The following is a 111,319-nucleotide window of genomic DNA, read 5'->3' as shown; positions in this document are numbered from 1 at the left end:
GGAAACCCCTGAAAACGAAGACGAAGTGCCGCCAACCCGGATGGAGTATGACGGCCCGCAGGTCAGCATCACCGATGAGATGAAGACCTCCTTCATAGAATACGCCATGTCGGTGATCATTTCACGCGCGATCCCGGACCTGCGCGACGGGCTGAAACCGGTCCACCGCCGCATCCTCTATGCGATGCACGAGACCGGCAACACCCACGACAAATCCTACAAGAAATCCGCCCGTCCGGTGGGCGACGTGATGGGCAAGTATCACCCCCACGGCGACAGCGCGATCTATGACGCGCTGGTGCGCATGGCGCAGGATTTCTCGATGTCGCTGCCCCTGCTCGACGGTCAGGGCAATTTCGGCTCGATGGACGGCGATAACCCCGCCGCCATGCGCTACACCGAGGTGCGGATGGACAAGCCGGCCGCCGCACTTCTGGCCGATATCGAAAAAGACACGGTCGACTTCCAGGACAATTACGACGGCAAGGACCGCGAGCCGACCGTCCTGCCTGCGCGCTTCCCCAACATGCTGGTCAACGGCGCGGGCGGCATTGCCGTCGGCATGGCCACGAACATCCCGCCCCACAATCTGGGCGAGGTTATCGACGCCACGCTGGCGCTCATCGAAGAGCCCGACCTCGACGAGCATCAGCTTATGGAATACGTCCCCGCCCCCGATTTCCCGACCGGCGGGATCATCCTGGGCCGCTCCGGCGCGCGCAAAGCCTATACCGAAGGGCGCGGCTCGGTCATCGTACGCTCGAAAACTCATGTGGAGGAGATCCGCAAGGATCGTTGGGCCATCGTCATCGACGAAATCCCCTATCAGGTGAACAAATCCACGATGATCGAAAAGATCGCCGAGGCCGCACGCGAGAAGCGGATCGAGGGCATCAGCCACGTGCAGGACGAAAGCGACCGCGTCGGCGTGCGCGTCGTGGTCGAACTGAAGCGCGACGTGACCGCAGAGGTGGTGCTGAACCAGCTCTTCCGCTTCACACCGATGCAGACGTCCTTTGCCTGCAACATGCTGGCGCTGAACGGCGGCAAGCCCGAACAGCTGACGCTGCGCACCTTCCTGACGAACTTCATATCGTTCCGCGAAGATGTCGTCGCCCGGCGCACCGCGTTCGAGCTGCGCAAGGCGCGCGAGCGCAGCCACGTCTTGTGCGGTCTGGCCGTGGCCGTCACCAATATCGACGAGGTGGTCGCCACGATCCGCACCTCCGCCGACGCTGCCGAAGCGCGCCACCGCCTGATGACGCGCGCCTGGCCCGCCGAGGACATCGTCGACTACATCAAGCTGATCGACGACCCGACCCATACCGCCAACGAGGACGGCACCTACAACCTGTCGGAAACGCAGGCCCGCGCGATCCTGGACTTGCGCCTGCAGCGTCTGACCCAGATCGGCGTCAAGGAAGTGACCGACGAGCTGGAAGAGCTCGCGGCCAAGATCACCGAATACCTCGCCATCCTGCGCTCGCGCGAACGCATCATGGAGATCATCTCGAACGAGCTGAAAGACGTGCGCGAGCAGTTCGCTGTGCCCCGCCGATCCGAGATTGTCGATTGGTCCGGCGATATGGAGGACGAGGACCTCATCGAGAAAGAGGACATGGTCGTTACCGTGACCTCCGGCGGCTACATCAAGCGCACCGCGCTCGCCGATTTCCGCGCCCAGAAGCGCGGTGGCAAGGGCGTGTCGGGCATGCAGACCAAGGAAGAGGATGTCGTCACGCAGCTCTTCGTGGCCAACACGCACACGCAGCTTTTGTTCTTCACGACCGACGGGATGGTCTACAAGCTCAAGACTTGGCGGCTTCCACAGGGCGGTCGCACGTCCAAAGGCAAAGCGATCATCAACATCCTGCCGATCCCGCAGGGCGTGTCCATCGCGGCGATCATGCCGGTGGATCGCGATGAAAAAGACTGGGGCGATCTGCAGATCGTCTTCGCCACATCCGCTGGAACTGTGCGCCGTAACCGCCTGTCAGACTTCACAAATGTCATGCGCAACGGCAAGATCGCGATGAAGTTCGACGAAGAGCATGCCGATGTGAAACTGATCAACGCACGCATCTGTTCGGAAGACGACGACGTGATGCTGGTGACCAACTCCGGCCGCGCGATCCGCTTCCCGACGACCGATGTGCGGGTGTTCAACTCCCGCGCCTCGCTCGGCGTGCGCGGCATCAAGCTCAACGGCGACGACAAAGTGGTGTCCATGTCGGTCATTCGCCACTTCGAGGCTGACCCGGCAGAGCGTTCCGCGTATCTGAAAATGCGCCGCGCTGTCATGGGCTTGGCGGACGATGTTGAAGTGGATGAGGACGAGGTCGCACCCGGCGATATCACCACCGAACGCTATGCCGAGATGTCCGCCGCCGAGGACCTGATCCTGACCATTACCAAGGGCGGCGCGGGCAAGCTCAGCTCGTCGCACGACTACCCCGTCCGCGGGCGTGGTGGCATGGGCGTGACCGCGATGGACAAGGCCATGCGCGGTGGCGAGATCGTAGCCTCCTTCCCCGTTGAGATGAGCGACCAGATCATGCTCGCCACCTCCAAGGGCCAGTCGATCCGCTGTCCCGTCGACGGTATCTCCTTCCGCTCACGCTCGGCCGGTGGCGTGAAGGTGTTCGACACCGGCAAAGGCGAAGAAGTGGTCTCGGTCGCGTGGATCGCGGATCAGGGCGAAGACGACGAGGCGGAGACGGACGCACCGGACGCTTAACGAAATTTTTGCACTTGTGTGGCTAGGGTGCCGCCCAAAGGCAACCTGTGAGCGAATCCCATGACCCGTTACGTGATTTCCGGCCCACCGGTGATCCTGGACAACCTGTTGCTTGCGCATATGAAGGTGCTGCTGGAGCTTTGCCCAAATCTTTGCCTGGTCCTCGACGAGCATATCAATGACGGACGGATGCGCGGGCCGTTTATCCAGCTGAACCTGCGACGTCCGTCCAATCCTGCATTGATTTCCAGCCGAATTGGCCGACTGACCTACAGCGCATACGCACCGCGCGGCGTCACGGATCCGGCCGGATGGATTGGGAACTCCGCAACCGTGCGGCAATCCGTGTCCAATAGTTTTGCGGAGAAGACATTCTGCGGCCCGCCGACTTTGATGGTGGGAAGCATGCCGTTCAAGATCACGGCGATGAAAACGATGGGCCTCGCGGCGATCCTGCCCGATATTACCGGCACGCTTGATCGTGATCTGGTGCGGCTCGACGCGCTGTCTGAAGGGATCTCCGCGCCGATCTGGCTGAGTTACAAGGCAGATGCGCTGGAGCGGCCCGAGACAGAGCACGTTCTCGACTGGATCAAATCCTGTGTCCTCGAGGCGAACTGGCTGAATGTGCCCACCGCGTGCCCCCACTTTGAAACAGCCCTTTCCGGCTCTCGCGCGGTGCGCTACATGGCGGGGCATGACGAACAATACCCCCACCCTTAATATCATCGGCGGCGGCATGGCCGGCTCCGAGGCCGCATGGCAGGCCGCCCAAATGGGCGTCAACGTGGTCATCCACGAGATGCGCCCCAAGGTCGAAACCTTCGCCCACCGCACCGGCGATCTGGCTGAAATGGTCTGCTCCAACTCCTTCCGCTCTGACGACAGCGAACAGAACGCGGTCGGACTGCTGCATTGGGAAATGCGCGCGGCGGGCGGCATCATCATGGAAATGGCCGACAAACATGCCCTGCCCGCGGGCGGCGCGCTTGCTGTCGATCGCGACCCTTTCGCGCAATCCGTCACCGCGAAGCTGAAATCCCATCCGAATATCTCGGTCTCATATGAGCCGGTCGAGACGCTGCCCACCGATGGCACCTGGATCATCGCGACCGGGCCGCTGACCTCGCCCGGGCTGGCAAAGGCCATCGCGGCTGAGACGGGGCAAGACGCCCTGGCCTTCTTCGACGCCATCGCGCCGATCATCTATTTCGACACGATCAACATGGAAAAGGCCTGGTTCCAGTCCCGCTACGACAAGGGCGAGACCGAGGAGGAGCGCACAGCCTACCTCAACTGCCCGATGGACAAACCGACCTACGAGGCCTTCATCGACGCGCTGCTCGCCGCCGAGAAGACCGAGTTCAAACCGGGCGAGACGGCCGGATATTTCGATGGCTGCCTGCCCATCGAGGTGATGGCCGAACGGGGCCGCGAGACTCTGCGCTTCGGCCCGATGAAGCCCGTGGGCCTGACCAATCCGCACCAGCCCGACATCAAGGCGCACGCCATCGTGCAGCTGCGCCGGGACAACGCGCTTGGCACGCTGTTCAACATCGTGGGCTTCCAGACCAAGATGAAATACGGCGCGCAAAAGCAGGTTCTGCGCATGATCCCCGGGCTGGAAGAGGCACAATTCGCACGGCTCGGCGGCATCCACCGCAACACGTTCATTAATTCGCCGACCCTGCTGGATGCACAGATTCGCCTGAAGTCGCAGCCGCATCTGCGCTTCGCAGGCCAGATCACCGGGGTCGAGGGATATGTGGAAAGCGCCGCGATGGGCCTACTGGCAGGGCGGTTCGCCGCCGCCGAACTGCTTGGCCAGTCCATTCAGCCGCCGCCGCCCGAGACCGCGATGGGCGCGCTCGTCACCCACATCACGGGTGGTGCCGATGCGAAAACGTTCCAGCCGATGAACGTCAATTTCGGCTTGTTCCCCCCCGTCGATGCCAAGGGCGGCCGCCGCAATCGCGCGACCCGTTACAAGCTCTACACCGACCGCGCCAAACAGGCCTGGTCGCAATGGCTTGATCATGCGAGACTGGACGCGGCCTGAGGTTTTTGCCACGCTGGCGGCATGGTAAAAAAATTTCTCGATCAGGTCTACGAGACCGAAGGCGATGCCGCGACCCGCGCGCTCTATGACGAATGGTCGGCCAGCTATGACGACGAGGTGACCGAGCACGGCTACCGCACGCCGCGCCGTTTGGCCGTCGCCATGGCCAAAGTCGCTGCCGACACGAGCGCGCCCGTGCTCGACTACGGATGTGGCACGGGTCTGTCGGGCGCCGCACTCTATGGCGCTGGCTTCACCACGATCGATGGCGCAGACCCCTCGCCCGGCATGCTGGCCGAGGCGAAGGCGCGCAAATTCTACCGCGATTTGATCCCGCTCGACCTGACCCGGCCTCTGCCTTTCGCGCCCGATGCCTATTCTGCGATTGCGGCGGTCGGGGTCATCAGCACGGGCGCGGGCCCGGCCTCGCTGATGGACACCTTGATCGCGCTGGTTCCTACGGGTGGGATCTTGGGGTTTTCGCTGAATGATCATGCGCTCGAGGATGCAGAATACACCGACGGCGTGCAGCGGTTGAAAGACTACGGCCATATCGCCCGGGTGGAAGAGTACGGCGATCATCTGCCCGGCCTGAACTTGAACTCCATGATCTACGTGTTTGAAAAAGCGTGACCTTTCGAACTCGGTTCGCGCCGTCGCCGACGGGCCCACTGCATCTCGGGCACGCCTATTCCGCATTGCTTGCGCACGATATGGCACTGAAGGCAGGCGGCAGCTTTGTACTACGGATTGAGGATATCGACCAAAGTCGCGCGCGCCCGGAATGGGAGGCGCAGATCTTCGATGACCTCGCGTGGCTTGGCCTGTCATGGGCGGAACCGGTCATGCGCCAGTCGGATCGCGCGCCGGTCTACCGCAAAGCGCTGGACACGCTGTGGCAACGCGGCCTGCTCTATCCATGCCTGTGCAATCGGCGCGATATCATGGAGGCGGCGAGCGCACCGCAAGAAGGCGTGACGCCACCGATGGGCCCGGATGGCATCATCTACCCCGGCACCTGTCGCGGGCGAGATCGCAGTGGACCGTTGCCGGACGGCGCTGCACTTCGGCTTGATATGGCGCGTGCGGCGCGAGGTATCGACGCGGTTTTTACGGAAACCGGCACAAACGCCCGAACTGTTCGTGTCGATGCAGAGACGTTGATCTCTCAGGTCGGCGATGTTGTGCTTGCCCGTCGCGACATGGGGACCTCTTACCATTTGTCCGTGGTTCTGGACGACGCCGCACAGGACATCACCCACGTGGTGCGCGGCGAAGATCTGTTCGAAGCGACCCAAATTCACGTCGTGCTGCAGCGGCTGCTCGGTCTTCCCACGCCCATCTACCACCATCACCCCCTCATTCGGGACGAAGCCGGAAAGCGTCTGGCCAAGCGCGACGACGCCCGCGCTATCGCAACGTACCGCGCCGCCGGGGACAGCCCTGCGGATATCCGGGCAAGGGTTGGTCTTTAGGCTGCGCGTGTTATGCCTCGGGCGACATCAGCTCGACCTCTTCGCCGGAACTCACAGAGGTATAGAAACAGACCCGTCGGTTGGTGTGGCAGGCTGAGCCGGTTTGTCGCACGATAGCCAGCAGGCAGTCGCGGTCGCAATCGACGCGCAGGTCGACAAGCTCTTGCGTGTGGCCACTGGTCTCGCCCTTCACCCAAAATGATTTTCGCGATCTCGACCAATAGGTTACGCGGCGTGTTTCAAGTGTTTTTGCGACGGCCTGCGCGTTCATCCACGCAAGCATCAGCACCTCTCCCGACCCGTGATCCTGGGCAATCACAGGCACGAGCCCCTGCTCATTATAGCTCAAAGTTGCGGGATCGAAGGTGGTCATGGGATTTCCCGTTTTGCAAACCGCGCGGCAAAGCTTATCTTGAGCGTTATCCACGGTTTGCCCGGTGATGGGAAGCCGCAATGAAGTTGTCATGCGAGAGAGAGACGCGCGATGTCCGAGAACACCGATCTGATCAAGCTCTACTCCGGGCAGATTCTGGAACTGGCCGCGGATATTCCGCATACAGAACGGCTTGACGCGCCGCAGGCGACCGCGAAGCGCCGCTCGCCGCTATGCGGATCGACCGTGACGGTTGATCTCGATATGGAAGATGGGCGCATCACCGGATTCGGTCAGGATGTAAAAGCCTGCGCGCTTGGCCAAGCGGCAGCGTCGGTCGTAGGACGGGCCATCATTGGGCGTACGTTGCCCGAGGTGGAAGCGGCCCAAAGCCAGCTCAAGGCGATGCTGAAATCCGATGGCCCCGCCCCGGATGCCCCGTTTGATGGGTTGAAAGTGCTGCTGCCGGCGAAGGATTATCGCAATCGCCACGCCTCGATCCTGCTGTCGCTTGATGCGACACTTGAGGCGATGCAACAGGTCGAAGCCACCCAAACCGCATAAAAAAACCGCCGCGCCCGGGCGGGACGCGGCGGCCAGTCAGCATGTCTTGTCAGGGCAGACGCGCGTGCCGGGAAGAGGCAGTCGGCAGTGGCTGGGGACCAATGCGCATCTCTTGATCGGGAAACGGGATAGGTCCGGATCAAGCCTTTTGGGAATAAGACAGCAGGCAGTTAACTCTTTGAAAAGTCTAGAACAGCGACGGCATGTAGAGCGCGACGGTCATCATGACCCCGATCGCGGCGATCCCGGCGGCATCTTGGGCCAGCGCCTTGGGGGACCGGGACAGAATGGTGCGAAGATCGTTGATCATGGTGAAAGCTCCCTCAAGCGTCGATTGTTTTGTTGCACCTTTGTTCTCATTTCTATCTGAGGTTGTAAAGAACTTTTTAAGAACATTTGAGAACAAATGCAGACTTTTGACCCTAACCCACTGAAATCAAACGTATCGCCTTGTCTTCTTCCATCAGCCACAAAAGAACGCGCGCCGCCTGCCCGCGCGGGGAGGTCAGCCCGGGATCATCATGCATCAGCTTGCGCGCATCGCTTTGCGCGACCGCCATCAGGCTGGTCTGACGCTCCAGATCCGCGATCCGAAAGCGCGGCAGTCCGCTTTGCGCCGTTCCGATCACATCCCCCGCGCCGCGCATTTCAAGATCAACCTCGGAGATGCGGAAGCCGTCCTCGGTCTCGCGCATGATCGCCAGGCGGCGCTTCGCGGTCTCCGACAGCGGGTCCTGAAACAGCAAAAGGCAGGTTGACGCGCCCTCGCCCCGCCCGACCCGTCCGCGCAACTGGTGCAGCTGCGCCAGCCCGAAGCCTTCCGCCCGCTCAATCACCATGATCGTCGCGTTGGGCACGTTGACCCCCACCTCAATCACGGTCGTCGCCACCAACACACAGGTCTCGCCCGCGACGAATTTCGCCATCGCCGCGTCTTTTTCGGCGGGCGGCATCTGGCCATGGACCAGCCCGACGACCCCTTCGCCAAGTGCCGCGCGCAGGTGTTTGAACCGCGCCTCGGCAGCAATCTTGTCGGAAACCTCGCTTTCCTCGACCAGCGGGCAGACCCAATAGGCTTGCCGCCCCTCCGCGATCGCTCCTTTCAGCTTGCCAACGACCTCGTCGAGCCGCGCGGTCGAGACCGTCGCCGTTGTGATCGGTTTTCGCCCGGGCGGCTTCTCGTCCAGCACCGAGATATCCATGTCGCCATATTGCGCCAGTGACAGCGAGCGCGGGATCGGCGTCGCCGTCATGACCAGCATGTCCACCGCGCGGCCCTTTGATCCCAATTCGGACCGCTGATTAACCCCGAACCGGTGCTGTTCGTCCACCACCGCTATGCGAAGGTCTTGATAGTCCACATCTTTTTGGAAGACCGCATGGGTGCCGACAAGGATGTCGATCTTTCCCGACGCTAGCGCTTGCAGCTTGCGCGCGCGGTCCGCCCCCTTGTCGCGTCCGGTCAGAATCTCCAGCACGACGCCCGCATCTTCCGCCAGTGGCACCAAGCTTTCGTGGTGCTGGCGGGCGAGGATCTCCGTCGGAGCCATCATCACGCCCTGCCCACCCGCCTCGATCGCGATGAGCAACGCCATGAAGGCCACCAACGTCTTTCCCGCGCCGACATCGCCTTGCAGCAGCCGGTTCATCTTCACCGGCGCGGCCATGTCACCCGCAATCTCGGCAATCGCGCGGGTCTGTGCGCCGGTCGGGCTGTAGGGCAATGCGCCGAGTACCTTGTCCTGCAGGTCGCCGGTGCCCATTGTGACCACGCCGGGCTTCGCGCGCATGGTCGAGCGCGCCAGTGACAAGGTCAATTGGTGTGCGAACATCTCATCATACGCCAGACGCTCGCGCGCGGGATGGGTCGCCGCGATATCGCCAAGCCGTTCCGGCCTGTGGGCCGCAGCGACCGCGTCGGCCCAGTCCGGCCAATTCGCCTTGGCCTTTTGCGAGGGATCGATCCATTCATCCAGCTTTGGCGCACGCTGCAATGCCGATTGCGCCGCCTTGAAGATCACGCGCTGCGTCACGCCTTGGGTCAGAGGATAAATCGGCTCGAACGCAGGAATTTTTGCGGCCTCCGCCACGGGCACCATGTGGTCCGGATGCACCATCTGCGCCATGCCGTCGAACATCTCAACCTTGCCGGACACGATCCGGCGCTGCCCCGTAGGCAATTGTTTTTGCAGGTAATCCCCGCGCGCGTGGAAGAATACGAGGCGAAATTCCAGCTCCGCATCTCGAACATGGACATGGTAGGGGCGCCCCTTCTGGCGGGGTGGGACATGCATACCGATCTCGACCTCAACGGTCACGACGTCGGGCAATACAACATCCCGGACGGAGGCCTTCAGGGCGCGATCCACCCCCGATTGGGGCAGCGTGAACAACAGATCGCGCGGCTTCTCGACCCCCATATGGGCGAAATTCGCCGCCATCTTCGGCCCGACCCCGTCGAGCTCGGTCAGCTCAGAGAAGAGCGGGAAGAGGATTTCCGGGCGTCCAGACACGGGCGCTCACGCGTCGCCGATGAGCGTCAGCCAGGCGTCTTCGTCGATCACCTCGACCCCGAGATCGGCGGCCTTTGTGGCCTTCGATCCTGCGCCCGGGCCCGCCACCAGCAGCGACGTCTTGGACGAAACGCTGCCCGACACTTTTGCGCCAAGCGCCTCGGCGCGCGCCTTCGCCTCGGCTCGCGTCATCTTTTCCAGCGTGCCCGTGAAGACGACCGTTTTTCCCGCGACGGGCGAGCCGCTGTCGTTAGGCTGGGCGACATCTTCGATCTCCAACTGTTCGACGAGCCGGGAAATAGACGCAAATTCAGCCTCTTGCGCGAAGGCTTGCGTGACCGAGGCGGCCATGACCTCGCCCACGCCGTCGATCGACAAAAGTGACTCCCACGCCTCGCCCTCTTGCGGGGCGGCGTCCCGCATCGCGGTCTCGAACGCGGTCCAGGAGCCGTAGTGGCGCGCCAGAAGATTTGACGCGCTTTCGCCCACGTGGCGAATGCCTAGCGCGAAAATCACCCGGTTGAGCGGAATCCGGCGCCGCGCATCAATCGCGTCGAACAGGTTCCCGGCGGAGGTTTCGCCCCAGCCGTCGCGGTTCTTCAGCTTCGACAGGTTGGCCGCGTCGAGAGCCCGCAGGGTAAAAATATCGGCGGGTTCGCGGATTTTGAGATGGTCGTCATTGTAGAAGGCTTCGACCTGCTTGGCCCCGAGCCCATCAATGTCAAACGCGCCACGGCTGACGAAATGCTTCAGCTTTTCGACGGCTTGCGCCGGGCAAATCAACCCGCCGGTGCAGCGCCTGACCGCATCGCCCTCTTCGCGCACCGCGTCAGAGCCGCATTCCGGACAGGTGTGTGGGAACACGAAGGGCTCGGCGTCAGCCGGGCGTTGGGAAAGATCGACGTCGGCCACTTTCGGGATCACGTCGCCCGCGCGGTAGACCTGCACCAGATCGCCCGCACGGATGTCCTTGCCGTCGCGGATCACCTCGCCCTTGCTGTCGCGCCCGGCGATGTAGTCCTCATTGTGCAGCGTGGCGTTGGAGACGACGACGCCGCCCACGGTCACCGGGGTCAGCCGCGCCACGGGCGAAAGTGCACCCGTTCTGCCGACCTGAATCTCGATCGCTTCGAGCCGGGTCCAGGCCAGCTCTGCTGCGAATTTATGGGCGATCGCCCATCGCGGCGTGGTCGAGCGGAAGCCCAACCTGCGCTGCAAGCCCAGATCGTTTACCTTGTAGACGACCCCATCGATGTCATACCCCAGCTCCGCCCGCTGCGCCTCGATGTCCTTGTAATGCGCGATCAGGGCCTCCGGGCCATCGCAGAGCTTGGTCAAAGGATTGGTCTGAAATCCGAGCTCCGCCAGCCGTTCGATCGCGCCCATCTGCGTCTCCGACAATGGCGCGGAGAGCGCGCCCCACGCATAGGCAAAGAAATCAAGCGGACGGGCGCGGGTAATCTCGGCGTTCAACTGGCGCAGGGATCCGGCGGCGGCATTGCGCGGATTGGCGAACGTCTTGCCACCGCTTTCGTCCTGCGCGGCATTCAAAGCCGCGAAATCCTCGTGGCTCATATAGACCTCGCCGCGCACCTCCAGCACATCCGGCGCGCCGGACAGCTCGGTCGGGATCGTGTCGACCATACGCGCATTTGCGGTGACGTTTTCGCCCACGGCGCCGTCCCCCCGCGTCGCCGCGTAGACAAGTTTTCCGGCCTCATAGCGCAAGGACAGCGACAGACCATCGATCTTGGGTTCGGCCGTGTAGAACAATTGCTCATCTGGCTGAAGGCCCAGGAATTTTCGCACACTGGCGTCGAAATCGGTGACGTCCTCTTCGTCGAACGCGTTGCCCAGAGACAGCATTCGCACTTCGTGGGTGATTTTCGAAAACCCTTCGGCCAGCGGGCCGCCGACTTTCTCGGTCGGGCTGTCATCGCGTTTGAGGTCGGGGAAACGTGCTTCGATCTCTGCATTGCGACGCTTCAGGGCATCATATTCCGCGTCGCTCAGCTCTGGCGCGTCTTCGGTGTGGTAGTCGGCATTGGCCTGCAGCAGGATCTGTGCCAATCGCGCAAGCTCGGCCTTTGCGTCGGCCTCGCTCAACTGCGCCACCGGGGTAAGGTCGGCTCGGCTGTTTTGGTCCATGGCGCGCGCGCTTCCTCTCAGATCACGCCCTAGATATGGCGCGAAGAGCGGGGGCCGTCCAGTGTCGGCCCGCGCGCCAGAGGATTACGCGCTGGCGGCGATGCGTTTGGGACCGGAGTCCTCGCCCACCTGCGGATCGCGCAGCACATAGCCGCGGCCCCAGACGGTTTCGATATGGTTCTCGCCCCCGGTCGCCGTCGCAAGCTTCTTGCGGAGTTTGCAGATGAACACGTCGATGATCTTGAGCTCGGGCTCGTCCATCCCGCCATAGAGATGGTTGAGAAACATCTCTTTCGTCAGCGTCGTGCCCTTGCGCAGGCTCAAAAGCTCCAGCATCTGGTATTCCTTGCCGGTTAGATGCACCGGCACCCCGTCCACATCGACCGTCTTCGCATCAAGATTGACGCAGATCGAGCCGGTCCGAATGACCGATTGCGAATGCCCTTTGGAGCGTCGAATGATCGCGTGAATTCGTGCGACCAGCTCTTCGCGGTGGAAAGGTTTGGTCAAATAGTCATCCGCGCCGAAGCCAAAGCCTTTTAGTTTGTTTTCGGTGTCGTCCGCGCCGGACAGAATGAGAATCGGTGTCTCGATGCGCGATTGCCGCAACTGGCGCAGCACTTCGTGCCCCGTCATGTCTGGCAGGTTCAGATCAAGAAGGATCAGATCATAGTCATAAAGTTTAGCAAGATCAATGCCTTCCTCCCCCAAATCCGTGGAATACACGTTGAGATTGGCGTGGGTCAGCATCATCGAGATGGACTTCGCGGTGGTCGGATCGTCTTCGACGAGTAGCACTCGCATAATGTAGTCTCCGGTATACTTCCCCTCATTACGTTAACACTAAATCGCAAAAGGTTAATTCGAAGTTACCGTAAGTTAATCATACGGGGGTCATGCGTCATTTTGTCGGTAAGCCTGCAAGGACGTGGCCCGAAGCGCCTTCACACCATGGTCCGCGACGGCGTTGCGCCAGGACGCAAGCTCTTCCTCCGACAGGTCATACATCGCACAGGCCTCTTCCGGCGTGACCAGCTGCGCATCGACCGCGCGCACGACCATCGCCTTACGGCTCGCAACCCAGCGGCGGGTGGCGGGGTCCGGCAAATCGGCCCGGCTTATCGTTTTGCCGTCGGGCAAGGTGACCATCCGCGGCCCGGTTTCCTTTTTGAGGTACATACTTAAATTCCCGAATACGTCTCTTGTGCCCTCCTCCTTAGTGTCGATGCCTTAAGGGACCGTGAAGCCCGGCCTTGTTCATCTGTCGCTTTTTCCTATATTCCGCCGGATACCCCACGGAGACGAAGAAAATGCCTTTGGACTGGACCCCGGGACGCGTGAATTCGCTGGGCTTTGCGAAAGCCCCGGCCGAAACGCGCGTGGTCGTCGCCATGTCGGGCGGCGTGGACAGCTCGGTCGTGGCCGCGCAGCTGGCCGAGGAAGGCTATGATGTCGTGGGCGTCACCTTGCAGCTTTATGATCACGGCGCGGCGCTGGCCAAGAAGGGCGCGTGCTGCGCGGGGCGCGACATCCACGATGCCCGCCGCGTGGCAGAGGAAATGGGCTTTCCGCATTACGTGCTCGACTACGAGAACGTCTTCAAGGATGCGGTCATTGACGAATTCGCCGACAGCTATCTGGCCGGTGCCACGCCCGTCCCCTGCATCCGCTGCAATGAGCGGGTGAAATTCAAGGACCTGCTGGAGACCGCGAAGGATCTCGACGCCGATTGCATGGCGACTGGCCACTATATCCAACGCAAAGACGGCCCCCACGGGCCGGAGCTGCACTCGGCCGCCGATGCGAACCGCGACCAAAGCTACTTCCTGTTCTCGACCACGCCAGAGCAGCTGTCTTACCTGCGGTTTCCGCTGGGCCATCTGGCCTCCAAGGCGGAGACGCGGGCGCTGGCCGCAAAATACGGGCTGAGTGTGGCCGACAAGCCCGACAGCCAGGATATCTGCTTCGTGCCCAACGGCGACTATGCGTCCGTGATCGAGAAACTGCGCCCAGGCGCGGGCGAGCCCGGTGATATCGTCGATATGGATGGCAAGATTCTCGCTCAACATAAGGGCGTGCTGCATTACACGATCGGGCAGCGGCGCGGTCTTGGCATTGGTGGCCTCGCGACGCCGCTTTACGTGGTGAAGCTGGATGTGGACGCGAAACAGGTGATCGTCGGCCCGAAAGAGGCGCTGGCGACCCGCAAGATCCCCGTGCGCGAGATCAATTGGCTGGGCGACGCACCGTTCGACAGCCAGGACGAATGGCATGTCGGCGTCAAGGTGCGCTCCACCCGTCCGCCCGCGCCCGCGATCATCCGCCCGATCTCCGCGACCGAGGCGGAGGTCGAGCTGCTGACACCGGAGGAAGGCGTCTCGCCCGGACAAGCCTGCGTGTTCTACGACGAGGGCTCAAGCCGCATCTTCGGCGGTGGCTGGATCTGGCGCGGCTATTGACCGATCTGCCCGCCGATATCGACGCCAAGGTCCGTGCCAGTTTCGCGCAGCAGTCGATGATGGCGTCGCTTGGGGCCGAGATCGTGACGCTCGAGCCGGGGCGGGTCGCCCTATCCGCGCCTGTGCAGGATGGCTTTAAACAGCAACAGGGCTTTGCCCATGCGGGCGTGACCTTTGCGCTTGGCGACAGTGCGGCGGGCTACGCCGCGCTAAGCGTTATGCCGCTGGAGGTCGAGGTCATGACGGCGGAGATCAAGATCAACCTGCTCGCCCCCGCCACCGGGCGGTTGATCGCGGAGGGCCGCGTGCTGAAGGCCGGTCGCCGCCTCGTCGTCGTCGCGGCCGATGTGTTCGCGGAACTCGACGGCACCCGCACCCATATCGCGGCACTGCAAGGCACGATGGTGCCGGTGAACCTTTAGCCCACCATGACCTTGGGAAGCCGCACATCCACGGGTTTCGCCAGAACCTGATCCTCGACGCATTCGATCCGGTGGCCGCCGCGCAGCACGCGGAACTCGGCCCCTGCCTGGCTCAGGATGCGCCGCTCCGGCGGTAACATCTTGTCGGTCTGGCCAAGATTGCGCGCGCGCAGGCAATGAAGCGTCTGAGTCATCACGCCCACATGGGGGAAGCGGTGCCCCAGCCCATCGGCATTGATCAGCATCGGGTTATATCGGCTCGAAGGCCGCGCCACGAGCGACAGCGCAAACGGCATGTCGGGCGAGGTCACGGGCTCCAGCCCGACGAAGGCCTTGCCGCGCATCCCCAGGCGCAATCCGCGCCGGAAGCTCATGAAGGTGCCCTTGGCCGCTTTCGCGCCGCCGTCGCACGGCAACTTCGCCCAACTCTCGATCCCGTGCTCGCGCAGGCGGCGCACGAAGTTGCGCCCGAAGCCTTCGCCCTCACAGATCTGGGTCTGGATCACGGGCTCGTCGCCGCGGCCCAGCCCCTGCATCTGGCGGCGAAAAACGCGGCCCGGGATCATCGGCCGGGCGAAGATCGCCTCGCTGCGCCCGGGCAGGTAATGGTTAAGCAGCCAGTCAAGATGCTCGCGCCCCTCTTGCGGCATGCGCGCGCTGCACAGGAGTGTCAGGCGGAACTGCGGGTCGCTCTGGTCGCGCAGCGACGGCAGGGTGATCCGCTCCAGCAGGTCGAACTGCCGCAGGATTTCATCGTCATTCAAGGTTTTGGGGGATTTTTTGCGTTTGCTCAAAAGCCCGTCCGGCTTGCCACAATACGCAAATTTCATCTGGAAAAAGACATCCATACGCAACTACCTCAACACTGCACTCAAGGGATCGGGTGCATCATTGGCAGCCCGAATTATTCATTATTGAGACCAGACTGCCCGCGGCCTGTGGATAAATCAACCGGGCTTACCTAGGGGCAAGAAGGGGCTGTTACCCAGATGCACCATGCAGGTCTTGGGCCCGCGCCTCGAAGGCGCGCACGACGCGTTGCATCGCCTCGTTGAAGAACAGCCCGGCGGCGCCTTGCAGGATGCGGTTACGGAATTCGAAGTCGACCTCGAACTCCACCTCGCAGCCGTCGTCAAGATCGCGGAACTGCCATGTGCTGTTGAGGAACTTGAAAGGTCCGTCGAGATATTCGGTGTCGATCTGCATCGTCTCGGACCAGAGCGTGACGCGGCTGCCGAACTTTTCGCGGAAGACCTTGAAGCTGATCACGAGGTCCGCCAGCATGATCTCCTTATCACCTTCCGGCGTGACCGAGCGCACGCGCGCCGCCGCACACCAGGGCAGGAATTCGGGGTAGCGCCCGACATCCGCGACAAGGTCATACATCTGTTGCGCCGTGTAGGGCAGCTTGCGTTTTTCGCGGTGGCTTGGCATAGGCGGTTTGGTTGCTCGACAGTTGCGGGGGTTTCCCGCACCGCGCGCCAAAAGACAAGGGGATAACATGTCTCATCCGCCTTACGTGATCGACGAGATGATCTCGGCCAAGTCCATCGCCGCCCGGATCGAGGCGCTGGCCCGCGAAATCCACGACCAGTTCCACGACACCGACAAGCTGATTATCGTGGGGCTTCTACGCGGCTCTTTCGTCTTCATCGCCGATCTGGTGCGCGAGCTGGATCTGCCCGTCGAGGTCGATTTCCTGGAGGCGTCCAGCTACGGCGACGGCATGGAAAGCTCCCGCGAGGTGCGCATCCTGAAGGATTTGCGCGGCGAGATCGGCGGGCGCGATGTTCTGGTGGTGGAAGATATCGTCGACACCGGCTTCACCCTGTCCCATGTCCTGCACTTGCTGGAAAGCCGGGCGCCCGCGCGGATCGAAACGGTCGCCCTGCTCGACAAGCCCACGCGGCGCGAGGTCGACATCAAGGCCACCTGGACCGGCTTCGAGATCCCCGACGAGTTCGTCGTGGGCTACGGGATCGATTACGGCCAGCGCAACCGCAACCTGCCCTATATCGGCAAGGTCCGCTTCACGTGAACCCCCGCTGGCTCATCCGAGCCGCGTTGTGGGTGCGCCGCCCACCTTCGCCCGCGCGGGTGAAACTGGTGGTGGGGTTGATCGTGGTGGTGATCACCGTCGGCCTGATCGAGCATTACATCGGCTGGCCCTCCTGGGCGCAGCTCGACCGCCTGCCGCGCCCCCCGAAGTTCTGACAGGGACCGCGTCTCGGCCACCGCTTGCTATGGCCCGCCGGTCAGCAGCGCGTGCTGCTCCTTCAGCTTCGCCACCAGCAGGCGGGAGACATCGGCGATCCGGGGAACATCCTGCAGGTCCACATGGCTCGCGACCCAGATCGGCACGGAAAACTGCGGCGCGATCCCGGCGCATTCGCGCAAGCGCCCGTCGCCCACCGCCAGCATGCGCGGCATGAAGGCTTGGCCCGCGCCCGACGCCACCATTTCGCGCAGCGTCAGAAAGCTGTCGGCAGAGCCGCTGATCTGGCTGTCCGGCACATTTGCCTCCATCCAGCGCGCGGCTGCGGTGCGGCTCAGCGGGCCGGACATCCCCAGCCATGTCTCGCCGCCCGCATCCGCGCACTGACGGGCGCGGTACACGCCGAAGACGAACGCGCCAGCTTTTTCGCCAATCAGGTGGTCCGGCAGCTCGGCCGCGGGCCTGACGGTGATCTCGGCGTCAAGGCGGGTCATGTCCAGATGTGCGTTGGTCGAGATCAGCTCGATCGCAAGCTCGCGCGCCTCACTGCGCATCTCGGTGATGACGCGCGGCAAGACCAGATGGCACAGGGTGTCGGTCGAGGTGATGCGCACCTTGCCGCTAAGCGGCGCCTTGCCCCCTTCGATGATCCGCTCGACCGAGCGCACGGCCAGCTCGACCTCGCGGATCGCTTCGATCAGCGGTTCGTTCTCTTTCGGCAGGCTGTAGCCTTGAGGTGTGCGCTCAAAGACGGAAATCCCCATCCGGTCCTCGAACAATGACACCCGGCGCAGCACGGTGGCGTGGTTCACCTGAAGGTGTCGCCCGGCCCGCGAGACAGAGCCGCTTTCCGCGACGGCCAGAAGGTACTTGAGATCGTCCCAGCTTGACCTGTGCATTTTTTAACGGACCCTCTCAGAAATTACAGACTAGCTTTACATTTCATAACAGGTAGCCTTTCCCTGACGGCAACTCTTTTTTGGAGGATTTCCCATCATGCTCACACGAATTCTGACGACGGCACTTCTTGGTGCGGGTCTTCTCGCCAGCTCGGCCCTGGCGGGTGGCCACGAAAACACCCCGCCGGAGATCAAGGCGCGCAACGGATTGATGGCCAATTATTCGTATAATCTCAGCATCTTGGGCGCGATGGCCAAGGGCGAGACGGAATACAACGCCGAAGTTGCAGCCATCGCCGCCGCCAATCTGGCCGCCGTCACTGGCACCGATCAGTCGCTGCTGTGGACCGCAGGCACGGATAATGCCGCGATGCAGGGCAAGACGCGCGCCACGCCAAAGATCTGGGAAGACAGCGCCGGGTTCCAGAAAGCCAGCGCTGACATGGCCGCCGCGGCCAAGGCGATGGCGGATGTCGCGGGCACCGACCTTGCCTCTCTGCAAGGCGCAATGGGCGCGGTCGGCGGCGCATGCGGCACCTGCCACAAGGCCTATCGGGGTCCGAAGCCAGAATAGCGCGCATGTGGAAGCGGGGTCTTCTGGCGCTTTGCGTCGCGGGCGCAGGGATCGGGTGGTGGCTGACAGCCCCTGCCCCTTTGCCGCACGCGACCGAGACCGCGCTAATGACGGCCCCGCAGGATCTGGCATTGGGCGCGCAGGTGTTCTGGGCGTCCGGCTGCGCCTCATGCCACATCCCTGAGGGGGCCGAGGAAACGGACGCGCCCCTATTGGCCGGCGGTCAGGCGTTCGCGTCGGAGTTCGGCACCTTTTACGCGCCCAACGTCTCACCAGGGCCAGAGGGCATCGGCGGCTGGACCCTGCTGGAGTTCGCCAACGCGGTGCAGGCGGGCGTCTCGCCAGCGGGCGCGCATTACTACCCGGCCTTTCCCTACACCGCCTACGCACAAGCAACGTCCGAGGACATCGCGGCGCTCTACGCCTTCATCATGAACCTGCCCGAGGCGTCGCCCCCCTCCAGGCCCCATGACGTCGGCTTCCCGTTCAACATCCGCCGTACCCTTGGCGGCTGGAAGCTTCTGTTCGGCGCGCCAACGGGACCGGAGATGCCGCCCGAGGTCGCCCGCGGCGAATACCTGTCCGAAGCGCTCGCCCATTGCGCCGAGTGCCACACGCCGAGGAATGCTTTAGGGGGATTGGACAAGTCGCGATGGATGGCGGGCGCGCCCAACCCGTCGGGCAAGGGCCGCATCCCAAACATCACGCCAGCGGTGCTGGATTGGTCGGAGGCTGATTTGCAGGCCTACCTGACCACCGGATTGACGCCGGATTATGATAGCGCGGGCGGCCACATGGCATCTGTCGTCACCAATCTGGCCCGATTGCCGGAAAGCGACGTGGCCGCGATTGTCAGCTATATCAAGGCGTTGCCGCCCATAGCTGATCCCAGCTAGGCGAGGCCCAGTTTCTTCTCACGCGCGGCCTTCAGCCGGGCGAAGTCGTCGCCCGCGTGGTAGCTCGACCGGGTCAGCGGCGTAGCGGACACCATCAGGAAACCCTTGCCATACGCCGCCTTTTCGTAAGACGCGAACTCGTCGGGCGTCACGAACCGATCAACCGCGTGGTGCTTCGGGGTGGGTTGCAGATACTGCCCGATCGTCAGGAAATCGATATCGGCGGCGCGCATGTCTTCCATCACCTGGATCACTGATTGCCGGTCCTCGCCGAGCCCCACCATAATGCCCGACTTGGTAAACATGGTCGGGTCGAGCTCTTTCACCCGTTGCAGCAGCCGCAGCGAGTGGAAATAGCGCGCACCCGGGCGCACCTCCGGGTAGAGCCCGGGAACAGTCTCGAGGTTATGGTTGAACACGTCCGGTTTCGCTTCAACAACGACTTCCAACACGCTGGGATCACAGCGAATAAAGTCCGGCGTCAGGATCTCGATTGTCGTGTCCGGGGATTGGCGTCGGATCGCGCGGATCGTCTGGGCGAAATGCTCCGCCCCGCCATCCTCGATGTCGTCGCGGTCCACAGAGGTGATCACCACGTGGTTCAGCCCCAGTTTCTTGACCGCATCAGCGACGCGCCCCGGCTCGAATACATCCAAAGCCTCGGGCGGCTTGCCGGTGGCGATGTTGCAGAAGGTGCAGGCGCGCGTGCAGACCTCGCCCATGATCATCATGGTCGCGTGGCCCTGATTCCAGCATTCGCCCACATTGGGGCAGCCCGCCTCCTCGCACACGGTCGTCAGCTTGTGCTCGCGCATGATGTCGCGCGTGTCCTGATAGCCTTGGCCCACAGGCGCTTTCACCCGAATCCAGTCCGGCTTTTTCGGCTGGGCATTGTCCGGGCGACGCGCCTTTTCGGGGTGGCGTTGCGCGGGAATTTTCAGATCGCGAGTGGCCATCGGGTACGGCTCCTTCGGTGTGGTCCCTGCTATATAGGGTCCAGATCGTTTAAAGTTAAACGATCTGTTGTCGCAGGGGCAACCGATGGTGCCGCATGGCCGCTATCTCACCCGATCATAGCGCTGACATGGCCGGTTTTTTCGACGTAGTGGCGCCGCAGGCGCTGAAGCGCGATACGCAGCACCACCTTGCCGGAGCGGGCCGACCAGCCCATGCGCTTCTCCGCCGTCTCGAGCCCCTCGAGAAAGCAGCAGCACCGCATGATGATGTCGCCCAGACCCGGACCCAGATCGTCAACCGCCGCAAAAATCCGCTCGCGGGCGGCGCGAGGCGCGTCGCCAAGCCCTTCTTCATCGATCAAGGCCGCGCGCTCTTGGGCGGCCAGCGCCCCGTCCCAGGTCTGCGCGATGCGCGGCCCCATCTGCGCCAGTTCGAAATCCTCGCGCAGCCGCTCGCCGGCATGGACCAGATCGGGGTCAAGAAACGGCTTGCCGTCCTGGCCGCGTTTGCGCGCCAGCATGGCCAGCGGGCTTTCTGCCATGTTTGGCTTCAGGGGCAGCACCGCGCCATCGTCGATGATCGCCTCACTGTCAGCCCAGTCGGGCCGCCCAAAGGCGCAAGAGCCGTCATGCTCGCCGCGGCTGCGGCGTTTGCGCGCCATCTCCTCGGACAGGTATTGCTTCAGCGCGGCGCGGCCCGTGCTGGTGATCTCATAGCTCGCCACCCGTCCGGTGCGCGTGCATTTGATCCAGTCTTTCAAGGCAAAGGCCTGCGCCACGTCGCGCGACACGACGGCGGTGCGGGTCGGGGGGCCGTCGCGCAAGGAGCGCAGCACAACGGCGTTGTCCATCTCGGAGGCCAGGGCGAGGATCGCGCCGGTTTCGCACAAGCGGCGCAGCACGCGGCGCGCCTCGCGGGCAAGCGCCTGCTCGTCACCCAAAATGGTTGGGCCGCCGGCCGTCGGTGAGGCTTTGGAATAGGTTTCTGAATGGTTACGGCTCTGCGCGGTCATGGGGGCGGATCCTTTTGTGTCGAATGTCTCGGGGCGGGAAATGAACTGGTGACTAAGGTGCTCCAGGGCTTCATCCACAAGCGGGTCGTCGCGACGGCTCTCGAAACGGCGGACCTGGCGCAGCACGGTTGAGGCATGAACGCCCTCCTCGCGCGCCAAGTCTCTGAAAGAGCGGCCTTTCTCGGTGTGGATCAGGTAGCGACGCACCGCTTGGGGAACCCAGTCGGGCATGGCCATCTGGCCGGTTGGAACAGGAGCAGCATGCATGAAAGCGGGCCCTCGATATTGCGGGTCATGAGGCTGAAAAATGCCTCGGCTCGTGGCACAACTTGAGGTTGTATTGCTTACGAGATGGTTAACGGCGGGCCGGTTTCTGCGAATTTGTTTCCAAAACGTAAACAATATTTTCGGGAGCGCGCGCACCGCACACGCCCCCCGCAACGGGGCGAAAACCCTGCCTATGTTAGCCCCGAAACATATCCCTGGAGCTTTGCTAAATGTCTGATCTCGCCACCGCCCTGAGCAACCTGAATCGTCCGCGCCTTCTGGTGCGCGCTGCCCGCCATGGCGTCTCGGAGTACAAGCGCGACCGCGATCTGCGGCGAATCTCCGGCCATAACAGCTCTGCCAGCCCGCGCCGGATCGTCTCGCATCTGCTGGCACAGGAAGAAGCCATCGAGCGCACGCGGGTGGCCCGCGACGGCACCTACAGCCCGAACAAGCATATCGAAGTGCTGGTGGCCCTGATGGCCGAAAGCCGCAATCTGCCCGCACCAAGCGCGGCACCGGCCCGCACACCCCGGCGCACCAGCTCTGACACCGGATGGCGTCCCACCACCGTCTAGGCGCGACCGCGATCAGATGAATGCGTCGGGCATGCTCTCTTTCTTCTGGCGCACATAGGCCCGCAGGGCCTCGTCGATGGCGGGGTCCAGCATCGGCTGCTGGTAGTCCGCCAGCATCTTCTCCACCCGCGCACTGGCCAACGCCACCGTGTCGCGTTCGCCCTCATCGGCCCAGGTCTCGAACGGCTTGTAGTCAAACAGGTCCGAGCGCCAGAACGCATCCTTGAAGTTGGCCTGCGTGTGCGCACAGCCCAGGTAGTGCCCGCCGGGCCCGACCTCTTCGATGGCATCCATCGCCTGCGCGTTCGCATCGACCGATACGCCGCGGGCAAAATGATGCAGCGTGCCCAGCTGATCGGCATCCATCACGAATTTCTCGAAGGACGCCACAAGGCCGCCCTCCAGCCAGCCGCAGCCATGCAGCATGAAGTTCACACCCGACAGCAGCCCCATGTTCAGCGAGTTCGCCGTCTCATAGGCCGCCTGCGCGTCGGGCAGTTTCGATCCGCAGAACGACCCCGCCGACCGATAAGGCAGCCCCAACCTACGGGCCAGCTGTCCGGCTCCGTATGTGATGTGCGACGCCTCCGGCGTGCCGAAGGTCGGCGCACCCGAGTTCATGTCGATCGAGGTCACGAACGCCCCGAAGATCACCGGTGCGCCCGGCTTGACCAACTGGCTATAGGCCACGCCGGCCAGCACTTCCGCCAGCACCTGTGTCAGCGTCCCCGCGACCGAGACCGGCGCCATCGCGCCGCCCACGATGAAGGGCGAAATGATGCAGGCCTGATTGGCGCGGGCGTAGACCTCCAGCGCGCCCATCATGATCGAATCGAAGGTCATGGGCGAGTTGATGTTGATCAGCGAGGTCATCGCCGTGCGCCCGTCGAGCCCGCCGAACAGGATCTCGGCCATCTCCACCGAATCCTGCGCGCGTACCGGCTCCGTCACCGATCCCATGAAAGGTTTGTCCGACAGCGACATGTGGGCATATAGCATATCCAGATGGCGCTTGTTGACCGGCACATCTGTCGGCTCGCACACGGTGCCGCCCGAATGGTGCAGCCACTTGGACATGTAGCCCAGCTTCACGAACTTGTTGAAATCCTCCATCGTCGCGTAGCGCCGCCCGCCCTGGGCGTCGCGCACAAAAGGCGGGCCGTAAACAGGCGCAATGACCAGGGACTTGCCGCCAATCTCGACCGAGCGTTCCGGGTTGCGCGCGTGCTGCGTGATTGTCGACGGTGCGGTCGAGGCCAACTGCCGCGCAAGGCCGCGCGGGATGCGTACCCGCTCGCCATCAATCTCCGCCCCCGCGGCCCGCCACAGCTCAAGCGCGTCGGGATTGTCGACGAAATTCACCCCGATCTCGGCCAGCACCGTCTCGGCATTGGCCTCGATGATCTCAAGCGCCTCCTCGGTCAGCACTTCGAAATTCGGGATGTTGCGCTCGATATATTTTGCGGTCTCGACGCTGACGGCCGTGCGCTCTGCGCGCCGGGCGGCGCCCCCTCCGCCGCGGCTGCGACGACGTGGTGCGGTGGCGGTGTCGGACATGGGCTCGCTCCCCTTGCAAATCTGCGTTGCCTGCGGTGATACCGCCCCCCTTGCCCGGCCCGCCCGACAAATCCGCCCCTTGGCGCGAAAAAGCGACACATCGGACGGATTGTTGCAGCTCACCTTCGCGAAGTTCATGGTGATGTGGGCTTGCCAGCGCCGCGCCCGCCCCATAATCAGCGACCATGACAGAGATATCCCACGAGAAGCTGCTGATTATCGACTTCGGCAGCCAGGTGACCCAGCTGATCGCACGCCGTTTGCGCGAGCTGAGCGTCTATTGCGAAATCCACCCGTATCAGAACGTGACTGACGCGTTCCTTCAGGACTTCGCGCCGAAAGCGGTGATCTTTTCGGGCGGCCCTGCGAGCGTGGTCCACGACGATTCCCCTCGCCCCCCGGCCTCCGTGTTCGAGATGGGCGTCCCGATCCTGGGCATCTGCTACGGCCAGCAGGTGATGATGCAAATGCTCGGCGGCCTCGTCGAGGGCGGCAAGATTTCGGGCGGTGGCGGCACCGCCGAGTTTGGCCGCGCGTTCGTCTCGCCCTCTGAGCCGCTTGAGCTGCTCGACGGCTGGTTCCTGACCGACCGCGAGCAGGTCTGGATGTCACATGGCGATCACGTCTCCAAGCTCGCGCCCGGCTTCAAGGTCTACGGCACGTCGCCCAATGCGCCCTACGCCATCACTGCCGACACCAAGCGCAATTTCTACGCCGTGCAGTTCCACCCGGAGGTGCACCACACCCCCAACGGCGCCAAGCTCTACGAGAACTTCGTGCGCATGGCGGGGTTCACTGGCGACTGGACCATGGGCGCCTATCGCGAGCAAGCGATCGAGGCGATCCGCGCGCAGGTCGGCGACAAGCAGGTGATCTGCGGTCTGTCCGGCGGCGTCGACAGCTCAGTCGCCGCCGTGCTAATCCACGAGGCCATCGGCGACCAGCTGACCTGCGTCTTCGTGGACCATGGTTTGCTGCGCAAGGGGGAGGCCGACGAGGTCGTCACCATGTTCCGCGACCACTACAACATGAAGCTTATCCACGCCGACGAGCAGGACCTGTTCCTGGGCGAGCTGGAAGGGCAATCCGACCCCGAGACCAAGCGCAAGATCATCGGCAAGCTGTTCATCGACGTCTTCCAGAAATACGCCAATGAGATCGAAGGCGCCGAATTTCTGGCGCAAGGCACACTCTACCCGGACGTGATCGAAAGCGTCAGCTTCTCCGGCGGGCCATCGGTCACGATCAAATCCCACCACAATGTGGGCGGCCTGCCCGAAAAGATGGGCCTGAAACTGGTCGAGCCCCTGCGGGAGCTGTTCAAGGACGAGGTCCGCGCCTTGGGGGCCGAGCTGGGTCTGCCGCCGTCCTTCATCGGCCGCCATCCCTTCCCCGGACCGGGTCTTGCGATCCGCTGCCCCGGCGAGATCACGCGGGCGAAGCTCGACATCCTGCGCGAGGCCGACGCGGTCTATATCGACCAGATCCGCAAACACGGGCTCTACGACGACATCTGGCAGGCTTTCGTGGCGATCCTGCCCGTGCGCACTGTCGGCGTCATGGGCGACGGGCGCACCTATGACTATGCCTGTGCTTTGCGTGCCGTGACCTCGGTCGATGGCATGACCGCGGATTATTACCCGTTCAGCCACGAGTTCCTCGGCGAAACCGCCACCCGGATCATCAACGAGGTGCCGGGCATCAACCGGGTGACCTACGACATCACATCGAAGCCTCCGGGTACGATTGAGTGGGAGTGATTACAAAAGGTTGCGCGGTAAAGCTAATCCTCGCGCAACGCCTCGATCAACAGCTCCGAGCCGAACTCGCCCACCGCACAGGCGCTCAAATCGCCTTTCTGTCCGACCAAGAACCACTCCGCCCGTGCCTCTAGCCCAATCGACACTTTCGGCCCAATCGACAACGGGTTCCGCCCCCAATGGCCGTCGGTCATGGGCTCTTCGTCGTAAAGGGCCCGTAGATCCGTCTCCGGCAGGCCGGACTCGTGGAACAAGAACCCGGCGATGCATTCCACCTGACGTGTCACCCAGCCGCGCAGCTTGTCCTCTTCGTCGCGCCGCTGCGTGATCTCACGCAACGCCACATCCGCCACGCCATGGCGCACTTGCACCGCATGGCCCAGCACATGGGCCATTTCATAGGCCTCACGGGGCTCCAAGGCGCTACCGGCCCGCACATAGAGGGAATTGTCGCTGGTACAGTACGCCACGCGTGGGTTCACGCTGTCATCCGCGCCGCAGACCTCAGTGATCCGAGCTACAGGGGCCACTTTTGGCATATCGGGAAACAGCCGGTCGGCTGTCTCATAAACCACAAGCTGGGGCACGTTGTTCTTCTTCAACTCATCTGCAGTCGCCGCGCCCCCCCAAAGGCAGGCGCATCCCAGCCAAGCCGCAAACCGCGCCATGTTGCTCTTTCCTGTTTTCATACCACCAGCATAATCCGCTTGACCCCACCCTGCCCAGAGGCTCTGTCGAGGCCCATGGACCAGCCCGCCTCCAACCTGCCCAAAGCCGCCCTGTGGATGCTGGGCGCAATCGCGTCCTTCTCGCTGATGGCCGTGGCGGGCCGCAAGGTGGGCGCCGAGCTCGACACGTTCGAGCTGATGACCTACCGCTCGTTTATCTCCATCGCTTTGGTCCTTGGAATCGGCGGGATGGCCGGCACATTGGGCCAAATCTCGACCCGCAACTTCAAGCTGCATATTGCCCGGAACGTCTCGCATTTCGCGGGCCAAAACCTGTGGTTTGCGGCCATCACGATGATCCCCCTGGCGCAGGTCATTGCGCTGGAATTCACCTCGCCCATCTGGGTCGCGATCCTCGCGCCGTTCTTTCTGTCTGAAAGGCTCACGCGGCTGAGGCTCTTCGTCGCCGTGCTGGGCTTTATCGGCATCTTGATCGTGGCGCGGCCCGACTTCGCCAATCTCGAGCTCGGCGCGATTTTCGCCGCGGGCTCGGCCATTGGCTTCGCGGGCTCGGCGATCTTTACCAAGATCCTGACGCGGCACCATTCGATCACCTGCATCCTGTTCTGGCTGGCGGTCATGCAGGCCGTCTTCGGGCTGGTCTGTGCGGGCTATGATGGCGACATCGCGTGGCCGTCAACGGCGCTGATCCCTTGGGTGATCATCGTCTCCTGCACCGGGCTTGCCGCGCATTTCTGCCTGACATCGGCCCTGACAGAGGCCCCTGCGGTCACGGTCATGCCGCTCGACTTCGCGCGCTTGCCGGTCGTGGCGCTGCTTGGGATGCTGATTTTCGGCGAGGCTCTGGACCCGTTCGTCTTCATCGGGGCCGCGATCATTTTCGGCGCGAATTACCTCAATATCGCCGCCGAGGCCCGCAGAAGCCGCGCCCTTACCTAAGGGCATCTGTGCGCTTTTCGTCACGCCTTAGGTGTGACGTAGGGTTTTCAAGGGGCAAAACGGCTCTGACGCAGGGTCACAAATTGACGCAGGCGGAAAGCCGGACCTAATCTCGCCGCAACTTCACACCAATGTGTTTCGGGGAGGAAACCATGAAACGATTTGCAGGCGCAGCCGCCGCTTTGGCCGCTTCCACATCACTCGCCACCGCAGGCGGCCTTGACCGGTCCGGCCAAAGTGTTCTGGCGATCTTTGACGATCCCAACACCTACTCTTTCTCGTTGGGCTACGTGCAGCCGTCCGTGACCGGCTCCGACAGCAACGGCAACGTGGGAAGCTACGACGCGGGTAATTCCTACACGCAGCTCGGCCTGTCCTACACAAATGACATCAACGATCGCCTGTCCTACACGGTGATCTACGACCAGCCCTTTGGCGCCGACATCTTCTACAACGGCGATCCCGCCGCATCGAACCTCGCTGGCACCCGCGCGGACCTGACCTCGGACGCGATCAGCATTCTTGGCAAGTTCCAGATGAACGAGCGCTTCAGCGTCTTTGGTGGCCTGCGCGTGCAGCGTGCCGGTGGTCGTGTGTCCTTGAACGGTCAGGCCTATGGTAACGCCCTTGCAACCGCGGGCGTCGCTGCCGGAGCGGGTACGACCGCACAAATCCTTGGTGGCGCGCTTCAGGGCGACCCGAACGCAATTGCCGCTCTGCCGCCGGGCGTGGCGGGCCTCCTCCCGACCCTCGGCGCACAGGTGCAAGGTGCCTCTGCCGGTTTCACTGCAAACGGCGGCTATGATGTGCGCCTGTCCGAGGAGTGGGGCGTTGGCCTGACCGCCGGTGTCGCCTACGAGATCCCCGACATCGCGCTGCGCGCCGTGCTGACCTACCACTCGGAAATCACGCACGACGCCAATTCGACCGAGACATTGGCAATCGGCGCAGCCGCGGCAGCAGGCGCGATCGCTGGAACGACCACCTTCTCGTCGCCGCAATCCGTGAACCTCGAATTCCAGACCGGCATCGCCAAGGACACGCTGCTGTTGGCCTCCATGCGCTGGACCGACTGGGACGATTTTGACGTGATCCCGCCCACCCTCGGCCAGGACCTTGCCAATATCGACGACAGCTACCGCTGGAATATCGGGGTGGCCCGCCGCTTCAACGAAAACCTCGTGGGCTCCATCTCGGTGACCTATGAGAAGGACAACGGCTCCGCCACCGTCTCGCCCTTGGGCCCCAATGACGGCCAGATCGGTCTGACCGTGGGCGGCCGCTACCAGAAGGACAACCTGACGGTCACCGGCGGCATCAACTACACCAAGCTCGGCGATGCCTTCGCTGGCGTGGCTTCGCAGCCCGTCGCGCTCTTCGAAGGCAACAGCGCCGTCGGCGTTGGCTTCAAGGTGAACTACAAGTTCTAAGCATCTGAAAATGCTTGAAAGGCTCTGCCCTCACCGGCGGGGCCTTTTTCTTTGCGCAAGGATCGGGCTTTCGCAACTTTGCGAATCTGCCATAGCTGCCATCCATGACCGCGACGCTGCAGAAATCCATGTCCACCCGCGCCTGGGCCGAGCTGGCGCTTTTGTCGCTCATCTGGGGCGGCTCGTTCCTGTCGATCCGGCTGGCGCTGGACGAGGTGCCCTTCGTCACCTCCGTCGCGCATCGGGTGTTCTGGGCCATGGTAGTGCTGTGGCTCTACATCCTCGTCCGCCGCCTGCCCGTGCCGCGCGCGCCGCGGGTCTGGGGTGCGTTTCTGGCCATGGGCATGCTCAACAACGTCATCCCCTTCTCGTTGATGGCGTGGGGCCAGCTGCATATCGAGACCGGGCTGACCTCAATCCTGAATGCCTCCACGGCCATTTTCGGCGTCATCGTCGCCGCGCTGGTCTTCGCGGATGAGCGGCTGACCCCCACCCGCGCGGTTGGTGTGGCCTTGGGATTTTTCGGGGTGGCAACCGCCATCGGGCTGGAAAACCTCGCGCAGTTCGACATCCGCTCCACCGCGCAGCTGGCGGTGCTTGCGGGCACGCTGTCCTACGCGCTTGCGGGGTCTTGGGCGCGCATGACGCTGGGTGGGCTGTCCCCGCAGGTGGCTGCCGCTGGGATGCTGACCGGCTCGACCCTGATCATGGTGCCCGCGGCGCTGCTGATCGACGGGGTGCCATCGACCGATCTCAGCCTGACCGCCACCTCCGCCATTGCCTACTACGCGATCATCGCCACCGCGGGCGCCTACCTGCTCTATTACCGCATCCTTGCCATGGCGGGGTCGGGCAATCTGATGATCTGCACCCTGCTCATCGCGCCTGTGGCAATCATTCTGGGCGCGCTGGTGCTGGGCGAACAGCTCGCCCCGCGCGCCTACGCGGGCTTCGCGCTTCTGGCGCTTGGCCTGCTGGTGCTCGATGGCCGCGTCATGCGCTTTTTGCGCGCCGCCCCCTAGCCTCCTCCGTCCGCCCCGGCTACCAAGCCAAGAAGGCAAGGAGACGGCACGATGATCTACAAATCTGGCCAGGACTGGCTACAGGCAGAGCGCAAGCGGGTGCTGTTCTTCGGCATGTCCGGGCTTGGCAAGACCCATGTCTCCAATATGCTGCGCGCGTCGGGCGAATGGTTCCACTACTCAGCCGACTACCGCATCGGCACGCGCTACATGGGCGAGTACATCACCGACAATTTCAAGCGCCGCGCGATGCAGGACCCGTTTCTGGCGGAGCTGCTGCGCAGCGACTCGATATATATCGCCTCGAACCTGACCTTCGATGACCTGTCGCCGCTCTCGACTTATCTCGGCAAGCCCGGAAACCCTGAGCACGGCGGCCTCAGCTTTGCCGAGTACCAGAAGCGTCAGGCCCAGCATCACCGCGCCGAGGTCGCAGCACTTTACGACACCGCCCATTTCATCGAGCGGGCCGAGGATCTTTATGGCTACACCAATTTCGTCTGCGACAGCGGCGGCTCCACCTGCGAGGTGGTCGACCCGTTCGACAAGGGTGACAAGCTGCTGAATGCGCTGGCGAAAAACCACCTGATGGTCTGGATCGAAGGCTCCAAGGATCACGAGGCAGAGCTGGTGCGCCGCTTCCAGCGCGCGCCCAAGCCGATGTGCTACCGCCCCGCCTTCCTGCAAGAGCTGTGGGACGAATACCTTGCCCAGCACAATTGCACCGAGGCCGAGGTGGAGCCCAACGACTTCATGACCTTCACCTATGCCCGCGCCATATCGCAGCGCGAGCCGCGCTACCGCGCCATGGCCGACAATTTCGGTATTAAGGTCTCGCATACCGATCTGGGGCGGGTCACTTCACCCGAAGGTCTCGACCAGTTGATCGCCGCCACCCTTGGCAGCGCGGGCTAAGCCGCCTATCTGGTAAGGCTCGCCAAAGGACGACGTCGACATGCCGATCAAACTGCCCTCCTCCTCGCTGCCCGCCTATGACGTGCTGTCGCGCGAGGGCGTAAGCGTGATGTCAGAGCGGCAGGCCGCGCGCCAGGACATCCGTCCCCTGCGCATCGGGCTGTTGAACCTGATGCCCAAGAAGATCCAGACCGAGAACCAGTTTGCCCGGCTGATCGGGGCCACGCCTCTGCAGATCGAGCTGTCGTTGATCCGCATGTCCGAACACCAGACCAAGACCACCGCGGCAGAGCACATGGCCGAATTCTATCGCCCGTTCCAGGAGGTGAAGGGCGAAAAGTTCGACGGGCTGATCATCACCGGCGCCCCGATCGAACATCTGGAGTTCACCGATGTGACCTATTGGGACGAGCTGGTCGAGGTCATGAACTGGACCCAGACCAATGTGCATTCGACCTTTGGCGTCTGTTGGGGCGGCATGGCGATGATTAACCACTTCCACGGGGTCCAGAAGCATCTTCTGGACCACAAGCTGTTCGGGTGCTTCCGCCACACCAACCTCGCCCCCGCCTCGCCCTATCTGCGCGGCTTCTCCGACGAGTTCGTCATCCCGGTCTCGCGCTGGACAGAGATGAAACAGGCAGAGATCGACGCCGCGGACGGGCTGACCACGCTTCTGGGTAGTGAAAAGGCGGGGCCCTGCCTGGTCGAGGATCGCGCCCACCGCGCGCTCTACATCTTCAACCATTTCGAGTATGACAGCGGCACGCTGAAGGAAGAATATGACCGCGATATCGCGGCCGGAACGCCCATCAACGTGCCCGACAATTACTACCCGGATGACGATCCCAGCAGGCCGCCCATGAACCGCTGGCGCAGCCACGCGCATCTGCTTTATGGCAATTGGATCAATGAGATATACCAGACAACTCATTTCGATATGGAGCTGATCGGTGCTTAAATTCGGCCTTCTCGCAGCCCTCGTGGCGATCCTTGCGGGCTGCGGCGTGGTGCTGAAGAGCAGCATCGACCAACGCCGCGCCAACGCGTTGCGCGACACGCCCCCCACCGGCGAAATGCTCACCATCAACGGGGCCAAGGTTCACGTCCATGTCGAAGGCACCGGCCCCGATGTGATCCTGATCCACGGCGCGGGCGGCAATTGGCGCGAATGGACCTATTCGCTGATCCCGAAGCTCAAGGGCGAGTTCCGCTTCTTTGCGGTGGATCGCCCCGGCCACGGCTATTCCTCGCGCATCCCGACCCGCGCAAACGAGTTCGAGACCATCGACGAGCAATCCGCCCTGATCGCCGCCGCTGTTAACCAGCTTGGCGCTAAAGATCCGATCGTTCTGGGCCAAAGCTATGGCGGCGCGGTGGCGCTGTCCTACGCGCTCAATCACGACGCGAAGGCGGCTGTGATCGTGGCAGGCGTCTCGAACCCGTGGCCCGGCGATATCGACGCGTTCTACTACCGTATGTCGGGCTGGCTGGGCCGCAACATCCTGGCCCCGCTTGCCGCCACCTTTGCGACCGAGGAGCGCGGGCAGGACACGGTCGAAAACATCTTCGCGCCCGATCCGGTGCCGCCGGGGTATCTGGATCATATGGGCCTTGATCTGGCCGTGCGCCCGATCCAGCTCGTCACCAATGCGGGCATGGTGAAGACCCTGCGCCCGCAGATCGTCGCGCAGTCAGAGCGCTACAAAGACCTCGAAATCCCGGTCGAGATCGTGCATGGCACCGCCGACACAACGGTGCCCTTCGATGTGCATGCCGAGCCGCTTCACGAGGAGCTGCCGAACTCCCGACTGATCCCGCTTGAAGGCATCGGCCACATGCCCCAGCACGCCGCCGAGGCACAGGTCATCGACGCCCTCCGGTCGGCGGCAAAACGCGCTGGCCTGCGCTAGGCTTCCGCGCCATACTCGCCGGACCAACGGACAAGAGGCCACCTATGACCCTGCCCTTCGACGGCGCCATCTCCAAGTTTTTCAACGAGGATATTCCCGAGAACGTGCAAAACGCGATCCGGAACGCGGGCAAGAACGACATTCTTGCCGCGACCTACCCGTACGAGCGGCGGATGAAGCGCGCCGCGTATGATGAGACGATGGAGCGCCTGCAAGTCGAGCTGGTCAAGCTGCAGGCCTGGGTTCATTCCGAGGGCAAGCGCGTCGCCATCGTTTTCGAGGGGCGCGATGCCGCGGGCAAGGGCGGCACGATCAAGCGCTTCCGCGAGAACCTGAACCCGCGCATCTGCAAGACCGTGGCGCTGTCCAAGCCCACCGAGGAAGAGCGCGGGCAGTGGTATTTCCAACGCTATATCAAGGAATTGCCGACCGAGGGTCAGATCACTCTGTTCGATCGCAGCTGGTACAATCGCGGCGTGGTGGAGCATGTGTTCGGCTTTTGCTCGGTCAAGGAACGCGAGCTGTTCTTCAAGCAGGTCACCGATTTCGAGCGGATGCTGGTCGAAGATGACGTGATCCTGATCAAGCTCTGGCTCAATGTCGGCCGGGCCGAGCAGTTGCGCCGGATGCTCCAGCGCGAGGGTGACAAGCTCAAGCAGTGGAAACTGTCGGGCATCGACGTCAAGGGCCTGCACAAGTGGGACGCCTACACCCAGGCCATCGCAGAGACGTTCGAGAAATCCGACCACAAGGACGCGCGCTGGACCGTCATCCGCTCCGACGACAAGCGCCGCGCCCGGATTGCGGCGCTCAAGCGCGTGCTCAACACGATCCAATACAAGACCAAGAACGACCGCGTGGCCGACCGACCCGACGCCCAGATCTGCGGCGGCGTCGACAAGTGGTCCGTCAGTGACTGAGGCCCCCTAGATGCCCAAGCGCGGCTATCATCACGGCAATCTCAAACAGGCGCTGGTCGAGGCGACACTGCAGCTGATCGAACAGAAGGGCCCCTCGGGCTTTACCGTGGCCGAAGCCGCCAAGCTGGCGGGGGTCACCCCCGCCGCCGTCTACCGCCATTTCGACGGGCGCGAGACGCTGATCGCGGAATGCGCCCTGCAGGGCCACCGCATCTTCGGCGACCTGATGGAGCACGCCTATGGCGACGGCAAACCCACCGCGCTCAAGGCGTTCGAGGCCACGGGCCGCGCCTATCTCGCCTTCGCGCGCAAGTTTCCCGGCCATTATGTGGCGATGTTCGAGAGCGGCGTGAACCTGCAATCCAGCGCCGAGCTGGCGCTGGCCTCCGAGCGGTCGCGCGGCGTGCTGGAACGCGCCGCCGCCAAGCTGTCAGAGAATATCCCCGCCGACAAACGTCCGCCCGCGGCGATGTTCTCCAGCCATATCTGGGCCATGTCCCACGGCGTGGTCGAGCTCTTCGCCCGCGGCACACCCGGGGCCAAGGCCCCCTTCCCGCCCGAGGACCTGCTGGAAACCGGCATTGGCATCTATCTGCGCGGCCTCGGCCTGATCCCGCCCGATACGTGAGCCTGCTTGCACGATACATCGCGGGCGAGCACGACGCCGTCTGGGAGGCGCTCGAAAGCGCGCCAGATGCGGCCGACGCCGAGGCGGTCATGCGCGAGACCTTCGCCCGGGTCGCGCGCAACACCGATACCGTCATCACCCGCCTGCGCGACACCGGCTACCGGTTCGAATGCGAGGCGGGACGATACTCCGATGCCGTGCCGCCCCATCGCCAGATCTCCGTCCATCTGGGCCGGATTGAGGAGACGCTCGAAGACCGGTTCGGCGACCTGCCCGCCTTTGCTGGCCGCTCCGATTTCCTGCCGCGCGCGCTTGATCTCTTCGCGCGGGTCGTGGGCATCATCGACCTGCGTCAGCGCCACCCGGGCAAGCCGCCCCAGGCCGGGATCACGGCGCGCACCCCGGTCCAGAGAGCTTTGGAGAACGCGCTGTCGGGTCTCGGCGGCACGGACGCGCGCCGCCGCGTGGTCGAGACAGAGGACCGCCGCCCGCATCTGTCCGACGACCCGGTGATCGCGCGGCTTGGCGACTGGAACCCCTTGGTGATCAACCTCGAATACCTCAGCGATATCGGGGCGGAGATGGAGGCCGAACTGGTCCCGCACCCCATGGGCGGGCTCGGCCTGATGGCCGAAATCGCACCAAGCTTCGAGCACAAGGCCAACGTCTCAGGCACCACCGGCGCGCATCTGTTCCTGCCCAGCCAGCGGGTCAGCCCGATGATCTTCGAGCACGGGCCGCCCGCCAGCTTCATCGACTATCTGCGCACGGCCTTCGCCCATGGCGGGTTCCTTGGCGTGCCCGCCCCGGTGCGCCCGTCGCACGCCGAACTCACTCAGATCGCGCCGCAGGTCTTGCTGCCAGATCATCCGGTTTTTGTCAGTCTGGCGAAGGACTTGGAGCCGTTCTGATCCATGTTAGGGCCGCCGCTCACGATAAAATCTCGCATCGATTAAGATAAATTTATAACCCATTCGGCTATTTCCGCCTCCAACAGCCCCGAGGACCGTCGCGGGTGCTGCGGTTTTTACCAGTTGGAGCAGTCAATGGTCACCGTCTTTATCCTTGTCGCGATTCTCAGTACCGCCGCCACGGCCTTCGTCGATATCGAAGAGCTCGCCGCCCGCGCCGCCGAGGAGCCCGAAGAGGCCGAGGGCGAAGAGATCATCCGTGGCAGCAGTGGCCCCGATATCCTGTCGGGAACCGACGAGGATGACGTCATCGTCGCGGGCTCCGGCGACGACACGGTCCGCGCCGGGGCCGGCGACGACGCAATCTACGGCGGTGCGGGCGACGACACCTTGAATGGCGAGGATGGCAACGACGTACTGATCGCAGGCCCCGGTGAGGATCAGATGACCGGTGGTGAGGGGGCCGATCTCTTCGTGATCGACCTCGCCAACCCCGGCAACGAGATCACCGATTACGAGGACGGCGACCAGATTATCGTCCATAGCCCTGACCCCGTCGACACCAGCACCGTCAGCTTCGCGGCGCAGGACGATGGCAGCCTGGACATCCTGATCGATGGCGAGCAGCACAGCTCCGTATCCGGCGCGGGGGTTGGGGACGCGCAATCGCTGCCCCTGCTCTTTCGCAATCTCAACGACACCGGCGACGATCCGGAAGCAATTCTCGCCGGGCTCGATCAAACCCTGACCGCCCGCGAAGGCACCGACGGAAACGACATGCTCAATGGCACCGACGCGCCCGATACCATCATGTTGAAGGACGGAGATGACACCAGCTTTTCCGGCGCGGGCGATGATGTGGTGGACGGCGGCGCGGGGGATGACTGGATCGATGGCGGCGACGGCGCGGATGTCCTGATCGGCGCGGCAGGCGATGACACGCTCAACTCCGGCGCGGGTCGCGGGGACCTCTTGCAGGGCGGCGCGGGCGCGGACACGCTCATTGCCGATGCGGGCGCGCGCGATGCAGAGCTTGAAGGCGGGGCTGGTGTGGATTTGTTCGTGGTCTCCAGCGCGGCCAATGACGTGACGATTTCCGACTACGAACCGGGCGAGCTGATCCATATCCGACTGGCCCCGGACGAGGCGCCAGAGGACACCCGGATCGAGCTGCGCGCCGATGGTCTGCCCGGCACACCGGCGGGGCAAATCCTGGTCACCGGCCCCGATGGCGACAGCTTCACCATCAAGCTGCGCGGCCCCGGCGCGGCCAATATCACGCTCGATGAGATCATCGTGCTGCAAAGCGCAATTGGCTCGACGGACACCGCTGCGACCTAAGGCACTGCTTTAAGACGAAAAAGGCCGCCCCGAAGGAGCGGCCTGTTCCGAAACCTGTGTCTCGCAGCTTAACGCTTGGAGAACTGGAAGCTCTTGCGGGCTTTCGCCTTGCCGTATTTCTTCCGCTCGACCACGCGGCTGTCGCGGGTCAGGAAGCCTGCCGCCTTCAGCGCGCCGCGCAGGGACGGATCATAAAGCTGCAGCGCCTTCGAGATGCCGTGCTTGACCGCACCGGCCTGACCGCTGAGGCCACCGCCCTTGACGGTTGCCATCACGTCGAACTGGTCCTCGGTGCCCGACACGGTGAAGGGCTGGCGCAGGATCATCTGCAGCACAGGGCGCGCGAAATACGCGTTTTGCTCTTTGCCGTTGACGGTGACCTTGCCGGAGCCCGGCTTGATCCAGACGCGGGCGACCGCATCCTTGCGCTTGCCGGTGGCGTAGGACCGGCCCAGCTCGTCACGGACGGGCTCGCGGTTGATCGCATCTGCCACGGCCTCTGCCGGGGTGGCGACGCCTTCGGCGATGGTGTTCAGCTCATCGAGGGATTGGATTTCGTCAGCCATCTTATGCGCTCCGGGTGTTTTTCTTGTTCATGGCTTTGACGTCCAGAACTTCGGGGGATTGGGCCTCGTGCGGGTGCTCGGCCGAGGCGTAGACGCGCAGGTTGGTCATCTGCTGGCGCGACAGCGGGCCGCCGGGCAGCATGCGCTTAACGGCCTGCATGACGACGCGCTCGGGATGCGCGCCTTCCAGGATTTCGGCGTTGGTGCGGGACTTGATGCCGCCCGGGTGGCCGGTGTGCCAGTAGTTCGGCTTCTCGCGCTTGTTGCCGGTCAGCTGGATCTTGTCGGCGTTGACGATGATGACATTGTCGCCCATGTCCATATGCGGGGTGAAGGAGGGCTTATGCTTGCCACGCAGGCGCATCGCCACGATCGAGGCAAGACGGCCCAGAACCACGCCTTCGGCGTCGATCAGGATCCATTTCTTCTCGATATCGCCAGGGGTAGCGGTAAAGGTTTTCATGTGGTGTCCTCAAGAATTGCGGCCACGGGGCGCGTGCGCCCCTTGGGATGGCGTGGTTCTAAAGGTTTTGCACGTACAGTCAACGGCAGTTTGGCTGATTTTATCAAGCGAAAACAGCGCTTTACAAATAAGGTATTTATATACCCCACCTCACATGCCAGAAACCAGACCCGGACACCCACCGTTCGCAGGCGTAACACATCCTTAACGCCAAAAGGATACACCCTGCCCCGTTCGAACCTTCGGGCCTAACACCCCCGTCGTACCCATATGTGGCACTTGGCCAGCGATGCTTTGCTCTGACGGCGGGCGTATCTGGCTCCCAAGGGTCACCGGTGATCTTCAGCGGAGGTGAGGGATTAAAACCCCCTCGCCCAAGGCACATGCCCACATGCTCTGGCGGGCCCGCCTCTTCAAATCACAGCACCGAGATATCCGCGCAGCTCCCCGCCTCAGGCGGTCCGGGGCCGCTCGCTTTGCCCCGGCGGGATCGAATAGGTCAGCGACGCGCGGGCCACGGGCCTGTCCGGCTCGGCCTCCGCAAACAGCCGCCCCTCGCACACGGCCAAGGCGCGGCCCAGCTTCAACAGCTCCATCCGGCACAACAGCCGCCCCGGCGCGGGCTTGCGCATGAAGTCGATCGCGCAATTCGTGGTCACCGCCAAGGCCACTGGCCCCAGAACGGACAAGATGCAGAAATAGGCGCAGACATCAGCCAGCGCGAACATTGACGGGCCGGACACGGTGCCCCCCGGGCGCAGATGCTTGTCGGAGGCGGTGAGCGCCATGGTCACAAAGGGCGGTGCGATCTCGACGAAGTCGAAATCGTCGGCCACCTGGGTGAAGTCGCGCCGCAGGAAGTCGCGCAGCGCCGCTTCGTCCATCTTCACTTCCATGCCGCGCTCCCTGCCGCTACCGTGGCGTCAGGGGATCAGAAGCGAACGGAGCTGGCAAGATGAGCGATTTGGTACTGCGCAAGGACGTTGCGTCAACAGCCCACCTGACGCTGAACAACCCGGCCAAGCTGAACGCCCTGTCGGATGCGATGATCGCGGCACTGCACGCCCGGCTCGAGGAGATTGCCGAGGACGAGAGTATCCGCGTCGTGATCCTGTCGGGCAGCGGCAAGGCATTCTGCGCGGGCCACGACCTGCGCGAAATGCAGGCCGCCCGCCAGTCCGAGGATGGCGGCCAGGCCGCCTGGCTCGACCTGTTCGCGCGCTGCTCCGCCATGATGGCCCGCATCCAGTCCCTGCCCCAGCCGGTCATCGCCCAAGCCCATGGCATCGCCACCGCCGCGGGCTGCCAGCTCGTCGCCACCTGCGATCTGGCCGTGGCCCATATCGACACGAAATTCGGGGTGAACGGCGTCAATATCGGGCTCTTTTGCTCCACCCCCATGGTCGCGCTCAGCCGCAACATCCCGGCCAAGCAGGCGTTCGAGATGCTCACCACCGGCGAGTTCATACCAGCCTCCAAGGCCGTCGAGCTCGGCCTGATCAATCGCACCGCCGACGATCCCGCGGCGGAGGCCGCGGCACTGGCCCAACAGATCGCAAGCAAGCTGGGCGCCGCGGTCAAAATCGGCAAACGGGCGTTTTACGAACAGCTCGAGATGACAACTGAGGACGCATACACCTACACCGGCCAGGTGATGGCCACCAACATGGCCCGCGACGACACGGATGAAGGCATCACGGCGTTCCTGGAAAAACGCCCGCCCAACTGGGACTAGGCCGCCCACGCGCCTACTTCAGCGCCCACGCCCCACCGGGGTAAAACGCGTGATACGCGAAGGCGAACATCACGTCATGGACAAGATCGCGCCCTTGCCCGTCTTGCACCCGCACCGCACCAACACTGCGCCCGCGCGCGATCTGGCGGCTATCAAGCGCCGAGGCCTGCTCCCCCGCCCAGCTCAGCACCACCCCATGCTCGGCGATCTTCTTCTCCCGCCGCAGCCGCTCCATCGGCCAGGCCCGCGCGCCCACCCGGATCACCCGTGCCATCGGGTCGATCCCATGGGGCGGCGGCGTGCCGTCATACAGAAACGGCCGCGCGGCGCTGTCATAGCGCACATAGGGGTTGGAGCCGTAGGGAAATCCCGGGCGCGGCGCGTTCAACACTAACCCGTCGGGGTTGCGCGTCTTGAACGCCTCCCAACTCTCCATCCAGCTTGGAAGGGTCTTCAAGCTACGGCCCGCATAGGCCCCGACGATCCCCTCGCCCACCGCCTGCTGCCACCAGCTCTCCGTCTGGCGGTCATACATCACCATGTCCGAATGGCGCAGATTGCCGGAGACTCCGAAGCTCAGAACCCGCCCGCCGACCCGGCGGTCGAACACGACCCCAGAGTTGCACAGCGGACAGAAGGTCACCGCCACCGGCACCCCGCCGATCACATCATTGACGATCTCATGGACCATGAAATAGCGGATCGGGTAGGCCCGCGGCGTCTGGCCTGCCAGCTCAACGGTCAACACAGGCTCGCGCGCGCCAAGGCGGTTTTCAGTCCCAACCCGCACAAAGGTGGGATCATCAACCGCCGGGATGCCGTCCTTGCCCGGCCCGCCAGAGCGGATCTCGGACAGATCCACAGTCGTTTTCGAGAAATCCGTCTTGGGCCAGCCGGACTTCAGAAACGGGTTCTCGGCCAAGGCCACATCCGCCAAGCCAAGCCAGATCGCGATCACACATAGAAAACGGGCCATGCTGTCCTCCCCTGACACCAGGGGCAGCATGACCCGCAATCCGTCTCGGAACCACCCCGCCTCACGGCGAGGTGAAAGCGCGTTAGTCTGTCACCCGCACCGCCTGCATCTGGTCCGGCGTGCCAAGCACAGAGCCGTTCGGTCCCGCGCCGCGCTTGATCGCGTCGACGATCTCCATGCCCTCGGTCACGCGACCCACGACGGTGTATTGCCCATTCAGGAACGCGCCCTCGTCAAACATGATGAAGAATTGCGAATTGGCAGAATTGGGGCTCTGGCTGCGCGCCATGCCCACGACCCCGCGGTCATAGTTCAGGTCAGAGAACTCCGCCGGCAGGTCCGGCAGGTCCGACCCGCCGCGCCCCGCTCCGGACAGATCACCGCCCGCCTTGCCGAACTGCACGTCGCCGGTCTGGGCCATGAAGCCGTCGATCACGCGGTGAAACACCACCCCGTCATAGGCGCCCTGCTCGGCGAGGGTCGTGATCCGTTCCACATGCTGCGGGGCCACCTCTTCCAGCAGATCGACCTTGATGGTGCCATTGGCCTCGCCTGCGATATCGATCTCCAGGCCCGCCGCAAAGGCGGGGGTGCCCAGCAGCAGGACCGCGATGAGTGAGATCTTATTCACCGCCATCACCCTCGGCCTCCGGCGTCGCATCTGCTTCCGGCTCATCCGCCGCAGGTGCAGCGCCATTCGCATCTGCCGCCACCTTGACCGAGATCATGCGGTCCGGGTTCATCGGCGGCTCGCCACGGGCGATGGCATCCACGTGCTCCATGCCGTCGATGACGCGGCCATAGACGGTGTATTGCCCGTTCAGGAAGTCATTGTCCTTGAAGTTGATGAAGAACTGCGAATTGGCCGAGTTCGGGTTGGCCGAGCGCGCGGCCCCCAGCGTGCCACGCCCGTGCGGCAGCTTCGAGAACTCCGCCGGCAGGTCCGGCATGTCAGAGCCGCCAGTACCCGCAAGGCGGATGTTGAAATCCTTCTCCATATTGCCATTGGCCACATCACCGGTCTGGGCCATGAATCCGTCGATCACCCGGTGGAAGGCCACATTGTCATAGGCCCCTGCCCGCGCCAGTTCTTTCATGCGCGCAGTATGTTGCGGCGCCACATCGGCCAGCAGCTCGATGGTGACGGTGCCGTCTTTCAGTTCCATCAGGATCGTATTCTCGGGGTCTTTGATGTCGGCCATGGGGCCCTCCTCGCATTTGCTTTGGCGCACAACCTAGACACTGCCCCGGCGGTGTAAACCCCAAGACCTCTGGCGCCCGTCTCCCATTTCTTTGTTCGAAAAATACGGCGGGGGGTTTGGGGGGCTGGCCCCCCAACCGGTCGGCTTGGCGCAAGCCAAGGCGAAATCACTTCCTCAAGCGCTCCACCAGCGCATCGCGCACGGCGGGGGTCACAAAGCCCGACACATCGCCGCCGAGCCGTGCGATCTCCTTGACCAGTTTCGACGCGATCGCCTGGTGCTCGGCCTCGGCCATCAGGAACACAGTTTCGATACTGTCATCCATCGCGCGGTTCATGCCGACCATCTGGTACTCATACTCGAAATCCGCCACCGCCCGCAGGCCGCGCACGATCAGCGACGCGCCCACATCGCGGGCGCAGTGGATCAGCAGGTTCTCGAACGGGTGCGCCACGATCTCGCAGCCGGTCTGCTCGGCCAGGGCGGCACATTCCGCCTCGATCATCGCCACGCGCTCTTCTAGCGAGAAGAGCGGCCCCTTGTCGCGGTTGATCGCCACCCCGATCACCAGCCGGTCCACCAGAGAGCAGGCCCGGCGGATGATATCCGCATGGCCCAGCGTGATCGGGTCAAAGGTGCCGGGGTATAATCCAACGCGCATCAGGCAGGCCCTCGTGGTCAAAGCCCCGCCACGCAACAATATTGCGCGCAGGATTGCAAGCAGGTTGCTTGATCAGACGTCGGCGAAAAGTGCGGAGACCTCTCCGGCCGTCATGTCATGGGTCTTCTGGGCGAACCCGAAACCGCTCGGGTTCTGGTCGATGAACAGCTGCTCATGCAGCTCCAGCGCGCCAGCACAAATGCGATCAACACCCTGATGCGGAACTACATGCACGATCCATGACGCGTCACGGGGGGCTCAATGCCCCATGATCATGCCTTCAAGGGCGTCTTTCTCCATCGCAAGCTCGCTGAGGCGCGCTTTCACGACATCGCCCAGCGTGATCAATCCCACCATCTGGTCGCCCTCGACCACAGGCATGTGGCGGAACCTGCCCTGGGTCATGCGGCCTAGCACGTCATCGGCGCGGTCGGTCGTCACGCAGGTCACGAGGTTAGAGGTCATCATGCTCTCGACGCTCTCGCTCAGACAGCCCGCGCCGCGCTTTCCGATCTCGCGCACGATGTCGCGCTCCGACAGGATGCCAAGGGCGAGTTTGCCGTCCGAGGACACCACGACCGAGCCGATCTTGCGCGCCGATAAAAGCTGGGCGGCCTCGGACACAGTCGCGCCCGGCGCAATCGTCACCACGCCGTCATCGGCTTTCAGCTTCAAAATCTGGCTCACTAGCATCGCAAATTCCTCCCGGGTCCAATGGATAACGGAAGTGTGAGCGCTGCGTGCCCCTCACGTCAAGTGCCGCGCGCCCTACCGGGCCTCAAGCCGCGCAACTTCGCTGGGCACCCGCGCCACCAGCTCCGCCGCGAACCGGCCCAGCCGCGGGATGTTGCGGTCATCCGCGTGGCGCACCAGGTAGAAGCTGCGCTTGAGCGAGAACTGGTCCGGCAGCACCCGCTCCAGCTCAGGCGCGAAAGGCCGCGCGAAGTCGTGACCGATGACCAGCCCGGCCCCGCTGCGCGCCCAGTTGATCTGCACCGAGACCGAGTTTGAGGCCAGCGCCGCCCGCGGCCCGCCGATCTCGGACACGTAGTCGAGCTCGGCATCGAAAATCAGGTCGGGGATGTAGCCGATCACCGGATGATCCTTCACCTGATCCAGCGCCGTGATCGGATGCGCGCGCAGATACTCCCGGCTCGCCATCAGATGCAGGTGATACTCCGTCAGATGCTGGCTCGTCAGTCGGCCGGTCGAGGGCGGCGAGACCGTAATCGCCATATCCGCCTCGCGCTTGGACAGGTTGAACACCCGAGGCAGCGCCACGATCTGCACTTCCAGCCCCGGGTTCTCCGCACAGATGGCCGAACACACCTGCGGCAGCAGATAATTCGCGCAGCCATCAGGCGCGCCAATGCGGATTTGCCCGGTCAGCCCCTCCTGCGTGCCGCTCGCGTCATCACGCGCGCCGCGGATCGCGGTCTCGACCTCCACCGCGCGGCTCATCAATCGCTCGCCCGCACTCGTCAGCGCGTAGCCTTGTGGCGATTTGACGAACAGCACCGCCCCAAGCGCGTCCTCCAGCCGCGAGACGCGGCGGCCCAGCGTCGCCGGGTCCAGCCGCAACGCCCGTGCTCCGCCCGACAGGCTCTCCGCCCGGGCCACGGCCAGAAACACCCGCATGTCGTCCCATTTCAGCTCGGCCACGGCACACCCCATGCATTTTTGCAAAATGATTTTGGCAAACTGCCGCTTTTACCCTCAGAAATGCAAGACTACACTGGCGCCAAATCCAAGGGAGGATTCCATGACCGAGCTGACCCACTACATCAACGGTGCCCATGTCAAAGGCACGTCCGGCCGCTTTGCCGATGTCTTCAATCCCGCTACGGGCGAAGTGCAGGCGAAGGTCCCGCTGGCCTCCGCCGATGAGCTGGCCCAGGCCGTCGAGGTCGCCGCCAGGGCCCAGCCCGCCTGGGCCGCGGTGAACCCGCAGCGCCGCGCGCGGGTGATGATGAAATTCGTGGATCTGCTCAACCGCGACATGGACAAGCTGGCCGAGGCGCTGTCGCGCGAGCATGGCAAGACCCTGCCCGACGCGGCGGGTGACGTGCAGCGCGGGCTCGAAGTGGTCGAATACTGCATCGGCGCGCCGCAGATGCTGAAGGGCGACTACACCGATAGCGCAGGCCCCGGCATCGACATGTATTCCATGAAGCAGGCGCTCGGCGTCACCGCCGGCATCACGCCCTTCAACTTCCCCGCCATGATCCCGATGTGGATGTTCGCCCCCGCCATCGTCTGCGGCAACGCGTTCATCCTGAAGCCGTCCGAGCGCGACCCGTCCGTGCCGCTGATGCTGGCAGAGTTGATGGAGGAAGCGGGCCTGCCCAAGGGCATCCTGCAGGTCGTCAATGGCGACAAGGAAGCGGTCGATGCGATCCTGGAGCATGAGGTGATCCAATCCGTGGGCTTCGTCGGCTCGACGCCCATCGCGGAATACATCTACTCAAAGGGCTGCGCCCACGGGAAGCGCGTGCAGTGCTTCGGCGGCGCGAAGAACCACATGATCATCATGCCCGACGCCGATATGGATCAGGCCGCAGACGCGCTGGTGGGCGCGGGCTACGGTGCTGCGGGCGAGCGCTGCATGGCGATCTCGGTCGCGGTGCCCGTGGGTGACGAGACCGCGGATCGTTTGATCGAAAAGCTGGTGCCCCGCGTCGAGGCGCTGAAAGTCGGCCCCTACACCTCTGGCAATGATGTGGATTATGGCCCCGTCGTGACCGCCGCCGCCAAGGCCAATATCGAACGGCTGGTGCAAACGGGCATCGATCAGGGCGCCAAGCTCGTCGTCGATGGCCGCGACTTCAGCCTGCAAGGCTACGAAGACGGCTTCTTCGTCGGCGCGCATCTCTTCGACAATGTCACCACCGATATGGACATTTACAAGCACGAGATCTTCGGCCCGGTCCTGTCCACCGTGCGCGCGCAAAACTACGAGGAAGCGCTTGGCATGGCGATGGATCATGAGTACGGCAACGGCACTGCGATCTTCACCCGCGACGGCGACACCGCCCGCGACTTCGCCAACCGGATCAACATCGGCATGGTTGGCATCAACGTGCCCATCCCGGTGCCGCTGGCCTACCACACGTTCGGCGGCTGGAAGAAGTCGATGTTTGGCGACCTGAACCAGCACGGACCCGACGCGTTCAAGTTCTACACGCGCACCAAGACGGTCACCTCGCGCTGGCCGTCAGGCATCAAGGAAGGCGGCGAATTCTCCATCCCCGTGATGGAGTAACGCCCCCGATCCAACCTGACGCCCCGTCCTGCGCGTGGCGTCAGGTTCGCCACATCATGGTGCACAACGAAAAAGCGCGGCCCCCGTGGGACCGCGCTTTTGTAATTCAGGTGGAAACGGTGTTTTTACGCAGAACGCCCCAATTTCCGGCGCGCAACGAGGGCTGCGAGGCCCGTCAGCAGCAAAACACCCCCCGCAGGCAGCGGTACGGGCTCCGGCTCGTTGTCGTCGGGCTCGGCCACATTCACCACCAGCTTCTTCACTTTGAAGGCCGAATGGTTCTCGGATGCGCCGATGGCGAAGAGCGAAGATGTCTCGGTATCGAGGTGCACCCAAGTGGCAACTTCGTTCGAGCCTTCGTACAGGAGTTGACCGTTATCGCCCACGAACAGATCGAATACATCGTTGGAGCCGTAGCTGCCGAAGCGGATCGAAGCGATCGACACATCAGAGCCGTTGAAGTCGAATTTCAGAGCCTCGTTCCAGTGCCCGTCAACCCGGTGATCATCGCCCCAATAGCTATAAATATAAAGCCCATAGCTGTTTTGACGGGTGACTTTCAAAGACGTCCAGGCGTTCAGCTCGTCGCCTTCGTTCTGCGGCGTGACATAGCCATGGGCCGACACGTCAAGATCAAGGCCGTCCTTCTCAAAGGACAACTTCGAGGCGCGCTGGAAGTACCCGGAGTTCTCCGAAGCACTCGCGAAATCGAAGGTAACGGTCGTGGCCTGTGCCGCCAGCGTAGCACCTACTGAAAGGGCTGCGGTCACGAGGGCGCCTGCAAAGAAGTTCATCGGATACTCACTACGTTAATTTTCCGTTCATCTTTGATACCAGAACCCAGCACCGACGCACAAGCCGTGCAGAGGCGGACCCGACGTCAACTTCGCGGGGAATTTTGCGACGAATGCATCCCTTGGCAGCTTGCCCGCCCTCTCGATCGGTGGTTATTTGCACCGGCGTTCAATTCCTGCCCGCACGCCCAGCCCCGAGGATCACATGGACTTCGCCCTCTCAGAAGAACAAACCGCCATCTTCGACATGGCCAAAGCCTTCGGCGACGAGCACATCGCGCCCTTTGCCTTGCAGTGGGAAAAGGACGAACACATCCCCAAGGCGCTTTGGCCCAAACTGGCGGAGCTGGGTTTCGGCGGGCTCTACGTCTCGGAAGACAGCGGCGGCTCGGGGTTGTCACGGCTCGACGCGACGCTGGTGTTCGAGGCCCTGTCGCATGCCTGCCCCTCGGTCGCGGCGTTCCTTTCGATCCACAACATGTGCGCGGCGATGATCGACAAGAACGGCTCCGACGCGCTCAGGGACAAGTTCCTCGACCGCGCGCTCACGATGGAGACGTTCTTCTCCTACTGCCTGACGGAGCCCGGATCCGGCTCCGACGCCGCAGCGCTCAAGACCCGCGCGGAGCGGACCAACGAGGGCTACACGCTCACCGGCACCAAGGCCTTCATCTCCGGCGGCGGCTATTCGGACGCCTATATCGTCATGTCGCGCACCGGCGAGGACGGGCCCAAGGGCATCTCTGCCGTCATCGTCGAGGACGGTGCGGACGGGCTGTCTTTCGGTGGTCTCGAGGACAAGATGGGCTGGCGCGCCCAGCCCACGCGGCAGGTGCAGCTCGACGGCTGCAAGATCCCGTCCGAAAACCTGCTCGGCGATGAGGGGCGCGGCTTCACCTATGCGATGCAGGGCCTTGACGGCGGGCGGCTCAACATCGCGGCCTGCTCGCTGGGGGCTGCGCAATCCGCGCTCGACAAGACGCTGGCCTATATGGCCGAGCGCCACGCCTTCGGCAAACCGATCAACCAGTTCCAGGCGCTGCAATTCCGCCTTGCCGATATGGAGATCGAGCTGCAAGCCGCCCGCACCTTCCTGCGCCAGGCCGCGTGGAAGCTCGACACCGGCGCGCCGGATGCCGCCCGCCACTGCGCCATGGCCAAGAAATTCGTCACCGAGGCCGGATCGAAGGTCGTTGACGACTGCCTGCAACTCCATGGCGGCTACGGCTACCTCGCCGATTACGGGATCGAGAAGCTCGCCCGTGACCTGCGCGTGCATCAGATCCTCGAAGGCACCAACGAGATCATGCGCATGATCACCGCCCGCGGCATGATCGCCGCATGAGCGACATCTCGATCCGCATCGAAGGCTGCGCCGGGCGCATCACGCTGCAGCGCCCCGATGCGCTGAACGCGCTGACCTATGACATGGTGCTTGCGATCGAGGCGGCGTTGGATGATTGGCGCGGCGCCGATATCGACCTCGTTCTGCTCGACGCCGAAGGCGACCGCGCCTTCTGCTCCGGCGGCGACATCGCGGATATGTACAAGAGCGGGCAAGAGGGCGATCTGGACTATGGCCGAAGGTTCTGGCGCGACGAGTATCGGCTGAACGCCAAGATCTTCGAGTATCCCAAGCCGGTGGTCAGTTTCCTGCAGGGCTTCACCATGGGGGGCGGCGTCGGCGTCGGCTGCCACGGCACCCACCGCATCGTCGGCGACAGCTCCCAGATCGCGATGCCCGAATGCGGCATCGGGCTGGTACCCGATGTGGGCGGCTCGCTGATGCTGGCGCTGGCTCCCGGGCGCTTGGGCGAATATCTCGGCACCACCGCCACCCGCATGGGCCCTGCGGATGCGATCTACGCGGGCTTTGCCGATGCCTATCTGCCGGAGGCCGAGTGGGGCGCGCTCAAGGCGCAGCTCGTGCAGACCGGCGAGATCCCCGACCTGACCGCGATCCCGCCCGAAGGCACGCTGCAGGCCCTACGCCCGCAGATCGACTACCATTTCAGCGGCGAGACCCTCGCCGACATCCTGCGCTCTCTGGCCTCCGAGCAGACCGAGTTCACCGCCCACGCGCTCAAGGCGATCGGCCGCAACGCGCCGCTCGCCATGGCCTGCAGTGTCGAGATCACCCACCGGCTGCGCGGCGCCCGTTCGATCCGGCAGGCGCTCGATCAGGAATTCCGCTATACCTATCGCGCCGTGGCCCAGGGCGACTTCATCGAGGGCATCCGCGCCGCGATCATCGACCGCGACCGCCAGCCCAAATGGGCGCATGAGGGTCCGGACAAGGTCAAGGATATCGAGGTGGCGCAAATGCTGCTGCCGCTCGGATCCGAGGCGCTCAACTGGGAGGATATGCCATGAAAATCGGCTTCATTGGACTTGGAAACATGGGCGCGCCGATGGCCGCGAACCTCGCGCAAGCGGGACACGAGGTGGTGGGCTTTGACACGGTCGCAGCGCCGCAGGGCCTCACCATGGCAGGCTCCGCCGCCAAGGCCGCAACAGGCGCGGATGTCGTCATCACCATGTTGCCCAACGGCACGATCCTGCGGGCCGTGGCCGACGAGATCATCCCGGCGATGGCGCAGGGCGCGACCTTGCTCGATTGCTCCACGGTTGATGTCGACAGCGCCCGCGCGGTGGCCGACAAGGCGCAGGCCGCTGGCCTCCACGCGGTTGACGCACCCGTCTCGGGCGGCATCGGCGGGGCGTCGGCCGGGACGCTGACCTTCATGGCCGGCGGCTCCGACGAAGCATTCACCACCGTCAAACCGCTCTTCGACATCATGGGCCAGAAGGCCGTGCATTGCGGCCCGTCCGGCAATGGGCAAGCGGCCAAGATCTGCAACAACATGATCCTCGGCGTCACCATGATCGGCACCTGCGAGGCGTTCGCGCTGGCCGACAAGCTCGGCCTCGACCGCCAGAAGATGTTTGACGTGGTCTCGACCTCCTCGGGCTATTCCTGGACGATGAACGCCTATTGCCCGGCCCCGGGCGTGGGCCCCGAAAGCCCCGCCGACAATGACTACAAGCCCGGCTTCGCGGCGGATCTGATGCTGAAAGACCTGCGCCTGAGCCAGCAGGCGGCGGAGGCAAGCGATGCCGACACCCCCATGGGCGCGCGCGCGACCGAGCTTTACGCAGAGTTCGTCGAACACGAGGACGGGGCCGGACGCGACTTCTCCGCCATGCTGCCCCGCTTCGTGTCGCGCAGGCGTAGCTAGTCTCCATGTGGTCGGAAATACTCTGGTGGGAGGCCCGTGCGGCGGGAGGTGAAACCTCCCAAGAGCACAAACAGTTCGCGCGCGCGTCAGCGCACATTTGGATCCGGTCTGGGGAAAAGTGGCGCGGTTGACGGGGCTCGAACCCGCGACCCCCGGCGTGACAGGCCGGTACTCTAACCAACTGAGCTACAACCGCGCATCGCGCCTGGAAGTGTCGAAAGTGCAGCGGTGGCGCGGTTGACGGGGCTCGAACCCGCGACCCCCGGCGTGACAGGCCGGTACTCTAACCAACTGAGCTACAACCGCCCGCTGCACGTCTGATCTCTCAGGCGTGGGAGGGTATTATGGCCCCGTCCCGGCCCCGTCAAGCGACGATGCGAGGGTTCGTGCGAATTTTCCGCACGCGCCGTGCTGCCTCAGGCCGCGACACCGGCAAGATGCTGCGCCAGGTGTTCCAGGCGGCTGGAGATCAGCATCAATTCGGTGACCGGCTGCCCCAACTCGGAGCGCGCCAGAAGATAGGCGCTGACCTCGACGATGCGCGACGCCTGCTCGACCAGTTCGGCGGTGGCCTCGGGCTGGAGGCCCGCATCGCTGAGGCTGTAGACGTCGTCCACATGGCTCTTGATATCCGCCGCCAGAGCCTTGATTTTCAACGTTTCCACCGTGACACTCCCCTGCACATGAACTCTGCGGGCTAAATGGGCCACCAAAACGTCCCTGTCTGTCCCGCAGATGTGGGACGTGACGTAACGTCAGACCGGAAATCTATTTTTCGTGGGCCGGGTTGCGCGACAGCGAAATCAGCCCGGCCCCGATGGCCTTGATCGCGGCGGTCGTGCGGTCATCGACATCGAGCTTCACGAATATCCGCTTCATCAGCGTATCGACCGTGCTGCGCGACACTCCGAGGGCCGCCGCGACCTCCCCATTGGATCGCCCGATGGCCACCAGTTCCAGCACCTGCGCCTCGCGCGGGCTGAGCTGCCCGCCTTCGATCGCGCGCGGCACCAGGCTGCAGTAGCGCAGATGCGCCGCTTGCAGTCCCACCTGGATCGCCCGAATTTCCGACTGCTCCATCTCCCGGCGCGGGCCACCGAAGCCCAACCCGAAATAGCCGTTGCGCAAGAGCGGCCCGAAAACCTGCATCGCAATCCCGTCGCCAAGGCCCGCCGCCAGCAGTTCGTCGAGATAGGCCGAGTTATGCGCGGTCAGGGTCATCCGCTCGCCGACATCGCTCCAGAAAAACGGCTCGGTAGACATCACCGCCGCTATGGGGATCGGGTCCACCATGGACAGCGCGTCGTCGATGTAATGGCACACCCATTCGCGTGGAAAACCATCGGTCTGGATCGCCGTCTCGCGGCTCGCCCCGTCCTCGGCCATGTCGAAATGATGATAGCTCACCAGTTTGAACCCGGCGTCATGGGCAAAATCAAGGATCAGGGTCCAGAGAGCATCGGCCGTCTCAATCCCGGCCAATCGGGTCAAAAAGTCTTCAAGCGTCACGCGGGAGCACCTCTCGTCGCGACTTAAATTTGTGCGCAGGATACCGCACCTGCGGCGAAAGCTCAAACGCTCGTTCAGCGACGTCATCATCGTGTACGACAAAAGAGGAGATGGTGGGTCGTGAGAGGCTCGAACTCCCGACATCTTCGGTGTAAACGAAGCGCTCTACCAACTGAGCTAACGACCCGTCCGGGCGCCTAGATAGCGGAGGTCGGTCTGTGCGCGCAAGCCCTATTCGAGCCGGATTTGGTGCCCGCGCACCATGTGGAACACAACCCCCTGCCCGCCCGGCAATTCCCCCAGACTGCGCGGCGGAAGTCCCATATAGAGCGCGCGCAGCATGCGGCTGGTCACCCCATGGGTGATCATCAGATGCGGACCCTCAAGCGCGTCAAGCAGAGCTGCGCAGCGCGCGGCCAGCCCTTCGAACCCTTCGCCGCCCGGCGCGCTATCATACTTCGCAAGCGCCCCATCCGGGGTAAATTCGGTGATCCGGCTGGGGGTCAACTTGGCGCGGATTTGCCCGGCCCAGTCTCCGACGTCGATCTCACGCAGGCGCGCATCGGTGCTCAAGCGCGCCAGAGCCGCCTCCGGCAACACGATCTGCGCCGTGGCCCGGGTGCGCCCCAACGGGCTGCTCATCAGCGTGAAAGCCCCCAGGTCAAAGCCGGATAGGATTTCACCCTGCCTGCGCGCCTGCGCTCGTCCGCGCGCGGTCAAGGGGCTGTCCAGATGGCCCTGCATCCGGCCCTCGAGATTCCATTCGGTCTCGCCATGGCGCAGGATCAGAAGCTCTGGATAGGTCATTGCCGCCCCCGTGAGACGAGAAGCGCGCCCTCAGCGGAAACCGCGGGGCGCGCCTGAAACTGGTGGGTGATAAGAGATTTGAACTCCTGACATCTTCGATGTGAACGAAGCGCTCTACCACTGAGCTAATCACCCGTGCGGGGGATTTAGCGTTACTCGGCGGCCTCTGCAAGAGGGTCTTTTGGCGCCGCCCCGCCCGGCTCTTTCAGCTTGGCGCGCAGCACAACGAGCTTGCCATTGGGCGTCTCCTTGCTGCGGGCGATCTTGATCTTGCCCAAGGGCGGAAGGTTCATGTCGCGCCCTTCGCGCAGCGCCCCGGCGATCACCCCCATCGTCGCTTCCAGCGCGCGGCGGGCGTCGCCCTTTTTCATGCCGCTCTGGGCCACCATGCGTTCGACCAGCTCTTTCTTGGTCAGCGGGTCCATCCCCGGCACGTCCGGCGCCGTCGCAGGTGCTTTCGTCGCGACAACCTTCGCCTTCGGCGCGGTCTTGGCCGCTGCGGTCGGCGTCTTGCTTGCGGCCAGCGTCTTGGAGCGCTTCGTTTTGGTCTTGGTGGTCGGTTTGGTGGCCATTGGTCCCTGTCCCATAAGGTCGTTTTGTCGGAGCCTACCTGCTCGCTTGCGCTGCTACCACAAGATTGTTTCCAAAAAGGAAATAGTGTGGAATTACGCCAACAGGCGGGAATAGAGCAGCAATCCGAACTGATCCAACATGCGGGTGGTTTGAGGCCATGTCGCGGCCCAGCCCAGCCCGTCAAGCCCGCAGCCCTTCTTCAGCGCCGCAGTATCGCGCCGCCCATCGATCCCCGCCAGGATCGCGGCAGAGGCTTTCGGCAGTTGGACCTCATGCTTCACCCCGTTCAGCGTCACCGGCACGGCCCCGCCCGCCGCCACGCGCTTGGCGAGCGCTGGCCCCGCGACCCCGCGCAGATGCGGCACCGCCTCGTTGGTCGCGCCGGGTGTCGGAGGCTCCGACCCGGCGGCGTAGACCACATGCGTCTTGATCGTCCCGTCGAGCTTTTCGGCCAGCGCCATCGCCTCGATCCCGGTCAGATCACCGCGCTCGGAAAACCGTTCCAGATCATAAAGATAGGGCTGCGGCACGCCCACGATCTGCAACCCCGCCTGCCCCAGTGTCTGAGCCAGCTCGTCAATGCGGTACGGGCGGTCCTGGGAATGCAGCAGCAGGTCGTAGAAGCCCGCGTCGCTTTGTTTGTGGTCCACCAGATGCGGGTTGCGTTTGAACGGGTGGCCGTCGGGCAATTTATCAAACATCACCTTGGCCGCATCCAGCTGCGCCTTGGGCGACAGCCCGGCGGTCAGCGCGCCGAATGCCTGTTGCAGCGGGTAGACCCCGGCGCGGCCGTAGGGCGCGTAGACCATCAGGCCCAGCCCGCCGCCGGGCGCAAGCGCGGATGCCAATGCGTCAAACCCCGTCTGCGGCTCGGGCAGGTGATGCAGCACGCCACAGCAATCAATGTAGTCGAAGGGACCATAGTGGCCCGCATCCAGCAGGCTGCCGGTGACGAAGGTGATATTCTTCAGCCCCCGCACCCGCGCCCGCGCCTCGGCGATCTCACGCGAGGCTTCCGACAGGTCGATATAGGTGATTTCATAGTCTTTCCGGGCACTTGTCAGCACTTGTGCAAGTTGAATAAGCGCATCACCCGTGCCGCCGCCCGCCACCAGAATGCGGGTCCCCTTGGACCAGTCCCGCAGGCCGCCGAACAGGTGGTGATCCAGCTCCAACGGGTGGGAGGGCGAGCCGGTGATCAGGCGCTTCTTCTCATCCGCCGGGTCGCGTTCGGGATAGGGGAACGCCTCGTACTGGGCTTTGACGTCCGACATCTCAGAACCCCTCGTGGATGATGGGATGCGCGGCAAGGCTGTCCGCCTGCGCCGGTGTCAGATCGGCCTCGCGCACCAGATAGGTGTGGATCGAGAACATCGCCGCCCCGGTCGTGGGCAGGCGCACCATGCACTGTCGCTCCGACCGGATAAAGCCGCGATGGCCTGCCGCGCGCTTAATGTCAGAGCCGCGCTGCGGGTGATGCAGATCGGGATCGGCATAGACCAGCGCATTCATCCGCATCAGCGGCTGCTCGGGGCGCAGGACGGTAAACATTCGCTCGACCGAGCGCGCGATGGCGGCGTCATATTCCGGCACCGGGTCGTGGATCGCGGTGAGCGGCTTGCCGAACTTCTCCGCCAGCGACCACGAGGCCGGGAAGCACAAAAGCGCCGCCGTCAGGATGTGGCGATCGCCCTGCTTTTGCAGGATCACGAAATCTTCCTGGAACAGCCGCGAGAGCGTCTCCAGCGGCGCGTCCCGGTCAATCGGCGCATCCGCAATGCCCTCGGGCGCGTGGGCCAACGCCAGCTCCAACAGCTCCTGCGCGGCAGGCAAGGCGTCCGCGCGCATCTGCAGCACCGTCTCGCGCCGGTCCCGCAAAAGCTGCGCCTTGTAGGCCAGCTGCGCCCCGTAGGCGTCATCCACCTGCAGCCAGTCGGCATAGGCCAGCGGCACCACCCCCGGCAGGCGGCGGGTGCGCTCTTCCATCCAGGGCGCTTGCGGCAGCGCGGATTGCAAAATCGGCTCCATGCCCCCCTTTAAGCACCCAAAATCGACATGTTCCATGCCGTTTTCGCGCGGGCGCGCGGCCCCTTCCCCGGCGCAGGCTGGCATCAGGGAAGGGAGGCCCGCCATGAACACACATTACCGCGACACGCGAAAGATCGACCCCAGCAAGGGCGCGGCGCTGCCCGATGGTAGCCCGAACGACAAGGACCGGGTGGAGATCGGCCCGACCCTGCTGGCCTTCCGCGAATGGGAAGAGGCGGGCTTCGCCCTGCCCGATCTCGACGCGATGCGGGAGTTTCGCTGGAAGCGCCTGACCCAGCATATCGTCGACCGCGATCTGGGCGGGCTGCTGATGTTCGACCCTCTCAACATCCGCTACGCCACCGACAGCACGAACATGCAGCTATGGAACACCCACAACCCGTTCCGGGCCGTGCTGCTGTGCGCCGATGGCTACATGGTGATCTGGGATTACAAAAACGCGCCGTTCCTGTCGGAATTCAACCCGCTGGTGCGCGAGCGCCGCTCGGGGGCGTCGATGTTCTACTTCTCGACCGGCGACAAAACCGACGCGGCGGCCGATAGCTTCACAGCGCAGGTGGAAGAGCTGATGCGCGCCCATGCGGGCGACAACAAACGCCTCGCCGTGGACAAGATCATGGTCGCGGGCCTGCGCGCGCTGGAAGCCCGCGGCTTCGAGGTACACGAGGGCGAGGAAGTGACCGAGATGTCCCGCTCCATCAAAGGCCCCGACGAGATCCTCGCCATGCGGCTCGCCTGCCATTCCTGCGAGGCGGCGATGTATGTGATGGAAGACTTCGCCCGCACCGAGATCCCCAAGGGCGGCGTCAGCGAAGATGACGTCTGGGCGGTGCTCCATGCCGAGAATATCAAGCGTGGCGGCGAGTGGATCGAGACGCGGCTGCTGGCTTCTGGCCCGCGCACGAACCCGTGGTTTCAGGAATGCGGCCCGCGGGAGTGCCAGGACAACGAAATCCTGGCCTTTGACACCGATCTGATCGGCCCCTACGGCATCTGTTGCGACATCTCGCGGACCTGGTGGATTGGCGACGACGCCCCGCGCCCCGACATGATCGAGGCGATGAAGCATTCGGTCGAGCATATCGAGACCAACAAGCAGATGCTGCGCCCCGGCATCAGCATCGACGAGCTGGTCGCGGGCACCCATGTGCTGCATGACAAGTACCAACAGCAGAAATACAGCTGCCTGATGCATGGTGTCGGCCTGTGCGATGAGTGGCCGCTGGTGGCCTACCCCGACAAGCATGTCAAAGGTGCGTGGGACCATGTGCTGCAGCCCGGCATGACGCTGTGTGTCGAGGCGCTGGTGGGCGAAGTCGGCGGCGACTTCTCGATCAAGCTGGAGGATCAGGTGCTGATCACCGAGGACGGCTACGAGGACCTGACGTTTTATCCGATGGACCCGCGGCTGATGGGCATAAGCTGACACGGAACACGGAAGCGTGTGCCGTCTGTCGCCCAGGGCGAAATATTCCGACACGTTTGCTCACCATCCCGTGACATCGCCGCCGCCAAGCTTGCGTTGACGCCGGCGCATGCCCATCCCTGTACAGACCACCGCAGCCGTAGGAGCCCCAAAATGGGCATGGAACGCATCACATTCGAAGGCCATTCCGGCGCCGCCCTGGCGGCTCGGCTCGACATGCCCGAAGGCCCGCATCTGGCCACCGCGCTGTTTGCGCATTGCTTCACCTGCTCCAAGGACATCCCCGCCGCCAAGCGCATCTCGCAGCGGCTCGCAGGCATGGGCATCGCGGTGCTGCGCTTTGATTTCACCGGGCTTGGCCATTCCGAAGGCGAGTTCGAGAACACGACCTTCAGCTCGAACGTACAGGACCTGCTGCTCGCGTCCGAGCATCTGGCGAGCATCGGCAAGGCCCCGACCCTGCTGATCGGGCATTCGCTGGGCGGGGCCGCGATCCTGAAGGCCGCGCCGCAGATCGAAAGCGCCAAGGCCGTCGTGACCATCGGCGCGCCGTTCGATCCCGGCCATGTGACGCATAATTTCAACGATGCGCTCGACGAGATTTCCGCCAAGGGCGTCGGCGAGGTTAATCTGGGCGGACGCCCGGTGCGCATTGGCCGCGATTTCGTCGAAAATGTCGCGGCGGAGAACCTCGCCGACAGCATCAAGGGCATGAAAAAATCGCTCCTCGTGCTCCACGCGCCTTTGGACAAGACCGTGGGTGTCGAGAACGCCACGCAGATCTTCATGCACGCCAAACATCCCAAAAGCTTCGTGACGCTGTGCGACGCGGACCATCTGATCACCCGCCCGCAGGACGCGGAATATGCCGCCGAGGTGATTAGCGCCTGGGCTTCCAAATATCTCGACCTGCGCCCGCCCGCACCGCCGATCGGTGCGCCGGAGGGCGTGGTTCGCGTGACCGAGGCTGATCCCGATGGCTTCCTGCAAGACGTGCAAGCGGGTCCCCATCACCATGTGCAGGCCGACGAGCCGCTGGCCTATGGCGGCACCAACAAGGGTATGTCGCCCTACGGGCTGCTGGCCTCGGGCCTTGGCGCGTGTACCTCGATGACAATCCGCATGTATGCGCGGCGCAAGAAGTGGCCCCTGTCCGGCGTGCGCGTCGACGTGACCCATAACGCGGTGCATGCGCAGGACACAGACGGTCTCTCGCGGATCGATCACTTCAGCCGCAAGATCCACCTCGAAGGGGATCTTGACCCCGCGCAGCGCGCGCGGCTGATGGAGATTGCCGACCGCTGCCCGGTGCACAAGACGCTGGAGACCGGGGCGCGGATCGAAACCGAGCTGGTCGAGGACTGAGCGAAAGCCCGCCACCTCCAACCTGCTCTGGCTATCGTGCTGCGCCGCGCTTGTGTATTCTGGTCGCCCAAGCCAATGGAGGCCCATATGCGCGCGATCCTCATCTCCGCAATCACCCTGACCCTTGCCGCAAGCCCGGCCTTGGCCAAGGACAAGCCCTTCAAGAAGAACAAGCTGCGTGGCGCACAGGCTCAATCCCACTGCCCACCGGGGCTCGCGAAGAAAAGCCCGGCCTGCGTGCCGCCCGGGCTGGCCAAAAAGCAAGGGCTCCAGCGCGGCGACCGCTACACCGGTGACGGGCGCATTTTGCGCGATTACGGGCGATTTGGCCTGCCCCGGCTCGACCCCGGTCAAAGCTACTACCGGCTTGGCGACACGATCATCGCCGTCGATGATGACACACGGCGCGTGCTGGATGTGATTGCGGTGCTGAGCCGGGTGAGCAACTAGGGAACCGGGGCGCGGCCGGGCGCGTTTTTGCCCCAATGCTTATCTGATCCGGAGACATGCCCGATGCCCCTGCCCCGCCTTTTGACCCTGGCCGCCCTTGTGCTTGCGCCGCAGCTTGCGACCGCGCAATCCACCCTGACCGACACCCCGCGGCTTGATGCGGTGGAGTGCGACGGGACCGATACCCAGACCTATCAAAGCTGCCTGTCCGCGACCTTGGCCGAGCAACTGGCGCCAAGCGAGACGACCGGGACCGATTTGCTGACTGTCGGCGAGACGCTGGTGCAGCGCCTACCGCCCATCGCCTCGCCGGATCAGTTCGGGCTTGAGCCCGCCCCCGCCGGTGAGCGCTACGTGCGCGCGGGCAATGATGCCGTCCGCATCGACACCGAGACGCGCCTGATTACCAAGGTCATTTACGACGCGCTCTGACCTCGCAGCGTCGCAATTTCTTATGAAGAAATTGCGCACAAATCCTCTGGGAGGATTTGGACCAGACTTTCCCTGAAAGTCTGGCGCCGTTCAAAGGCTACTCCGCCGCGATCTTTTTTTTCGCGCCAAGCATCGGCTTGAGATACATCCCCGTGTGCGAGCCTTCGACCTCTGCCACCTTCTCGGGTGTGCCGGTCGCTACCACCGTGCCGCCGCCATCGCCGCCCTCCGGACCGATATCGATGATCCAGTCCGCAGTCTTCACCACGTCGAGATTGTGCTCGATCACGATCACAGAGTTGCCTTGTTCCACCAGCTCATGCAGCACTTCCAACAGCTTGCGAACGTCCTCGAAATGCAGACCCGTTGTCGGCTCATCGAGGATATAGAGCGTGCGGCCCGTGGAGCGCTTCGCGAGTTCCTTGCTGAGCTTCACCCGCTGCGCCTCGCCACCAGACAGGGTCGTCGCCTGCTGGCCCACCTTGATGTATCCCAGACCCACGCGCATCAGCGCGTCCATCTTCTCGCGGATCGACGGCACCGCCTTGAAGAACTCCTGCGCGTCCTCGACGGTCATATCCAGCACGTCGGCGATGCTCTTGCCTTTGAACTTCACCTCCAGTGTCTCGCGATTGTAGCGCGCGCCCTTGCAGGTCTCGCATTCCACGTAGACATCCGGCAGGAAGTGCATCTCGATCTTGATCACGCCGTCGCCTTGGCACGCCTCACAGCGCCCACCCTTGACGTTGAAGCTGAACCGGCCGGGCTTGTAGCCGCGGGTTTTGGCCTCGGGCAGCCCGGCGAACCAATCGCGGATGGGCGTGAAGGCGCCGGTATAGGTCGCCGGGTTCGAGCGCGGTGTTCGCCCGATCGGGCGCTGGTCGATGTCGATCACCTTGTCGAGATGCTCCAGGCCTTTGATGGTCTCACAGGGCGCGGGCGTCTGCCGCGCGCCGTTCAGCGTCATGGAAGCAGTCTTGAACAACGTCTCGATGGTCAGTGTGGACTTGCCCCCGCCGGACACGCCGGTCACGCAGACAAACTTGCCCAGCGGGAAATCGACGGTGACGTTTTGCAGGTTGTTGCCGCTCGCCTTGACCACGGTCAGTTTCTTCTTGTTGCCCTTGCGGCGCTTCTCGCCAATCGGGATCTCGCGCACGCCGGTCAGGTAGTCGCCGGTGATTGAGCCGCTGGCGGCGACCTCCGCCGGGGTCCCGTGGGCCACAACCTCGCCGCCATGCACACCTGCCCCCGGGCCAATATCGAAGACATAATCCGCCTCGCGGATCGCCTCTTCGTCATGCTCCACCACGATCACCGTGTTGCCTTGGTCGCGCAGATTTTTCAGCGTCGTCAGCAGCCGGTCATTGTCGCGTTGGTGCAGGCCAATCGACGGCTCGTCGAGCACATAAAGCACCCCGGTCAGGCCAGAGCCGATCTGCGAGGCCAACCGGATGCGCTGGCTCTCGCCGCCTGACAGCGTGCCTGCGTTGCGCGACAGGGTCAGGTATTCGAGGCCCACATTGTTCAGGAACCCCAGCCGCTCGCGGATTTCCTTTAGAATCGCGCGGGCGATCTCGTTCTTCTGCTTGCTCAGCGCTGCGGGCACGCTTTCGCACCAGTCAAACGCCTCGCGGATCGACATCTCGACCACCTGGCCCACATGCAGTCCGGCGATCTTCACGGCCAGCGCTTCGGGGCGCAGGCGGTAGCCGTCGCAGACATGGCATTTGCGGTTATTCTGGTAGCGCTCGAACTCTTCGCGAATCCAACTCGAATCCGTTTCGCGGTAGCGGCGCTCCATGTTGGGGATCACGCCCTCGAAGCTGCGGGTCACCTGATAGACGCGCCCGCCTTCGTCGTAGCGGAACGGGATTTCCTCGTCGCCCGAGCCATACAGGAAGACCTGCTTCACATGGGCGTCAAGGTCCTTCCAAGGTGTGTTCTTGTTGAACTCGTAATGCTTGGCAATGGCCTCGATCGTTTGCAGAAAGTAGGGCGACTTGCCCTTGCGCCACGGCGCCAGCGCCCCGTCGTAGAGCTTGAGCGTCTGGTCCGGCACCACGAGGCGTTCGTCGAAGAACAGCTCGACCCCAAGCCCGTCGCACTCCGGGCAGGCCCCGAACGGCGCGTTGAAGGAAAACAGCCGTGGCTCGATCTCTGAGATGGTGAAGCCAGAGACGGGGCAGGCAAATTTCTCGGAAAACGTGATGCGCTCGGGCTCCGCGTCCTTCGGTGCGGTCTCGAGGATCGCGATGCCGTCGGCCAGATCAAGTGCAGTGCGCAAGCTGTCGGCCAGCCGCGTCTCCAGCCCCTCGCGCACGACGATGCGGTCCACCACCACGTCAATGTCGTGGCGGAACTTCTTGTCGAGCGTCGGCGGGCTTTCCAGCTCGTAGAACTCGCCGTCGACCTTGACGCGCTGGAAGCCTTGCTTCGCGAGCTCCATGAATTCCTTGCGGTACTCGCCCTTACGGTCGCGGATGATCGGGGCCAGCAGGTAGCCGCGGGTGCCCTCCTCCATCGCCATGATCCGGTCGACCATGTCTTGGACCTGCTGCGCCTCGATGGGCTTGCCGGTGGCGGGGGAATAGGGCGTGCCGACACGCGCGAACAGCAGGCGCATGTAGTCGTAAATCTCGGTCACGGTGCCGACGGTGGAGCGCGGGTTTTTCGAGGTCGTCTTCTGCTCGATGGAAATCGCCGGGCTCAGCCCCGCGATATGATCCACATCGGGCTTTTCCATCATGTCGAGGAACTGGCGCGCATAGGCCGACAGGCTTTCGACATAGCGGCGCTGCCCCTCGGCGTAGATCGTATCGAACGCCAGCGAGGACTTGCCGGAGCCCGACAGCCCGGTGATCACCACCAGCTGGTCGCGGGGGATATCCACGTCGATGCCTTTGAGGTTGTGCTCGCGCGCGCCACGCACTTCGATGTTCTTCAGCTCGGCCATGATCATCCCCACAAATGGTTGCGCCAGAGATAAGCCCGCGCCCGGGACATTCCACCCTCCTAACGGAACATTAATAGAACATCCACAGGTTTATTTGATCCGTAGGCGCAGAGTCTGCGTTGCAGCGATGCCGATGGCGCAAAAGACGGCAATCAGCGCGCACACCGCGCCCAGTCCTGCGCCGTCAAAGACCAGCACGAAGATCGGCGTGCCCAGCGTCGTGCCGACATTGCCCAGCTGCGCGATACCCCCCGTGGCCCGCGCACGGTCGGTGATGCTTTCGTTGAAATACGGGATCGCCCCGAAGCTGCCCGCGGGGATCAGCGCCATGACGCTGAACAGCACAAACAGCGGCCAGAGTTGCGCGCTGAAGACCCAGACGAGGCCACTCGCCGCGATAGTCAGCGCGAAGCCGATGGTCACCAGCCGCGATGGCGTCATGCGCTTGGCGATGATGCCCCCCGCTATCGTGCCCGCGATCGAGATCAGCGGCAGCGCCGTGATCACCCAAACAGGCAGCCCGAGCGCCAGCGGCAACACCGCCAGCAGCGCAATATAGAGCATCGTGTACCACACGAACCCCGCCCCCGGGATCAGCAGCTTCGGGGTGGAATAGATGATGCGGTGTTCTTCGAGATACGACACCGGCCGGGGCTCGACTTGCAGCCCCTTGGGCAAAAGCGGCAGCAGGATCACCGCCATCACAGCCATGCCGACCCCGTGGGCGATGAAAACCGCGGGCAAGCCGCCCAGCGGCAACAGGAAGGGCAAGGCGGCGGCGATGATCGCCATGGCGATGCCGAAGAAGGCCGCCCAGATGCCCATGGTCACTGGCCTGTCCGCCTCGGACGAGACGGACGCGATCAATGTCGGGGCCGCGACCACGATGGCCAGATGCGAGACCCCTTCGAGCACGCGCAGTCCCGCGAAAACCCAGATGCCCGGCAGGCTCGCCTGCACCAGCGACAGTGCCGCCCCCGCCAGCAAGGCGCCGATCAGCGCCCGGGTCACACCCACGCGCGCGACCACCGATCCCGCGACGGCCCCGAGAGCAATCCCCACCATGCCGACGATGGAGATCAGCACCGGCACAAAGGCGCCACCTTCCGCATAGACCTGCTGCAACACAGGCAATGTCAGGGTCAGCTTGCCGAATTGCGCAGCCGAAAACAGCCCCGCCACCAGCAGGGCCATCACCAGGGTCCAGTTCGTGCGGGCGGGCGTGTCCATGGCGCACTCCTGCGCCTCTGGCGCGGGGGCGTCAACCGCCGCCGCGCGCAAATTGCACGCGGGTAAAAAAATGGCGCGCAAGGTCTCCCTCACGCGCCAAATCAAAAATCGCGCGCCGCGCGCACAGCGCGGCTCAATGTGGTAACAGCCGCCTAGAAGTGGATGGCCCGGTCATAGGCGTCGAGCACGCTTTCATGCATCATTTCCGACAGGGTCGGATGCGGGAAGACCGTGTTCATCAGGTCTTCCTCGGTGGTCTCCAGCGTGCGGCCCACGACGTAGCCCTGGATCATTTCGGTCACTTCCGCGCCGACCATATGAGCGCCCAGCAGCTCGCCGGTTTTCTCGTCGAAGATGGTCTTCACCATGCCTTCCGGCTCGCCCAGGGCGATGGCCTTGCCGTTGCCGATGAAAGGGAAGCGTCCGACCTTGATCTTGTAGCCCGCCTCTTTCGCCTTCTCCTCGGTGAACCCGACGGAGGCCACCTGCGGGTGGCAATAGGTGCAGCCTGCGATGCTTTCAGGGCGCACCGGGTGCACGTTGTTCTTGCCTACGATCAGCTCGGCCACCATGACGCCTTCATGGGACGCCTTGTGCGCCAGCCACGGCGCACCCGCGATGTCGCCAATGGCGTAAAGCCCCTCGACCCCGGTGCGGCAATACTCGTCCACAACGACATGAGTGCGGTCGATCTTCACGCCCTGCTCTTCAAGGCCCAGGTTCTCGACATTGCCGACGATCCCCACGGCGGAGATCACGGTGTCGAACTCGACCTTCTCGACCTTGCCGCCCGCCTCAATATGCGCGGTGACCTTGCCTTTGCCCCGGTCGAGCTGCTTGACCATGGTCTTCTCCATGATCTTCATGCCCTGCTTCTCGAAGCTCTTCTTGGCGAAGGCGGATATTTCGGCGTCTTCGACCGGCAGGATGCGGTCCATCACTTCAACCACGGTCGTGTCACAGCCCAGGGTATTGTAGAAGCTGGCGAACTCGATCCCGATCGCGCCGGAGCCGATCACCAGCAGCTTCTTGGGCATACGCTTGGGCGTAAGCGCGTGCTTGTAGGTCCAGACCAGATCGCCGTCGGCCTCCAGCCCCGGCAACTCGCGCGCGCGCGCACCGGTGGCCAGCACGATGTTCTTCGAGGTCAGCTCTTCGGTGTCCTTGTCGGTCTTGACCGACACCTTGCCTTTGCCGGTGAGCGTCGCTTCGCCCATCACCGTGGTGATCTTGTTCTTTTTCATCAGGTGACCGATGCCGCCGGACAGCTGACCCGCGACCGCACGCGAGCGCTTCACCACCGCGTCCAGATCGTAGTCGATGCCGGTGGCCTTCAGGCCGAAATCCTTGGCGCGGTGCATCAGGTGGAACACCTCGGAGGAGCGCAGCATCGCCTTGGTCGGGATGCAGCCCCAGTTGAGGCAGATGCCCCCCATATGTTCGCGCTCCACGATCGCCACGCTCAGGCCCAGCTGCGCGCCGCGGATGGCGGCCACGTAGCCGCCGGGGCCTGCGCCGATGACGATCATATCGAAGGATTTTGCGGCCATGTGGTCTCTCCCGGGAAGGTCAGAAAATTAGTTTAAAGCTAAACTACTTTGTCGGTTGACGCTGCGCAACGCGCTATTCTGCCACCCCCGTATGCGCGGGCTGCATGACTGGGGGAACGCGCGTCGACGCGCGTTTCTGATGCGCCTTCAAAGGCGCATGGCACGGGATTTGGAAATCCCGTGGCCCAAGGCCCATCGATGGGCCTTGCTCACATCAGGAGCCGCGCTTCTCCAGCATCTCGAGCGTTCTGGCCAGCAAAATGCCCACCCGGTTCGTCCCCTTGCGCGACAGGTGAATGCCGTCGATGGCGAAATGCGAGCGGTTCTTCGGGTTGATCGCAGATTTTATCCGCACCATCTCGATGCCCCGCTCGGCGCGGGCGAGCTTCAGCTGGCGCTGCACCATCTCGCGCAGCGGCGCGGCGCAACGCGAGAACAGGTTGCGGCGTGCGTTGCCCTCGTAATAGGCCACCATCATCACCCGCGGCCCGTCGGCGCGGATCTTGCGCACCAGGTCCGGCACAATGCCACGCTGGCCATCCCGCGAGATCAGCCGGTCCAGCACCGCGTCGCATTTGCGGCAGCCGCATTTGGTCAGCAAATCATTCGCGCCTCCATTGACCAGCACCCAATTCCAGTCGCCCGCCTCGTACTGCGCGGGGATAACGCTGCGCGGGTTGGTCCCGGCGCCGGACAGGTAAAACTTCGCGCCAGAAGCCGCGCGGTTGTCCACCGCGCGCTCCGTCTCGCGCGCCAGCACGTCCGGGATGGAGGCGTTGAAGATCTTTTGCCACTCCAGCATGCTGTCGCCGATGACAAGAATATCCTGCTTGGCCTGCGCGCTCGCAGACATGCCCAGAAGGGCCAGGGACAGCAGCAGCCCCCGCATCAAATTATTCATCGTGGCCTACTCGGCAGCTTGGATCGATTTCACAGTGGCCCCATAGCCACCTTGTTCCATGAACTCGGTCTCGGGTTTCGTCGTACGCCGTTCTAGCGCCGCGTTGCGGAAGGGGAAACGCCCGAATTTGCGGATCACTTCCCGGTGGGCCTTGGCGTGGAGCAGATTGCTCTCGCTCTCGGGCATGCGGGTCAGGAACAGCCGCACGCAGCGGTCCTGATCGGTCGTGCTCTCGGAATGCATCAGCGGCATGTAGAAGAACTGCCGCGCGGGCGGGTCGATCGTCATGTCCCAATCCTTGCCGATGGCGCATTTGGCCACCGCCAAAGCCAGCTTGTCCGAGGCAAAGGCTTTTGGCGTGTCACGGAACATGTTGCGCGGGAATTGGTCGGTCAGGATCAGGTAGGCCAGCACGCCCGACGGATAGGTCATCCAGAGCGACAGGCTGCCCTCCATCGCGCGGTGCCAGAGCGGCTCGAACAAGTCGCGGATCTCGGCATCGAGCGCCTCACCGCCCTGATACCACCCCTCTGGCCCCTGCTCATCGAGCCAATAGGCCAGGACCTCCTCAGGCGTTGACATGGTTCCTACTCCCCAGTCCAAACACAACACGCGCCCCCGCAGTCTTAATAAAGTGTTACAACCGCGCGGCGGCTTCGCAAGGCTTTTCGGGGAAAGTGGTTACTTTGTCCCGCCATCTGTGTCCTCTTCGGCCGCCTCGGCCATTTCTTCGGCGGTTTCCACGTAATATTCCTGCGCGGCCTCGACCATGACCGCGGTCGATCCCATGCCAACCGGGGCGTAGGACACGGCGTCGTAATCCTCCTCGTCGCTGTAGGCCGATGGGCGCTGCGTCATGCGGTAGGCCGCGTAGAGCGTCGTCGCCGCCATGGTCGCGAGGATGATCAGCCAGAACCCCTTGGGACCAATCGTGGTCATCAGCCAACCGGTAATGATCGGGCCGCCGATCGCACCCAGCCCGTTGATGAACAACAACCCGCCGGAGGCCCCGGCCATGTCCTCGGGCTCGAGGTAGTCGTTGGTGTAGGCGATCAGCAGCGCATAGAGCGGGTTCGTCATCCCCCCGATCACGAAGGCGCAGGCAAGAAGCACGGTGAAGTTGCTGTCAAACAGGAACGCCACCAGCGCCGCCCCCGCCGCCAGCGCAGAGACGACCAGGATCAACATCCGACGGTCCACCCGGTCCGAGATCCAGCCGATGGGATATTGCAGCACCAGCGCGCCGATGAAGATCGACGACACGAAGATCGAGATCTGCGCGACGCTCAACCCCGCCTCGGAGCCGTAGACCGCCGACATGCCGAACTGCGCCGAGAAGACCGAGCCCAGAAGCAACATGCCCACAACCGCCAGCGGGGAGACCTTGAACAGCGCCCGGAAACTCATCTGACGCGTGGCCCCGAACGACGGGGTGGGCGAGACGGACAGCAGGATCGGCGCAAAGGCGATGGACACCAGCACGGACGGGATGACGAACAGGATGTAGCCCGCCGGATCCGCCACGTTCAACAGGCCCTGCGCCGCCACAATGCCCGCCATCTGCACGATCATGTAAAGCGACAGCGCCTGCCCCCGCGTCTCGTTGCTGGCGGAATTGTTCAGCCAGCTTTCCGCGGTCACGTAGACGCCCGAGATCGCGAAGCCGAAGATCACCCGCAACACCATCCACGCCCAGGGGTCGGCAATCGCCGGATAGAGGATCAGCACTGCCGAGATCACTGACCCAAGCGCGGCGAAGACTCGCACATGGCCCACGCGCTGGATGAAGGTCGGCGCCAGACGCGAGCCGCCGAGAAAGCCAATGAAATAGGCGGACGTGATCAGCGACAGCTCGAAGGTCGAAAACCCCTCGATCCCGCCGCGCACACCCATGAGCGAGCCCTGCAGGCCGTTGCCCACCATCAAAAGCAGCATGCCCAAAAGCAGCGCCCAAGCGGATTTGAAAACCTCGATCATCCTGCGCTCCTTCGCGACTCGCTCGCCGTTTGCCCGTCGCTACAAGCCCGAGGCCAGATCGACCCGCCCGTGCGCGACACCATCGCGTCGTTTCTGACAAGCCCCGCTGTCGAAGTTGGCCTCATGCTCTCTTCTAAGGGGACGTGGCAAGAATATTTTTTGGCGGCCCTTGTAGGACCCTGCGGCATCCCCAATTACCAGGCATCCGGGCGCGAGGCTCCGTCCGGCGGCTGCGAAGCGCGATGACGCGCCCAGAGCGCTTTCCTCTCTTGGAGATGACTAATGCGTATTGTTTTTGCCGCGGCCCTGGCCGCTTCGGCCGCCCTGCCTGCCTTTGCCGACGAGACCGAAGGTCACGTGTTGGCATATGACCGCAAGGCGGGGATCATCGTCCTGACCGACAAGACCGTCTGGGAAGTGCCCGGCGAGATCAGCCTTCCCGCCGATCTGGGCCGGGGCGACCGCGTGTTGTTCGAGTATGAGACTGCGGGCGAAGACGGCCTGACCGCGCTCGACGCGATCACCCGTCTTGCCGTGGCCCTGCCCGACGGCACGGATGGCGGCAGCTAAGCCACTGACAGCGCTATGGAATGAGACGCGCGTCCGGTTCCGGGCGCGCGTTTGGGGCGGCTATCGCGCGTCGTTTGGCAGCAACAACGAGCTGTCCCCGTAGGAAAAGAAGCGGTACGCCTGCGCAACCGCGTGGTCGTAGATTTCGCGGATGCGATCCTGCCCCATCAAGGCGGAGACCAGCATCATCAGCGTCGACTTCGGCAGGTGGAAATTGGTCATCAGTCCATCGGCCACCTGAAACTCGAAACCGGGATAGATGAAAATATCCGTCTCGCCCTGCCACGGCGCGATTTGGCCCGGTCCCGTCGCGGCGCTCTCGATCAGGCGCAGGGCGGTGGTGCCCACCGGGATGACCCGGCCGCCCGCGTCTTTCGTGGCATTGATCTGAGCCGCCGCCGCGGCGCTCACATGGCCCCATTCCGCGTGCATCTTGTGGGTGGTCACGTCTTCGACCTTGACCGGCAGGAAGGTCCCGGCCCCCACATGGAGCGTGACATGAGCGAATTGCACGCCCTTCGCCGCCAGCGCCTCCAGCAGGGGCGCGTCGAAATGCAGCGAGGCCGTCGGGGCCGCCACCGCACCGGTCTCGCGCGCCCAGACCGTCTGGTAGTCGGTCTTGTCCCGCGCATCCGCCGCGCGTTTGGCGGCAATGTAGGGCGGCAGTGGCATCTGGCCCGCGATCTCCAAAGCTGCATCAAAATCAGCGCCTTGCAGGTTGAAGCTCAGCTCCGCCTGCCCGTCTTCGCGGCCAAGGACTGTCGCGTCCAGCCCCACAGCAAAGGTGATCCGCTCGCCGTCGCGCACCTTGCGCAAGGGCTTGATCAGCGCGCGCCAATCGCCCGAGGGCGTGGGCGAGAGCAGCGTCACTTCCATTTTCGAGACATTGCCGTCGCGCTCCCGGTGGCCAAACAGCCGCGCGGGGATCACCTTGGTGTCGTTCAGCACAAGCAGATCGCCCCGGCGCAGATAATCCGGCAGATCGGTAACCACCCGATCCTCGATCGCCTCAGGTCCCGCCACCAACAGCCGTGCGGAGGAGCGCGGCACCGCGGGGCGCGTGGCGATCAACTGCTCGGGCAGCGCGAAGTCGAACTCATCCAGCTTCATCGCGCTTAATTCTGCAGCTTGGGCGGCGGCTGGCGGAAGATCTCGCGGAAGATGCCCGGCGTCAGCACCGACAGCGGGTTCACCCCGACCTGCGGCGCGTCCGCCGAGCCGCGCAGTGTGTAGTTGAAGCCGAACAGGCCCTCGCCCTTGCGCGGCGAGAACAGCGCGCCGAAAATGCCGTTCACCGCGTAGATGGGCGAAACCACCCCGCGCATATCCATGCGCCGCGTCGTCGTGTTGTATATGCCGTCCATTGTGATCCCCATCGAAGGCCCAACTGCGGAGGACCGTCTGAGGGTCACGCCGTCGGGCGTCAACAGGAAACGCGCCTCGACATTGCCAAAGAGGATACCATCGCCGGTCAGCTGCTCCAGCAGCCCGATGACCGAGATGGCCGACAGCAGGTCGGCCAGCGCCGGGGCCTTCTTGACCCGGGTGTTTTTGATATCGAGCGCGCCGTCGAACTGGCCGGGCTTGCCATTGGGCTGCAGCGTCAGGGTCATGTCGCCGCCATTGGCGTTGCGGAAAATGCCCGAGGCGCGGATCACCCGCCCGCCGTTGTTCGACTGGATGCGCACCGCGGGCCCGCGCGCGGTCGGCACCACGGTCCCCGTGATCGGCGCCTCACCGTTGAGATTGCCCTTGAACGTGCCGTCGAGGCCGCGCCCGCCGCGGAAATTGCCCTGGAACTGGTCGATGGTGATCGTGTCGGTGACCCGAAGCCGGTCGAGCGCGAAATCCAGCGGCGGGCCATTGGCCGCCCCGCCGCCCTGCCCGCCTGTTACTCCGAACTTGCGGATATCAATCGTGCCGCCCCGGATCGCGATGCGCACGGGGCGGTTCGCGCCTTGGCCGGTGATCTCGACCCGGCTGTTGAGCCGGTCACCCACCACCAGAGGGTTGAACACCGCGCGCTCCAGCCCGCCGCCCGGGCGCAGATCGACCGTGCCGGTGCCGCGCAACCCCGCGGTGCGGATGCTGACGCCATTGACCTTGGGCTGCGCGCCAAGCAGCAGCTCCACCTCCAGCAGCCCGTCCGCGCCGCGCGGCTTCGACCAGCCGAGCGCCGGGATCGACAGGCCAATGCCCCGCAAATCAGAGCTGAGCGCCGCCACCGGGGCCGCACCGGGCTCCAGCAGGATGTCGAGCGCGGCGGTGCCCCGACCGCTGACGCTGCCGGGCGGCAGGCCCACATTGAACGTGTCGAGCACCCGTTGGGACAGCTCCATCGTGCCGGTCAGGCGGCTTTGCGGCGGGCTGCCCGGGCCGATCTCTCGCGACCAGACCACATCGGTGGGGATGCCATCGAGCTGCGCCTTGCCTCCGATGGACAGCGCGCCATCGCCCGCCTCGACCACCAGCAGATCGGCCTCCAGCTGGCGATCCTTGATCAGCGTGTCGGAGCGCACACCGCGCAGCTCCGCGCGCACGTCGAAGGCCACATCGGCGACATTGACGTCGCGCTTCAGGGGCACGGTCAGCCCCATCTCCACCCGCGCCGCGCCGGTGGCCACATCAGGCGACAGCTCGGACTTCGACAGAAACTCGAACGGCTTGCGGTCGAGCAGCGTCAGCGCCGCCGAGAGCGGCCCGGTCAGACCCAAACGGAACTCGGCCAGCGAGGGTTTGGCGGTCATGTCGGCGATCACCATGGACGAGCCGCCCGCATCCAGCAGCCCCGCATCGCCCACGGGGATTGCACCGCTTTGCAAGCTCATGTGGAAGCTCGTGTCCGAGATCGAGGCGAAGCCGCGGGCATTCTCGACCTCGGGCAGGCTTTTGAGGTAGCGCACGCGCGCCTCCGAGAAATCAAAGCTCACCGCCGCGCGCGTGCTTTCGCCGGGGCGCACCCGCAGGGCTGCGGCGGCGTTTTGCACCTGCCCCTCGACCACGTTGCGGATCAGCCAGTCGCGGGTCTTGTCGACCGCCGTGCGCGGCCACAGCTTCATCAGCTCGGCATGGGCAATCTCGTCGATGCCCGCCTCCATCGAGACGGCCCAGCCCTCCTCCAGCACCGACACGGTGCCTTTCGCCAGCAGCTCGACCCCCTCGTCGCGCAGCAGCAGCTGGCCCACATCCATCTCCAGCGCGGTGGGCTTGTAGCGCAGATCGAGCGCGCCGGAGGAGAAGCGCACCGGCGCCTCGAACAGACCCTCCGGGTCCAGCAGGATGTTGCGGAAGCGCAGCTGCCCCAGCAGGGTCTGCGGAATGCCCGCGTTGAAATCCTGCAAATCGGCGTGGCCCGTGGCCTGCAGGCGCAGCTCCGGCGCATCGAGATTGATCTCGTCGAAGAACAGCCTGCCCGTCGCGGCCTCGTAGCGCACGTAGGTGCGGGCGGAGTTGAAGCGCACAGGCTTGGCCTGCGGCGTTGGTTGCAGCACGCCCTTGTCGATGTTGAGCGCGCCCGCGAGGCTGGCCACCTGCCCCTCCTCGTCGATCTCGGCGGTCAGGGCACCGGAGACCGGCGCGTCGAGCACATTGAGAAAGTTCAGTGTCGGCACCTGCCGGGCGAGACCGCGCGCTTCGAGGTCTTCGAACTTGCCTACCAGCCGCGCGCCCTGCAGACCCTTCGCCTTGTCGGCGGCGAAGACCAGGTTGGCGGGCGGGCCGCCGTCCTGATCGAGCTTGAAGCTGAGGTTCATGGTGATGACATTGGCCGCGTTCACAAGGCTGAGGCGGCCCTGCTCCACCGCGATCACCTCGCCGCTGCGCACGTCGGTCAGGCGCAGGGACAGCGCCTCGGCGGCGATATCCTCCAGCTCGTCAAGGCGGGGGTCGGCAAACCACGTGTCGACCCGCTCCAGTACCTCCGACAGCGAGCCGATCTCGACCTCGCCGCCGCCCATCGTGGCCCCAAACGCCAGCCCGATCTCGCCCCTGCGGTCGCGCACCAGCTCAAGGCTGCCGCCGGTCAGCTCCACCGTCTCCAGCTTGACGCGCCCCAGCAGCAGCTCAGACGTGTCGAGCTTGGAGCGCAGCTGCGGCATCGCCAGCAGGCTCTCCCCGCCCGCGTTGAATATCTGCAATCCGGTGATGTCGAGCGTCGGGCGGTATTCCGCGTCCAGCAGCCCCACGGCGATGCCGTCGAAGGTCAGGCTCTCACCCTCGATGGAGTTGTTGATCCGCGTCTCCAGCTCCCCCACCAGCCAGTCCGGCAGGGACACGCTGCGCCCCAGCAGCGCCAGAAGCGTGACGGCGACGGCAAAGAGCACAAGCGTGATCGAGGCCCCGATCAGCGAGGCCAGCACCCGCAGCGGCCCGGGGCGCGGGCGGACACGCCGCTCGCGCTTCAGGGCCGAATGGCGGCCAGTCTTTATGTGCGGGGTGCCGTGATCGGCCATGCCACCTCTTGGGTCTCGCGCGCAGGGACCTGAAACAGCGCGACTTGCTCTTTACCTCTGCATACAATGCTCTAGCCTGCGATACACATCATTTTTGCGTATCCAAGGAGACTTCCATGACCCAGCTCGGTCACGCCGCCCCCGACTTCACGCTGCCCCGCGACGGTGGTGGCGAGGTCTCCCTGTCGGAGCTGCTGCCGCGGCTCGTGGTGGTCTACTTCTACCCCAAGGACGACACGCCCGGCTGCACCAAGCAGGCCATCGGCTTCACCGAGATGGCCGATGAGTTCGCCGCCGCGGGCTGCGTGGTGGTCGGCATCTCCAAGGACAGCGTGGCCAAGCATGACAAGTTCGTGGCCAAGCACGATCTGGGGGTGATCCTGGCCTCCGACGCCGACAGCGACGTATGTGAGCGGTACGGCGTGTGGAAAGAGAAAAGCATGTACGGCAAGACCTACATGGGGATCGAGCGCTCCACCTTCCTGATCGGGCGCGACGGCGAGCTGCTGCGCGAATGGCGCAAGGTGAAGGTGCCCGGACATGTGGCAGACGTGCTGCAGGCGGCCAAACACGCTTGATCGCAGGGCGGTGCCCACCCGCCCAAGTGACCCAACGGCACCCCGCTTGTCGTTGATTCCGCCCGAAAAAGCTGAAAATTGGGACCGATCGCCGGTCGGCGAAAACCCGCCCATATCGGCGCAAATCGGCGCAGTTCGTCACAGCCCGCGGGTTATTTGTTGCGACCCTTAAGCTCAATGTTTAAGCAAACGCCAACCTGTGGATAGGTGGGGACCAACCACGGGGCAAAGAACTGGGGTAACACGGGAAGGCCGAGACGTGAGAACACGCCTTATCGATTCAATAGATCATGCCATTGAACGCCGCCTGCCCGAGCAGCGGCTCTTCTTGAAATCCGATCAGGGCACCCGGTTCATCCGGCTGCGCCCCTCGACCCAGGCCGGCATCCTCGCCTGCGCCTCCGTCGTCGCCTGCTGGACCTTCGTGGTCACCGCGATCTTCCTGATGGACACGATCTCTGCGGGGAACGCGCGCGAACAGGCACAGCGCGAGCGCAACATCTACGAGGCCCGCCTGAACGCCCTGTCGCGCGAACGCGACCACCGCGCCGAAGAGGCCGCCGCCGCCCACGAGCGCTTCTATGTGGCGCTCGACCAGATCTCCGAGATGCAGAGCGCCCTGCTCGCCTCCGAGGATCGCCGCACCGAGCTTGAGACCGGCATCGAGGTGATCCAGACCACCCTGCGCCGCACCATGAAAGAGCGCGACAGCGCCCGCGAAGAGACCGAAATCCTGACCGCGCGCCTGGAAGGCGACACCGAAGGCGAGGCGGCGATCGCCAAGGCCAAGACCGTCGACGGCTCGGTCGCCTTCCTGACCGCAGCCTTAGAGGAGACTGCCGCCGAGCGCGACCAGATCGCCAATGACGCGCAGGCCGCGTTCGACACCGCCGAAGAGCTGCGCTTTGAGCTGAAGATGAACGAAGAGCGCAACAATCGCATCTTCCAGCGCTTAGAGGAGGCCGTGACTGTCTCGCTGGAGCCGCTCGACAAGATGTTCCGCGCCGCGGGCATGCCGACCGACAGCATACTGCGCGAAGTGCGTCGCGGCTATTCCGGTCAGGGTGGCCCGCTGCTGCCCGCCACTATGTCGACCTCCGGCGGGGGCACGATCACCGATGGCACCTCGCAGCGTGCAAACCGCCTGCTTAAAGAGCTCGACCGGATCAACCTGTTCCGCATCGCCGCCGACAAGTCGCCCGTGGCGATGCCGGTCAAGGCCGCCTTCCGCTTCACCTCGCCCTTCGGCTACCGCCGCGACCCCAAGGGCGCGGGCCGCCGGATGCACGCGGGCGTGGACTTCGCCGGTGCGCGCGGCACGCCGATCTATGCGACCGCCGACGGCGTCGTGACCCATGCCGGATGGCAGTCCGGCTACGGCAAACTTGTCAAAATCAAACACGCCTTTGGTATTGAAACCCGCTATGCCCATAACTCGACTATTCGTGTAAAAGTGGGTCAAAGGGTATCGCGTGGAGACCGGATCGGTGATATGGGAGCCACTGGCCGTGTCACCGGCACCCATCTTCACTACGAGGTCCGTCTCAACGGAACTCCGGTCAACCCGATGACCTATATCAAGGCAGGACGCGATGTTTTCTAAAAGCAAGATCAACGACCCCAATGCGAAACCCGAGGACAGCAAGGCTGCCGCCGCGCCCTCTGGCGCCGCCCCCGCCGCGCCGTCGAGCGCGCCGAAGCCTGATTTCTCTTCCAGCCCCCGTCCCAAGGCACCGCCGTCGACCCTGTCGACGGACCTGACCATCACGGGCAACTTGAAGACCACCGGCGATATCCAGGTTGAGGGCAACGTCGAGGGCGATATCCGCGCGCACCTGCTGACCGTGGGTGAGACCGCCGTGATCAAGGGCGAGATCGTCGCCGACGATATCGTGGTCAATGGCCGCGTCATCGGTCGCGTGCGCGGCCTGAAGGTGCGCCTGACCTCCACCGCCCGCGTGGAAGGCGATATCATCCACAAGACCATCGCCATCGAGAGCGGTGCGCATTTCGAAGGCTCCGTGCAGCGTCAGGACGACCCGCTGAACACCGGCCCGAAATCGGCCGCATCCGGGGTCGGCGCGACCCCAGCTGCCGCGGCACCGTCCGCCGCACCAAAGCCTGCTGAAGCTCCCAAAAGCTAAAGCGCATGGAAGACCGTGCGACCTTGGAACACCACGCTCCGAGGTCGCTCCCCCTCTGCGCCCCTGAAAGCCGCCCGTATCTCTTGGCGGCAGCGATCCTCGCCTCATCGCTTGGTTTCATCGATGGCTCGATCGTGGCGATTGCCCTGCCCTCGATCCGTGTGTCGCTCGACGCCACCCTGCTGGAAGCGCAGTGGGTCTCCAACGGCTATTTGCTGACCCTCTCCGCCCTGATCCTTGTGGGCGGGGCCACGGGCGACCGGTTTGGGCTGGCACGCGTGTTCGGCCTTGGCATTGCGCTGTTTGTGCTGGCGTCGCTGGCCTGCGCCTTCGCGCCCACCGCAACCTTCCTGATCCTTGCGCGCGGGGTGCAAGGCTTTGCCGCGGCCTTCATGGTCCCCGGCTCGCTCGCCCTGATCTCGCGCGCCTACCCCAATGAGGAGCGTGGCCGCGCCATCGGCATCTGGGCGGCCTCTGCGGCCGTCACCTCGGCGCTTGGCCCGATCCTGGGTGGTCTGGTGATCAGCGCGGGCGGCATGGACAGCTGGCGCTGGATCTTCGCGGTGAACCTGCCGCTTGGCGCGCTCGCGCTGTTTTTTCTCTACTCCAAGGTCACGCAGGACCCCGCCCAGCCCGAGCGCGGGCTTGACATCCCCGGCGCCATCGCCGCGACGCTGGGTCTGGGTCTGTTCGCCTGGGCCTTGAGCGGCGCGGAGCATGGCAACGTGCCCAACATGGAGAACCTGATCGCGGGTGCAATCGGGCTGGCGGTGATCGGTATCTTCCTGCGGATCGAGGCGCGCAGCCCGCATCCGATGATGCCGCTGTCGCTGTTTCGCAATCGTGGGTTCTCGGCCGCGAACCTCGTGGCGTTCTGCATCTACTTCTCTTTCTCCGCGGTGCTGATGTACCTGCCGATGCTGCTGATCGGCGGCTGGGGCCTGTCGGCCATCGCGACCTCCGCGGCCTACGCGCCGCTGTCGGTCTTCATCGCGCTTCTGTCCGGCCTCGCGGGCTCGCTTGCCACGCGCTACGGCCCGACCCCGCTGCTCATCGCCGGATCACTGGTTCTGGCCACGGGCTACGCCGCACTTGCCATGGTGATCCCGTCGCAGAATTTCTGGTACGCGGTGCTGCCTGCCATGTGCTTCCAGGGCGTCGGCATGGCGCTGATCGTGGCGCCGCTGTCGAGCCAGGTCATGGGCTCGGTCGAGCCCCATGCGGGCGGCACGGCGTCGGGCATCAACAACGCGGTCACACGCATGGCCGGGCTGATCGCCGTGGCGGCCATGGGGTCGGTCGTGGCGTTGCAATATGGCGCGCTTGATGGGCCCGCGACCTACGGTCAGATCATGCTCGACCCCGGACACACCGACGCCAGCAACGCGGCCTTCATCACGGTGGCCTGGGCAGCCTCCGCGCTCTGCGTCATCTCTGCAGTCATTGCTTGGTTCGGCGGGCGTGTGCCGGTTCGGACCTAGTCCTCGGCCTGCGCTTCGGCGCGGGATTTGCCGGACACATCCATCGCCAGCGTCGCCCCCATGAAGCCGTCGAGATCGCCGTCGAGCACGCCCTTGGTGTCAGAGGTTTCGTAGCTCGTGCGCAGGTCCTTCACCATCTGGTAGGGCTGCAGCACGTAGGAGCGGATCTGGTTGCCCCAGCCCGCGTCGCCCTTGTTCTCATGGGCCTCGTTGATGGCCGCATTCCGGCGGTCCAGCTCCATCTGGTAGAGCCGCGATTTCAGGGCCTTCATGGCGATGTCGCGGTTCTGGTGCTGGGATTTCTCGGAGCTTGTCACCACAATCCCCGTCGGCTCATGGGTGATGCGCACGGCGGAATCGGTCGTGTTGACGTGCTGCCCGCCCGCCCCCGAAGACCGGTAGGTGTCGATGCGAATGTCGCTGGGGTTCACCTCGATCTCGATATTGTCGTCGACCACCGGGTAGACCCAGACCGAGCTGAACGAGGTGTGCCGCTTGGCCGCGCTGTCATAGGGCGAGATGCGCACCAGCCGGTGCACGCCGCTCTCGGATTTGAGCCAGCCATAGGCGTTGTGGCCACTGATCTTGTAGGCCGCGGATTTGATCCCGGCTTCGTCCCCCGCCGACATGGACTGCAACTCGACCTTGTAGCCGCGCTTCTCCGCCCAGCGGGTGTACATGCGCGCCAGCATCGACGCCCAGTCGCAGCTTTCCGTGCCGCCCGCGCCTGCGTTTATCTCTAGGAAGGTGTCGTTGGCATCCGCCTCGCCGTTGAGCAGCGCTTCAAGCTCTGCCGCGGCGGCTTTCTCCTTCAGGGCGACAAGCGCTGCCTCGGCGTCAGAGACGACCTCCGCGTCATCCTCCATCTCGCCCAGCTCGATCAGCTCGACGCTGTCGTCGAGCTCCTGCTTCATGCTCTCGTAGCTTTCCATGGCATCGACCAGTGACTGCCGCTCCCGCATCAGCTTCTGGGCCGCCTCCGGGTCATCCCACAGGTTGGGGTCCTCGACGCGGGCGTTGAACTCCTCCAGCCGGTAGGCGGCGGTCTCCCAATCCATGCGCTGGCGCAGCAGCCCGAGGGACTTCTCGATGGCATCCACATTGTTCTGGGCGTCTGCGCGCATTTCTCGGGTCCTGGCAATAAAGGTGGTCGGATCAAGGGTGTAAGCCAGCCCCCACGCGCGCGCAAGGCGGGCTTCAACCGGATAGGAACAATGGCTGGTCGGACGTCAGTACAGACCGCCCGCAGACAGGGTGCCGAAATTGGCCCGCTTCGGGATCACGGCCTTCTTGCCGGTCGACGTCGTCACTTCGGTGACCTGGTTGAGGTCCTCCGCATCCCCGCGCCCGAACAGCGTCAGGTTCGAGCCCATGGCAAAGCCACCGTCGAGGATTGCGCCCAGACCGTAGGCGGGCTCTTCGCCAAGGCGGAAATACTCGGCAACCACATGATCGCCCGACGCGTTATCCGGCAGCACCGCGCCGGTGAAGCGGTCGATCTTCACGAAATAGCCGCCCTCGGGCACCTTGAACTTGCCGCCGCCGTATTTCGCGGTGGCCTTCTTCATGAAGCTGGTGAAGACCGGCCCGCACATGCCACCGCCCGACGCCCCGCGGCCCATGGCCCGCGGGCGGTCATAGCCAATGTAGCAGCCGGCCACGATGTTGGAGGTAAAGCCCACGAACCACACGTCCTTGGCATCATTGGTGGTGCCGGTCTTGCCCGCCGTGGGCACGCTCAGATTGACCGTGCGCCGGGCCGTGCCGCGGTCCACCACGCCCTTCATCATCGAGGTCAGCTGGTAGGCGGTGATCGCATCCATCACCCGCTCCCGGCTCGAGGTGATCGCGGGGGCGAAATTTGCATCCAGCGAGGCCAGCTGGCACTCGTTGCACACCCGCTGGTCGTGGCGGTAGACGGTGCGGCCCCAGCGGTCCTGCACCCGGTCCACCAGCGTCGGCTCCACTCGCTCGCCGCCATTGGCGAACATCGCGTAGGCTGTGACCATCTTGAGCAGCGTGGATTCCTGCGCGCCGAGGGCGTTGGACAGGAACGGGTTCATATCGTCATAGACGCCGAACCGCTCGGCATATTGCGCGACCGTGCCCATGCCGATCTCTTCGGCCAGACGGATGGTCATCAGGTTGCGCGACTGCTCGATACCTGTGCGCACGGGGGTCGGTCCGTAGAACTTGTTCGACGCGTTCTTAGGCCGCCACAGGCCTTGGGGCGTGTTGATCTCGATCGGTGCGTCCACGACGATCGTGTTCGGCGCAAAGCCCGAGTCCAGCGCGGCGGCGTAAACGAACGGCTTGAAGCTGGAGCCCGGCTGGCGCGTTGCCTGCGTCGCGCGGTTGAAGACCGAATGCTGGTAGCTGAACCCGCCCTGCATCGCCAGCACGCGGCCCGTGTTGACGTCCATCGCCATGAAGCCGCCCTGCACTTCGGGGATCTGGCGCAGCGACCACGTGCCATCGTCGCCCGCACGCACATGCACCACGTCGCCCACATCAAGCAGATTGTCGACGTCCTTGGCGCGGCTGCCGAGCGAGCCGTCCTCGCGGCGGGGTCGCGCCCAGCCGACGTCGGAGCCCGGGATCGTGCCAGTAGCCTCTTGGCCCTCGATGCCCACGCGCGCGTCAGTGCCCTCGAAGCCCAGCACGACGGCGACCTTCCAGCCTTCGATGTCACGGGGGAAAGAGGTCTCCGCCAGCGTCTCGCGCCAGCCCTCGCCCGCGAGCGCCTCGGCCTCGATCTTCGTGGTCACGCGGCGGAACACGCCCTGCCCGCGATCATACTCTTCCAGCGCGCGGCGCAGGGACTTGGCGGCTTCGGTCTGCAGTTCGCGGTCCACGGTGGCCCGGATCGTCAGGCCACCGCCGAAGAATTCCTCCTCGCCGAAATCCTTGGACAGCTGGCGGCGGATCTCGTCGGTGAAGTAGTCACGGTCCGGCAGCTCTGACTTGAAGGCGACGAAGCTGCCCGACTGCACCGTCTCCAGCGGCTTCTCGCGGGCAGTCAGGTATTCCTCTTCGGAGATGTAGCCATTCTCGAACATTTCTTTGAGCACAAAGTTGCGCCGCCCCACCGCGCGCTCGTTCTGACGCACCGGGTGGTAGCGGGATGGCGCCTTGGGCAGCACGGCCAGATAAGCCGCCTCTTCGACCGTCAGCTCCGACAGGGTCTTGTTGAAATAGGTCTGGGCGGCGGCGGCCACGCCGAAGCTGTTCTGGCCCAGGAAAATCTCGTTGAGATACAGCTCGAGGATCTTGTCCTTGCTCAGCGTGCCCTCGATGCGCGAGGCCAGGATCAGCTCCTTGATCTTGCGCTCGGCGGAGCGGTCGCCCGACAAAAGAAAGTTCTTCATCACCTGCTGGGTGATCGTCGAGGCGCCGCGCAGGCGACCGCCCTTGGCGGCATCCACGGCGGCGGCGACCATGCCCAGCGGGTCATAGCCCTTGTGGCTGTAGAAATGCTTGTCCTCGGCGGAGATGAAGGCCTGCTTCACCATGTCGGGGATCTCGTTTGCGGGGGCAAACAGGCGGCGTTCCTGGGCGAACTCGTCGATCAGCTCGCCCCGGCCCGAATAGATGCGCGAGATCGTCGGCGGCGTGTATTGCGCCAGCTGGTCGGTGTTGGGCAGGTCGCGGGCATACATCATGAAGATCGCGCCGATCAACATCGCAACCGCCACCAGCCCGATGGTGAGCACCGAGAAGATTGAACCGAAGAAGGAAAGTATCGCGCGCAGCATTAAGACTGCCCCCATTTGCTCGTTGCCCCTGTTATAAAGGCCCGCCGGGCCAAGGTCAAAAGACCCGAAGGGCAATTATCAGCCGTTTTCGGCCCTTTTCGATCACTTCTTCTGCGTCTCACAGTCGCCCCGCGGCAATCGCCGCGTCCTCCAGCGCCCAGGCGTCCAGCGCGTCGACGATTCCCACCGCCGCCTGCGACCGCCAGACGGGGTCGAGCAGCCGGTCGAGATCGCTTTGCGACGACATGAAGCCCAGCTCGATCAGCACCGATGCAATGTCTGGCGCTTTCAGCACCGAAAACCCCGCCTCCAGCCGCGGGCGTTTGTGCAGGGTGCCGATGCTGTCGCGCAGCCCCACCACCAACGCGTCGGCCAGCCGGTCGGTGCGCGGCTGGGTTTCGCGGCGGGCGAGGTCCATCAGGATGGTGGCGATCTGGTCATCCTGCGCCGTCAGATCGACCCCCGCCACGATGTCGGTGCGGTCCTGACGCTCGGCCAGCTTCTCACTCGCGGCGTCGCTCGCCTCGTCGGACAGGGTGTAGATCGTGGTGCCCGTGGCGCGCCCCTCAGCCAGGGCGTCGGCATGGAGCGACAGGAACACATCCGCCCCCGCCGCCCGCGCGATGGAGACGCGCATGGGCAGCGACACGAACGCATCCGCCTCCCGCGTCAGCAACACGTCGTAGCGCCCGGTGCGCAGCAGCTGTTCGCGCAGCTCGCGGGCGAAGATCAACATCAGATCGGCCTCGTCATGCCCCTTGCGCTGCGCGCCCGGATCGACGCCGCCATGGCCCGGGTCGATCACAACGACCCGCCGCGCCGTGTCGGGCTCGGGCGCGGTCCATTTCGGCAAATTGGTGGCCTCCTGCTTGGCCTTGGCCGCGAAGCTGTCGGCATCGGTGGGAGAGAGCGCCAGCGTGATCGTCGCGTCACCGTCGAGCGGGTCGGTCACCATGCCGGCGCGGGTCACCTCCATCGGGCCATCAAGCTCGAGCACCAGCCGCGACCAGCCGTCCCGGATCGTGCCCGCGCGCACCGACACGACACGCTCCGCCCGGTCGAGCGCCGCGATATCCGCGTCAAACGCCACCTCGCGGAAGTCCACCGCCACGCGCGGCGGCCCTGCCATCAGCTGCACGCGGTAGGGCACGGCCTGGGTCAGCGCCAGCGTCAACTCGGCACCACGCCGCGTGTCCTCCACGCCCGAGGCGTCAAGGTTGACGCGCGCCAGCGCCCGCAGCCCGTCCTGGGCCACGACCGGCGCCCCCGCAAGCGCGAGGGCCGTAAGATATGCAAGGAGCCTGCTCATGACCGCCTGTTCTTGTTTTGCGTCAAGACTAGCAGGATTCTCCGCCCGGGCGAAGGGCTACTTGGCGCGTTCTGCCATGAAACGGGTCAGGCGCTGCAGGCCTTCGACGATGTCCGAGGTGGCCCGTGCGTAGGAGAACCTCAGTGTCCGGTGACCGCGGACGGGGTCGAAATCCAGACCCGGCGTCACCGCGACCCCCGCCTCGTTGAGGATTTCGGCGGCGAAGGCGAGGCTGTCCTGCGTGTGCTCGGAGACATCCGCATAGATGTAGAAGGCCCCGTCGGGCGGCGCGATCTTGTCACAGCCCGCGCGCGGTAAGCCGTCAAGCATCAGGCGGCGGTTCTCCGCGTAGACCTGCAACATTGTTTCAGTCTCGTCCCGCGCCTGCAGCGCGCCAAGTGCCGCGATCTGGGCCGCGTGCGGCGCGCAGATGAACATGTTTTGCGCCAGCCGCTCGATCCGGCGCACGTGGTCCTCGGGCACGACCATCCAGCCCAAACGCCAGCCGGTCATGGAGAAATATTTCGAGAACGAATTGATGACATAGACGTCGTCGCTGATCTCCAGGGCACTGATCGCGCGGCCGTCATACTGCACGCCGTGGTAAATCTCGTCCGAGATAAACGCCACATCGCGCGCCTGACATGCCGCAATCAGCCGCTCCAGATCACCCCGCGACAGCATCGTGCCCGTGGGATTGGCCGGCGACGCCACGATCAGCCCGGCCAGGTTTTCGTCAGGCAATTCAGGCACATGTCGGGTTTCGGACTGGGTCGGGATCGCGTGCGGGGTCAGGCTGAGCGACTTGAGGATTTGCCGGTAGCTCGGGTAGCCGGGCTCGGTCACGCCCACCGCCTCGCCCGCCTCGAACAGCGCGGTGAAGGCCAGCACGAACGCCGCTGACGATCCAGCGGTGATCACCACGCGGCCCGGGTCCAGATCGACGCCGTACCAGTCGCGGTAGAGATCGGCGATGCCCGCGCGCAGCTCCGGCAGGCCAAGCGCGACCGTGTAGCCAAGCGCATCGCTCTCCATCGCCTGCGCCAAAGCCTGCCGCGCGCGTTGTGGCGCGGAGGTTCCCGGCTGGCCCACCTCCATATGGATGATCGAGCGGCCCGCGGCCTCGAGCGCGCGCGCCTGCTCCATGACATCCATAACAATGAAGGGAGCGACCTCGCCGCGGCTTGAACTTCGCATCATATCCTCGCAGTCTCGTTTCAGCGCACCTAACCCCGCGCGCAGGTCGGGGTCAAATCGCCTTGCCGGAGGACGCCGCCGATGATCCATCTCTTTCGCCTGAGCCTCGCGGCGCTGGTGCTGGCCTGCGTCAGCCTGCCCGCCGCCGCCGTCAGCCTGATCCGCGACGCCGAGATCGAGCACTCGCTCAAGCAGCTCGCCCGGCCCGTGCTGAGCGCCGCGGGCATGGGGCCGAACCGCATCCGCATCCTGGTGATCAACGCCTCGACGCTGAACGCGTTTGTGGTCGACGCCAACCACATCTTCATCCATTCCGGATTGATCATGCGGCTCCAGCGCCCCGAGGCGCTGCAGGCCGTCATTGCCCATGAGGTCGCCCATATCGCCAATGGCCACCTGACGCGGCGCGCGACGAACGCGCGCTCGGCCAGCCGGATCTCCGCGGTGGGGCTCGCGCTGGCGGCCGCGGCGGCCGCGGGCGGTCAGGGTCAGGCGGCGGTGGGGCTTGCGGCGGGCACGGCCAGCTCGGCGCAGCGAGCCTTCTTCGCCCATACCCGGGCCGAGGAAGCGTCCGCCGATCAAAGCGCGCTGCGCTATCTTGTGAGCGCCGGGATCGACCCCGCCGCGATGCTCGACATTCTGGAGATCTTCCGCGGCCAAGAGGCGCTTCGCCCCGGTCGCCAGGACCCCTATGCGCGCAGCCACCCGCTCAGTTCCGACCGGGTGCGCGCGGTGAAGGGCTATGTCGCCGGCGCCAAGGGCCGCACCAGCACCGCCCCCGCCTCGGCCCAATATTGGTACGCCCGCATGTCGGCCAAATTGCAGGGCTTCCTGCGCAACCCACGCTACGTGCTGCGCCGCGACGCAAGCAAGGGCAATGGCGAGATCGCGGTGCTGCGCCGGGCGATTGCCTATCACAAGACGCCCGCCCCCAAGAAGGCGATCAACGAGGTGACGCGCCTCGTCAACATGCGACCCAACGACCCGTTCTACCACGAGCTGCGCGGGCAAATCCTGCTGGAAAGCCGCAATTACGCCGCCGCCGTGCAATCCTACCGCCGCGCGCTGGCGCTTGCGCCGCGCCAGGCGCTCATCGAGGCGGAGCTGGGCCGCGCGCTGCTGCTGGAAGGCAGCGCCGCCAATGTGAAACAGGCGTTGACGATCCTGAACCGCGCGCGGGCGCGCGATCCCAACAATCCGCGCATGCTGCGTGATCTGGCACTGGCCCATGCGAAGTCCGGGCAGAATGCCATGGCGTCTGTCGCCACGGCGGAGCGGTTCGTGGTGACCGGTCGCTTCAAGGATGCCGAGCTTCACGCCAAGCGGGCCGCGGGCGCCCTGCCGCGCGGCTCGAACGGATGGCTGCGCGCGCAGGATGTGCTGGCGGCCGCGAAGGCCGCGCCGCGCAGACGTTGAGGCCAAACGCGCGTCGACGCGCGTTACTTGATGCGCCTTGCAAGGCGCATCCCACGGGGTTTGAAACCCCGTGAAGAAAGGCCGTTCGAACGGCCTTCCCGCGCCTAGCTCAGAGGTTTGAATGGAAATATTTCGGCGCGCGCCCACTTGGTATTGAGCGGGTTGTTCAGCGGGTCCAGCTGCGGCGGGGCGTGAAGCGTTTCGGGCGGCACTGGCAATATGTCGTCGCCAATGATGCTATCGCGCATGTGGTGCTGCCCGATCGCCTTCGACCCTTCGACAAAATCCGGCCAATGGGGTGCATAGTCGGGCCCGATGACGCATGCAAGTCCTGCGCGCGGCGGCAAGCCGTAACCCTTGAAGAGCGGGCCGCGATCTGCCTCGCTGACAATCTCGGCATAGACCACGTCCAGCGCCTCGCTCAGCGCGGCAAACAGCGCCAGCATTGCGGCCTTGTCCTTTTTCGTCTTCAGGATGCGCTGTGACACGTGAAGCGACATCGAACACCACTCGTACAGCTCCATCTCATTGGGCGGCCGGACATCGGTCACCATCGGCGCGTGGTGGAAACACCACTGATACGGCGCGCTGCCACGCCAGAAATAGGACCATTCCTCGCGCCCCCAGTCCTCCAGCAGATGCGCGCGACCCGTCTCGGCAAAGGTAAACGGCATCGGCTCGAAGCTGCCATAGCGGCGCGGCATGGCCTTGGGTGCGGTCGCCGCGATCACATCAAGAATGCGTTCGCGCAACGCCGCGCGCCCAGGCGCCGCGCAGCGGTAGATCCACTCCATCACCAGCGGTGCGGGCCGCGGTTCCGGTGGGGCAATGATCAGTTGCTGCACACCCTTCTGGCTCGTGAGCAGGTCGGTCTGCAGATCATGCACCACCGCATTATCGTAGAGCACGAACTGCTCGATCATCTGCGCCAGCGTGTCTTCGGCCCGGGACGTGCGGGCCCCTTCGAGATGCACGGACACCAAGTGGCTGCGCGGGCCAATCGCGGCGCGCAGCTCGACCGGCATGTCGTCGGGATCAATCGGGGTCGCGGGATAAACCGCGATCTGCCAGCCCAAGCCTTCGACCGGGTCCGGCACAGGCTGTGGCCCTGGGCTGAGATAGATGTTGAGATCGTAGCTCATCGCAAACACAAACAGGGCGCGCCGCTGGCACGCCCTGTCATAATGTCAAAGCCTAGCGGCCCAGCGACCACCAGCCCTTGCGCTTGGGCTTGGGGGCCTCTTCTGCGGCCGGCTCGGCGGTGGCAGCCTCTGCAGGCGCCGCTTCCGCCGGTGCGGCCTCAACCGTCTCGGCCACTTTCGGCTTGGAGACCCGGGTGCGAGTCTTCTTGGGCTTCGGCGCGGGCTCTTCGGCCACCGGTTCTGCAGGAGCGTCCGCGACAGGCTCGGCCGGTGCGTCCGCCTCTACTTTCGGCTTCTTCGCCCGGGACCGGGTGGTCTTCTTGGGCTTTTCGTCCTCCGCCGGAGCTTCCGCCTCGGCCTCGGCCACAGGCGCGTCTGCCTTGGGCTTCTTGGCGCGCGAGCGGGTGGTCTTCTTTGGCGTCTCATCTTCGGCCGCCGGGCTCGACTCTTCTGCTGTCGCATCCGTAGTCTCGGCGGCGTCTGCAGCGACTTCGTCCTTGGGCTTGCGCGAGCGGGAACGCGACCGGCTCTTGGGCTTCTCCTCCGCAGGCGCGTCGGTCGAGGTCTCCGCCGGAGCGTCCTCGCCCGCCGCATCATCGGGCGCAGCCTGCGCTTCGCCGCCCTCGGACGTCTCGCCGTTTTCATCATTTTCAGAGCGCGACTTGGAACGGCCCCGGCCCCCACGCCGGCGACGGCGCTTTTTCTTCTTCGGGTTGCCGTCTTCGTCCAGCTCGGGCGTCTCCGGCGTCGCAGCAGTCTCTTCGACCACCTCTTCCGCCTCTTCGACCTCGTCCATATCGGACATGTCGATGCTGTCCATCGAGACCACATTCGCCGCGACCGGGTGGATCACGCGGGTCGCTGTCTTGAACTTCTCGATCGAGTAGTCGGGGCTAACCAGATGCGGGTCGGCTTCCAGACGCACGGCCATGTTGTAGCGGGATTCGATCTGGGCCAGATGCTCGCGCTTCTCGTTCATCAGGTAGTTGATGACCGCCACGGGCGCCTTCAGCAGCACCTCGCGGGAGCGTTTGCGGGTGCCTTCTTCTTCCAGCTGGCGCAGGATGGTCAGCGCAAGGCTGTCGTCGGAGCGGATCAGGCCGGTGCCGTGGCACGACGGGCAGGACTGTGTGGACGCCTCGAGCATGCCGGGGCGCAGACGCTGGCGTGACATCTCGAGCAGGCCGAAGCCAGAGATGCGGCCCACCTGAATGCGGGCACGGTCGGTCTTCAGCTTGTCTTTCAGAAGCTTCTCGACGGCGTTGTTGTTGCGCCGCTCGTCCATGTCGATGAAGTCGATCACGATCAGTCCGGCGAGGTCGCGCAGGCGCGCCTGACGGGCCACTTCAGCGGCGGCTTCAAGGTTGGTCTTGAGCGCGGTCTGCTCGATCGAGCCTTCCTTGGTGGCGCGGCCGGAGTTCACGTCCACGGCGACCAGCGCCTCGGTGATACCGATCACGATGTAGCCGCCGGAGGGCAGCTGCACGGTCGGGTTGAACATGCCCGACAGGTAGCTTTCCACCTGATAGCGCGCAAACAGCGGCATCGGGTCGGTGTAGCGCTTCACGTTCTTGGCGTGGGACGGCATGATCATCTTCATGAAGTCCTTGGCGGTGCGGTAGCCGCCCTCGCCCTCGACGATGACCTCGTCGATCTCCTTGTTATAGAGATCGCGGATCGAGCGTTTGATCAGGTCGCCCTCTTCGTAGATCTGCGCGGGCGCGATGGATTTCAGCGTCAGCTCGCGGACCTGCTCCCACTGGCGCTGCAGGTATTCGTAGTCGCGCTTGATCTCGGTCTTGGTGCGCTGGCTGCCCGCCGTGCGCACGATCAGACCCGCGCCTTTCGGCACGTCGATTTCGGAGGCGATGGCCTTCAGCTTTTTGCGGTCCGCCGCGTTGGTGATCTTGCGCGAGATGCCGCCGCCGCGGGCGGTGTTGGGCATCAGCACGCAGTAGCGGCCGGCCAGCGACAGGTACGTGGTCAGCGCCGCGCCCTTGTTGCCGCGCTCTTCCTTGACGACCTGGACCAGCAGGATCTGGCGGACCTTTATGACTTCCTGGATCTTGTAGCGCTTGGGCCGCGGCTTGCGCGGCTGGCGGATTTCCTCGGTCACGTCTTCCTGAGCGACGCTTTCGATGTTCTCGTCCTTCTCGGACGCCGATTGTTCGTCGTCCTCCTCGTCGTCGCCGCTGTCGCCGTCGTCGGCGTCCGTGTCGTCCTCATCGTCTTTAAGATCGACCACGTCCATGCCCGGGATCGCCGCGACCACTTCCGCCGTGCGGGCCTTGGCCTCGTCTTGGGATTCCTCGGCAGTGGCCTCTTCGATCTCGCCCTCGGGCGCGGGCTCGTCCGCCTTCTTTCGGCGCGAGCGCGAGCGGCTCTTGGGCTTTTCTTCCTGCGCTTCGGTCTCTGCCGCGGCCTCTGCGGTTTCTTCCAGCGCCTCTGCGGGCGGCGCTTCGGCCTCGGGCGCGAGTTCTTCGGTCACGACCGCATCATCGGACTTGGCCTTGGACGCGCGGGAGCGCGACCGGCTGCGCGAGCGTGAGCGGGATTTCTTGGGCTTGTCCTCGTCGTCCTCTTCGGCCTGCTGGCGGGCGTATTCGAGCTCTTCCTCGATCAGCGCCTGACGGTCTGCCGTGGGGATCTGGTAGTAGTCGGGATGGATTTCCGAATAGGCGAGGAAGCCATGGCGGTTGCCGCCATAGTCCACGAAGGCCGCCTGCAGCGACGGCTCAACCCGGGTTACTTTTGCGAGGTAGATGTTGCCAGCGAGCTGGCGTTTGTTCTCGGATTCAAAATCGAACTCCTCGATCTTGTTTCCGTCTGCCACCACGACGCGGGTCTCTTCCGCGTGGGTGGCGTCGATAAGCATTTTCTTAGCCATGTTTTCCGATCGCATCCGGCCACGGCTTCGGGCGCCCCGGGGGGCGCTTTGGGTCTGGCGGGATGGCTTGTTTGGGCGAACCTGAGAGCTGCGGCGACCACGGCATAGGGCGCGGCGGAACGATGTCCGCCTTCTTGCCTGCCAATGTCCCCGTCGCGTCTCATCGCGGTCTTGTCTCCGACCCGACCTTGTGGCGCGGGCCTTTACGAAAGGTGCCACGGCGCGCATCCGGCGCCTGCGGCGTGGCCCCGAGGGGCCGTTAATCCTGCGACGCGTCGCCGTCGTTTTGTCGTGCGCGGCTCGGCTGCAGTGAAACTCTACCGGTCCAACGCGCCCCCTTTGGGCGACCGGACCGTTCCCCACACATAAGGGGTTTCATATGTCTTTTACAATGCGCAATCGCCTCTGCGCTGCGGCATCGCTCGATTTCACCCGTTGAGGATCACCGAAAGATGCAAAGCGCGGTGGTCAGAGACGACCGGCGCGGCCGGGACATCGAACCGCGCGACCGCGCCCGGATCGGAGATCAGCGCGTCATCGGCGAAGCGGGCCTGATGGTCCGGAAAGGCCGCGCAAACCTCATCGTAGAGATCGGCGCGCTGCGCCAGCTCGCGGTACGGATCGCGGTAGTAAAGCTGTTCGGGGCTGGGTTGGAGGGCGCGGATGACCTCTTGCAGGCACACCACCCTGCCCCGCTGCGCGGGCAGCCAAGCTTTCAGGTTGGACCACAGGGCTTCGCGCGAGCCCCAGGCGTTAACACTTACAATCTCCATAGGGCTAAATGGCGACGGCCGCTGTGGGCTGCCAAGGCAGAAAGGGTCGAACTTTCCGTTTCGATCCAAACGTATGCCGCAAGGTAACCCACGGGTTACCTTATAGAGATGGCGGAAGCCGCGTCGACGCGGCTTTAAGGAAGTGCCTTGCAAGGCACTTCCCCACGCGAATTCCAATTCGCGTGGGGAAGGCCGTTCGAACGGCCTTCTACCCCGCGACGTAATCGGCGCGCTGCAATCCGTATTTGGCCATCTTCTCGTTCAGCGTCCGGCGCGGCAGGCATAGCTCGTCCATCACGCTTGCGATCGAGCCCTTGTGGCGGCGCATCGTGTTGTCGATCAACATGCGCTCGAACGCCTCCACGTATTCCTTCAGCGGCTTGCCCTCGGTCGTGATGACAGGCCCCATCTCGGCATTGTCGGCCATCAACAGCGAGGCAATCGAGCCGGAGCCACGGCGGTTCTGCAGCACCGCGCGCTCGGCCACATTGATCAGCTGGCGGATGTTGCCCGGCCACGGCGCCTGCAGCAATTGCGCCGCCTCCTGCGCAGCCACTTGCGGCGCATCGGAGCCGTATTCCTCGCCGAACTGCTCGCCGAAGCGGTTGAACAGCGTCAGGATGTCCTCGCCGCGCTGGCGCAGGGGTGGCAGGGTGATCTTCATCGCCGCAAGTCGGTAATAAAGATCGGCGCGGATCAGGTCCTCGCAGGTCTTGTCCTGCTCTTGCGTGTTGCAAATCGCGATGATGCGCGTCTCCGCCGGGGTGCCCTGCTCGTTGATCACCTGCAGCAGACGGGCCTGCAGCGTGCCGGGCAGCGCCTCGATATCTTCCAGCACCAGGGTTCCGCCGCGGGCCTGCTCGACCAGCGGCAGCTCCTCGCCCTCTTCGACCGGGTCGAACAGTTTCTTGGCAAGCGAGGCCTCATCGAAGGCGGCGCAGGACAGGGTGACGAATTTCTTGCCCGCCCGCGGCCCCACCGCGTGCAGCGCGTGGGCGGTCAGCGTCTTGCCGGTGCCTGTCTCGCCATCGATCAGCACATGGCCGTCGGCCTGACCGAGATCGAGGATATCCTCGCGCAGCCGCTCCATCACGGGGCTGGAGCCGATGAGCTTCTTCATCAGCGCGGCGCCGTCCGACAGCTCCCGGCGCAGGGCGCGGTTGTCGAGCGTCAGGCGGCGCGAGATCGTGGCGCGTTTGGCCAGCTGGGTCATGCGCTCCGGATTGAACGGCTTTTCAAGGAAGTCGAAGGCGCCCACGCGCATCGCCTCCACCGCCATCGGCACATCGCCATGACCGGTGATCATGATGACCGGCAGGGTGCTGTCCTGGCTCATCAGGCGCTTGAGAAACGCCATCCCGTCCATGCCGGGCATCTTGATGTCGGAGACGACGATCCCGGGGTAGTCATTGCCGATGCCCTTCAGCGCGTCCTCGGCGCTGGCAAACGTCTCGGTGTCGTAGCCCGACAGCGCGAGCCATTGGGAGATCGACTGACGCATGTCCTGTTCGTCGTCGACAATTGCGATTTTCAAAGCGTTGGCCATGGTCTGGCTCCTTTTTGGGTCATGCTTCGTCTATTCTGCGGCTTCTATCGTACCTGCGGCGCCTGGCAGCGGCTGCGGCGGCTGGGTCTTGAGGGACGGCTGGCCGAGCAGCGGCAGCTGCACCTCGAATACGGCGCCGCCGGCCTGGCCATTGCGCGCGGTGAGCCGCCCGCCGAGGTCGGCCACGATGCCCGACGAGATCGCAAGGCCAAGCCCGACCCCCTCGCCCGGCTGCTTGGTGGTGTAGAACGGCTCGAACAGCTCATCGAGATTGGTGATCCCGTCGCCATTGTCGCGCACGATCAGCATCGCGGTCTCACCCGCTGACAGCAGGATCTCGACCTCGGGCCTGGCGACGGTCTTGGTGGCGTCAAGCGCGTTGCGGAACAGGTTGATAATCACCTGCTCGATGCGCACACGGTCGCCCAGCACTGGCACGGGACTGTCCGGCAGGGTCGTGACGACGCGCACGTCGCCGCGCTTGAGCTGCGGCTCCATCATCGACAGCGCCCCGCGCACGGCGTCGCGCAGATCGACCTCGACCAGATCATCGCCGCCCTTGCGGGCATAGCTCTTGAGCTGCTTGGTGATCGCACCCATCCGCTCGATCAGATCGTCGATACGCTGGAAGCTGGATTGCGCCTCTTCGGGGCGGCGGCGTTGCAGCAACAGCTTGGCGCCCGCAAGATAGGTCTTCATCGCGGCGAGTGGCTGGTTCAGCTCGTGGGAAACGGCGGCCGACATCTCGCCCAAGGCGGCAAGCTTTTGCGATTGCGCCAGCGACTGCTCGGCCACTTCAAGGTTCTTTTGCACCTTTTGGCGCTCCGCGATTTCACGCGACAGGCGCAGGTTCAGGGCACGCAGCTCCTCGCTTTCGCGGCGGAAGAAGCCCGCCTGCAATTGCGCGCGGCGCGACAGGACGTAGAAGGCCAGCGCAAGCAGGATCGCGAAGGCCATGATCTCGATGGCGAGCACGCCGTTCACACGCTCGCGCACGCTGGCATAGGTCGAGAATGACGTGATCCGCCAGCCGCGAAAGGCCACGCGCCCGTCGATCTGCATCATCGCCTCGCCGCGGAAATAGGCATCGGGGGGCGAGATATCGAAGAAGCCGCCGGTGGCCTCGACCGCGCGGCGCAGCGCGCTGTCCGGCGTCTGATCGACCAGCGCCTGCTCCAGCGTCTTGCCACGCCAGCGTGGGTCGGTGGCGATGACCGTGCGGCCCTCGCTGTCAGTGACCAGAACCGCCTCGGACGGGGAGCGCCAGCGGGTCTCGAACTGACGCAGGTCTACATCCACCACGATCACGCCGATGCCCTGCTTCTCGCTCTCGATACGGCGGGCATAGGTGAACTGGAACGCGCCGCTCTCGAGCTGCGTCGCGTTGAATACGGTCTCGTTAGTGCGCAGCGCGTCGACAAAGAAAGGTGAGTTGCGGAAGGCCGCGCCCAACTCGTTGCGGTCCGACGAGGCCACGATGACGCCGCTCTCGTCGAACAGGCGCAGGCCCGCGGCGCCAATTTCCTCGGCAAATGAGATCAGGCGGCGGGAGGTGGCGGAGTAGTCGTCGGAGTTCAGCGCCGCGATCATCACCGGGTCGCGCGACAGCAGCAGCGGCACCACCCGGTTGCGCTGCAGCTCGGACGTGATGGCGTTCGCGTAAAGCGCGATGCGGATCTCGCCCCGGTTGCGGGTTGTCTCAGTAAAGCGCTCGGTCAGCCACAGGTTGGAGACCCAGATGATCCCCACCGCCAGCGCGATCAGCCCCACCACGATGCCGCGCACCATCCATGTGCCGCGCCTGCCGGGCGGCAGCTCGGTCATGGGGGGCACCGGTTTGGCCGATTCCACAAATGGTGGCGTTGTTTTCATGACGGCCAGCCTACGGGAGGGGCCTTGATCCCTCAAGACGGGCCCTCGGCGGAATTACGCCAGTTCGAGCGCCCCTGCCAGCGAGCGGAACACCCCCTGCCCATCCGTGCCCCCATGGGCGGGCTCGCAGGCGCGCTCCGGGTGGGGCATCATGCCCAATACACGGCGGTTTTCACTTAAAATTCCCGCGATGTCCCCGGCAGAGCCATTGGGGTTGTCGACATAGGTAAACGCCACGCGATCCTCGCCGCGCAAACGGGCCACCAAATCGGCGTCGGCGGAAAAGTTCCCATCATGGTGGGCAATGGGAATAGTGATTGCATCGCCGGAATTGTAGCTCGACGTGAACGCGCTGTCGGAGGTTTCGACCTTGAGCACCTGCTGGCGGCACACGAATTTCAGCCCTGCATTGCGCATCAGAACCCCCGGCAGAAGGCCGGTTTCGCACAGCACCTGGAAGCCATTGCAAAAGCCCAGCACATGTCCGCCCTTGTGAGCGAAATCGACCACGGCGCGGCAGATCGGCGACTGCGCGGCGATCGCCCCGCAGCGCAGGTAATCCCCGAAGGAGAAGCCGCCGGGGATGCCGATGATATCGAGGCCCGCGGGCAAGGACGTGTCCTTATGCCAGACCATGTGGGTGTCGAACCCTTGGGCGCGGAACCCTTCGGCCAGATCCCGGTCGCAGTTCGAGCCGGGGAAGACGATGACAGCGGCTTTCATGGGCAAGGCGCTCCTTTAGCTCAGAAAATCAGTGATGACGGCCACGCCCGGCGGCGTCGGCCCGTTGAAGGCGGCCAGCTCGTCCGAGACGCCGGAGAGCCCGATTTCGCGCGCGATGAGCGGCGACATGTCGATGCGCCCGGTCTCGATCAGCGCCAGCAGGCTGGGGTATTTCCACGACGGCATGCCGCGCGTGCCATAGAGCGCCAGATTGCCCAAGTAGACCGCGCTCATGTTGATCTCCATCGTCGCCGTGTGGCCGACGGGCATGCCCACCTGCACGTGGCGGCCCAGCGGGCGCAGGCACTCGATGGAAGCGTTGGTGGTGACCGGCAGGCCAAGCGCCTCGACCGAGAGATGCGCGCCGCCGCCGGTGATTTCCTTGATCTGCGCGGCGGTGTCGCCACCGGTCGCATTCACCGCAGCTTCGGCCCCCAAGCCCTTGGCGTGGGTCAGTTTTTCCTCGACGATATCAACGACCACGACGCGCGCGCCCATGGCGACGCCCAGCAGCAGACACGACAGGCCGATGCCGCCCGTGCCATGGACGGCGAGCCACTCGCCCGGCTGCAACGCCGCGCGGCCCGTCAGGGCGTGCCAGGCGGTGGTGACGCGGCATCCCAGCCCCGCGGCCACGGTGGGCGACAGGCTTACCGGCAGGCGTGCAAGGTTGTGATCGCGCGGCACGGCCACGTATTCGGCAAACGCGCCCGGCTCGATGAAGCCCGGCAGTCGCTGGTCTGCGCAGGTGTTCTGGTCGCCCTGGCGGCAGTTCGGACAGGTCCCGCAGGCCAGAATGAACGGCGCGATCAGCTTGTCGCCGACCTTGTAGGTGGCATTCGCGCCTACTTCGATCACTTCGCCGCAATATTCATGCCCGCCGATCTGACCGGGCTTTACGCGGGGATGCTCCCCGACCCAGCCGTGCCAGTCGGAGCGGCAGACACCGCAGGCCATGGTCTTGAGCACCACGCCGTCGTCCGGGCAGGACGGCTCTGGCACGTCCTCGATCGACAGGGGCGCGTTGTAGCTGCGCAGGACTGCCGCGCGCATCAGGCCATCTCGATCGCGTAGCTTTCGATCACCGTGTTGGCGAGCAGCTTCTCGCACATCTGCTTCACGGTCTCCTCGGAGGTACCATCGGCGAGGTCCAGCTCGATCACCTTGCCCTGACGCACGCCCTCGACGCCGTCAAAGCCCAGCGTGCCGAGCGCATGGCGTACCGCCTCGCCCTGGGGGTCGAGCACCCCGTTCTTGAGCATGATGTGAACCCGAGCCTTCATCTTTGGTCTTCCTTATCCCTCTCGCCGGATGGCACATTCCCATCCGTCATATTCCCAACCCATCTCTTCGAGCGTTTCGCGCAGCAGCCCGGTGAGATGGTCAAATTCCGGCGTGGCAACGGCGGCGTGATGCTCGCCCATCACCCCGCCCCGCATGGCGGCCTCCGACGGGTCCAGCCCGATCTCGGAGAACAAATCCACCACATGCGAGCGATCCTTGGCCCCGGCATCGCGCATCGGGTAGGCCAGATGGCGCACATGGCGCTCAGACAGCCCGTCATCGCCCTGCTGCGCGATTTGCGCCAGCACCAGTTTGTTGGCCTCCGGGCTGCCGATAAGCAAGGGCTTGCGAAAAAGCCCGGTGATCCGCCGCAACACTCCAGTAATCATCTTTGGTCCCTCTTCCCCTGAGAGCCAGATTAGTCAAATCGCGCTAATTTATCAACGTGGGCTTGCCCATCGGCGCGGTGTTCGTGGGCAGCACCCCAAGCCTGCGCGCAACCTCCGTGTAGGCATCGGCCAGATTGCCGAGATCACGGCGGAACACGTCCTTGTCGAGCTTCTGGCCGGTTTCCATGTCCCACAGGCGGCAGCTGTCGGGGCTGATCTCGTCGGCGACGATCAGGCGTTGGAAATCGCCCTCGTATTGCCGCCCGATCTCGATCTTGAAGTCGATCAGCTTGATGCCCACCCCGTACATGACGCCGGACATGAAATCATTGACCCGAAGCGCCAGCGCCACGATGTCGTCGAGGTCCTGCTGCGAGGCCCAGCCAAGGGCGATGATGTATTCCTCGGGCACCAGCGGATCGCCGAGGCTGTCATCCTTGTAGGAGAATTCCACGATGGGGCGCGGCAGCATCGTACCCTCTTCCATTCCGATGCGCTTGGCCATCGAGCCGGCCGCATAGTTGCGCACGATCACCTCCAGCGGGATGATCTCGACCGCGCGGATCAGCTGCTCGCGCATGTTGAGCCGCTTGATGAAATGGGTGGGCACGCCGATGGCGCCCAGACCGGTCATGAAGAATTCCGACAGGCGGTTGTTCAACACGCCTTTGCCCTCGATCACGTCGCGCTTCTCGGCGTTGAAGGCGGTGGCGTCGTCCTTGAAATACTGCACCAGCGTGCCGGGCTCCGGGCCCTCGTACAGGGTCTTTGCCTTGCCTTCGTAAATCTTCTTGCGACGGGCCATACCGCTCTCCTTTATGGCGCGTGCGCGCCGGTGCGGGTGGGACTCACGCAGCACCTTTGGCGTCGCTATACGGCACCCGCCGCGCCCTTACAAGCAAAGCCCCTTGCGCTCGTGCAGACGGGTGGTCATATCTGTTTGAAACAGGATCGAAAGGGGAACCGGCGATGACCAACTTCAAGGACCGCGAAGACGCATTTGAAAACAAATTCGCCCATGACGCGGAAATGCAGTTCAAGGCGGAAGCGCGCCGCAACAAGCTCTTGGGCCTGTGGGCGGCAGAGCTGATGGGCAAGGACGGCGACGCCGCTGCCGATTACGCCAAAGAGGTCGTGCGCGCCGATTTCGAGGAAGCCGGCGACGAGGACGTCTTCCGCAAGGTCTCCGGCGATCTGGGCGACAAGGCGAGCGAGGCCGACATCCGCGCCAAGATGGCCGAGCTGATGGCCGCGGCCAAAGCGCAGATCATGGAAGAGATCTGAGCCGTCGGGATCAAGGAACATCGAGCCGCCGCGCCCCGGGCCCGGCGGCTTTTTCTTTGCGTGGCATTTTATCTGTTAAGCCTATCGACGTGATCGACCTGTAACCCTCGCGCCCAAGGACAGGGCAAGGGATGCGGACAGGTGTTCACTCACAACATGGACCCGGCGCGCAGGCGCCTTTGGCAGGGGCTGCGACAGGCCGGACTTGTAGCAGCATCCGGGGCGGCGCTTTGGCTGCTCGCCCGGGAATTGGCGGAGGTCGATCCGGCGGCGGTTCTCACGCTGGTGGCGCATTTCCCGCCGCTGGTCTGGGCAAGCGCTGCGCTGTTCACCGCGATCAGCCTGATGGCCGTGGGCGGCTATGATGTCGCCGTCGCGCGCTGGATGGGCCTGCCGCTGCGCCGCCGGGACGCGTTCGCGATTGGCTGGAAAGCCACTGCCATCGCGCAGACACTGGGCTTCGGGCTGTTCACCGGCGCGCTGGTGCGTTGGCGACTTTTGGGTCAAGAGAGCGGCCTAAACCTCTGGCAGGCAACGAAAATCACAATGACCGTGACCGCGTGTTTCTTCGGCGGCTGGGTGATCGTCGCGAGCATCGCCGCGCTCTGCGCTCCCGACCTGCCACCCCGCTTGTGGTGGCTGGGCGCTCTGGGCCTCTGGGCGGGCCTATGTTTTTTAGTCTTATGCCTGCGCAAGTCGCACCTGAACACGCTGCCTCTGCCGCCGCTGCGCATGTCGGCACAGGTGGTGGCGTTGACTGTTGTCGATACGCTAGCCGCGGCAACGGTGATTTATGTATTCCTGCCGGAAAGTTACACGCCATTCATGACGCTCTATGTCGCGTTTCTGGTGGCCTTTGCCGTCGGTATGATTTCGACGGTGCCGGGGGGCGTCGGCCCGTTCGAGCTGTGCCTCGTCACCCTGCTGGCCCCCGCCGATCCGACACCCCTTCTGGCGGCCTGTCTGGGGTATCGGGCGATCTACTACCTTGCACCGGCCCTGATCGCCGGGGCCTGCCTGATCGCGCCGCGCAAGATCGCGACCGTGACGCGCAGCGTCTTGCCGGAGTCCGAGGCATCGCCTCATCGCGCGGGTTTGGTGGAACAGGGTCAGCTGAGCGTGCTGACCGTACCGGGCGGCGCGGCCCTGGGGCGACAGACCACGAATTCAGAGCTGATCCTGTTCGACCCTGTCGGCGATGCCAGCGCCTTTATGGAGGATCGATTGACACAGGCGCGCGCGCGGTTTCGCAGGCTGGTCTTGTACAAATTCTCCGGCGAGACCGCGCGGGCCTCCCGTTCACTGGGGTTCCAGACCCACCGAGTGGGCCGCGCCGCGGTGCTGGACCCTGCGGTTTTCACCCTGCAGGGACCGGATCGCGCAGAGCTGCGGCGCAAACTGCGCAAGGCGGAAAAGGCGGGGGTGAAGGTGGTCGACGGTTTGCCGCATTGGAAGCATTTGCACGACATTGACGCCACATGGCAGGCGCGAAATGGAGCGCCGCTGGGGTTTTCCATGGGCCGGCTCAACCGCCGCATGGTGGCGCGGCAAAAGATCTATACGGCATGCCTTGATGCTGCTCCCGTGGCTTTTGTCACCTTCCATCACGACGGCGGACGCTGGACGCTGGATCTGATGCGCAGCAGCGACGCCGCGCCGGATGGTACGATGCATGCGCTGATCGCCCACGCCGCGATGGACGCAAAATCCAAAGGGATCAGATGCTTATCGCTGTGCTCTGTGCCCTTTCTGATCGATGGGACAGCTGCCAGCTGGGTCGAGCGAGGTTTTAAATGGTTTTATGAAAGGCAGACATTTTCCAAGGGCCTCTGCCGCTTCAAATCGAGCTTCGCGCCGGACTGGCGCGACGAGTGGATCGCGGCCCCGTCCACCGCGAGCCTGATGCTGGGTGCGTTCGAGATCTATCGGCTGATCCACGAGGACACGGACCCGGAAGACATGCACACGCTTCAAGATCATTATGATCTTTATGAATTTGCTTCAAATTAGCCCGCATGGCAGACGGTGCAGTGACGCAGTCCGTTCTTTTGAAGGTGGCCCCATGCCCTCTCCCGATGCTTTGACGCAACTTCTGGCCACCCGCGATTGGCTTCTGGCCGATGGTGCCACCGGCACACAGCTATTCAATATGGGGCTGAGTTCCGGCGACGCGCCTGAGCTATGGAATGTGGATCAGCCCGAGAAGATCACGCGGCTCTATTCCGAGGCGGTCGAGGCGGGCTCGGACCTGTTCCTGACCAACACCTTCGGCGGCAACGCCTCGCGCCTGAAGCTGCATGATGCACAATCGCGGGTCCATGAGCTGAACAAGGCGGGCGCCGAGATCGGCCGCGCGGTGGCCGACAAGGCGGGTCGCCCGGTCATTGTCGCGGGCTCCATGGGGCCGACGGGCGACATCATGGCGCCGATGGGCACCCTGACCCACGAGCTGGCGGTCGAGATGTTTCACGAGCAGGCCGAGGGGCTGAAAGCGGGCGGCGCGGATGTGCTGTGGTCGGAGACGATATCCGCCCCCGAAGAGCTGAAGGCGGCCTCGGAGGCCGCGAAGCTGGCCGACATGCCGTGGTGCGCGACGATGAGCTTTGATACCGCCGGGCGCACGATGATGGGCTTGACCTCCAAGGCGCTGGCGCAGCTGGCGCGGCGGTTGCCGCAAAAGCCATTGGCCTTCGGCGCGAATTGCGGGGTCGGCGCGTCGGACTTGCTGCGCACGATCCTGGGGTTCGAGGACGCAAACGCGCCGATCATCGCCAAGGGCAATGCGGGCATTCCCAAGTTTCACAATGGTCATATCCACTATGACGGCACACCCGAGCTCATGGCGGAGTATGCCTGCCTGGCGCGCGACGCGGGCGCCACGATAATCGGCGGCTGCTGCGGCACGACGCCAGAGCATCTGAGCCAGATGCGCGCGGCGCTGGAGAGCCGGCCCAAAGGCCCCCGCCCGTCTCTGGCCGCGATTGAAGCGGCCTTGGGCGGGTTTTCGTCCGACAGCGACGGCACCGATGGCAACGCGCCGCAAGCGCGGCGCACGCGACGGCGCGCGCGCGTCTGAGGCATCAAAAGAGGCTCATTTGATCCCCCGACCGGACAGGCCGCGTGAAGAGGTCGCAGCGCAACGGCGCAAGGTCCGCCGCAAGCCCCGCCGCGCGCGCGGCCCGCTTGAAGCGGTCGCGCAGCAGCTGGGCGTAGATGCCCGTACCCGTGAGCCGCGTGCCGAAGCTTGGGTCGTAATCCTTGCCCCCGTGCATCTCGCGCACCCGCGCCATGACACGGGCGGCGCGCATCGGGAAGTGCTCCTCGAGCCAGTCGCGAAACAGCGGGGCTACCTCGCGCGGCAGACGCAAGCCGATGCCCGAGGCGGCCGTCGCCCCCGCATCGGCCCCGGCCTGCACGATCGCCTCGATCTCCGGGTCGGTGAGGCCGGGAATGATCGGCGAGGCCATGACGCGCACCGGGATGCCCGCGCGCGACAGCCGCTCGATCACCTTGAGACGGCGGGCGGGCGACGGCACGCGCGGCTCCATCACCCGCGCAATCCTGGGGTCCAGCGTCGTCACCGACACGCCGACGCGCGCAAGCCCGGCGGAGGCCATTTCTGCCAGGATGTCGATGTCGCGCTCGATCAGCGCGCCCTTGGTGACGATCCCCACGGGATGGCGAAAGGAGGACAGCACCTCGAGGATCTCGCGCATGATCGCGCGGTCGCGCTCGATCGGTTGATAGGCGTCGGTGTTGGTGCCGATGGCGATCAGCTTGGGCCGGTAGCGCGGATTGCGCAGCTCCGCCTCCAGCCGGGCGGCCGCACCGGGGCGCGCGATCAGCTGCGTCTCGAAATCAAGGCCGGGCGACAGGCCAAGATAGGCGTGGCTGGGCCGCGCAAAACAGTAGATGCAGCCATGCTCGCAGCCGCGATAGGGGTTGATCGAGCGGTCAAACCCCAGATCGGGCGAGCTGTTGCGCGAGATGATCCTGGTGATCGTCTCGTCGCGCACTTCCGTGCGCAGGACGGGCAGCTCTTCGACGATATCCCAGCCGTCGTCGATGGCGGTTTTTGTCAAGGATTCAAAGCGGTTCGTCCGGTTGCTGGCCGCCGCCCTGCCCCGCCGCTGATCCCTGTGGATGAAGTCGCCCTGCTGCATCCCCACAGGCTAGAACATAAGAAGAACATTCACAATCCCAAGTCGGTCGTGTCTTTTGCCGTGTCGCAATCTGTCGCGCGGGGATGCGACCCTTTGGCCAATCTCGTCCCCAATACACGCGCCGCGGCGCCCCCAGGAGACCACGCCCATGTCTGACGAAGAAGACGATATCATCCTCTCCGAGCTCGACGATGAAGAGCTTGTCGCGCAGATGTTCGACGACCTCTATGACGGCCTGAAAGAGGAAGTCGAAGAGGGCACGAACATCCTGCTGGAGCGCGGCTGGCAGCCCTATGATGTGCTGACCAAGGCGCTGGTGGGCGGCATGACCATCGTCGGCAACGACTTCCGCGACGGCATCCTGTTCGTGCCGGAAGTGCTGCTGGCGGCCAACGCGATGAAGGGCGGCATGGCGATCCTGAAGCCGCTGCTGGCCGAGACCGGCGCGCCGCGCATGGGCAAGATGGTGATCGGCACCGTGAAGGGTGACATCCACGACATTGGCAAGAACCTGGTGTCGATGATGATGGAGGGCGCGGGCTTCGAGATCGTCGATCTTGGGATCAACAACGCGGTCGAGGCCTACCTCGAGGCGCTCGAGACCGAGCAGCCGGATATCCTGGGCATGTCCGCCCTGCTGACCACCACGATGCCCTACATGAAGGTGGTGATCGACACGATGGTCGAGAAGGGCATCCGGGACGACTACACCGTGCTGGTGGGCGGTGCACCGCTGAACGAAGAGTTCGGCAAAGCCATCGGCGCCGACGCCTATTGTCGCGACGCGGCCGTGGCGGTAGAGACCGCGAAAGAGTTCATGGCCCGCAAGCATAACCAGCTGGCCGCAGGCTGATCGCCTGATCGCCGCTTGATATCGACGGATGCGGGCCCCAGAGTGGGCCCGTTTTCAATTGGAGGGATCGTCCCATGCGCCTGCATCTTGCCAAAGGCACCATCGCGCTGGCAGCGCATATCGCGCTTGAGGAAAGCGGGCTTGCATTTGATCTGGTCTGGGTGGACTTCGCCACGGGCGAGCAGCGAACGGAGGCTTATCTGGCGATCAACCCGAAGGGCCGTGTGCCCGCGCTGGAGACGGATCACGGCATCCTGACCGAGACCTCCGCCATGTTGGGGCTGATCGCCGAGATGGCGCCGGAGGCTGGCTTGATGCCGGGCGACATGTGGGCCCGTGCCAAGGTGGCGGAGCTGCACCTGTTTCTCGCCGCGACCATGCATGTGAACCACGCCCACAAGATGCGCGGCAGCCGCTGGGCGGATGATCCGGCGGCGCATAAGGCGATGCAGGCGAAGGTGACGGAGAACATGACCGACAATGCCGCGCTGATCGAGCGCGACTACCTGCGCGGACCATGGGTGCTCGGCGCGCAGTATTCGACGGCGGACATTTACCTCTACACTATCGCCCGCTGGCTGGAGGGCGACGGGGTCGATCTGGCCCCCTTCCCCACGCTGCGCGCGCATATGGGCGCGATGGAGGCCCGGCCCGCGGTCGAAAAAGCCATCGCTTTGCATATATAGGGGCAAAGGAGAGCCACCATGCCGTTCACCCGCCTTGCCCTGATCCTGGCCTATGTCATCACCGCCGCGGGGGTCACCGTGTTCCTGTTCGCCCAGATGCAGCCCCAGGGCCAAGCGGGCCAACTGATCCCGGTGCTGCTGCCGGTTGCGATGCTGGCGGGGCTGGTGATCCGCGGGCTGCACAAAAGGCTCGAGCGGGATGATCCCTGACGACGCCACCCTGCGCGATGCTGGGCTCGTCCCTAATGGGCCCGGTCGGGTTCTGCTGCTGGCCTGCGGGGCCTTGGCGCGCGAGATTTTGGCGCTCAAGGACGCGAATGGCTGGGACCACATGACGCTCGCCTGCCTGCCCGCGATCCTGCACAACACGCCTGACAAGATCGTGCCTGCCGTGCGGGAGGCGGTGGAGAAGCATCGCGAGACCTACCAGACGATCTTCGTGGTCTATGCCGATTGCGGCACCGGCGGGCTGCTCAAAGCCGCCTGCGACGAGATGGGGGTCGAGATGGTCGAAGGCCCGCATTGCTACAGCTTCTTCGAGGGCAACGCGGCCTTCGCCGCGCGCGACGAGTTCACCGCGTTTTACCTCACGGATTTTCTGGTGCGCCAGTTTGATGCGTTCGTCACCAAGCCCCTGGGGCTCGACCGGCATCCAGAGCTGCGCGACATGTATTTCGCGCATTACGAAAAGCTGGTCTACCAGGCGCAGACCTGCGACCCGGCGCTCGAGGCCAAAGCGCGGGACTGCGCCCGCGCACTTGGGCTCGACTACGAGTACCGTTTTACCGGCTACGGGGATCTGGAAACCGCGCTTGCCGCTCAGAGCTAGCCAAACTTTTGAGAAAAGTTTGGCCCAAAGTCTTCAGAAGACTTTGGTTACGCGCTCGCGGCGACGGTGCGAATGCGGTCGACCATGGCGCGCACGCCGTTGGAGCGTTGGGCCGAGAGATGCTCGTTCAGGCCCAGACGGCCAAGCTCGGCCACAGCATCGACGCGGCCGACCTCGGCCACGGGCAGACCGGAATAGAGCCCCTTGAGCACCGCGATCAGCCCGCGCACGATCATCGCGTCGCTTTCGCCTTCAAACGTGAAGACGCCATCCTCGATCTTGGGGTGCAGCCAGACCTGGCTCGCACAGCCATCCACCTTGGTGGCCGGCACTTTCAACGCGTCGTCGAGCGGGTCCATCGCCTTGCCCATGTCGATGACATGGCGGTAGCGGTCCTCCCAGTCGTCGAGAAACTCGAAGGTTTCGACAATCTCTTCAAAGCTTTCCTGCGCCATGGCGTGCTGTCTCCTGCTCTGATCCGTCACCTAATCCCCCCCGCCCCTCGCGTCCAGAGCCGCGGCCACTTTTCAAGCGGGCTGGCTTGCGCTACTCAGGAAGAAAAGCAGGGGCACGCAGGGGTTTTCCAGATATGACACGCAGCGTTTTGGCCATTTTGGCGCTTTGTCTGACCGTGACCGCCTGCGGGCGCGTGGCAGACTCGCGGCTGAACCCGTTCAATTGGTTCGGGCGCGACCGCGACGAACAGGCCGAGGTTGTCGACGAGCGCTTCATCAACGACCCGCGCCAGTTCGTGGCCCAGGTGACCTCGTTGCAGGTGGACCCGACGCCAGAGGGCGCAATCATTCGCACCGTGGGCCTGCCGCCGGTACAGGGCTTTTGGGACGCGGAGCTGGTCGAGGTCGATATCGAGGACCCGACGACCCTGACCTATGAGTTCCGCGTAGCCCCACCGCCGGTGCGCACGCGCCAGGGCACGGTGCAATCGCGCGAGATCATCGCGGGCGCTGCGGTGTCGAACCGCAGGCTTGCCACGGTGCGCACGATCACGGTGATCGGGCAGAGCAACCGCCGCGCGGTGCGCCGCTAAATCTCGATGATTTTGACGGCGTTGCCGTCGCAGGACAGCGCGAGCTTCCCATCGCAAAGCCGCAGCGCGTCGTGGCCGAACACCTCACCGCGCCAGCCTTGCAACGCCAACCCATCGCGCTGACCAAGCGCGATGTCGTCCAGATCGGACGCCGTGGCGATGAGCTTTTGCGCAATGCCGACCTCTTCGGCCTTGGCCTTCAGCATCACCCGCAGCAGATCGGCCAGCGCCGTGTTCATGGCGGAGCGGTCGCGGGCGGGCGGCACCTGCGGCATGTCCTCCGGCGGGCAATTGAGACCCGCATCGACCGCCTTCAGGATACCTTCGGCAATCGCGCCCTTGCGCGCCTCGCGCAAAAGCAGGCGGGACTTGCCCAGATCACGCTCTGACTTCGGCTTGGTCGAGGCCAGCTCAAGCAGCGCGTCGTCCTTGAACACCCGGTTGCGCGGGATATTGCGCTCTTGCGCATGGGCCTCGCGGAACCGGGCCAGCTCGCGCACGAGGGCGAGGAATTTCGGCGCATTGGTGCGCACCTTCACGCGCTTCCACGCGTGATCGGGATCGACCTTGTAGGTCTCCGGCGCGCGCAGCACCGCCATCTCTTCTTCGACCCATGGCTTGCGACCGGTGCGCTCCAGCCGTTTGGAGAGGTATTCGTAGATGTCGCGCAGATGGGTCACATCGGCGAGCGCGTAAAGCTTTTGCGCGTCTGACAGCGGGCGGCGGGACCAGTCCGTGAAGCGCGACGACTTGTCGACGGAGGCCTTCGCGATCTTGCGCACCAGCGTCTCGTAGCCGACCTGCTCGCCGAAATCGCACACCATGGCGGCGACTTGCGTGTCAAAAAGCGGCGCGGGGATGACCCCGCCCTCGACGAAGAAGATCTCCAGATCCTGACGGGCGGCGTGGAAGACCTTCACCACGCTGTCGTCCCGGAACAGGTCATAGAGCGGCTCCAGCGACATCTCGGACCCTTCGATCGGGTCGACGAGCACCGCGTCGTTGCGGTCGTCGCCCGGCACCGCAAGCTGGATCAGGCAGAGCTTGGCATAGTACGTCCGCTCGCGCAGGAACTCGGTGTCGACGGTGACGTATGGGTGTTCTCGGGCCCGCTCACAGAAGGCGGCCAGCGCTTCGGTGGTGGTGATCGTGATGATGTTTGATGGCATAGAGGTCGGGTATTCTTTGTTGTTGCTTTTCTTGGCGGCCGCCCCTTCCGGCCGCCATAAGTCTTAGGCGCTTTGGGCGCGAAAGGGAAGTAATCAGTCCAGAACCAGCATCCCCGGCGTGCCTTGGGCGAAGCGGCGCAGCACCGCCGGGTAGAGCCGGTGTTCCTGGGTCAGCACCTTGGCAGCCAAACTCTCCGGCGTCTCGCCCTCCGCCACGGCAACGCGCGCCTGGCCCAGGATTGGGCCATCATCAAGCTCCGGCGTGACGATATGGACGGAGCACCCGGCCTCGCGGTCGCCCGCCTCCAGCGCGCGGGCATGGGTGTTGAGGCCCTTGTATTTCGGCAAGAGCGACGGGTGGATATTGAGCATCCGCCCGGCGTATCGGTTCACGAAGCCCGGGGTCAGCACGCGCATGAAGCCCGCAAGGCACACGATGTCGGGGCTTTCGGCGTCGATCAGCTTGACCAGCTCCGCCTCGAACGCGGCCCGGTCGCCTTTGAAGGGCTTGTGATCCACCGCGCCGGTCTTGATGCCCATCGCCGCGGCGCGATCCAGCCCCTTGGCGCCCGGGTCGTTCGAGGCCACCAGCACGGGCCGCGCCGGGTGATCACCCACCATGCTCTCGCACAGCGCCACCATGTTCGAGCCGCCGCCGGAGACCAGAATGGCGACTTTCTTCAAAGCAGCTTGCCGGAGTAGCGCACGCCCTCGCCCGGGGTGATGGCACCGATGCGGAAGACCGTCTCGCCATGGTCCTGCAGGATCATGGTCGTGGCCTCAGCGGCGTGGGCGTCGACAACGAGCACCATGCCGATGCCAGAATTGAAGGTCTTGAGCATCTCTGCCTCGGCGATGCCGGCGCTTGACGCCATCCACGAGAAGACCCCCGGCAGCTCCCATGTGCCCAAGTCGATCTCGGCCCCAAGACCTTCGGGCAGGACCCGCGGCAGGTTCTCGGTCAGCCCGCCGCCGGTGATATGGGCCAGCGCATGCACGCCGCCCTGATGCACCGCGGCCAACGCCGATTTGACGTAAAGCCGAGTAGGCGTCAGCAGCGCCTGGCCCAGCGAGTCTTCGGCGAAGGGCGCGTCGGCGTCCCAGCCAAGGCCCGACTGCTCGACAACCTTGCGCACAAGCGAATAGCCGTTGGAATGCACCCCGTCGGAGGCCAGACCCAGCAGCACGTCGCCCGCCTTGACGCCCGTGGGCAGCCCGCAGCCGCGCTCCATCGCGCCCACGGCAAAGCCTGCGAGGTCGAAATCGCCTTGCGCATACATGCCCGGCATCTCGGCGGTCTCGCCGCCGATCAGCGCGCAGCCCGATGCCTCGCAGCCCGCGGCGATGCCGTTGATGATCGCGGTAGCCGCGTCGAGGTCCAGCTTGCCGGTGGCGAAATAGTCGAGAAACATCAAGGGCTCGGCGCCTTGGCACACCAGATCGTTGACGCACATGGCCACCAGATCGACGCCGATCGTGTCATAATGCCCGGTGTCGATGGCGATGCGCAGCTTGGTGCCCACCCCGTCGGTGGCGGCCACGAGGATCGGGTCGGCATAGCCTGCGTCTTTCAGGTCGAACAGCGCGCCGAAGCCGCCCAGACCTTCCATCACGCCGGAGCGTTTGGTGCGGGCGGCGGCAGGCTTGATCCGGTCGATCAGCGCGTTGCCGGCGTCGATATCGACCCCCGCCTCGGCATAGGTGAGACCGTGTTTGGGCGTGTCAGTCATGGCGGGGTTCCGGCAGCAGGTGAGGGTTGCGCCGACCTAGCAAGCCCGCGCGCGCCTGTCCATGGCCCTGCTCTACTCGCCCTTCTTCGCGGCGAGCTTTTCCTGCAGCTTCAGCTCATTCTTCGCGCCGAACCCCATGAAGAAGCGCCCCGCCAGCCAGTAGATCACGAACATCACCGCGACGATCACCAGCGTGATGCCGAAGCCAAGCTCGGCAAACACGGCCGCGATATCGCCAAGGCCACCGAACACGGCGGCGATGAGCAGGAACAGCACGGCCCCAATCGCGGCATTGATTGGCACGAAGAGCGCGGCCATCTTCCACATGTAGCCGCTCTCGGGCTTTGATTTGGTCTGGCGCGCGTAGTTCTGCCCCGCATCGAGCGCGGGCACGAGCGCGCCGACGATGGAGCCGCCGCTGCCGATCTCGAGGCCGAAATAGCTCTCCAGCACGATGGCGAGGATCAAAAGCGCCACCAAGGTGATCGCGGCCACGATTGCGTAGCGTTTCAGAAGGGCTGCGGTGGTCATGGTGTCTCCCTCGTGTTGGTCTGCACCGTCCTAGCGGGCGGTTTTCGCCGGGGCAACTGCGCGCTTGGACTTGACCCCCGCGCGGACTCTGGTAGCCATCATTCCCGGCGGGCCTGTAGCTCAATTGGTTAGAGCAGAGCGCTCATAACGCTTTGGTTGCGGGTTCAAGTCCTGCCGGGCCTACCAATCGCCGAAATTCCGGGTAGTCTGACCCCTATGGACTGGATCGACCCCGCACGGCTCTATGCCTCTTTCTTTGGCTCCGACGTGATCGTCGCGCCGGAATACCTGCTGGTGGCCGCCGTGATTGCTTATGCGCTCTATCGCTGGCGCAGGCCGGAGGGCGGCTTCTGGGCCTGGCTGATGCCGCGCGCGATCTACCTGCACCCGTCGCATATGCTGGATCTGAAGCTGTTCGCGCTTGGCCGCCTGATCACGTTCTTCGGGCTGTTCAACAAGATCGCCGTGACCACCGTGATTGCCGCCGCGATTGCGGGGACGCAGGACGCGCCCTCCCGCGAGATCAACCCGTGGCTGATGGCCGCCGCGATCTTCGTGCTGAGCGATTTCATCCTGTATTGGGTCCACCGCGTCCACCATGAGACGCGCATCCTGTGGCCGCTGCACGCGCTTCACCACAGCGCCGAAGTGCTGACGCCGGTGACCGCCTACCGCCAGCACCCGCTGGCAAGCGTGCTGGTCACGGTGGTGCAAGGCGCCGTGTTCGGGGTGGCGCAGGGCATGCTGCTGCTGGCCCTTGGGGCGGAGTTCACGGGCGCGCAGATCGCCGGGGTGAACAGCTTCTTCTTCATCCTCGCGATGCTGACGGCCAATTTCCGGCACTCGCATATCTGGGTCAGCTTCGGGCCCGTGTGGGAGCGCATATTGATCTCGCCCGCGCAGCATCAGATCCACCATTCCCGCGAGCCGCGCCATCACAACAAGAATTACGGCGAGAACCTCGCGATCTGGGACTGGATGTTCGGCACGCTCTACGTACCGCAGGGCGAAGAGGATTTCGCCCTTGGCATCGCAGATGCCGATGGCCGCGCGCTGGAGCAGCGCCACGGCTCGCTCGCCGCGGCCCTGATCGTGCCGATCACCGACACGATCGAGGCGCTGCGCCCCCGGGCGCGGCCGAAACGCTAGATCAGTATTCGGACGTCTTCTCGTTCTTCTGCGTCTTCACCTTGCGCTGCTGCTGGCCAAAGCCCTGACCGAAGATCAGCGCGCCGAGTGCCAGCACGAAGACGGCGATGACAACGTCGTTGTTGCCGGAACTGCTGGATGGAGCTGGAGCGGGCGTGACGCCCGCATGGGCGTCGCCCACGGTTGCAACGGCCAAAGAGGCCGCCAAGGCCGCCGAGATGAATAGATTTTTCATGATCTGTCCCTTTCCCCAAGGGCAGCGGACGCACACACACACGCCGCCTTGACCCTGCGTGCAAGCTTCGGCGCAAGACCCGGCATCGGTCAAGCTTTATTCCCGTGGCCCGCTCAGCGGCCTTTTTTCATTGGACAGGATGGGTCCGGCGCGCCAGACTTGAGGCCAAAAGGGATTTTAGACAAGTGCTTGAGAAACTGGCCGAGCTGCTGGGTGCCACCGGGTTGGTGCTGGGCATATTTTATCTGCTCTACAAGCAGGTCATCTCCAAGGTGAAACTGCCCGGGCTGAGCCGCAAGCAGGCCTTCAGCCTGCTCGTGATCACGCTGCTTTTGATCTGGTCCATCGCCATTATCGTCATCCTGACCGATGGCGGCGGCATCCAGTCGGGGGGCATCAACATCAACAATGTCAGCGGGTCGGTCAATGTGGATTAGGGCGCTCTGCCTCGCCCTGCTGGGCCTGGCGACCCCGACCACGGCGCAGGTGCAGATCGGGGGCGACTGCGCGATCAACATCGCCAATATCGGGGAGAACGCGACGGTCAATGTCGAGCGTGGCACCTGCGGCGACAGCTTTCGTATCAGCTATGTCTGGCTCGATGCGCAGTCGCTGAACCTTGTGCGCACGGGGCTGAGCACCCAGAACCTGACCTCGGTCGTCGGCAGCAAGCCCAAAATCCTGCGCGCGGGCGTGCATGACCAGATGATGGCGCTGCTGGAGCTTGGCACCGATATGCTGCCAATCCCGCAATCCGAGGAGGACGAGACGGCCTTCCTCAATGTCAGCACCCCGCTGGGCCCCGACGATTTCGAGAGCGACTTCATCGACCGGCGCGCGCTTGGCGTGCCCTTCCCGATGTGGGCGGGCAACCGCCAGATCCTGTGGCCCGACGCCAAGGCCTATTCGGAGTTCTTCCTGAACGGCGTCTGGCCATCGAATTACGCGTATTGCTACGCCAACACGCAGCTCGACCCGTTCCTGATCGACGATATCGAATTGTTCGTCGAGGACGGGGATGTCGATCAGCTGATGCAGTCCATAGCCTTTGCCCTGACCCCGGTGCGCTTTATCGACGAGGCCGAATTTCAGAATTATTTCCGCGGCTTGCGCGACATGGTTGAGGCTTTTGATGCGGTGGATACCGCCAAGGCCCCCCTGAAGACGGCCGAGCAGCTGGAATTTGCGATGCCGCGCGTCACGGCCCGCGACTGGCGCAACGCGACGCCGAAAAGCTACACGCTGTTGCGCCAGATCACCCGGGAAGGCTTCCCGGCGGACTTCTTGCTGAAAATCGGGGAATATACCCGCAATTCAACCTGTGGCGAGGACGGAAATTCCCTTGGGTTCAAGGCCTTGCCGCGCGAAATGGAAGTCATGGTCGCGGTGATCGAGCCGATCTCGCCCTCGATCCGGATCACCGAGATCGGGCTGCTTGCGGATCGCGACACGGGGCTGCGCGCCGATTTCGACCTGCAGCGCGAACGCAGCCAAAAGGCGAACCTGCCCGCCTTGGTGGAAGGCGACAGCTACCTGCTGCCGCTTCGGATCGAGTTCCGCTACCAGGACCGCAGCAAGAACCCGCCGTGGTCCTGGAATCTACCGCTGAGATCGCAAAGCGAGGGGTTCTACGAGGCGCTCGATGCCGCGCGCACCGCCTTGCCAGAGCTGTCCCGCCCTGCCCCGGACACGCTTGCAGGCGCAGGCGCGACGCTGGCGGGCCTGACCCCGCCGGTCGATATCACCCCGACGCCGACCTATTATTTCGGCGATGTGCTCGGGCTGGAAAGCCTGACCACCTTCAACCCGCTGACGAACCGCACGACCCGCCATCAGGTGCGCGAGACCCCGCGCTTTGCGGCGCTGACCCAGGCGGGATTTGAGACCGGGTCCTGCCCGTTCCTCGCCTTTGAGACGGCCAGCGGCACCACGCTGGAGCACGGCCAGGTGTTGGTCGGCGCGCACGCGCCGGAGCTGGCCAAGGCCGACACGGTGGCGATCCCCGCGGGCACGACGGTGCTGCACCTGTCCGAGCGCGAGCCGGAGATCTCCTACATCAGCGAGATCACCCTGACCCATGAGAGCGGCGAGACCCGAACGCTGGCCCGCGACGTCCGGCTGAACCCGCAAGAGACGATCAGCATCGACGTGCCGGACGGCTGGGACGGCGCGGCGACGGTCACCATCGCGGGCCACTACACGCTGCTGAATTAGCGCGGCAGAACCAGCTCTGCCTTGAGGCCGCCGAGGCCTTCGCTGTCGCCCAGGCGCAGCGTGCCACCGTGGGAGCGCGCCACATCGGCGGCAATCGCAAGCCCAAGCCCCACGCCGCTGCCCGCATTCTGGTTGCGGGAAGCATCGAGCCGGGAGAACGCCTTCATCGCCTGATCACGCTGTGCCTCCGGGATGCCGGGGCCGTCATCTTCGACCGTGATGCGCAGGGATTTCTCGAGCAATTCCAGCGACACCTCGGCGCGCTTGCCGTAGCGCACGGAATTGTTGATCAGGTTCTCGGTGGCGCGGCTCACCGACATGGGCCGCAGCTTGACGAGCTGACCTGCGGGCGGCGCGCCCGTCAGCTCCACCGATTTGCCCGCCCGGCGCGCATTGTGCACCAGTTCCTCGACAAGCGTGGTGGGGTCGACCTTTTCCAGCTCCTCCTGCGCCTCGGCGCGGGCAAACTCGAGGAAGCTGTCGATCAGCCGTTCCATCTCGTCGACATCGCCGATCATGTCCTGCATCTCGGTATTCTCGGGCTGCATCGACAGGCCCAGCTTCAGCCGCGTGAGCGGCGTGCGCAAGTCATGGCTGACGCCCGAGAGCATCAGCGTGCGCTGCTCAATCTGGCGCTCGATGCGCGCGCGCATGTTGAGAAATGCGTTTCCGGCCGAGCGGACCTCCACCGCGCCGCCGGGGTAGTAGCGCTCGTTGCGCCCCTTGCCGAACGCCTCCGCCGCGCGGGCCAGCCTTCGGATCGGCTTGAGCTGGTTGCGCAGGAACAGGTAGGCGATGATCGTCATCAGGATCGTGGTAAACAGCATCAGCACCAGCAACTGGTGCGGGTTCGACGCCGACACCCGGCGGCGCGGGAAGGAAATCTCGAGCGGGCCTTTCGTGGTCTCCAGCGTGGCATGCACGGTCTTGTCGCGGCTCACCAGATCGACCGCCGCGAGCCCGTCGAAGCGTTCCGCGAGCGTTTCGCGGATCACCCGGCCGGACAGGTCCCAGACGCGGCGGCGCTCTTCGACCACATCGCCCGGGAAGACCACCTGCATCTCCAGCGCCTGTGCCATGGGGGTGAGCGCAGCGCTGGCGGCCGCTACATCATCGGCGCTTTCCACCAGTCCCTGAAGAACGCGCAGCTCGACCGATATGTTCTCGGTCATCTGCCGGGTCACGTCCTCGTAGAGCCTTTGGATGAAGCTCACGGAGAAGACCAACTGGATGGTCACGACCGGCACCAAAAGGATCAGCGCCGCCCGCCCGTAGAGCGAGCGCGGAAGGTAGCGTTTGATCGAGAACCGTGCCATGGTCAGGACCGTAAGCTGCGCAGGTGCAAAGGAAAAGGGCGATGGCCGCAGATGCGAAGAACGCGCCCGTGCCGGGCAAACCGGTGCCGCTTGCGCCAGGGCTGCGGCGCATCCTGGCGCCGAACCCGTCGCCGATGACCTACACCGGCACCAACACCTACCTTCTGGGCACTCGCGATATCGCCGTGATTGACCCCGGCCCGCCCGATGACGCGCACCTGCAAGCGATCCTCGACGCGCTGGAGGCGCATCAGCGGATCAGCCACATCGTCGTCACCCATTCCCATATCGACCATTCG

110 protein-coding genes, 5 tRNA genes and 1 pseudogene (2 of these 116 only partly in view) are annotated in these 111,319 nt (G+C 64.4%); 52 read left to right on the top strand and 64 right to left on the bottom strand.

The features are described from left to right. The 5 genes in view from gyrA to gluQRS are tightly spaced (at most 60 nt apart) and all read left to right on the top strand, a layout consistent with a single transcriptional unit that may run on beyond the window. Positions 1 to 2,737, top strand: the 3' portion of a protein-coding gene (gene gyrA, locus C8N43_RS02320; protein ID WP_211308552.1) for a DNA gyrase subunit A. The gene continues 14 nt to the left of window position 1, outside the view; 2,737 of the gene's 2,751 nt are visible here — the last part of the coding sequence; the start codon falls outside the window, past its left edge; its stop codon occupies positions 2,735 to 2,737. A 60-nt stretch (positions 2,738 to 2,797) separates the two neighbouring features. Further along, entirely contained in the window at positions 2,798 to 3,460 is a 663-nt protein-coding gene (locus tag C8N43_RS02315) for a hypothetical protein (RefSeq protein ID WP_107844072.1), read from the top strand. Further along, the gene (gene trmFO / locus C8N43_RS02310; RefSeq protein WP_107844071.1) at positions 3,435 to 4,796 is read left to right on the top strand and encodes a methylenetetrahydrofolate--tRNA-(uracil(54)-C(5))-methyltransferase (FADH(2)-oxidizing) TrmFO; all 1,362 of its coding nucleotides are present in this window, start codon (positions 3,435 to 3,437) and stop codon (positions 4,794 to 4,796) included. Before C8N43_RS02315 ends, trmFO begins: the two co-directional genes overlap by 26 nt. 21 nt (positions 4,797 to 4,817) lie before the next feature. Further along, positions 4,818 to 5,429, top strand: coding sequence for a class I SAM-dependent DNA methyltransferase (locus C8N43_RS02305; protein ID WP_107844070.1), 612 nt, complete (start codon positions 4,818 to 4,820; stop codon positions 5,427 to 5,429). Beyond that, positions 5,426 to 6,271 carry a tRNA glutamyl-Q(34) synthetase GluQRS gene (gene gluQRS, locus C8N43_RS02300; RefSeq protein ID WP_107844069.1) on the top strand — a complete coding sequence of 282 codons (846 nt, stop codon included), beginning with the start codon at positions 5,426 to 5,428 and terminating at the stop codon, positions 6,269 to 6,271. The genes C8N43_RS02305 and gluQRS overlap by 4 nt, the downstream gene beginning before the upstream one ends. Positions 6,272 to 6,281: 10 nt before the next feature. Here the strand turns inward: gluQRS and hisI are convergent, their stop codons facing one another. Next, the gene (hisI, locus tag C8N43_RS02295) at positions 6,282 to 6,644 is read right to left on the bottom strand and encodes a phosphoribosyl-AMP cyclohydrolase (RefSeq protein ID WP_107844068.1); all 363 of its coding nucleotides are present in this window, start codon (positions 6,642 to 6,644) and stop codon (positions 6,282 to 6,284) included. Between the two features lie 111 nt (positions 6,645 to 6,755). Here hisI and C8N43_RS02290 point away from each other — a divergent pair, with 111 nt between their 5' ends. Continuing rightward, positions 6,756 to 7,208, top strand: coding sequence for an iron-sulfur cluster assembly scaffold protein (locus C8N43_RS02290; RefSeq protein ID WP_107844067.1), 453 nt, complete (start codon positions 6,756 to 6,758; stop codon positions 7,206 to 7,208). 187 nt (positions 7,209 to 7,395) lie between these two features. Here C8N43_RS02290 and C8N43_RS19865 read toward each other — a convergent pair whose 3' ends face one another. From C8N43_RS19865 to sciP, 5 genes are all read right to left on the bottom strand, one after another. Then, positions 7,396 to 7,518, bottom strand: coding sequence for a hypothetical protein (locus C8N43_RS19865; RefSeq protein WP_281257867.1), 123 nt, complete (start codon positions 7,516 to 7,518; stop codon positions 7,396 to 7,398). 112 nt (positions 7,519 to 7,630) lie between these two features. Next, positions 7,631 to 9,721: an ATP-dependent DNA helicase RecG gene (gene recG, locus C8N43_RS02285; RefSeq protein ID WP_107844066.1), complete on the bottom strand. Its 2,091-nt coding sequence runs from the start codon at positions 9,719 to 9,721 to the stop codon at positions 7,631 to 7,633. 6 nt (positions 9,722 to 9,727) lie between these two features. Beyond that, positions 9,728 to 11,869 (bottom strand): NAD-dependent DNA ligase LigA, encoded by a 2,142-nt coding sequence (gene ligA / locus C8N43_RS02280; protein WP_107844065.1) that lies wholly within the window; start codon positions 11,867 to 11,869, stop codon positions 9,728 to 9,730. A gap of 84 nt (positions 11,870 to 11,953) precedes the next feature. Next, positions 11,954 to 12,673: a response regulator transcription factor CtrA gene (ctrA, locus tag C8N43_RS02275; RefSeq protein WP_107844064.1), complete on the bottom strand. Its 720-nt coding sequence runs from the start codon at positions 12,671 to 12,673 to the stop codon at positions 11,954 to 11,956. A 90-nt stretch (positions 12,674 to 12,763) separates the two neighbouring features. Further along, on the bottom strand, positions 12,764 to 13,048 hold the full coding sequence (sciP, locus tag C8N43_RS02270; RefSeq protein ID WP_107844063.1) for a CtrA inhibitor SciP: 285 nt from the start codon (positions 13,046 to 13,048) through the stop codon (positions 12,764 to 12,766). A gap of 131 nt (positions 13,049 to 13,179) precedes the next feature. Here sciP and mnmA point away from each other — a divergent pair, with 131 nt between their 5' ends. Both mnmA and C8N43_RS02260 read left to right on the top strand, forming a co-directional pair. After that, complete coding sequence (gene mnmA / locus C8N43_RS02265; protein ID WP_107846204.1) at positions 13,180 to 14,328, top strand: tRNA 2-thiouridine(34) synthase MnmA; 1,149 nt, start codon at positions 13,180 to 13,182, stop codon at positions 14,326 to 14,328. 56 nt (positions 14,329 to 14,384) lie between these two features. Continuing rightward, positions 14,385 to 14,750 (top strand): PaaI family thioesterase, encoded by a 366-nt coding sequence (locus tag C8N43_RS02260; protein WP_211308589.1) that lies wholly within the window; start codon positions 14,385 to 14,387, stop codon positions 14,748 to 14,750. On the opposite strand, the gene C8N43_RS02255 is transcribed toward C8N43_RS02260, so the two are convergent. Both C8N43_RS02255 and C8N43_RS02250 read right to left on the bottom strand, forming a co-directional pair. After that, positions 14,747 to 15,514 (bottom strand): glycosyltransferase, encoded by a 768-nt coding sequence (locus C8N43_RS02255; RefSeq protein ID WP_158269894.1) that lies wholly within the window; start codon positions 15,512 to 15,514, stop codon positions 14,747 to 14,749. The genes C8N43_RS02260 and C8N43_RS02255 overlap by 4 nt on opposite strands. 217 nt (positions 15,515 to 15,731) lie before the next feature. Further along, complete coding sequence (locus C8N43_RS02250) at positions 15,732 to 16,184, bottom strand: type II toxin-antitoxin system RatA family toxin (protein ID WP_107844061.1); 453 nt, start codon at positions 16,182 to 16,184, stop codon at positions 15,732 to 15,734. Positions 16,185 to 16,251: 67 nt separating this feature from the next. On the opposite strand from C8N43_RS02250, the gene hpt reads away from it, so the two are divergent. Together hpt and C8N43_RS02240 are read left to right on the top strand one after the other, a co-directional pair. After that, on the top strand, positions 16,252 to 16,788 hold the full coding sequence (gene hpt / locus C8N43_RS02245; protein WP_107844060.1) for a hypoxanthine phosphoribosyltransferase: 537 nt from the start codon (positions 16,252 to 16,254) through the stop codon (positions 16,786 to 16,788). Further along, the gene (locus C8N43_RS02240; RefSeq protein ID WP_107844059.1) at positions 16,785 to 16,964 is read left to right on the top strand and encodes a hypothetical protein; all 180 of its coding nucleotides are present in this window, start codon (positions 16,785 to 16,787) and stop codon (positions 16,962 to 16,964) included. The genes hpt and C8N43_RS02240 overlap by 4 nt, the downstream gene beginning before the upstream one ends. 27 nt (positions 16,965 to 16,991) lie before the next feature. Here C8N43_RS02240 and C8N43_RS02235 read toward each other — a convergent pair whose 3' ends face one another. After that, positions 16,992 to 17,864 carry a LysR family transcriptional regulator gene (locus C8N43_RS02235; RefSeq protein WP_107844058.1) on the bottom strand — a complete coding sequence of 291 codons (873 nt, stop codon included), beginning with the start codon at positions 17,862 to 17,864 and terminating at the stop codon, positions 16,992 to 16,994. Positions 17,865 to 17,961: 97 nt separating this feature from the next. Between C8N43_RS02235 and C8N43_RS02230 the strand changes: the two genes are divergently transcribed. Next, positions 17,962 to 18,438 carry a c-type cytochrome gene (locus tag C8N43_RS02230; protein WP_107844057.1) on the top strand — a complete coding sequence of 159 codons (477 nt, stop codon included), beginning with the start codon at positions 17,962 to 17,964 and terminating at the stop codon, positions 18,436 to 18,438. A 5-nt stretch (positions 18,439 to 18,443) separates the two neighbouring features. Beyond that, the gene (locus C8N43_RS02225) at positions 18,444 to 19,334 is read left to right on the top strand and encodes a c-type cytochrome (RefSeq protein ID WP_107844056.1); all 891 of its coding nucleotides are present in this window, start codon (positions 18,444 to 18,446) and stop codon (positions 19,332 to 19,334) included. Here the strand turns inward: C8N43_RS02225 and lipA are convergent. Together lipA and C8N43_RS02215 are read right to left on the bottom strand one after the other, a co-directional pair. Beyond that, entirely contained in the window at positions 19,331 to 20,290 is a 960-nt protein-coding gene (gene lipA, locus C8N43_RS02220; protein WP_107844055.1) for a lipoyl synthase, read from the bottom strand. The genes C8N43_RS02225 and lipA overlap by 4 nt on opposite strands. Before the next feature lie 107 nt (positions 20,291 to 20,397). Next, entirely contained in the window at positions 20,398 to 21,570 is a 1,173-nt protein-coding gene (locus C8N43_RS02215) for a DUF6456 domain-containing protein (RefSeq protein WP_245912882.1), read from the bottom strand. Between the two features lie 230 nt (positions 21,571 to 21,800). Here C8N43_RS02215 and C8N43_RS02210 point away from each other — a divergent pair, with 230 nt between their 5' ends. Next, a complete protein-coding gene (locus C8N43_RS02210; RefSeq protein ID WP_107844053.1) occupies positions 21,801 to 22,148 on the top strand; it encodes a DUF6477 family protein in 348 nt (115 codons plus the stop codon). 12 nt (positions 22,149 to 22,160) lie between these two features. Here C8N43_RS02210 and C8N43_RS02205 read toward each other — a convergent pair whose 3' ends face one another. Further along, a complete protein-coding gene (locus C8N43_RS02205) occupies positions 22,161 to 23,705 on the bottom strand; it encodes a trimethylamine methyltransferase family protein (RefSeq protein ID WP_107844052.1) in 1,545 nt (514 codons plus the stop codon). Positions 23,706 to 23,890: 185 nt separating this feature from the next. Between C8N43_RS02205 and guaA the strand changes: the two genes are divergently transcribed. Continuing rightward, positions 23,891 to 25,465: a glutamine-hydrolyzing GMP synthase gene (gene guaA / locus C8N43_RS02200; protein WP_107844051.1), complete on the top strand. Its 1,575-nt coding sequence runs from the start codon at positions 23,891 to 23,893 to the stop codon at positions 25,463 to 25,465. 23 nt (positions 25,466 to 25,488) lie between these two features. Here the strand turns inward: guaA and C8N43_RS02195 are convergent, their stop codons facing one another. Further along, positions 25,489 to 26,154 (bottom strand): hypothetical protein, encoded by a 666-nt coding sequence (locus C8N43_RS02195; protein ID WP_158269893.1) that lies wholly within the window; start codon positions 26,152 to 26,154, stop codon positions 25,489 to 25,491. A gap of 54 nt (positions 26,155 to 26,208) precedes the next feature. Here C8N43_RS02195 and C8N43_RS02190 point away from each other — a divergent pair, with 54 nt between their 5' ends. From C8N43_RS02190 to C8N43_RS02145, 10 genes are all read left to right on the top strand, one after another. Further along, complete coding sequence (locus C8N43_RS02190; RefSeq protein ID WP_107844049.1) at positions 26,209 to 27,093, top strand: DMT family transporter; 885 nt, start codon at positions 26,209 to 26,211, stop codon at positions 27,091 to 27,093. Positions 27,094 to 27,245: 152 nt separating this feature from the next. Then, positions 27,246 to 28,523: an outer membrane protein transport protein gene (locus C8N43_RS02185; protein WP_158269892.1), complete on the top strand. Its 1,278-nt coding sequence runs from the start codon at positions 27,246 to 27,248 to the stop codon at positions 28,521 to 28,523. 104 nt (positions 28,524 to 28,627) lie between these two features. Further along, a complete protein-coding gene (locus C8N43_RS02180) occupies positions 28,628 to 29,545 on the top strand; it encodes a DMT family transporter (protein WP_107844047.1) in 918 nt (305 codons plus the stop codon). Between the two features lie 51 nt (positions 29,546 to 29,596). Next, the gene (locus C8N43_RS02175; protein WP_107844046.1) at positions 29,597 to 30,460 is read left to right on the top strand and encodes an ATPase; all 864 of its coding nucleotides are present in this window, start codon (positions 29,597 to 29,599) and stop codon (positions 30,458 to 30,460) included. A gap of 40 nt (positions 30,461 to 30,500) precedes the next feature. Next, positions 30,501 to 31,421, top strand: a complete 921-nt coding sequence (gene metA, locus C8N43_RS02170) for a homoserine O-acetyltransferase MetA (RefSeq protein ID WP_107844045.1) — start codon at positions 30,501 to 30,503, stop codon at positions 31,419 to 31,421. Beyond that, a complete protein-coding gene (locus C8N43_RS02165) occupies positions 31,414 to 32,373 on the top strand; it encodes an alpha/beta fold hydrolase (RefSeq protein WP_107844044.1) in 960 nt (319 codons plus the stop codon). The genes metA and C8N43_RS02165 overlap by 8 nt, the downstream gene beginning before the upstream one ends. 44 nt (positions 32,374 to 32,417) lie before the next feature. Next, positions 32,418 to 33,293: a polyphosphate kinase 2 gene (ppk2, locus tag C8N43_RS02160; RefSeq protein ID WP_107844043.1), complete on the top strand. Its 876-nt coding sequence runs from the start codon at positions 32,418 to 32,420 to the stop codon at positions 33,291 to 33,293. Positions 33,294 to 33,303: 10 nt separating this feature from the next. After that, positions 33,304 to 33,921 carry a TetR/AcrR family transcriptional regulator gene (locus tag C8N43_RS02155; RefSeq protein WP_107844042.1) on the top strand — a complete coding sequence of 206 codons (618 nt, stop codon included), beginning with the start codon at positions 33,304 to 33,306 and terminating at the stop codon, positions 33,919 to 33,921. Next, positions 33,918 to 34,832, top strand: a complete 915-nt coding sequence (locus C8N43_RS02150) for a hypothetical protein (RefSeq protein ID WP_107844041.1) — start codon at positions 33,918 to 33,920, stop codon at positions 34,830 to 34,832. The genes C8N43_RS02155 and C8N43_RS02150 overlap by 4 nt, the downstream gene beginning before the upstream one ends. Positions 34,833 to 34,967: 135 nt before the next feature. Next, on the top strand, positions 34,968 to 36,173 hold the full coding sequence (locus C8N43_RS02145) for a calcium-binding protein (protein ID WP_107844040.1): 1,206 nt from the start codon (positions 34,968 to 34,970) through the stop codon (positions 36,171 to 36,173). Between the two features lie 68 nt (positions 36,174 to 36,241). Here C8N43_RS02145 and rpsI read toward each other — a convergent pair whose 3' ends face one another. From rpsI to C8N43_RS02130, 3 genes are all read right to left on the bottom strand, one after another. Continuing rightward, positions 36,242 to 36,739 (bottom strand): 30S ribosomal protein S9, encoded by a 498-nt coding sequence (rpsI, locus tag C8N43_RS02140; protein ID WP_107844039.1) that lies wholly within the window; start codon positions 36,737 to 36,739, stop codon positions 36,242 to 36,244. 1 nt (position 36,740) lies between these two features. Beyond that, entirely contained in the window at positions 36,741 to 37,202 is a 462-nt protein-coding gene (gene rplM / locus C8N43_RS02135) for a 50S ribosomal protein L13 (RefSeq protein WP_107844038.1), read from the bottom strand. A 452-nt stretch (positions 37,203 to 37,654) separates the two neighbouring features. Then, entirely contained in the window at positions 37,655 to 38,098 is a 444-nt protein-coding gene (locus C8N43_RS02130) for a PaaI family thioesterase (RefSeq protein ID WP_107844037.1), read from the bottom strand. Between the two features lie 59 nt (positions 38,099 to 38,157). Between C8N43_RS02130 and C8N43_RS02125 the strand changes: the two genes are divergently transcribed. Continuing rightward, positions 38,158 to 38,937, top strand: a complete 780-nt coding sequence (locus tag C8N43_RS02125) for an enoyl-CoA hydratase (protein ID WP_107844036.1) — start codon at positions 38,158 to 38,160, stop codon at positions 38,935 to 38,937. Between the two features lie 13 nt (positions 38,938 to 38,950). Here C8N43_RS02125 and C8N43_RS02120 read toward each other — a convergent pair whose 3' ends face one another. The 7 genes and pseudogenes from C8N43_RS02120 to C8N43_RS02095 all read right to left on the bottom strand — a co-directional run bounded on the left by C8N43_RS02120 (position 38,951) and on the right by C8N43_RS02095 (position 43,429). Further along, positions 38,951 to 39,913, bottom strand: coding sequence for a DUF3179 domain-containing protein (locus C8N43_RS02120; protein ID WP_107846202.1), 963 nt, complete (start codon positions 39,911 to 39,913; stop codon positions 38,951 to 38,953). A gap of 82 nt (positions 39,914 to 39,995) precedes the next feature. Beyond that, positions 39,996 to 40,544 carry a peptidylprolyl isomerase gene (locus C8N43_RS02115; RefSeq protein ID WP_425437027.1) on the bottom strand — a complete coding sequence of 183 codons (549 nt, stop codon included), beginning with the start codon at positions 40,542 to 40,544 and terminating at the stop codon, positions 39,996 to 39,998. Between the two features lie 67 nt (positions 40,545 to 40,611). Beyond that, a pseudogene (locus C8N43_RS02110) lies at positions 40,612 to 41,115 on the bottom strand (peptidylprolyl isomerase); the annotation flags it as partial. Positions 41,116 to 41,281: 166 nt separating this feature from the next. Continuing rightward, complete coding sequence (gene coaD / locus C8N43_RS02105; RefSeq protein WP_107844033.1) at positions 41,282 to 41,776, bottom strand: pantetheine-phosphate adenylyltransferase; 495 nt, start codon at positions 41,774 to 41,776, stop codon at positions 41,282 to 41,284. Between the two features lie 72 nt (positions 41,777 to 41,848). After that, a complete protein-coding gene (locus C8N43_RS19525; protein WP_158269891.1) occupies positions 41,849 to 42,010 on the bottom strand; it encodes a hypothetical protein in 162 nt (53 codons plus the stop codon). Positions 42,011 to 42,034: 24 nt separating this feature from the next. Further along, complete coding sequence (locus C8N43_RS02100; protein WP_107844032.1) at positions 42,035 to 42,469, bottom strand: CBS domain-containing protein; 435 nt, start codon at positions 42,467 to 42,469, stop codon at positions 42,035 to 42,037. A 75-nt stretch (positions 42,470 to 42,544) separates the two neighbouring features. After that, positions 42,545 to 43,429 (bottom strand): LysR family transcriptional regulator, encoded by an 885-nt coding sequence (locus C8N43_RS02095; protein ID WP_107846201.1) that lies wholly within the window; start codon positions 43,427 to 43,429, stop codon positions 42,545 to 42,547. A 109-nt stretch (positions 43,430 to 43,538) separates the two neighbouring features. Here C8N43_RS02095 and C8N43_RS02090 point away from each other — a divergent pair, with 109 nt between their 5' ends. Beyond that, the gene (locus C8N43_RS02090) at positions 43,539 to 45,038 is read left to right on the top strand and encodes a CoA-acylating methylmalonate-semialdehyde dehydrogenase (protein ID WP_107844031.1); all 1,500 of its coding nucleotides are present in this window, start codon (positions 43,539 to 43,541) and stop codon (positions 45,036 to 45,038) included. Positions 45,039 to 45,163: 125 nt separating this feature from the next. Here C8N43_RS02090 and C8N43_RS02085 read toward each other — a convergent pair whose 3' ends face one another. Beyond that, complete coding sequence (locus C8N43_RS02085) at positions 45,164 to 45,832, bottom strand: VPLPA-CTERM sorting domain-containing protein (RefSeq protein WP_107844030.1); 669 nt, start codon at positions 45,830 to 45,832, stop codon at positions 45,164 to 45,166. A 205-nt stretch (positions 45,833 to 46,037) separates the two neighbouring features. On the opposite strand from C8N43_RS02085, the gene C8N43_RS02080 reads away from it, so the two are divergent. The 3 genes from C8N43_RS02080 to mmsB are packed head-to-tail and all read left to right on the top strand — an operon-like array spanning position 46,038 to position 49,071. Beyond that, a complete protein-coding gene (locus C8N43_RS02080; RefSeq protein ID WP_107844029.1) occupies positions 46,038 to 47,177 on the top strand; it encodes an acyl-CoA dehydrogenase family protein in 1,140 nt (379 codons plus the stop codon). Beyond that, positions 47,174 to 48,205: an enoyl-CoA hydratase/isomerase family protein gene (locus tag C8N43_RS02075; RefSeq protein WP_107844028.1), complete on the top strand. Its 1,032-nt coding sequence runs from the start codon at positions 47,174 to 47,176 to the stop codon at positions 48,203 to 48,205. The genes C8N43_RS02080 and C8N43_RS02075 overlap by 4 nt, the downstream gene beginning before the upstream one ends. After that, positions 48,202 to 49,071, top strand: a complete 870-nt coding sequence (gene mmsB, locus C8N43_RS02070; protein ID WP_107844027.1) for a 3-hydroxyisobutyrate dehydrogenase — start codon at positions 48,202 to 48,204, stop codon at positions 49,069 to 49,071. The genes C8N43_RS02075 and mmsB overlap by 4 nt, the downstream gene beginning before the upstream one ends. A gap of 119 nt (positions 49,072 to 49,190) precedes the next feature. Here the strand turns inward: mmsB and C8N43_RS02065 are convergent. From C8N43_RS02065 to C8N43_RS02020, 10 genes are all read right to left on the bottom strand, one after another. Then, a tRNA-Asp gene (locus tag C8N43_RS02065) sits at positions 49,191 to 49,267 on the bottom strand. Positions 49,268 to 49,300: 33 nt separating this feature from the next. After that, positions 49,301 to 49,377, bottom strand: a tRNA-Asp gene (locus tag C8N43_RS02060). Between the two features lie 110 nt (positions 49,378 to 49,487). Continuing rightward, the gene (locus tag C8N43_RS02055; RefSeq protein ID WP_107844026.1) at positions 49,488 to 49,736 is read right to left on the bottom strand and encodes a hypothetical protein; all 249 of its coding nucleotides are present in this window, start codon (positions 49,734 to 49,736) and stop codon (positions 49,488 to 49,490) included. 103 nt (positions 49,737 to 49,839) lie between these two features. Next, positions 49,840 to 50,580, bottom strand: a complete 741-nt coding sequence (locus tag C8N43_RS02050) for a helix-turn-helix transcriptional regulator (protein WP_158269890.1) — start codon at positions 50,578 to 50,580, stop codon at positions 49,840 to 49,842. A 111-nt stretch (positions 50,581 to 50,691) separates the two neighbouring features. Then, positions 50,692 to 50,767, bottom strand: a tRNA-Val gene (locus C8N43_RS02045). A 44-nt stretch (positions 50,768 to 50,811) separates the two neighbouring features. Next, positions 50,812 to 51,387, bottom strand: coding sequence for a histidine phosphatase family protein (locus C8N43_RS02040; RefSeq protein ID WP_107844024.1), 576 nt, complete (start codon positions 51,385 to 51,387; stop codon positions 50,812 to 50,814). 60 nt (positions 51,388 to 51,447) lie between these two features. Continuing rightward, a tRNA-Val gene (locus C8N43_RS02035) sits at positions 51,448 to 51,522 on the bottom strand. A gap of 17 nt (positions 51,523 to 51,539) precedes the next feature. Further along, positions 51,540 to 51,959 carry an HU family DNA-binding protein gene (locus C8N43_RS02030; protein ID WP_158269889.1) on the bottom strand — a complete coding sequence of 140 codons (420 nt, stop codon included), beginning with the start codon at positions 51,957 to 51,959 and terminating at the stop codon, positions 51,540 to 51,542. Positions 51,960 to 52,052: 93 nt separating this feature from the next. Beyond that, positions 52,053 to 53,234: a class I SAM-dependent methyltransferase gene (locus C8N43_RS02025; RefSeq protein WP_107844022.1), complete on the bottom strand. Its 1,182-nt coding sequence runs from the start codon at positions 53,232 to 53,234 to the stop codon at positions 52,053 to 52,055. Between the two features lies 1 nt (position 53,235). Then, positions 53,236 to 53,988 (bottom strand): heme-dependent oxidative N-demethylase family protein, encoded by a 753-nt coding sequence (locus C8N43_RS02020; RefSeq protein ID WP_107844021.1) that lies wholly within the window; start codon positions 53,986 to 53,988, stop codon positions 53,236 to 53,238. A 103-nt stretch (positions 53,989 to 54,091) separates the two neighbouring features. Here C8N43_RS02020 and dddP point away from each other — a divergent pair, with 103 nt between their 5' ends. From dddP to C8N43_RS02000, 4 genes are all read left to right on the top strand, one after another. Then, entirely contained in the window at positions 54,092 to 55,435 is a 1,344-nt protein-coding gene (gene dddP, locus C8N43_RS02015; RefSeq protein ID WP_107844020.1) for a dimethylsulfonioproprionate lyase DddP, read from the top strand. Positions 55,436 to 55,588: 153 nt separating this feature from the next. Next, a complete protein-coding gene (locus C8N43_RS02010; protein WP_107844019.1) occupies positions 55,589 to 56,800 on the top strand; it encodes a bifunctional alpha/beta hydrolase/OsmC family protein in 1,212 nt (403 codons plus the stop codon). Between the two features lie 87 nt (positions 56,801 to 56,887). Beyond that, the gene (locus C8N43_RS02005) at positions 56,888 to 57,250 is read left to right on the top strand and encodes an RcnB family protein (protein WP_245912881.1); all 363 of its coding nucleotides are present in this window, start codon (positions 56,888 to 56,890) and stop codon (positions 57,248 to 57,250) included. Between the two features lie 63 nt (positions 57,251 to 57,313). Further along, positions 57,314 to 57,682, top strand: coding sequence for a hypothetical protein (locus tag C8N43_RS02000; RefSeq protein WP_107844018.1), 369 nt, complete (start codon positions 57,314 to 57,316; stop codon positions 57,680 to 57,682). A gap of 97 nt (positions 57,683 to 57,779) precedes the next feature. On the opposite strand, the gene uvrA is transcribed toward C8N43_RS02000, so the two are convergent. The 6 genes from uvrA to C8N43_RS01970 form a co-directional block, all read right to left on the bottom strand. Next, positions 57,780 to 60,638 (bottom strand): excinuclease ABC subunit UvrA, encoded by a 2,859-nt coding sequence (gene uvrA, locus C8N43_RS01995; RefSeq protein WP_107846199.1) that lies wholly within the window; start codon positions 60,636 to 60,638, stop codon positions 57,780 to 57,782. 90 nt (positions 60,639 to 60,728) lie between these two features. Further along, the gene (locus tag C8N43_RS01990; RefSeq protein WP_107844017.1) at positions 60,729 to 61,868 is read right to left on the bottom strand and encodes an MFS transporter; all 1,140 of its coding nucleotides are present in this window, start codon (positions 61,866 to 61,868) and stop codon (positions 60,729 to 60,731) included. A gap of 152 nt (positions 61,869 to 62,020) precedes the next feature. Then, positions 62,021 to 63,418: a dihydrolipoyl dehydrogenase gene (gene lpdA / locus C8N43_RS01985; protein WP_107844016.1), complete on the bottom strand. Its 1,398-nt coding sequence runs from the start codon at positions 63,416 to 63,418 to the stop codon at positions 62,021 to 62,023. A 214-nt stretch (positions 63,419 to 63,632) separates the two neighbouring features. After that, the gene (locus C8N43_RS01980; RefSeq protein WP_107844015.1) at positions 63,633 to 64,319 is read right to left on the bottom strand and encodes an SGNH/GDSL hydrolase family protein; all 687 of its coding nucleotides are present in this window, start codon (positions 64,317 to 64,319) and stop codon (positions 63,633 to 63,635) included. 6 nt (positions 64,320 to 64,325) lie between these two features. Beyond that, positions 64,326 to 64,901, bottom strand: coding sequence for a DUF924 family protein (locus C8N43_RS01975; protein WP_107844014.1), 576 nt, complete (start codon positions 64,899 to 64,901; stop codon positions 64,326 to 64,328). Between the two features lie 99 nt (positions 64,902 to 65,000). Beyond that, entirely contained in the window at positions 65,001 to 66,296 is a 1,296-nt protein-coding gene (locus tag C8N43_RS01970) for an MFS transporter (protein WP_107844013.1), read from the bottom strand. 282 nt (positions 66,297 to 66,578) lie between these two features. Here C8N43_RS01970 and C8N43_RS01965 point away from each other — a divergent pair, with 282 nt between their 5' ends. Next, complete coding sequence (locus C8N43_RS01965; protein WP_107844012.1) at positions 66,579 to 66,866, top strand: hypothetical protein; 288 nt, start codon at positions 66,579 to 66,581, stop codon at positions 66,864 to 66,866. Between the two features lie 60 nt (positions 66,867 to 66,926). Here C8N43_RS01965 and queA read toward each other — a convergent pair whose 3' ends face one another. Next, the gene (gene queA / locus C8N43_RS01960) at positions 66,927 to 67,976 is read right to left on the bottom strand and encodes a tRNA preQ1(34) S-adenosylmethionine ribosyltransferase-isomerase QueA (protein WP_107844011.1); all 1,050 of its coding nucleotides are present in this window, start codon (positions 67,974 to 67,976) and stop codon (positions 66,927 to 66,929) included. Positions 67,977 to 67,981: 5 nt separating this feature from the next. Then, positions 67,982 to 71,317 (bottom strand): YhdP family protein, encoded by a 3,336-nt coding sequence (locus C8N43_RS01955; RefSeq protein ID WP_107844010.1) that lies wholly within the window; start codon positions 71,315 to 71,317, stop codon positions 67,982 to 67,984. Positions 71,318 to 71,433: 116 nt separating this feature from the next. Here C8N43_RS01955 and C8N43_RS01950 point away from each other — a divergent pair, with 116 nt between their 5' ends. From C8N43_RS01950 to C8N43_RS01935, 4 genes are all read left to right on the top strand, one after another. Beyond that, positions 71,434 to 71,895, top strand: coding sequence for a peroxiredoxin (locus C8N43_RS01950; RefSeq protein WP_107844009.1), 462 nt, complete (start codon positions 71,434 to 71,436; stop codon positions 71,893 to 71,895). 259 nt (positions 71,896 to 72,154) lie between these two features. Further along, the gene (locus C8N43_RS01945; protein WP_107844008.1) at positions 72,155 to 73,498 is read left to right on the top strand and encodes a M23 family metallopeptidase; all 1,344 of its coding nucleotides are present in this window, start codon (positions 72,155 to 72,157) and stop codon (positions 73,496 to 73,498) included. Further along, on the top strand, positions 73,488 to 74,039 hold the full coding sequence (locus C8N43_RS01940) for a bactofilin family protein (protein ID WP_107844007.1): 552 nt from the start codon (positions 73,488 to 73,490) through the stop codon (positions 74,037 to 74,039). Before C8N43_RS01945 ends, C8N43_RS01940 begins: the two co-directional genes overlap by 11 nt. 5 nt (positions 74,040 to 74,044) lie before the next feature. Beyond that, entirely contained in the window at positions 74,045 to 75,520 is a 1,476-nt protein-coding gene (locus tag C8N43_RS01935; RefSeq protein WP_107844006.1) for an MFS transporter, read from the top strand. Here the strand turns inward: C8N43_RS01935 and prfB are convergent. The 4 genes from prfB to C8N43_RS01915 all read right to left on the bottom strand — a co-directional run bounded on the left by prfB (position 75,517) and on the right by C8N43_RS01915 (position 81,781). Beyond that, positions 75,517 to 76,644 carry a peptide chain release factor 2 gene (prfB, locus tag C8N43_RS01930; RefSeq protein WP_107844005.1) on the bottom strand — a complete coding sequence of 376 codons (1,128 nt, stop codon included), beginning with the start codon at positions 76,642 to 76,644 and terminating at the stop codon, positions 75,517 to 75,519. The genes C8N43_RS01935 and prfB overlap by 4 nt on opposite strands. 105 nt (positions 76,645 to 76,749) lie before the next feature. Continuing rightward, positions 76,750 to 79,275: a penicillin-binding protein 1A gene (locus C8N43_RS01925; protein WP_107844004.1), complete on the bottom strand. Its 2,526-nt coding sequence runs from the start codon at positions 79,273 to 79,275 to the stop codon at positions 76,750 to 76,752. Positions 79,276 to 79,393: 118 nt separating this feature from the next. Next, on the bottom strand, positions 79,394 to 80,584 hold the full coding sequence (locus C8N43_RS01920; protein WP_107844003.1) for an N-acetylmuramoyl-L-alanine amidase: 1,191 nt from the start codon (positions 80,582 to 80,584) through the stop codon (positions 79,394 to 79,396). Positions 80,585 to 80,641: 57 nt separating this feature from the next. After that, the gene (locus tag C8N43_RS01915) at positions 80,642 to 81,781 is read right to left on the bottom strand and encodes a pyridoxal phosphate-dependent aminotransferase (RefSeq protein WP_107846198.1); all 1,140 of its coding nucleotides are present in this window, start codon (positions 81,779 to 81,781) and stop codon (positions 80,642 to 80,644) included. A gap of 81 nt (positions 81,782 to 81,862) precedes the next feature. Here C8N43_RS01915 and C8N43_RS01910 point away from each other — a divergent pair, with 81 nt between their 5' ends. After that, positions 81,863 to 83,197, top strand: coding sequence for a M48 family metalloprotease (locus C8N43_RS01910; protein ID WP_107844002.1), 1,335 nt, complete (start codon positions 81,863 to 81,865; stop codon positions 83,195 to 83,197). A gap of 104 nt (positions 83,198 to 83,301) precedes the next feature. Here C8N43_RS01910 and C8N43_RS01905 read toward each other — a convergent pair whose 3' ends face one another. From C8N43_RS01905 to purC, 10 genes are all read right to left on the bottom strand, one after another. Beyond that, complete coding sequence (locus C8N43_RS01905) at positions 83,302 to 84,339, bottom strand: hypothetical protein (protein WP_107844001.1); 1,038 nt, start codon at positions 84,337 to 84,339, stop codon at positions 83,302 to 83,304. Between the two features lie 52 nt (positions 84,340 to 84,391). Continuing rightward, on the bottom strand, positions 84,392 to 87,226 hold the full coding sequence (locus C8N43_RS01900; protein WP_107846197.1) for an Rne/Rng family ribonuclease: 2,835 nt from the start codon (positions 87,224 to 87,226) through the stop codon (positions 84,392 to 84,394). 428 nt (positions 87,227 to 87,654) lie between these two features. Further along, complete coding sequence (locus C8N43_RS01895; RefSeq protein WP_107844000.1) at positions 87,655 to 87,999, bottom strand: hypothetical protein; 345 nt, start codon at positions 87,997 to 87,999, stop codon at positions 87,655 to 87,657. Between the two features lie 208 nt (positions 88,000 to 88,207). Beyond that, positions 88,208 to 89,545, bottom strand: a complete 1,338-nt coding sequence (locus C8N43_RS01890; protein ID WP_107843999.1) for a sigma-54-dependent transcriptional regulator — start codon at positions 89,543 to 89,545, stop codon at positions 88,208 to 88,210. Between the two features lie 30 nt (positions 89,546 to 89,575). Further along, positions 89,576 to 91,369 carry a sensor histidine kinase gene (locus tag C8N43_RS01885; RefSeq protein ID WP_211308551.1) on the bottom strand — a complete coding sequence of 598 codons (1,794 nt, stop codon included), beginning with the start codon at positions 91,367 to 91,369 and terminating at the stop codon, positions 89,576 to 89,578. Positions 91,370 to 91,471: 102 nt separating this feature from the next. Continuing rightward, positions 91,472 to 92,140 carry a phosphoribosylformylglycinamidine synthase subunit PurQ gene (gene purQ, locus C8N43_RS01880; RefSeq protein ID WP_107843997.1) on the bottom strand — a complete coding sequence of 223 codons (669 nt, stop codon included), beginning with the start codon at positions 92,138 to 92,140 and terminating at the stop codon, positions 91,472 to 91,474. A gap of 15 nt (positions 92,141 to 92,155) precedes the next feature. After that, positions 92,156 to 93,193 carry a zinc-dependent alcohol dehydrogenase family protein gene (locus tag C8N43_RS01875; RefSeq protein ID WP_107843996.1) on the bottom strand — a complete coding sequence of 346 codons (1,038 nt, stop codon included), beginning with the start codon at positions 93,191 to 93,193 and terminating at the stop codon, positions 92,156 to 92,158. Then, positions 93,193 to 93,423 carry a phosphoribosylformylglycinamidine synthase subunit PurS gene (purS, locus tag C8N43_RS01870; RefSeq protein WP_107843995.1) on the bottom strand — a complete coding sequence of 77 codons (231 nt, stop codon included), beginning with the start codon at positions 93,421 to 93,423 and terminating at the stop codon, positions 93,193 to 93,195. Before purS ends, C8N43_RS01875 begins: the two co-directional genes overlap by 1 nt. 12 nt (positions 93,424 to 93,435) lie before the next feature. After that, on the bottom strand, positions 93,436 to 93,813 hold the full coding sequence (locus C8N43_RS01865; RefSeq protein WP_146174144.1) for a hypothetical protein: 378 nt from the start codon (positions 93,811 to 93,813) through the stop codon (positions 93,436 to 93,438). Positions 93,814 to 93,856: 43 nt separating this feature from the next. Then, on the bottom strand, positions 93,857 to 94,618 hold the full coding sequence (gene purC / locus C8N43_RS01860) for a phosphoribosylaminoimidazolesuccinocarboxamide synthase (protein WP_107843993.1): 762 nt from the start codon (positions 94,616 to 94,618) through the stop codon (positions 93,857 to 93,859). A gap of 164 nt (positions 94,619 to 94,782) precedes the next feature. Between purC and C8N43_RS01855 the strand changes: the two genes are divergently transcribed. The 3 genes from C8N43_RS01855 to bmt all read left to right on the top strand — a co-directional run bounded on the left by C8N43_RS01855 (position 94,783) and on the right by bmt (position 98,173). Then, positions 94,783 to 95,097 carry a DUF1476 domain-containing protein gene (locus C8N43_RS01855; protein ID WP_107843992.1) on the top strand — a complete coding sequence of 105 codons (315 nt, stop codon included), beginning with the start codon at positions 94,783 to 94,785 and terminating at the stop codon, positions 95,095 to 95,097. A gap of 141 nt (positions 95,098 to 95,238) precedes the next feature. Next, positions 95,239 to 97,107, top strand: coding sequence for a phosphatidylglycerol lysyltransferase domain-containing protein (locus tag C8N43_RS01850; protein WP_146174143.1), 1,869 nt, complete (start codon positions 95,239 to 95,241; stop codon positions 97,105 to 97,107). 52 nt (positions 97,108 to 97,159) lie between these two features. Continuing rightward, positions 97,160 to 98,173 carry a betaine--homocysteine S-methyltransferase gene (gene bmt, locus C8N43_RS01845; RefSeq protein WP_107843990.1) on the top strand — a complete coding sequence of 338 codons (1,014 nt, stop codon included), beginning with the start codon at positions 97,160 to 97,162 and terminating at the stop codon, positions 98,171 to 98,173. A gap of 4 nt (positions 98,174 to 98,177) precedes the next feature. Here the strand turns inward: bmt and C8N43_RS01840 are convergent, their stop codons facing one another. Further along, positions 98,178 to 99,260, bottom strand: a complete 1,083-nt coding sequence (locus C8N43_RS01840; protein WP_107843989.1) for a PA0069 family radical SAM protein — start codon at positions 99,258 to 99,260, stop codon at positions 98,178 to 98,180. Between the two features lie 148 nt (positions 99,261 to 99,408). Between C8N43_RS01840 and C8N43_RS01835 the strand changes: the two genes are divergently transcribed. The 4 genes from C8N43_RS01835 to C8N43_RS01820 all read left to right on the top strand — a co-directional run bounded on the left by C8N43_RS01835 (position 99,409) and on the right by C8N43_RS01820 (position 101,628). Then, positions 99,409 to 100,113, top strand: coding sequence for a corrinoid protein (locus C8N43_RS01835; protein ID WP_107843988.1), 705 nt, complete (start codon positions 99,409 to 99,411; stop codon positions 100,111 to 100,113). A 74-nt stretch (positions 100,114 to 100,187) separates the two neighbouring features. Continuing rightward, a complete protein-coding gene (locus C8N43_RS01830; RefSeq protein WP_107843987.1) occupies positions 100,188 to 100,799 on the top strand; it encodes a glutathione S-transferase family protein in 612 nt (203 codons plus the stop codon). 18 nt (positions 100,800 to 100,817) lie between these two features. Further along, entirely contained in the window at positions 100,818 to 101,009 is a 192-nt protein-coding gene (locus C8N43_RS01825) for a hypothetical protein (protein WP_107843986.1), read from the top strand. Next, positions 100,999 to 101,628 (top strand): DUF1638 domain-containing protein, encoded by a 630-nt coding sequence (locus C8N43_RS01820; RefSeq protein WP_107843985.1) that lies wholly within the window; start codon positions 100,999 to 101,001, stop codon positions 101,626 to 101,628. Before C8N43_RS01825 ends, C8N43_RS01820 begins: the two co-directional genes overlap by 11 nt. 47 nt (positions 101,629 to 101,675) lie before the next feature. Here the strand turns inward: C8N43_RS01820 and C8N43_RS01815 are convergent, their stop codons facing one another. Beyond that, a complete protein-coding gene (locus tag C8N43_RS01815) occupies positions 101,676 to 102,083 on the bottom strand; it encodes a SufE family protein (protein WP_107843984.1) in 408 nt (135 codons plus the stop codon). A 134-nt stretch (positions 102,084 to 102,217) separates the two neighbouring features. Between C8N43_RS01815 and C8N43_RS01810 the strand changes: the two genes are divergently transcribed. Then, a complete protein-coding gene (locus tag C8N43_RS01810; RefSeq protein WP_107843983.1) occupies positions 102,218 to 102,676 on the top strand; it encodes a hypothetical protein in 459 nt (152 codons plus the stop codon). On the opposite strand, the gene rnd is transcribed toward C8N43_RS01810, so the two are convergent. The 4 genes from rnd to C8N43_RS01790 all read right to left on the bottom strand — a co-directional run bounded on the left by rnd (position 102,673) and on the right by C8N43_RS01790 (position 106,106). Further along, positions 102,673 to 103,833, bottom strand: coding sequence for a ribonuclease D (gene rnd / locus C8N43_RS01805; RefSeq protein ID WP_107846196.1), 1,161 nt, complete (start codon positions 103,831 to 103,833; stop codon positions 102,673 to 102,675). The genes C8N43_RS01810 and rnd overlap by 4 nt on opposite strands. Before the next feature lie 105 nt (positions 103,834 to 103,938). Further along, positions 103,939 to 104,529 (bottom strand): phosphoribosylglycinamide formyltransferase, encoded by a 591-nt coding sequence (purN, locus tag C8N43_RS01800; protein ID WP_107843982.1) that lies wholly within the window; start codon positions 104,527 to 104,529, stop codon positions 103,939 to 103,941. After that, the gene (gene purM / locus C8N43_RS01795) at positions 104,526 to 105,575 is read right to left on the bottom strand and encodes a phosphoribosylformylglycinamidine cyclo-ligase (RefSeq protein WP_107843981.1); all 1,050 of its coding nucleotides are present in this window, start codon (positions 105,573 to 105,575) and stop codon (positions 104,526 to 104,528) included. Before purM ends, purN begins: the two co-directional genes overlap by 4 nt. A 72-nt stretch (positions 105,576 to 105,647) precedes the next feature. Then, positions 105,648 to 106,106: an ABZJ_00895 family protein gene (locus C8N43_RS01790; protein ID WP_107843980.1), complete on the bottom strand. Its 459-nt coding sequence runs from the start codon at positions 106,104 to 106,106 to the stop codon at positions 105,648 to 105,650. Positions 106,107 to 106,215: 109 nt separating this feature from the next. Here C8N43_RS01790 and C8N43_RS01785 point away from each other — a divergent pair. Together C8N43_RS01785 and C8N43_RS01780 are read left to right on the top strand one after the other, a co-directional pair. After that, positions 106,216 to 106,292, top strand: a tRNA-Ile gene (locus C8N43_RS01785). 30 nt (positions 106,293 to 106,322) lie between these two features. Then, positions 106,323 to 107,255, top strand: a complete 933-nt coding sequence (locus C8N43_RS01780) for a sterol desaturase family protein (RefSeq protein ID WP_107843979.1) — start codon at positions 106,323 to 106,325, stop codon at positions 107,253 to 107,255. A 1-nt stretch (position 107,256) separates the two neighbouring features. On the opposite strand, the gene C8N43_RS01775 is transcribed toward C8N43_RS01780, so the two are convergent. After that, complete coding sequence (locus C8N43_RS01775) at positions 107,257 to 107,490, bottom strand: hypothetical protein (RefSeq protein WP_107843978.1); 234 nt, start codon at positions 107,488 to 107,490, stop codon at positions 107,257 to 107,259. Positions 107,491 to 107,675: 185 nt separating this feature from the next. Here C8N43_RS01775 and C8N43_RS01770 point away from each other — a divergent pair, with 185 nt between their 5' ends. Then, entirely contained in the window at positions 107,676 to 107,927 is a 252-nt protein-coding gene (locus tag C8N43_RS01770) for a hypothetical protein (protein ID WP_107843977.1), read from the top strand. Next, positions 107,917 to 109,704, top strand: coding sequence for a hypothetical protein (locus tag C8N43_RS01765; protein ID WP_107843976.1), 1,788 nt, complete (start codon positions 107,917 to 107,919; stop codon positions 109,702 to 109,704). Before C8N43_RS01770 ends, C8N43_RS01765 begins: the two co-directional genes overlap by 11 nt. Here the strand turns inward: C8N43_RS01765 and C8N43_RS01760 are convergent. After that, a complete protein-coding gene (locus tag C8N43_RS01760; RefSeq protein ID WP_107843975.1) occupies positions 109,701 to 111,020 on the bottom strand; it encodes an ATP-binding protein in 1,320 nt (439 codons plus the stop codon). The genes C8N43_RS01765 and C8N43_RS01760 overlap by 4 nt on opposite strands. Before the next feature lie 41 nt (positions 111,021 to 111,061). Here C8N43_RS01760 and C8N43_RS01755 point away from each other — a divergent pair, with 41 nt between their 5' ends. After that, positions 111,062 to 111,319 carry the 5' portion of an MBL fold metallo-hydrolase gene (locus C8N43_RS01755; protein WP_107843974.1) on the top strand. Its footprint extends 654 nt past the window's final position, so 258 of the gene's 912 nt are visible here — the first part of the coding sequence; the start codon lies at positions 111,062 to 111,064; its stop codon lies off the right edge, out of view.

The organism is Litoreibacter ponti (assembly GCF_003054285.1).
Classification (GTDB): Bacteria; Pseudomonadota; Alphaproteobacteria; order Rhodobacterales; family Rhodobacteraceae; genus Litoreibacter; species Litoreibacter ponti.
Note: the sequence above shows the minus strand (reverse complement) of the source record. Positions and strands in the feature narration are given on the sequence as shown.

Coding starts and splice junctions, on each gene's coding strand:
- C8N43_RS02315 (WP_107844072.1), top strand. CDS start 2,798: ATGACCCGTTACGTGATTTCCGGCCCACCGGTGATCCTGGACAACCTG.
- trmFO (WP_107844071.1), top strand. CDS start 3,435: ATGACGAACAATACCCCCACCCTTAATATCATCGGCGGCGGCATGGCC.
- C8N43_RS02305 (WP_107844070.1), top strand. CDS start 4,818: ATGGTAAAAAAATTTCTCGATCAGGTCTACGAGACCGAAGGCGATGCC.
- hisI (WP_107844068.1), bottom strand. CDS start 6,644: ATGACCACCTTCGATCCCGCAACTTTGAGCTATAATGAGCAGGGGCTC.
- C8N43_RS02290 (WP_107844067.1), top strand. CDS start 6,756: ATGTCCGAGAACACCGATCTGATCAAGCTCTACTCCGGGCAGATTCTG.
- C8N43_RS19865 (WP_281257867.1), bottom strand. CDS start 7,518: ATGATCAACGATCTTCGCACCATTCTGTCCCGGTCCCCCAAGGCGCTG.
- ligA (WP_107844065.1), bottom strand. CDS start 11,869: ATGGACCAAAACAGCCGAGCCGACCTTACCCCGGTGGCGCAGTTGAGC.
- ctrA (WP_107844064.1), bottom strand. CDS start 12,673: ATGCGAGTGCTACTCGTCGAAGACGATCCGACCACCGCGAAGTCCATC.
- sciP (WP_107844063.1), bottom strand. CDS start 13,048: ATGTACCTCAAAAAGGAAACCGGGCCGCGGATGGTCACCTTGCCCGAC.
- mnmA (WP_107846204.1), top strand. CDS start 13,180: ATGCCTTTGGACTGGACCCCGGGACGCGTGAATTCGCTGGGCTTTGCG.
- C8N43_RS02260 (WP_211308589.1), top strand. CDS start 14,385: ATGATGGCGTCGCTTGGGGCCGAGATCGTGACGCTCGAGCCGGGGCGG.
- C8N43_RS02250 (WP_107844061.1), bottom strand. CDS start 16,184: ATGCCAAGCCACCGCGAAAAACGCAAGCTGCCCTACACGGCGCAACAG.
- hpt (WP_107844060.1), top strand. CDS start 16,252: ATGTCTCATCCGCCTTACGTGATCGACGAGATGATCTCGGCCAAGTCC.
- C8N43_RS02235 (WP_107844058.1), bottom strand. CDS start 17,864: ATGCACAGGTCAAGCTGGGACGATCTCAAGTACCTTCTGGCCGTCGCG.
- C8N43_RS02230 (WP_107844057.1), top strand. CDS start 17,962: ATGCTCACACGAATTCTGACGACGGCACTTCTTGGTGCGGGTCTTCTC.
- C8N43_RS02225 (WP_107844056.1), top strand. CDS start 18,444: ATGTGGAAGCGGGGTCTTCTGGCGCTTTGCGTCGCGGGCGCAGGGATC.
- lipA (WP_107844055.1), bottom strand. CDS start 20,290: ATGGCCACTCGCGATCTGAAAATTCCCGCGCAACGCCACCCCGAAAAG.
- C8N43_RS02215 (WP_245912882.1), bottom strand. CDS start 21,570: ATGCATGCTGCTCCTGTTCCAACCGGCCAGATGGCCATGCCCGACTGG.
- C8N43_RS02210 (WP_107844053.1), top strand. CDS start 21,801: ATGTCTGATCTCGCCACCGCCCTGAGCAACCTGAATCGTCCGCGCCTT.
- C8N43_RS02205 (WP_107844052.1), bottom strand. CDS start 23,705: ATGTCCGACACCGCCACCGCACCACGTCGTCGCAGCCGCGGCGGAGGG.
- guaA (WP_107844051.1), top strand. CDS start 23,891: ATGACAGAGATATCCCACGAGAAGCTGCTGATTATCGACTTCGGCAGC.
- C8N43_RS02195 (WP_158269893.1), bottom strand. CDS start 26,154: ATGAAAACAGGAAAGAGCAACATGGCGCGGTTTGCGGCTTGGCTGGGA.
- C8N43_RS02190 (WP_107844049.1), top strand. CDS start 26,209: ATGGACCAGCCCGCCTCCAACCTGCCCAAAGCCGCCCTGTGGATGCTG.
- C8N43_RS02185 (WP_158269892.1), top strand. CDS start 27,246: ATGAAACGATTTGCAGGCGCAGCCGCCGCTTTGGCCGCTTCCACATCA.
- C8N43_RS02180 (WP_107844047.1), top strand. CDS start 28,628: ATGACCGCGACGCTGCAGAAATCCATGTCCACCCGCGCCTGGGCCGAG.
- C8N43_RS02175 (WP_107844046.1), top strand. CDS start 29,597: ATGATCTACAAATCTGGCCAGGACTGGCTACAGGCAGAGCGCAAGCGG.
- metA (WP_107844045.1), top strand. CDS start 30,501: ATGCCGATCAAACTGCCCTCCTCCTCGCTGCCCGCCTATGACGTGCTG.
- ppk2 (WP_107844043.1), top strand. CDS start 32,418: ATGACCCTGCCCTTCGACGGCGCCATCTCCAAGTTTTTCAACGAGGAT.
- C8N43_RS02155 (WP_107844042.1), top strand. CDS start 33,304: ATGCCCAAGCGCGGCTATCATCACGGCAATCTCAAACAGGCGCTGGTC.
- C8N43_RS02145 (WP_107844040.1), top strand. CDS start 34,968: ATGGTCACCGTCTTTATCCTTGTCGCGATTCTCAGTACCGCCGCCACG.
- rpsI (WP_107844039.1), bottom strand. CDS start 36,739: ATGGCTGACGAAATCCAATCCCTCGATGAGCTGAACACCATCGCCGAA.
- rplM (WP_107844038.1), bottom strand. CDS start 37,202: ATGAAAACCTTTACCGCTACCCCTGGCGATATCGAGAAGAAATGGATC.
- C8N43_RS02130 (WP_107844037.1), bottom strand. CDS start 38,098: ATGGAAGTGAAGATGGACGAAGCGGCGCTGCGCGACTTCCTGCGGCGC.
- C8N43_RS02125 (WP_107844036.1), top strand. CDS start 38,158: ATGAGCGATTTGGTACTGCGCAAGGACGTTGCGTCAACAGCCCACCTG.
- C8N43_RS02120 (WP_107846202.1), bottom strand. CDS start 39,913: ATGGCCCGTTTTCTATGTGTGATCGCGATCTGGCTTGGCTTGGCGGAT.
- coaD (WP_107844033.1), bottom strand. CDS start 41,776: ATGCGCGTTGGATTATACCCCGGCACCTTTGACCCGATCACGCTGGGC.
- C8N43_RS02100 (WP_107844032.1), bottom strand. CDS start 42,469: ATGCTAGTGAGCCAGATTTTGAAGCTGAAAGCCGATGACGGCGTGGTG.
- C8N43_RS02090 (WP_107844031.1), top strand. CDS start 43,539: ATGACCGAGCTGACCCACTACATCAACGGTGCCCATGTCAAAGGCACG.
- C8N43_RS02085 (WP_107844030.1), bottom strand. CDS start 45,832: ATGAACTTCTTTGCAGGCGCCCTCGTGACCGCAGCCCTTTCAGTAGGT.
- C8N43_RS02080 (WP_107844029.1), top strand. CDS start 46,038: ATGGACTTCGCCCTCTCAGAAGAACAAACCGCCATCTTCGACATGGCC.
- C8N43_RS02075 (WP_107844028.1), top strand. CDS start 47,174: ATGAGCGACATCTCGATCCGCATCGAAGGCTGCGCCGGGCGCATCACG.
- mmsB (WP_107844027.1), top strand. CDS start 48,202: ATGAAAATCGGCTTCATTGGACTTGGAAACATGGGCGCGCCGATGGCC.
- C8N43_RS02040 (WP_107844024.1), bottom strand. CDS start 51,387: ATGACCTATCCAGAGCTTCTGATCCTGCGCCATGGCGAGACCGAATGG.
- C8N43_RS02030 (WP_158269889.1), bottom strand. CDS start 51,959: ATGGCCACCAAACCGACCACCAAGACCAAAACGAAGCGCTCCAAGACG.
- C8N43_RS02025 (WP_107844022.1), bottom strand. CDS start 53,234: ATGTCGGACGTCAAAGCCCAGTACGAGGCGTTCCCCTATCCCGAACGC.
- C8N43_RS02020 (WP_107844021.1), bottom strand. CDS start 53,988: ATGGAGCCGATTTTGCAATCCGCGCTGCCGCAAGCGCCCTGGATGGAA.
- dddP (WP_107844020.1), top strand. CDS start 54,092: ATGAACACACATTACCGCGACACGCGAAAGATCGACCCCAGCAAGGGC.
- C8N43_RS02010 (WP_107844019.1), top strand. CDS start 55,589: ATGGGCATGGAACGCATCACATTCGAAGGCCATTCCGGCGCCGCCCTG.
- C8N43_RS02005 (WP_245912881.1), top strand. CDS start 56,888: ATGCGCGCGATCCTCATCTCCGCAATCACCCTGACCCTTGCCGCAAGC.
- C8N43_RS02000 (WP_107844018.1), top strand. CDS start 57,314: ATGCCCCTGCCCCGCCTTTTGACCCTGGCCGCCCTTGTGCTTGCGCCG.
- uvrA (WP_107846199.1), bottom strand. CDS start 60,638: ATGGCCGAGCTGAAGAACATCGAAGTGCGTGGCGCGCGCGAGCACAAC.
- C8N43_RS01990 (WP_107844017.1), bottom strand. CDS start 61,868: ATGGACACGCCCGCCCGCACGAACTGGACCCTGGTGATGGCCCTGCTG.
- lpdA (WP_107844016.1), bottom strand. CDS start 63,418: ATGGCCGCAAAATCCTTCGATATGATCGTCATCGGCGCAGGCCCCGGC.
- C8N43_RS01980 (WP_107844015.1), bottom strand. CDS start 64,319: ATGAATAATTTGATGCGGGGGCTGCTGCTGTCCCTGGCCCTTCTGGGC.
- C8N43_RS01975 (WP_107844014.1), bottom strand. CDS start 64,901: ATGTCAACGCCTGAGGAGGTCCTGGCCTATTGGCTCGATGAGCAGGGG.
- C8N43_RS01970 (WP_107844013.1), bottom strand. CDS start 66,296: ATGATCGAGGTTTTCAAATCCGCTTGGGCGCTGCTTTTGGGCATGCTG.
- C8N43_RS01965 (WP_107844012.1), top strand. CDS start 66,579: ATGCGTATTGTTTTTGCCGCGGCCCTGGCCGCTTCGGCCGCCCTGCCT.
- queA (WP_107844011.1), bottom strand. CDS start 67,976: ATGAAGCTGGATGAGTTCGACTTCGCGCTGCCCGAGCAGTTGATCGCC.
- C8N43_RS01955 (WP_107844010.1), bottom strand. CDS start 71,317: ATGGCCGATCACGGCACCCCGCACATAAAGACTGGCCGCCATTCGGCC.
- C8N43_RS01950 (WP_107844009.1), top strand. CDS start 71,434: ATGACCCAGCTCGGTCACGCCGCCCCCGACTTCACGCTGCCCCGCGAC.
- C8N43_RS01940 (WP_107844007.1), top strand. CDS start 73,488: ATGTTTTCTAAAAGCAAGATCAACGACCCCAATGCGAAACCCGAGGAC.
- C8N43_RS01935 (WP_107844006.1), top strand. CDS start 74,045: ATGGAAGACCGTGCGACCTTGGAACACCACGCTCCGAGGTCGCTCCCC.
- prfB (WP_107844005.1), bottom strand. CDS start 76,644: ATGCGCGCAGACGCCCAGAACAATGTGGATGCCATCGAGAAGTCCCTC.
- C8N43_RS01925 (WP_107844004.1), bottom strand. CDS start 79,275: ATGCTGCGCGCGATACTTTCCTTCTTCGGTTCAATCTTCTCGGTGCTC.
- C8N43_RS01920 (WP_107844003.1), bottom strand. CDS start 80,584: ATGAGCAGGCTCCTTGCATATCTTACGGCCCTCGCGCTTGCGGGGGCG.
- C8N43_RS01915 (WP_107846198.1), bottom strand. CDS start 81,781: ATGCGAAGTTCAAGCCGCGGCGAGGTCGCTCCCTTCATTGTTATGGAT.
- C8N43_RS01910 (WP_107844002.1), top strand. CDS start 81,863: ATGATCCATCTCTTTCGCCTGAGCCTCGCGGCGCTGGTGCTGGCCTGC.
- C8N43_RS01905 (WP_107844001.1), bottom strand. CDS start 84,339: ATGAGCTACGATCTCAACATCTATCTCAGCCCAGGGCCACAGCCTGTG.
- C8N43_RS01900 (WP_107846197.1), bottom strand. CDS start 87,226: ATGGCTAAGAAAATGCTTATCGACGCCACCCACGCGGAAGAGACCCGC.
- C8N43_RS01895 (WP_107844000.1), bottom strand. CDS start 87,999: ATGGAGATTGTAAGTGTTAACGCCTGGGGCTCGCGCGAAGCCCTGTGG.
- C8N43_RS01890 (WP_107843999.1), bottom strand. CDS start 89,545: ATGGCCAACGCTTTGAAAATCGCAATTGTCGACGACGAACAGGACATG.
- C8N43_RS01885 (WP_211308551.1), bottom strand. CDS start 91,369: ATGACCGAGCTGCCGCCCGGCAGGCGCGGCACATGGATGGTGCGCGGC.
- purQ (WP_107843997.1), bottom strand. CDS start 92,140: ATGAAAGCCGCTGTCATCGTCTTCCCCGGCTCGAACTGCGACCGGGAT.
- C8N43_RS01875 (WP_107843996.1), bottom strand. CDS start 93,193: ATGCGCGCGGCAGTCCTGCGCAGCTACAACGCGCCCCTGTCGATCGAG.
- purS (WP_107843995.1), bottom strand. CDS start 93,423: ATGAAGGCTCGGGTTCACATCATGCTCAAGAACGGGGTGCTCGACCCC.
- C8N43_RS01865 (WP_146174144.1), bottom strand. CDS start 93,813: ATGATTACTGGAGTGTTGCGGCGGATCACCGGGCTTTTTCGCAAGCCC.
- purC (WP_107843993.1), bottom strand. CDS start 94,618: ATGGCCCGTCGCAAGAAGATTTACGAAGGCAAGGCAAAGACCCTGTAC.
- C8N43_RS01855 (WP_107843992.1), top strand. CDS start 94,783: ATGACCAACTTCAAGGACCGCGAAGACGCATTTGAAAACAAATTCGCC.
- bmt (WP_107843990.1), top strand. CDS start 97,160: ATGCCCTCTCCCGATGCTTTGACGCAACTTCTGGCCACCCGCGATTGG.
- C8N43_RS01840 (WP_107843989.1), bottom strand. CDS start 99,260: ATGCAGCAGGGCGACTTCATCCACAGGGATCAGCGGCGGGGCAGGGCG.
- C8N43_RS01835 (WP_107843988.1), top strand. CDS start 99,409: ATGTCTGACGAAGAAGACGATATCATCCTCTCCGAGCTCGACGATGAA.
- C8N43_RS01830 (WP_107843987.1), top strand. CDS start 100,188: ATGCGCCTGCATCTTGCCAAAGGCACCATCGCGCTGGCAGCGCATATC.
- C8N43_RS01825 (WP_107843986.1), top strand. CDS start 100,818: ATGCCGTTCACCCGCCTTGCCCTGATCCTGGCCTATGTCATCACCGCC.
- C8N43_RS01820 (WP_107843985.1), top strand. CDS start 100,999: ATGATCCCTGACGACGCCACCCTGCGCGATGCTGGGCTCGTCCCTAAT.
- C8N43_RS01815 (WP_107843984.1), bottom strand. CDS start 102,083: ATGGCGCAGGAAAGCTTTGAAGAGATTGTCGAAACCTTCGAGTTTCTC.
- C8N43_RS01810 (WP_107843983.1), top strand. CDS start 102,218: ATGACACGCAGCGTTTTGGCCATTTTGGCGCTTTGTCTGACCGTGACC.
- purM (WP_107843981.1), bottom strand. CDS start 105,575: ATGACTGACACGCCCAAACACGGTCTCACCTATGCCGAGGCGGGGGTC.
- C8N43_RS01790 (WP_107843980.1), bottom strand. CDS start 106,106: ATGACCACCGCAGCCCTTCTGAAACGCTACGCAATCGTGGCCGCGATC.
- C8N43_RS01780 (WP_107843979.1), top strand. CDS start 106,323: ATGGACTGGATCGACCCCGCACGGCTCTATGCCTCTTTCTTTGGCTCC.
- C8N43_RS01775 (WP_107843978.1), bottom strand. CDS start 107,490: ATGAAAAATCTATTCATCTCGGCGGCCTTGGCGGCCTCTTTGGCCGTT.
- C8N43_RS01765 (WP_107843976.1), top strand. CDS start 107,917: ATGTGGATTAGGGCGCTCTGCCTCGCCCTGCTGGGCCTGGCGACCCCG.
- C8N43_RS01760 (WP_107843975.1), bottom strand. CDS start 111,020: ATGGCACGGTTCTCGATCAAACGCTACCTTCCGCGCTCGCTCTACGGG.